Genomic DNA, 81004 nt, shown 5'->3' with positions numbered 1-81004 from the left:
CGTTTTTATTTTGTTCGTGTTTTTTTTAGCCAAAAAGGCATTTATAAGTTAAATTTGGTCTGTGGATTGACTATTTCAGCAGCAATTGTACATCTACTCACGTAATATATGTATCTAAGAATTATGCTTTGAGATGAATTATGGAATTAAGTAAGCAACAAACAGCCTCACAAAAAAATCGCTCTTATATTATTGCAGAAAATCTTGGACAGTTGATTTTAACCAGCACCTATTTACCAGACTCCATTTTACCTAGCGAATTAGAATTATCAGAACAATTCCAAGCAAGTCGAACAGCTATAAGAGAAGCAATAAAAATATTAGCAGCAAAAGGCATGGTATTAGCACGCCCCAAAATAGGCACCCGTGTTATGCCTCCTTCAAATTGGAATTTTTTAGACCAAGATCTCTTAACGTGGTGGTCTAATAGTGAAGAGCAATCTGTTGTAATGAAGCACTTTAAAATCGTTCGACTCGCAATAGAACCTCAAGCTTGTTACCTTGCTGCTATACATGCAACAAAAGAACAAAAACAGTCATTACAACTATTAGCCAGTGAAATGCAGTTACTCGCCAAAGAATTTGATAGAGCACATTGGGTAAAAGTTGATTATCATTTCCATTTAACTATTTATAAAGCTTGTGCCAATCCTTTTCTAATTTCTTTTGCTAATTTATTCCGTTCAATTTATCAGCGTTACTTTGATGTCATTACTAATAATGAGGTTATAGAGGTCGAAATTCATCAACAACTTGCCAATGCAATTATTCATGGTAAAAGTACAATAGCACTCGACCTTTGCTATAACTTACTAACAACTACCCAAAAGCAAGACTAGTAAAACAATATCCCATTGAAGCTTTCATTTATTTGTATAGGTAACTGATGTTCAAAACAGCAAAAAATATGTCTGGCCTTCCATGGATTGCGGCAATGGCCTTTTTCATGCAAGCGCTCGATGCCACCATTTTGAATACGGCTTTACCCGATATTGCAAGAAGCCTTGATCACTCACCGCTTGCAATGCAATCAGCTGTAGTTAGCTATACGCTTACTGTTGCGCTATTAATTCCTGTAAGCGGCTGGTTTGCTGATAGATTTGGTACAAGACGTATATTTATTCTAGCGGTTTCCTTATTTTCTCTTGGTTCATTACTTTGTGCCCTTTCGCCATCCTTAAATTTCTTAGTAACCTCTAGGGTTATTCAAGGTATTGGTGGGGCAATGATGATGCCAGTGGCTCGTTTAGCCTTAATAAGGGCTTACCCTCGAAGTGAGTTACTACCAATATTAAATTTTGTCACTATTCCAGGTTTAGTTGGCCCAATATTGGGGCCTCTGTTAGGCGGTATCTTAGTAACCTATGCAACTTGGCATTGGATATTTATTATTAATATTCCTATAGGTGTTTTAGGTATTTTTTATGCCTTAAAACATATGCCCGACTTTAAAATGCCAAAACGTAAATTTGATACGCTCGGATTCTTATTGTTTGGTTTTGGCTTAGTCATGCTATCTGTTAGTTTAGACTTATTTGGTGATAAATCCCTCCCTGCCTCTGTTCCTGCAATTATTGTCTTAGTGGGTTTTCTCTTCTTATTTATTTATGTTCTTCACGCAAGGCGAGTTAAGCATGCAATAATCCCACTAAATCTATTTAAAACACGCACTTTTTCTATTGGGATCAGCGGTAATATCGCAACACGCTTGGGAACAGGCAGTATCCCATTTTTAATGCCATTAATGTTGCAGGTGGGTTTTGGTTATGAAGCCGTTGTGGCGGGAATGATGATGGCGCCACTTGCAATTGGTTCAATCACTGCTAAGTCGGGCGTTACTCGGATCCTGACTAAATACGGCTACCGTAATACATTATTTGTTATCACTATAATTATTGGATTAATGATCGCACAGTTTTCCTTGCAATCACCAAGTATGTCGATTTACCTGTTAATCGTACCTTTATTTATTTTAGGAATGGTGATGTCAGTGCAGTTCACTGCAATGAATACTATTTGCTTGGCTGATTTAACAGACAATAATGCAAGTGCGGGAAATAGTATGTTAGCTGTGACTCAGCAACTATCGATAAGCTTCGGTATTGCAGTCAGTGCTGCAATCTTAAACTTCTATGGTGGGCAACCTAATAGCAATACGGTCGATAATTTTCACTACACTTTTATTACCGTTGGTGTCATTACGCTTATCTCAGCTTTTGTCTTCTTATTATTAAGTAAGACAGACGGTGATAATTTAATAAAAAATAAAACCAAAAAAGCGAAGAATTAATATTTTTTAACCGATTGGCGCTCAATTAGCTCAGGGGTAAGAACCAAAACGCTTGCCTTTGCCTCTGGGTTATCCATACGATAAATAAGTTGGTCAACAGCCTGTTGGCCTAGCTTATCTTTTGGCTGATGAATTGTTGTAAGTGGTGGGATCATATAAGGCGAAAGATCGATATCATCATAACCAATGATTGAAATATCATCGGGCACTTTCAAGCCCTTTTGGTATATCGCTTGATAAGCTCCCACCGCCATCGCATCATTACCTGCAAAAATAGCCTCGGGAGGGGTAGGTAAGCTAAGCAATTTATTCATTGACTCAAACCCACCAGCAAATTCAAAATCACTGAAAATGATATAATCATCATAAATATTAATGCCGCCATCAGTCATGGCTTGAATAAAACCTTGATGACGCGCTCTTGCTGGTGATTTATCTTGAGGCCCTGCAATACATGCAATACGGGTGAAACCTGCTTTAATAAGGTAACGAGTGGCTATTTCCCCACCAAGAAAAGAGTTATCTTGAATAATGTCTCCATCTGACTCGAATGGAGACCAATCCATCATAACCGTTGGCACAGCGGGGTAACGAGCCAAAACATTTTTTGATGGCCCCTGTACTTCAGTGCACATAATCAGTAACCCATCAACACGCTTTTGTAGCAATGTTTCTAAGCTATGATTCATTCGCTGAAGGTCGCCTTCAGTGTTGCACAAAATCAAACTATAACCGCGTTCGTAGCAACTACGTTCTACACCCCGCACTACCTCAGCGTAGAATGGGTTATTACTTGTTGTCAGTAACATCCCAATCGTATTCGTACGATTCATTTTTAAACTACGAGCCAGCGCAGAAGGGGCATAATTTAACTCTTCAATCGCATTTTTAACGCGTACGGTAATGCTCTCGCTGACATAGCGATTTTGATTAATAACGTGAGAGACGGTGGATGTCGACACCCCCGCAAGGCGTGCCACATCTTTCATTGTTGCCACAAGTTAATCCTGTTGAGTCAAAAACTGGTCAATTTCTTTACGCCATGGAACAGAGGGTTGAGCTCCAGGGCGAGTCACCGCTATCGCTGCTGCCGCATGGGCAAAAATAATCGCTTCTTCGTCAGCCTTACCTTCCAGCAGTGCAGTAACGTAAGCCCCATTGAATGTATCACCTGCGGCAATAGTATCCACTGCTTTTACGCGAAATGCAGAAATTATTTTACCTTCTGCACCTTTTTCACTATACCAAACACCTCGAGAACCGAGTGTTATCATCACTTTACTGATGCCTTTTTGATGTAAGACTTCAGCCGCATCCTGAGCACCTTGATTATCATTAACCGCAATGCCTGTTAAATGTTCAGCTTCTGTTTCATTTGGTGTGATGATATCCACTAATGATAATAATGAATCAGGTAAGGATTGAGCTGGCGCTGGGTTCAAAATGACTATTGTATTGTTTTTCTTCGCTATTTCAGCCGCCATTTGTACTGTTTCAATGGGAGATTCCAATTGCATCAATACCGCATTCGCTTCCACAATTTTTTGCTGATAATCGCCTAACCTTTCCTTGGTAAGTTGCGCATTTGCACCTGCATTGATACCAATCGTATTTTCCCCTTGTTGATTCACATAAATGAGGGCGACACCTGTCGTTTCACCTTCAATGGCATCAATACATTCGGTTTTAATGTTATCGAGAGATAACTGTTTTTTTATACTCGCCCCAATATCGTCATCACCAACACAGGCAATAAATGTTATGTCAGCACCACTGCGACCAGCAGCAACAGCTTGGTTAGCACCTTTCCCACCAAACGCAACTTGGTAATGATCACCCCTAACTGTTTCACCCGGTTGAGGGAAATGCTTAACATTTAATATATGATCAGCATTGATACTACCGAGAACCACCAGCTTTGCTGTACCCATAACGTTTATTTCCTTTTTTGATGACCCAATGAATTGCAAACTAAAATAAACCGCCGCAGTATACCGCGGCGGTTTTTATCTTATTGTTTTACCACTAATTCCAATTCAACCGGAACCGTTGAATCCACTTTTTCGCCTTTTAAGACTTTATCTGCAATCTGTACACCAACAATTCCAATTTGGTCTGGGCGCTGTGCAATGGTTGCACCTAATTTTCCGCCTTCAACAGCTTTGATACCATCATTTGTTCCATCAAAACCGACAACCAGAACATCGGTACGGCCTGCGGTTTGCAGAGCTCTTAATGCCCCTAATGCCATTTCATCATTTTGTGCAAATACCGCTTGAACAGCTGGATGTGCCGTTAACAAGTTCTGCATTACGTTCAAGCCTTTTGTTCTATCGAAATCAGCCGGTTGGCTCGCCAGTAAATTGAATTTGTGCTCTTTCGCACCGGTGTTAAAACCTTCACCGCGCTCACGTGCGGCTGATGTGCCTGAAATGCCTTCTAATTGAATAACTTTAGCCTCACTGCCTGTTTTTTGTGCAATGTAGTCAGCGGCCATCTTCCCGCCCATGCGGTTATCAGAAGCTACATGGCTGACAACTTCACCTTTGTTAGCCGCTCTATCCAAAGTAATTACGGGTATATTCGCTTTATTCGCCATTAATATTGAGTTACCCACCGCATCTGAATCTGTTGGGTTAATTAACATTAATTTTGTACCGCGAACGGTTAAATCTTGTACGTTTGCTAACTCTTTGGCTGGGTTGTCTTGAGAATCTAAAACAATCAGCTCATAACCGAGTTTATCCGCTTCTTTTTGTGCGCTGTCTTTCATCGTCACAAAGAATGGATTATTCAATGTAGAAATTACGAGTGCAATGCTATCTTTCGCCATCGCATTGACACTCACCGTTGCACTCAATGCAACGGCAGATAACAGTGTTGCTAATTTATTCAGTTTCATAATCGTTTTCCTGTAGGGTTACTTTTTATTATCAACAAGCACAGCAAGTAAGATGACGACAGCTTTCACAATCATCTGATAGTTTGACGAAATACCGAGTAAATTTAAGCCATTATTTAAGAAGCCGAGGATCAGGGCACCTATAAGTGTTCCAACAATGCGTCCTTTCCCCCCTGCTAGGCTTGTACCACCGAGTACTACCGCAGCGATAGCATCCAATTCATATCCATTACCAGCCATTGGTTGTGCGGAAGATAAACGGGCAACTTCGATCACGCTAGCCAAAGCGGCTAATAGGCCACATAAGGCATACACAATGATTTTAATACGATCGACATTAATACCAGAAAGGCGGGTTGCAGCTTCATTACCCCCTAATGCATAGATGTAACGACCCAAACGGGTGTGATGCAACATATACCATGCAGCAGCAAATACGATGATCATTAGCCATACGGGAGTAGGAATGCCAAATGGACGGCCAATACCAAACCAGCCAAACAAGTCGGCGTTATCACTAAACCCTGTATTAATTGGGCTACCATCGGTGTATACACGAGTAACACCGCGCAGTAATAACATCATGACTAATGTCGCAATAAAAGCTTGGACTTTTCCTTTTGCAACAATCACGCCTGTACATGCGCCAATTGCGGCACCTAACGCCAACGCCCCCGCAACAGCCACTAACGCATTCACGTCAGCACTAACCATTGAGGCAGCAACTGCGCCCGTTAAGGCTAATAAGGACCCAACTGAGAGGTCAATTCCTGACGTTAAGATAACTAATGTCATTCCAACGGCCATAATGGCATTAACGGAGGTTTGTTGTAAGATATTGAATAGGTTATTAACCGTAAAAAAATTCGGGCTTAATGTTGATACAATGGCAATCAAAACTAATAGTGCGATTAATGATTTTTGCTCCATCAGCCATGCTTTGCTGAACCAGCGTTTTGATGATGCGGTAGTTGAACTCATGCTGATAACTCCTTAAATGAGCCGTAATTTTTACCCACTGCGGCAGCCATTAAGGCTTCCTGAGTCGCGTCTTTAGCAGAAAATTCGCCGCTGATATGACCTTCGTGCATAACAAAAATACGGTCACTCATTCCTATTACTTCAGGCATTTCTGAAGAAACTAAAATGATACTCAGCCCTTCTTTCTTAAATTGATTAATTAGTTGATAAATTTCTTTTTTAGCACCAACGTCAACACCTCGCGTTGGCTCATCAAGGATCAATACTTTTGGCCTTGTCATTAACCCACGTGCAATGGCCACTTTTTGCTGATTACCACCGGAAAGATTGCCAATAATTTGATCCATAGAAGGGGTTTTAATATTAAATAAGCGAATGAAATCACTCACAGTTTGCTGTTCTTCCCCATGTTTGAGGCTGCCACCAGCGCGGCTAAAATAACGTAATGCTGTCAATGACATATTTTCTTTCACTGACATACCTAATACTAATCCATCACGTTTACGATCTTCAGAAATATAGACAATACCGTTAGCTAAGCCGTCTTGAGGCGTTTTTAGTGTGATTTCTTTACCATCAAGAGTGATAACCCCTGTTTTCTTTGCTGCTGCACCATAAATGATTTTCATCAGTTCAGTACGCCCAGCCCCCATCAAGCCAGAAACCCCTAAGATTTCCCCCGCTTTCAAGGTAAAGCTCGCATCAATAACACCGGGGCCAGATATATTTTGTAATTGCAGACGGATACTCCCTTCAGGCACATCAACTCTTGGATACTGGTCTTCAAGTTTACGACCAACCATCATTTCAATGAGTTTTTCTTCTTCTAATTCGCTCACGGGTTTCTCACCAATAAACTGGCCATCGCGAAACACCGTTACATCGTCGCAAATTTCAAAAATTTCTTTTAAACGATGGGAAATATAAACAATACCGCAGCCTTGAGCTTTTAAGTCTTCGATAACTCTAAATAAGGATTCTGTTTCCGTGTCGGTTAACGCATCTGTGGGTTCATCCATAATAATGACTTGTGATTGAAAGCTCAGGACTTTAGCGATTTCCACCATTTGTTGTTCGCCGATAGAAAGCTCTGCAATAGTTTGATGGCTATCATAATCAAGGTTAAGCCGTTTAAGCAGTTTGTCAGACTCACTGAACATTTTTTTCCAGTCAATTTTGCCAAACGCATTAACATACTCTCGACCAAGAAAAATATTCTCTGCGATGGTTAATTCAGGTATTAAATTAAGTTCTTGGTGGATAATCCCTATTCCTGCTTCTTGGGAGCTTTTAGGGCCGTTGAATGCGACTTCTTTACCTAAATAGCGGATTTGACCGGCATCTTTTTTATAAATACCAGTTAGCACTTTCATCATGGTTGATTTGCCAGCCCCATTTTCCCCCACCAGCGCCATGACTTTTCCTGGGTAGACATTTAATGTCGCCCCATTTAGGGCTTTTACCCCTGGAAATGATTTATCGATCCCAATAAGTTCTAATAAAGGTTGCATAATCACCTCAGAAAGTCACACCAGAACAAAGAATAATGTTAGCGAACGGTGAACATTCTCCAGTGCGGATCACCGCTTTACTGTCATGAGTCAGCTGTTTAAAACGTTCATGGCTGCAATAAATAATTTCAATCGTATTATTTTGGGTGACTTCTAACTGTTGTAAGTGAGCTAAAATAGCGTCTTCCATTTGAGGGTTAATGGTACTGATTTCCTCCGCTAGAATGGCTTTTTCGACTTGCATCTCTTGAGTAATAACACTTAAAACTGACATGAAATCGGGTAAGCCTTGTGTAATCGCTAAATCAATACGCTCCGTTCCTTGAGAAATAGGCAAACCGGCATCAGCAAGCGTTATTTGATCCGTATGACCTAACTTGGCAATTACAGAGGTAACGTTGGCATTAAGTAAAACACCCTTTTTCATTTTTCACCGCCATTCTAGTAAGCGAAACGTTTCGCTCATGTAATCATAGTAAAGATAAGTCACAACTCAATATTGATAGTTGATATTTGTGATCAGTATCGAAACGTTTCGTTCTCATTAGAAAAGCTTAAAAACAATAACTTATTGAATCACTTGTAGCTGAATCGTTTTTTCTTATTTATTGGGGCATATCAAAGAAAAATGGAAAAATAGGTCGCAGTATGTAATAAAAGAAATTGATAGTTTTGATATCAACGCCTCTATTAATAAAAGGAATGAATAATGCAGCTTGCTGAACGAATTGCCCAATTAAGCAATTACCTTGAAAGCGGTTTATATGAACGCCAGCAGGCTATTCGTTTGTGCTTATTAGCCACATTAAGCGGCGAAAGCGTATTTCTATTAGGCCCTCCGGGTATTGCCAAAAGCTTGATTGCACGAAGAATGAAATATGCTTTTCGTCAGGCAAATGCTTTTGAGTACTTAATGACGCGATTTTCAACACCTGAAGAAATATTTGGCCCTCTTTCAATACAAGCGCTAAAAGATGAAGGCCGATATGAACGATTAACTAAAGGTTATTTACCTGACGCTGAAGTCGTATTCCTTGATGAGATATGGAAAGCAGGCCCTGCCATCTTAAATACTTTATTAACCGCGGTAAATGAGCGCAAGTTCCGTAATGGTGATGAAGAAAAATCCATCCCGATGCGGTTATTAGTCACAGCATCAAATGAGTTACCTGATGCAGATAATAGCCTTGAGGCGCTATTCGACAGAATGCTTGTACGTATTTGGCTGGATAAAGTGCAAGAAAAACAAAATTTTCGCGCACTATTAACAGGAAAATCATCGCTGAATGAATCTCAAATGCCAGAACATTTAAAAATTAGCGATGAAGAGTACCAACAATGGCAACAAGAAATTCCCAAAATTACGCTACCCGATCACTGTTTTGAACTTATTTACCAATTACGCCAACAATTAGATGCTACAGATAAACAACTTTATGTTTCCGATAGGCGCTGGAAAAAAGCAGTTTACCTATTACAAGCAAGTGCTTTCTTTAATGGTCGCAACAGCGTATCTCCTCTAGATCTTGTGTTATTAAAAGATTGCCTCTGGCATGACATGCAATCGATGAAGACTTTACCGCAACTATTACAGTCATTATTACAAGATGATGGCTGGCAGCAGCGAAAGTTGACTCGAGAAATAGAGCAGATTTATCAGCAATGGATGTCATCGACCCAAGACCAAAACAACCAAGACGCATTTAAAGTCAATAAAAACAATGCGATGTTTGCTCGTAAAGCGTCATATGTACTGCCCGAAAATATCAGTGACGGTCGAATTACCCTGTTTTTACATCGTCCACTGCAACTACATAATATGAAAGTGACTTTTGTAACTACTGATAAAAAATCACTGATAACGTTCTTAAATAAAGGAACGACACTATCCGCTCACCTAAATGGGATTGGTTTTGCACAAGACATTGCCGCTGAAGTGAATAATTTAAACCAAATACAGTTATTAGATGTAAGTCATCAATCATCTACTTTATATATTCAAGATAAAGCCTCATCACTCGTGCCAAATACAAATAACCAAGAATGGCTAGACAAACTAGATAAAATTCAAGAAGAAGTTCAAGCCGCACGCTATCAGTTTGAAAAACAGCAGCCCAACTTATTTATTGAATCACACTGGCTTGCAGATATTGAACAAAGCTTCATGAAACTCACGGAAAAACTAAGCCAATTACGTAACCAAATCACAGGTAAAGTGGCTGAATAACGATGATGAGTTTAGCCACACTAGAAATGCTACTTTCGGTTAATGAAGGTCAATTAATCGAGGAGATAATTATATCTTTGCTAGCAACTCCTCAATTGGCGGTCTTTTTTGAAAAGCACCCTAGATTAAAAAAAGCGTTACTAAAAGATTTATCCGGTTGGAAAAAAGATCTCAAACAGCGTATGCAAGATGCGCTCGTTCCAGCTCAACTTTCGGAAGAATTTGAGCTTTATCGTCAATCTCTTGGCATTTCAACCGATGCCTTTTTTATCCAATTACCGAGTGTCATAGCAAAACTTCACCAACTGGACTCCCCTTTTTACCGTGAGGCACATCAGTTACAGAGTGGAAAAATAGAAAATCGTAGTGCAAGGCAATCACTGTTTGTACAAAAATGGCGAGTCAGTTTAATTTTACAAGTGACGACTTTACATAAAGAAATGTTAGAACAAGAAAAAGAACAATTGCTGGCGGAACTACAGCGCCGATTAGCACTAAGTGGCAATTTAGAGGATATCTTAGGTGAAAATGAACGTGCTGCTGGCCGGTTGTGGGATTTAACCAAAGGTGTGAACATGACTTCAGCTTATAATGACCAATTATTAAGCCGATACAGTGAATTTTTACGTCAGCAACCTGAATTAGAAAAAATAGCCCAATTATTAGGCCGTAGCCAAACTGCGCAAGCAATCCCTGATGATAGCGTGGTGCTAGAACCGATGACTATCATGGAAAAAGTGCCTGAGACTGTTCCTGAGCAAGTTAATGGCTTAAATCAAAGTGACGATATTTTACGGTTATTACCTGCAGAACTCGCTATGTTAGGTCTTGAAGATATTGAATTTGAGTTCTATCGAAAATTACTTGAAAAACAGCTTCTAACTTATCGATTACAAGGAGATAGCTGGCAAGAAAGGAAAGTTCTTCGCCCAATAACACATCACCATGATGAAGAACAACCGAGAGGTCCATTTGTTGTATGTATTGATACTTCCGGTTCGATGGGCGGTTTAAATGAACGCTGTGCAAAGGCTTTTTGCCTCGCATTAATGAAAATTGCGCTGGCGGATAACCGCTCATGTCATGTGATGTTATTTTCCACAGAAATTGTGCATTACGATTTGCTTTCTATTGATGGTCTAGAGCAATGTATTCGATTTTTACATCAAACATTTAAAGGTGGGACTGATCTTGCGGCTTGTTTGCAAGAAACAGCAATAAAATTGGAATCAAAGCAGTGGATAGATGCAGATGCCGTGGTGATTTCTGATTTTGTTGCTCAGCGTTTACCTGATGAGTTGATTCAAAAAATAAAAACCATGCAGAAGAAAGGTAAATACCGCTTCCATGCGGTATCTGTGTCAAATTATGGGAAACCCAGCATCATGAAAATCTTTGACCATATTTGGCGTTTTGATACTGGGTTAAAAAGCAGGTTGTTACGCCGCTTTAGTCGCTAATTACAGCATACCTTCAACAGATTCTTGCATTTCAGCACCCCATACACCACATTGCACTTGGCCAATGTGTTGGCGTTGAAGAAGTAGCATGACTAAGCGTGACTGGCCAATGCCACCACCGATAGTTTGTGGCATTTCGCCTTTGACTAACGCTTGGTGCCATTCTAATTCCATACGTTTTTCATCATCAGTTAACTTTAATTGGCGGGTCAAACACTCTGGACTTACGCGAATTCCCATTGACGAAAGCTCAAATGCGTCCTGTAAAACAGGGTTCCACACAATGATGTCGCCGTTCAAACCACAAAAACCGTCTTCATTTTTTGTTGTCCAGTCGTCGTAGTCTGGCGCACGAACATCATGTGATTCACCACTAGATAGCTTACTACCGATACCAATTAAGAATACTGCACCTAATTCTTTCGCGATTGCCCGTTCACGCCCTTTCGCATCTAAATCAGGATAGCGCTGTAACAATTCTTCACTGTGAATAAAGTGGATTTGGTCTGGCAGGAACGGTGCCAACCCAAACTCTTTACTTACGGCAGCTTCTGTTTCTTTTATTGCTTTATAGATTTTACCCACTGTCTGCTTCAGATAAGGAAGTGTACGTTCCTCATCTGCCATCACTTTTTCCCAATCCCACTGATCAACATAGACGGAGTGGATTGGGGTTAAGCGATCCTCGTCCGGACGCAACGCTTTCATATGCGTGTATAGACCTTGGCCTTTACTAAAACCGAAACGCCCTAATGTTTTACGTTTCCATTTAGCCAAAGAATGAACCACTTCAAAGGTTGCACCTGGAATTGATTTCACTTTTACTTGAACGGCTTTTTCACTGCCCGATAAGTTGTCTTGAGTACCATCCCCTAAACGGCTTAGGATTGGTCCTTGAACTTCAATTAACCCTAATTCTTTTTCAAGTAAACGTGAGAAATACGATTTCACAAAACTAATTTGTTGCTGATGTTCGATAAATGACTTGTCCATAATTTATTCCCATAATTTGTTAGCTGTGTTAGCTGATGTATAGATTAAGCAACAAAATGAGGTATAAATTCAATATCCATCATTAAAAAAAGCCTTTACTGTTTATTTTGAATAAAAAAACAGGTATAAAAATGATGAATCGTTAAAATGGAGGTGAAATAATGCCGGAAAATTATCAAATCGATAATCTCGATCGTGACATACTTCACGAATTAATGGGAAATGCGCGCATACCGTATGCTGAATTAGCAAAAAAATTCGCTGTTAGCCCCGGAACAATTCATGTCCGAGTCGAAAAAATGAAGCAAGCAGGAATTATTAAAGGCACGCGTATTGATATAAACCCAAAACAATTAGGTTTTGATGTTTGTTGCTTTATTGGCATTATTTTAAAAAGTGCAAAAGATTACCCAACCGCACTAAAAAAATTAGATGCCTTAGAAGAAGTTGTCGAGGTGTACTACACAACAGGGCAATACAGCATTTTTATTAAAGTCATGTGCCGTTCTATCGATTCTTTACAAGACGTACTTATCAACAAAATTCAGACCATTGATGAGATACAATCCACAGAAACACTGATCTCCTTACAAAACCCGATCTTACGAACAATCAACCCGTAGAAAAAAAATGATATAACCACATTATCCACAGGTAGATCCCAGCTCATTCACAGCGTACAATAGCGGCCTATTATTGTGAAAGAGAATCACCATGACAAAAGTAACCTTAATAAGTGGCAGTACAATGGGCAGTGCGGAGTATGTTGCCGAGCACATGGCAGAGATTTTAGAAGAACTCGGTCATGAAACTGAAATTCAACATGGCCCAGAGCTTGATGACTTAACACTTGAAGGTATATGGCTGGTGGTGAGCTCAACACATGGTGCAGGTGATCTACCTGAAAATATTCAACCTCTTTTTGATTCAATAGAAGAAAACGCCCCTGATCTAAGCGAAGTCCAATTTGGCTCTGTTGGGATCGGTAGCTCTGAATATGACACTTTCTGTGGAGCGATCCACAAAATAGATGCTTTATTAATCAAACAAGGGGCTAAAAGGATCGGTGAATGTTTGGAAATTGATGTCCAACAACACGAAATACCGGAAGATCCCGCTGGGGAATGGGTTAAAATTTGGGCAAACGAACTCTGATTTGATTAAAATACCAGCAGTCCGCTGTGGATAACTCAGGGAAGATCCCGGTATTAACCCGTAGTTATCCAGAGTATAAGTTTTTAGGCTCCCAAGGCCTGTGTATAAGTACCCATTTTGATCCCAGCTTATACGCAAATGGATCACGGATCATTCACAGTATATGATCCTTTACAGTTTTATGATCTTTAACGTGAAAATCCACTTATCCACAGAAACCGGTGATCCTAATAAAAGATCTAATAAAGAGATCTTTAAATAAAAAGATCTTTATATTATATAAGGGGGAAACCTAAAGCTTGGTCTCTTCCTCAAACTTGAGTAGAATTCTCTCCTCAAATGCACAATTCGCATTTTCTAACGTTTAAGGTCCACACATGTTTTATCCAGAGCAATTTGACGTCATCGTAATTGGTGGTGGTCATGCCGGTACTGAAGCAGCAATGGCAGCTGCACGTATGGGGCGTCAAACCCTATTACTGACTCACAATATTGATACATTGGGCCAGATGTCTTGCAACCCAGCCATCGGTGGGATCGGTAAGGGACATCTGGTTAGAGAAATTGATGCCCTAGGTGGTCTAATGGCCATAGCTACAGACAAAGCAGGTATTCAATTTAGAACATTAAATGCCAGCAAGGGGCCTGCTGTTCGTGCAACCCGAGCACAAGCTGACCGTGTTCTGTATCGCCAAGCTGTCAGAATGGCTTTAGAAAATCAGCCTAATTTAATGATTTTCCAACAACCCGTAGAAGACTTGCTTGTTGAAAACAATCGAGTTACTGGGGCAATTACCCGCATGGGCTTAAAATTTAAAGCCAAAGCTGTGGTATTAACCGTTGGTACTTTCCTTGATGGCAAAATTCATATTGGTTTAGAAAATTACAGTGGCGGTCGTGCAGGGGATCCTCCTTCGATTTCACTCTCTCAACGTTTGAGAGAATTGCCTTTACGTGTTAATCGTTTAAAAACAGGAACACCACCACGTATTGATGCAAGAACTATTGATTTCAGTCAGTTAGCTCAACAGCTAGGTGATGACCCAATGCCCGTTTTTTCATTTTTAGGTTCACAAGATCAACATCCACAACAGATGCCTTGTCATATCACCTATACCAATGAAAAAACCCATGATGTGATCAGAAATAACTTGGATCGTAGCCCTATGTATGCAGGGATTATTGAAGGGATCGGCCCACGTTATTGCCCTTCGATCGAAGATAAAGTCATGCGTTTTGCAGATAAAGACTCACATCAGATCTTCTTAGAGCCAGAAGGCTTAACCAGCAATGAAATTTATCCTAACGGGATATCCACCAGCTTACCATTTGATGTTCAAATGCAAATTGTTCATTCCATGAAAGGAATGGAAAATGCAAGGATCATTCGCCCTGGTTATGCTATCGAGTACGATTTCTTTGACCCTAGAGACCTAAAACAAACGCTGGAGAGTAAATTTATTGATGGTTTATTCTTTGCTGGCCAAATTAACGGTACAACAGGTTATGAAGAAGCCGGGGCTCAAGGGCTATTAGCGGGCCTTAATGCTGCACAACATGCCTTTGGTTTAGACGGTTGGTTTCCTCGTCGTGACCAAGCTTATATTGGCGTTCTCGTTGATGATCTTTGTACTTTAGGGACAAAAGAACCTTACCGTATGTTTACTTCACGTGCGGAATACCGTTTGATGCTTCGTGAAGACAATGCCGATTTACGACTCACTGAAAAAGGCCGAGAGTTAGGCTTAGTTGATGACGTACGTTGGGCTCACTTTAATAAAAAAGTTGAACTGATTGAAAAAGAACGTCAACGCTTAAAAGATATTTGGGTTCATCCTAAATCAGACAACCATACTGAGATAGATGGAATTTTAACCGTTCCATTATCGAAAGAAGCAAATGGGGAAGATTTACTGCGTCGTCCAGAAATGACGTATCAAATGCTAACCTCGCTCAACCTGTTTGCCCCAGGGATTGACGATCCTCAAGCTGCGGATCAAGTGGAAATCCAAGTTAAATACGAAGGTTATATCGCTCGCCAAAAAGAAGAAATCGAAAGACAACTGCGTAATGAAAATACCTTGTTGCCTGTTGACCTCGATTACAAACAAGTTAAAGGGTTGTCGAACGAAGTGATGGCGAAACTGAACGACCATAAACCGACATCTATTGGTCAAGCATCACGAATTTCAGGGATCACGCCTGCGGCAATCTCTATTTTACTTGTTTGGCTGAAGAAACAAGGCATGCTACGCCGGAGCGCTTAACATGGATTTATTATCGAAACTTAATCAATTGCTAGCAAAAACCGATATTGATTTAACGGAAAAGCAAAAACAGCAGTTAGTTGACTATGTTGGGTTATTAGCTAAATGGAATAAAGCCTATAACCTGACTTCGGTACGTGACCCACAACAGATGTTGATCCGTCATATCATGGACAGCATAGTGGTGAACGGTCAACTCAACGGAACAAAATTTATTGATGTAGGAACGGGGCCAGGCTTACCTGGCGTTCCTTTAGCTATTGTTCGTCCTGATTCCCATTTTGTTTTACTGGACAGCTTAGGAAAGCGCATACGCTTTTTAAAACAGGTTCAACATGAACTAGGGCTAACGAATATCGAACCTGTTCAATCACGTGTTGAAGAGTACCCGGTTGAAAATGGTTTTGATGGGGTGATTAGCCGCGCATTTGCTTCACTGAACGATATGCTGAGTTGGTGCCATCATTTACCGTCATCTGATGGGCGTTTTTATGCGCTTAAAGGCGTCATTCGTGATGATGAAATAGCGCTACCAGAAGGTTTTGTGATTGAATCTATCACAGAGCTTGAAGTGCCTGAACTTGATGAACAGCGCCATTTAGTTAAAGTTTCTATAAAATAAAGTTGCTTTCTGTCAAAATATTTTGTCTTTTAGAGCGATAGTCGGTGTGTTACAAAGCACCGGCTATTCTTGTTTTTAGCTAAAGAATAAATATTTATATTTCACGTGTTATTTACATGGAAATAACGAATAAGTTTCAAAAATAAGGTGTTGAAAGAAAAAATATAAGGAAATTGGCAATTTTTACTTAATCGATTTAGCTAGATAAATAGTTAATAGTAAAATATTTGATTTATCACTTTTAAATTTAACTTAAAAATCTGCTTCTTTAATTGTTTGATTTACAGATTAAATCTATTTTTTGTTGTCAGTAAAGTTGAAAGAATAAATAAAGAGAATAAAGCTAAATGTGATATTTATCACATTAATGTGAATATATGCAGCAATTCATTAACCATTTATTAATTATTACAGCGACAATTCTGCGCCAACTCGAAAAAATTAAATATTTATTCACCTTTTCGCTACTTACTGATTGAATTCATTTCGCCTGCCCGTATAATTTGCACGTTTTTGTCTCTTGACACATTTACGCAAAGGCAGTTTTATACAACACTTAGCGTTTCTGAGGCTGAGAAGAGCTGGGAGTAAACAAAAAGTTATGTCTGTATCCCTTTATGACAACAAACACGCTGCAAAGCAGTTGTCTGTTCAGTTTATAACTTTAGTGATCCTCAGTGGGGCTTTCTGTGCAAATAGTATAGAATGGGGGGCCTCTGCTCTTGCTGGTGGGTTAGCATGCTGGTTACCAAATATCGTATTTATGCTGCTAGCACAATTTCAGAAAGCAAAAGGAGAGGATGAACCTGTCCGCATTGCCTGGTTCTTAGCATTAGGAGCAGGGCTAAAGGTTGTTACAACTATCGCTGTCTTAGTTGTTGCTTTCGGTGTGTTCAAAGCGTCATTAACACCACTGGGTTTGACCTATTTAGCGGTGCTAATTGTTCAGATTGTTGCACCAGCCGTTTTTAAACGGTAAGTATTTTTAAACTACAAAAGGGTAAGAGGCATCATGTCTGCATCAGGAGAAGTGATGACTACAGAGGATTACATAGGCCACCATCTGAGAAACCTTCAGTTGGACCTGAGTACCTTTAAGTTGGTCGATCCCCACGCTAGTCCAACATTTTGGACGTTGAACATTGACTCGCTTTTTTTCTCGGTAGTTCTCGGGGCTCTGTTCCTGTGGCTATTTAGAAGAGTTGCAGTTAATGCGACTAGTGGCGTACCCGGTAAGTTACAGACTGCAATAGAACTGATCATTGGTTTCGTTGATAACTCAGTCCGTGATATGTATCACGGCAAGAGCAAAGTTATTGCTCCTTTAGCATTAACGGTGTTCGTCTGGGTATTCTTAATGAACCTAATGGATTTACTCCCAATTGATTTCCTTCCGTATATTGCTGAGCATTATCTCGGGTTACCTGCATTACGTGCAGTACCAACCGCAGATGTTAGTGTCACATTATCGATGGCTATTGGTGTGTTTATCCTAATCCTCTTCTACAGCATCAAAATGAAAGGAATTGGCGGATTTACAAAAGAGCTCACAATGCAGCCTTTTAACCATCCTGTCTTCATTCCAGTCAACTTGATTCTTGAAGGGGTAAGCCTGCTGTCAAAACCTGTATCACTCGGTCTGCGACTGTTTGGTAACATGTATGCAGGTGAATTGATCTTTATTCTTATCGCGGCTCTGCTACCGTGGTGGTCACAGTGGTTGTTAAGCCTACCTTGGGCTATCTTCCACATACTGATTATTACGCTACAAGCCTTTATTTTTATGGTTCTGACGGTTGTCTATCTGTCGATGGCATCTGAAGAACACTAATTTAATTTTATCAATAATTGTATTAACTGAAACAAACTGGAGACTGTCATGGAAAACCTGAGTATGGATCTGCTGTACATGGCTGCCGCTGTGATGATGGGCTTAGCGGCGATCGGTGCTGCGATCGGTATCGGCATCCTAGGTGGTAAATTTTTAGAAGGTGCTGCTCGTCAGCCAGATTTAATTCCTCTGCTGCGTACACAGTTCTTTATCGTAATGGGTCTGGTCGATGCTATTCCGATGATTGCTGTTGGTCTGGGCTTGTATGTAATGTTCGCTGTTGCCTAATTAACGTTACGGAACACTGTAAGAACATTAATTCACTAATGAATATGAGGTATTGTCTGTGAATCTAAATGCAACAATCCTCGGCCAGGCTATCGCGTTTGTCCTGTTTGTTTGGTTCTGTATGAAGTATGTATGGCCACCGATTATGGCGGCCATTGAAAAACGTCAAAAAGAAATTGCTGACGGTTTATCTTCCGCAGAACGTGCTAAAAAGAACCTGGAACTGGCGCAAACCGACGCAACCGACCGACTGAAAAAAGCGAAAGCTGAAGCTCAAGTCATCATTGAACAAGCGAATAAACAACGCGTTCAAATGATTGATGAAGCAAAAGCAGAAGCAGAAGCAGAACGTGCAAAAATCGTCGCGCAAGCGCAAGCTGAAATTGATGCTGAGCGCAAACGTGCACGTGAAGAGTTACGTAAACAGGTTGCGATGCTTGCTATCGCAGGTGCCGAGAAGATTATCGAACGTTCCGTGGATGAAGCTGCTAACAGCGACATCGTTGATAAACTAGTCGCTGAACTGTAAGGAGGGAGGGGCATGTCTGAAATTGCTACTGTAGCTCGCCCCTACGCCAAAGCAGCTTTTGACTTTGCTGTGGAAAACCAAGCTGTTGCTAAATGGCAGGAAATGCTAGCCTTCACCGCTGAGGTGACGCGCAATGAACAGGTTGGGGAGCTGCTTTCTGGTTCTATTGCACCAGAAACATTAGCTAAAACGTTTATCTCTGTTTGTGGAGATGAAATTGACGAGCATGTTCAGAATCTGATTCGTGTTATGGCAGATAACGGGCGTTTAACGACGCTGCCAGAAGTGTTGACGCAGTTTATCCAATTGCGCGACTCTCTGGAATCAACCATTGAAGTTGATGTGATTTCTGCTAACGAACTGAGTGAACAGCAGTCAGCTAAAATTTCTGCAGCGATGGAAAAACGTCTGTCACGCAAAGTTAAGCTGAATTGCAAAATTGATAAGTCTGTTATTGCTGGAGTGATCATTCGTGCTGGAGACCTCGTTATTGACGGGAGTATCCGCGGTCGCTTAGAGCGTTTAACTGACGTCTTGCAGTCTTAAGGGGACTGGAGCATATGCAACTGAATTCCACCGAAATCAGCGAACTGATCAAACAGCGTATTGCTCAGTTCGATGTTGTGAGTGAAGCTCACAATGAAGGTACGATTGTATCCGTTAATGACGGTATCATTCGTATTCACGGTTTAGCCGAAGTCATGCAGGGTGAAATGATCGCACTGCCTGGCAACCGTTACGCTATCGCACTGAACTTAGAGCGTGACTCTGTTGGTGCGGTCGTTATGGGTCCTTATGCCGACTTGGCTGAAGGCATGAAAGTTAAATGTACTGGTCGTATTCTTGAAGTTCCAGTAGGCCGTGGCCTGCTAGGACGTGTTGTGAATACACTGGGTCAACCAATTGATGGTAAAGGTCCTGTTGATAACGATGGCTTCTCTCCTGTAGAAGTTATTGCGCCAGGTGTTATCGACCGTCAATCCGTTGATCAACCAGTTCAAACTGGTTATAAATCAGTCGATGCCATGATCCCAATCGGTCGTGGTCAGCGTGAGCTTGTTATCGGTGACCGTCAAACAGGTAAAACTGCTTTGGCTATCGATGCAATCATCAACCAACGCGACTCAGGCATCAAATGTGTGTACGTGGCTATCGGCCAGAAAGCATCTACCGTTTCTAACGTAGTTCGTAAACTGGAAGAGCACGGCGCACTGCAAAACACTATCGTTGTTGTTGCTACAGCATCTGAATCAGCTGCTCTGCAATACTTAGCGCCATATGCTGGTTGTGCGATGGGTGAATATTTCCGTGACCGCGGTGAAGATGCTCTGATCGTATACGATGACCTGTCTAAACAGGCTGTTGCATACCGTCAAATCTCACTGTTGCTGCGTCGTCCACCAGGACGTGAAGCTTACCCTGGCGACGTTTTCTATCTGCACTCACGTTTACTTGAGCGTGCTGCTCGCGTTAACGCTGAATACGTAGAAAACTTTACTAAAGGTGAAGTTAAAGGCAAAACAGGTTCATTGACAGCTCTGCCTATCATTGAAACCCAAGCTGGTGACGTTTCTGCATTCGTACCAACAAACGTAATTTCGATTACAGATGGTCAGATCTTCCTGGAATCTAACCTGTTTAACTCTGGTATTCGTCCAGCGGTTAACCCAGGTATTTCAGTATCTCGTGTTGGTGGTGCTGCTCAGACTAAAATTATCAAGAAACTGTCTGGTGGTATCCGTACCGCACTTGCTCAGTATCGTGAACTGGCAGCGTTTGCTCAGTTTGCTTCCGACCTCGATGACGCGACTCGTAAACAGTTAAGTCATGGTCAGAAAGTAACTGAACTGCTGAAACAGAAACAGTACGCACCAATGTCAGTAGCAGAGCAGGCACTGTCTCTGTTCGCGGCAGAACGTGGGTTCTTGGATGATGTTGAGTTAGCGAAAATTGGTGCGTTTGAAGCTGCTTTAGTTTCTTTTGCACAGCGCGAGCATGCTGACCTTATGAACGAAATTGGCCCGGCTGGTAGCTATAACGATGATATCGAAGGCAAGTTGAAAAAACTGCTCGAATCATTTAAAGCAACTCAGTCCTGGTAATACTATTCGGCCCAGTTCCTAGGGCCGTCTGGTTAATAAGGAGAAGCAGAAATGGCCGGCGCAAAAGAGATACGTTCCAAGATCGGAAGTGTACAAAATACACAAAAGATCACTAAAGCGATGGAAATGGTCGCTGCGTCCAAAATGCGTAAAACGCAGGAACGCATGGCGGCCAGCCGTCCTTATGCAGAAACCATGCGCAGTGTGATTGGTCACCTAGCGTTAGGTAATCTGGAATATAAACATCCATATCTCGAAGAGCGTGAAGTTAAGCGTGTCGGGTATCTGGTTGTTTCAACAGACCGCGGTCTGTGTGGTGGCTTGAACATTAACCTGTTCAAAAAACTATTAGCAGATATGAAGTCATGGTCTGAGAAAAACGTTCAGGTTGACTTGGCTTTAATCGGTTCTAAAGCGGTATCATTCTTCGGTTCTGTGGGCGGCAATGTCGTGACTCAAGTTACCGGAATGGGGGATAACCCAACGCTTTCGGATTTGATTGGTCCAGTTAACACAATGCTACAAGCCTATGATGAAGGGCGTTTGGATAAACTGTATGTGGTGACGAATAAGTTCATCAATACAATGTCTCAGGAGCCAACTATTCTTCAGTTGTTACCATTGCCTGCAAGCAATGATGAAACACTGAAGAAGAAGTCTTGGGATTACATTTACGAACCCGATCCTAAGGCGTTGCTGGATACCCTGCTACGTCGTTATATCGAGTCGCAGGTTTATCAGGGCGTCGTTGAAAACCTGGCTAGTGAGCAGGCCGCACGAATGGTAGCGATGAAAGCCGCTACTGATAATGGTGGAAACCTGATCAAAGAGTTGCAGTTGGTTTACAACAAAGCTCGTCAGGCCAGCATTACTCAGGAGCTTACCGAAATCGTTTCGGGTGCTTCCGCGGTTTAACAGCTAGGTTTACGAATTACGTAGAGGATTCAAGATGGCTACTGGAAAGATTATCCAGGTAATCGGCGCCGTTGTGGACGTCGAGTTCCCTCAAGATGACGTACCAAAAGTGTACGACGCTCTTGAGGTTGTTAACGGTAAAGAAAAACTGGTGCTGGAAGTTCAGCAACAGTTAGGCGGTGGTGTTGTCCGTTGTATCGCAATGGGTACATCAGATGGCCTGAGCCGTGGTTTAGAAGTTGTAAACTTAGAGCACCCAATTGAAGTACCAGTAGGTAAAGCAACTTTAGGACGTATCATGAACGTTCTGGGTCAGCCTATTGATATGAAAGGTGATATCGGCGAAGAAGAGCGCTGGTCAATTCACCGTGCTGCACCTAGCTATGAAGAACTAGCTAACTCAACAGAACTGCTGGAAACCGGTATCAAAGTAATGGACTTAATCTGTCCATTCGCGAAAGGTGGTAAAGTTGGTCTGTTCGGTGGTGCGGGTGTTGGTAAAACAGTAAACATGATGGAACTGATCCGTAACATCGCGATTGAGCACTCAGGTTACTCAGTATTCGCAGGTGTTGGTGAGCGTACTCGTGAAGGGAACGACTTCTATCATGAAATGACCGACTCAAACGTTCTGGATAAAGTATCACTGGTTTATGGCCAGATGAATGAGCCACCAGGAAACCGTCTGCGCGTTGCGTTGACTGGTCTGACTATGGCTGAAAAATTCCGTGACGAAGGTCGTGACGTACTGCTGTTCGTTGACAACATCTATCGTTATACACTGGCAGGTACTGAAGTATCAGCACTGTTAGGTCGTATGCCATCAGCGGTAGGTTATCAGCCAACGCTGGCGGAAGAGATGGGTGTTCTGCAAGAACGTATTACCTCAACTCAAACAGGTTCTATCACTTCCGTTCAAGCGGTTTACGTGCCAGCGGATGACTTGACTGACCCATCACCAGCGACCACCTTTGCTCACTTAGACGCAACGGTAGTTCTGAGCCGTCAAATCGCATCACTGGGTATCTACCCTGCGGTTGACCCTCTGGATTCTACTAGCCGTCAGCTTGACCCACTGGTTGTTGGTCAAGAGCACTATGATGTTGCTCGTGGCGTTCAGTCTATTCTGCAACGTTACCAAGAACTGAAAGATATCATTGCAATTCTGGGTATGGATGAACTGTCTGAAGAAGACAAACTGGTTGTTGCTCGTGCTCGTAAGATCCAGCGCTTCCTGTCTCAACCATTCTTCGTTGCTGAAGTATTTACCGGTTCACCAGGTAAGTTTGTTTCCCTGAAAGACACTATCCGTGGCTTCAGCGGTATCCTGAACGGTGACTACGACCACCTGCCAGAACAAGCGTTCTATATGGTTGGTACCATTGACGAAGCTGTGGAAAAAGCGAAAAAGCTTTAATCCAGCTGACAGGAGGTTGATATGGTAGCTGCAATGACATACCACCTGACTGTAGTGAGTGCTGAAAAACAAATGTTTGAAGGCATGGTACAGAAAATTCAGGTGACAGGTAGTGAAGGTGAGCTGGGGATTTACCCGCAGCATACCCCGCTGCTGACTGCCATAAAACCGGGCATGGTACGTATTACCAAACAGTTTGGTGAAGAAGAGCTAATTTACCTCTCCGGCGGTATTTTAGAAGTACAACCAAATGGTGTTATCGTACTCGCTGATACAGCGATCCGTGGTAAAGATTTAGACGAAGCTCGTGCAGTGGAGTCTAAACGCAAAGCGGAAGAACACGTCCGTAAAGCTCACGGCGATGTTGATTATGCTCAGGCATCAGCAGAACTTGCAAAAGCAATAGCGAAACTTCGAGTCATCGAGTTAACTAAAAAGCTAATGTAATGATAGCGGTATAGTAAAAAAAGCCAGTTGGTTAAGTCTAACTGGCTTTTTTATTTGAGCGAAATATGTAGTAATTTATAAAGGAAATAGGTTTACTTTCATCCCTAAGTTGGAGTTTCAGGAAAAATGACTGTGCAAAGAAAAAGTGTCGTGATTTTAGCTGCCGGTAAAGGCACACGGATGTATTCAGAGCTACCTAAAGTTTTGCATTTGCTTGCAGGCAAACCAATGGTTCAGCATGTTATAGATACAGCAAAATCCATTGGTGCATCAGATATTCATCTGGTATACGGACATGGCGGTGATTTACTGAAAGAAAAACTAGGTGAGCAAAACCTCAATTGGGTATTGCAGGCCGAGCAGCTCGGCACTGGCCATGCGATGCAACAAGCCGCGCCAAGCTTCCAAGACGATGAAAATATTGTCATGCTATATGGCGATGTACCGTTAATTGCTAAAGATACCCTAGATCGCTTAATTGACGTGAAGCCAGAAGGTGGTATTGGCTTACTGACGGTTATTTTAGATAACCCAACAGGGTATGGCCGTATCATTCGTGAAAATAATGAAGTTGTCGGTATTATCGAGCAAAAAGATGCGACTGAAGAGCAACGTAAAATCCAAGAGATTAACACTGGGATCATGGTTGCCAGCGGTAAAGATTTTAAACGTTGGTTGGCACAGCTAAACAACGATAACGCACAAGGCGAATATTATATTACTGATATTATTGCATTAGCACATAAAGAAGGTAATAAAATTGCAACCGTTCATCCTAAACATTTAAGTGAGATGGAAGGCGTGAATAACCGCCTACAACTGGCTGCGTTAGAAAGAGTTTATCAGAAAGAACAAGCGGAAAAATTGTTATTAGCAGGAGTAATGTTAATTGACCCTGCACGTTTTGATCTGCGCGGAAATCTAACTCATGGTCGCGATATTATTATTGATACTAACGTGATTATTGAAGGCAATGTCACATTAGGGAATAACGTGCATATTCAATCTGGTTGTATTTTAAAAGACTGTGTGATTGGTGATAACTCGGTTATCAGCCCTTATTCAGTGATAGAAAACTCTGAATTATCCACTGACTGTACTGTTGGCCCTTTTGCGCGTTTACGTCCAGGTGCTAAATTAGCAGACAAAGCGCATGTGGGCAATTTCGTCGAAATAAAAAATGCCTCTTTAGGTTTAGGCTCTAAAGCGGGTCATTTAAGTTACCTTGGGGATGCCCAAATTGGCGATAACGTGAATATTGGCGCAGGTACTATCACTTGTAATTATGATGGCGCAAATAAACACAAAACCATTATTGGTGATGATGTATTTGTAGGCTCAGACACTCAATTAGTCGCGCCAGTTTCTGTAGCAAAAGGTGCAACAATTGGTGCTGGCACGACGGTAACTCGTGACGTGAATGAAGACGAACTCGTTGTCAGCCGTGTAAAGCAAATGCATATTAAAAACTGGCAACGTCCAGTTAAGAAAAAATAAGTAAATATTGAGGAGAGGTAGCAATATCTCTCCTATTATAAATGCGAATTAATCGCGAAAATTAAAATAGCTACCTAAGGTAGCAATATAAAAATAATATCCCCATTTTCTACAAGGCTGGGGAACAGTGAAAACTGTACAACAATTAGGTTGCGACAAATGAAGGTTTCTAAAGAAAGAAACCTTTTGTCTAGGAATCAAAATAATATGTGTGGAATTGTAGGTGCTGTTGCACAACGTGATATTGCAGAAATTCTGTTAGAAGGTCTTCGTCGTCTTGAGTATCGTGGTTATGACTCTGCGGGTATGGCAGTAGTTGATCACGAAGGCCATTTGCAACGCTTACGTGAAGTGGGCAAAGTGCAAATGTTGGCTGAGGAAGCGGAGAAAAACCCAGTATCGGGTGGAACGGGGATTGCACATACCCGTTGGGCGACTCATGGTATTCCAAGTGAACGTAATGCTCACCCACATACCTCTGGTTATATTGCTGTTGTTCATAACGGCATTATTGAAAACTATTTAGAACTGAAAGATGAACTGAAAAAGCTCGGTTATGTCTTTAGTTCAGAAACTGACACCGAAGTGATTGCTCATCTTGTTCACCATGAACAACAAAAGGGCGGCACGCTGGTGGAAGTGGTTCAACGTGTTATTCCACAATTACGCGGTGCTTATGGTACGGTAATTATGGATAGCCGTATTCCTGAATTATTAGTCGCCGCACGTTCTGGTAGCCCATTGGTTATTGGTTTAGGTGTGGGTGAAAACTTCTTAGCATCAGACCAATTAGCATTGTTGCCTGTGACTCGTCGCTTTATTTACCTTGAAGAAGGGGATGTTGCCGAAGTCACTCGTCGTACTGTTCGTATCTTTGATAAAAGTGGTGAAGCTGTCGATCGTGAGCAAATTGAATCAAACGTTCAATATGATGCAGGCGATAAAGGCGTTTACCGCCATTACATGCAAAAAGAGATTTATGAACAGCCGATGGCGATTAAAAACACCCTTGAAGGGCGTTTTAGCAAAGATAATGGCATTGATCTGAGCGAATTAGGCCCTCGTGCGAGTGAAATTTTATCTCAAGTTGAACATATCCAAATCGTAGCTTGCGGGACATCTTACAATGCTGGCATGGTAGCGCGTTATTGGTTTGAGTCTTTAGCGGGTATTCCATGTGATGTGGAAATCGCTTCAGAGTATCGCTACCGTAACCCTGCGCACCGTAAAAACAGCTTAATGATAACGCTGTCTCAATCAGGTGAAACTGCAGATACACTGGCAGCATTGCGTTTATCGAAAGAGTTAGGCTATTTGACTTCTTTAGCGGTGTGTAACGTTGCGGGTTCTTCACTGGTACGTGAATCTGAGTTTGCCCTGATGACCAAAGCAGGGGCTGAAATTGGTGTGGCATCAACCAAAGCGTTTACCACACAGTTAACCGTTTTACTAATGCTAGTGGCGTATATGGGCCGTTTGAAAGGTGCTAATCCGGAGCTCGAAGAAAATATTTCTCACGCTCTGCATGCATTGCCTGCGCGTATTGAAAGCATGTTATCGCAAGATAAAGTCATTGAAGCATTGGCAGAAGATTTCTCTGATAAACACCACGCGTTGTTCTTAGGCCGCGGTGATCAGTTCCCTATTGCCGTTGAAGGGGCTCTGAAATTAAAAGAGATTTCATATATACACGCGGAAGCGTATGCCGCTGGTGAATTAAAGCACGGCCCATTAGCGTTAATTGATGCCGATATGCCTGTTATCATCGTGGCACCTAACAATGAATTGTTAGAAAAACTGAAATCAAATATTGAGGAAGTTCGTGCGCGTGGTGGTTTGCTGTATGTGTTTGCTGACCAAGATGCGGGCTTTGAAGCTAGTGAAAATATGAAAATTGTTTCGCTGCCTCATGTTGAAGAGCTCATCGCACCTATTTTCTACACTGTTCCTCTGCAACTGTTGTCTTATCACGTTGCATTGATTAAAGGTACAGACGTAGACCAACCACGTAACTTGGCGAAGTCGGTGACGGTTGAGTAATTAATTAACACTAAACCCGATGATATATCGTCGGGTTTAGTGATTGGTATATTATTAATATTATATTTATATAAATTATTTTTTTATTACACTCACCTTCCTTCCCTTGTTAAATTAATTATCCTTTTAAAATAAAAAATAAAAACAGGTGTCGTGAAATTAAACCTGTTACCCTTTGAGTTAGAACTAAATTTATTTATAGTGAATCTTATGTTGTGAAATATTAATAAAAAGGATTTTTTATGGATAATAACCAAGCTTTAATTTTTTTAAGAACGGCCTTAAATTCCCCTACAGCTCAATTTAGAGATGGACAATGGGAAGCTATTGATAGCCTAGTAAACCAGAATAAAAAAATACTGGTTGTACAGCGTACGGGGTGGGGGAAAAGCTCCGTTTATTTTATTAGTGCTAAAGCATTTAGAAATAAAGGGTTAGGGCCAACAATTATTATTTCACCGCTACTTGCTTTAATGCGAAACCAAATAGAGTCAGCAGAACGATTAGGTATAATTGCAGAAACAATGAATTCGAGTAATTCTGCGGATTGGCAAAGCATTACTCAGCGTATTTATAATAATGAAATTGATTGTTTACTTATTTCGCCTGAACGATTAGCTAATGATGACTTTATTGATAGCGTTTTATTGCCTATTGCTGACAAAATAGCGCTGATGGTTATCGATGAAGCTCACTGTATTTCTGATTGGGGGCATGATTTTCGCCCAGATTACCGTCGCATTGTAAGGGTATTACAACAATTACCAATGAATACTCCGGTACTTGGGACAACTGCAACCGCCAATAATCGCGTCATTACAGATATTCAGCAGCAGCTAGGTCATATTCATATTTACCGTGGGTCATTAGCAAGGGAGAGCTTAGCGTTACAATGTATGCTGCTTCCTGATAAGGCTTCTCGTCTAGCTTGGTTGGCTTAGGCTATCCCGATATTAGAAGGTACAGGGATTGTTTATACCTTAACGGTAAGGGATGCAGAGCAAGTTGCGAAGTGGTTAAACCAAAATGGTATTAATGCCAAAGCTTATCATGGCAGTGTGAGTGATGATAATTTTAAAGATAGTAATGAATATCGCCAGTATCTGGAAACTCAATTGTTAAATAATGAATTAAAAGTGTTGGTCGCAACGACCGCATTAGGGATGGGGTATGATAAACCAGATTTAAGTTTTGTTATTCATTATCAAGTGCCTAGTTCTATTATTTCTTATTATCAACAAGTTGGGCGGGCAGGCCGAGGCATTGATCAGGCGGTTGGTATTTTATTATCGGGTAAGGAAGATAGCTATATTCATGATTACTTTAGGAAAGGGGCATTTCCAGCGGAAAAAAATGTTACTGATATTTTATGTTTATTGGAAGAGAGTGATGGTTTATCTGTTAGGGAAATAGAAGAACAAACTAACCTACGTAAAGGGCAAATCGAAAAAGTTTTGAAATTATTATATGTTGAAAACCCGGCTCCAATTATTAAGTCTGGTAGTCTCTGGAAAAGAACGCCAGTTCACTATGTGATGGATCATGCCCGTATAACTCACTTAACTCAACAGAGAATGCAAGAGTGGGATGAAATACAAAAATATTTGGCAGATACTGATTGTAGAATGTCTTTTCTTCGCAAAGCGCTTGATGATAAAAATATAACGGATTGCGGTAAATGTGATAATTGCCTTGGAAAAATGATTATTAACCCATCGTTATCATCAGCGAAGATTTATCAAGCCAGTGTATTTTTACAACAGCTTGAAATGGAGATTAAGCCTAAGATCCAAGTCGCGGCTAATGCATTCCCTGAATATAATTTGAGAGGAAATTTGCCTTCAAATTTAAGAGCTCAAAAGGGCCGTATTTTGTCTTGCTGGGGAGATGCTGGGTGGGGAGAGGTTGTTGCACAACAAAAGCGAGCTGGCTATTTTGGCGATGATTTGGTCAAAGCGATGGCCGAGATGATAGCGCAACGCTGGAAGCCTCAGCCTTTTCCTCAATGGGTTTGTTGTGTTCCCTCCCTTCGGCATCAAGCATTAGTTGTTGATTTTTCAAAGAGAGTGGCTGCTTATTTAGGTTTGCCGTTTATTGATGTTGTTGGCAAAGTCAGGGATAATCAACCACAGAAAAACCAACAAAATCGCTTTCATCAATGTCGTAATCTAGATGGTGCGTTTCAAATTTGCGGGGATATTCCCAATGCTCCGGTTCTACTTATTGATGATGTGATTGATTCTGGATGGACATTGGCTGTCATTGCCGCATTATTACAACGCTCAGGGAGTGGCATTGTTTACCCTGTAGTGCTAGCTTCTTCTTCAGTGAGAGAGTAATGAACTTATCGCCAACGGCTCAAGCCACATTGTTATTAACCAGTTATTTTTCATCAGCTAATCAAGGTGATGTAAAGCCGTTAACCAACACGGAGTGGGGGCGGTTTGCGCTATGGTTAAAGGCAAACTCTTTGTCTCCCTCTGATTTGTTAGTCTCAGATCCTCAATCGCGACTGATTGGTTGGGATGATAAGCGAATTAGTCATGAGCGTATTTTGCAATTATTAAGTCGGGGTCATAGTTTGGCTCTAGCCGTTGAAAAGTGGCATAGAGCTGGCCTTTGGGTGGTGACTCGGGCGGACACTCAATATCCTTGGCGATTGAAAAAACGGCTACAAACTGGCTGTCCTCCTGTGTTATTTGGGTGTGGAAATAAAGAGTTGCTCAATGCGGGTGGGCTAGCGGTGGTAGGGTCACGTAATGCAATTGATTCTGATCTTTTTTTTACGACTCGAATCGGTGAGCTAGCGGCGAAAAGTGGGGTGCCTCTTGTTTCTGGTGGTGCTCGTGGTGTTGATCAATCGGCTATGTTAGGTGCTGCGAAGCAAGGGGGATCGGTTATTGGTGTTTTGGCTGATAGCCTTTTAAAGGCAGCGACTAGTGCTAAATGGCGAAAAGGGTTGATGTCGGGTAATACGGTGTTAATTTCACCCTTTTATCCCGAAGCGAGTTTTCATGTTGGTAATGCGATGGCTCGAAATAAGTATATCTACTGTTTATCTGATAGCGGGTTAGTGATCCATTCAGGAAAAAAAGGGGGGACACTGAATGGCGCTGAAGAAAATTTAAAAAATCAGTGGGTTCCTTTATGGGTAAAACCGACAGATGATCAAACAGCGGCCAACTCATATCTGGTTGAAAAAGGCGCGATATGGTGTGAAAAAGAGGTCGAACACATTGATATTACACACTTATTGGTACAGCCAGTGTTAGCCTTTAATCAGAACGAGCAAGCTGACTTATTTGCTCAGTCAGATATTTTAGAAGTAGAGCAACCCGCAAAAGAACCCGTTACACTTAAACAGATAGAATGTGTTGATTTTTATGGTTTATTTTTAGATGAATTGGCACGGGTAGCGAAAGAACCGAAAGCGATTAGTGAATTAATTAAGCAAACCGGATTACTGAGCCAGCAACTGGATGAGTGGCTCAAACGCGCAGAGGTTGAGGGACGAGTGACACTATTGACTGATCCTCTACGCGTTCAAATTAAATGATTTTTATTCCAACGTTAATGAAAACACCCCTGTCGCAGGGATTGGCATAAATCTTTGGTACATTTCCTTGCGAGTGGCTTCGGAGTCGATATCTTTGAATATCTCAGGGTGTAACCATTTAGCTAAAGATTGAAAGGCAATAATATTTTCGGGTGAATCATAGAAAATATGCCATAAGCCATGGACTCGCCCTTGTTCTACGGCTTGAAGTTGGCCGATAGGCTTGCGTTGTGAAATGGTTTTTAGGCTAGTTTGATAGTTAGGAATCTCAATCAATGTAGTGCCGCATTAATTGGGAGTTTTGAGCGCTATATTTCTATTAAATTCTGACAGTTTTTTCATTGATTAACTCTGAGAACGGATGTTGATTGAGTTGACGACCATAGGTGCGTAGGGCACAAAAGATACCGACTTCGATTCCAAGGTGTCGTGCGTGTTTTAGCATAGCACGGGTTGTACAACGAAAGAGCTGATGGAGCAATGGTCAATTATTGTTGAAGAAAAGCCAAGGTAGGTGAGGTATAGTGAGGGGGGCCATTCGCAGTCCGGCAAAATATGCCGCTGTTGTGCTATCTATTGTTCAGTGCCTTTGAGAGCATATGCACTATAGGCTTTAGATTTACAGGCTTGACAAAAGAAACGGGAATGTATGCATTCAGGAGAAGAACAGCAATAACGGTGAACGCCCATAGCACAGGTGAGCACCTTTTCGACGCTGAGGAGTTATCATTCATCGACGTTGTTATTTTTAATGAAGTGATTCCATCTGTCGTCATATTGAAATAACAGCTTTGCTGGTCTGGGAATATACATAACGCAAAGTATAAAAGACGAGAAGGGAGTTGCCTAGAAATAGAGCGGCTCTGCCGCGATGCTCACATCAACGGCATGATTATATTCTATGTTTCTTGGACAAACATTACAGTATTTCCAGCTGGATCGCTGAGCTGCGCAATCTTTATGAATCCTAGATCCTGTATTTCGCCAACGGCAACCCCAACGTTTTGGCAAACTACTCTTTGTGCTTCGATATTGCGAACACAGCAAACTACAAATGATTTACCTACAAGGTTTGGGTCAGGAGTAAGCGAAACTTGAATTAGAGCATTTTCTACTAGCTTCCATTCTGCGATTCCTTCATCAGGTGTAAGATCTGGCTTGCGCCCAAGCCATTTGGCGTACCATTCAACGGCTTCTTCAAAATCACTTACGTGAAGAACGGAAACAATACTCGTAAAGTTATTATTCGCCATTTATTTACTCTCTTAATTAAATTAAAAATTTTTTTTAACTTTTTTATGATTCCAAATTCATTGTTAGTTTTGATATTAAACGCAAAAGAAATTTAATGACAACTACATTGTGATATTTCATTTAACAATGAAAATATTGGGAGCCGTATCTAACCTTGACCCGACCTGAAAATATACATAGAGCAGAATACAAAAGTCGAGAAGTAAATTACCTAAAAATAGAGCGCCTTTGCCGCGATGCTCACACTAAAGGCGTGTTTACGTTCTAAAAAACGCTGTTGGCTCTCTTGCTCATGTTGGCTGGCAATAACGCACAATGATGCGCCAGAAAGAGAGACGGTTTTTTTATTATCTGGCTGGCATTCAAGCTCACCATTCATCATTAAAACTAATTTTATCCCTTTCCATAATGGTTCACTGACCCATTTACCTGCTTCTGGGGTCATTTTCCCACGTAAAAAAAAGCGTCGCTGTTGGGGAAGAGTGATGTGATCTGGTTATTTTGCATAGTGCCAAACCTTTTTGTATGGAGGAGACGAATGCTAAATATTAACTGATAATTATTATCATCTCCAGTCATGAATTCGTTTATCTGTATTAAATTTTCACCGCCAAATTATTTTAATTCTTTGGTATTGTTTGAATTTTTAAATATCTACTCGTGTATGAAGGGAACAGCGTGTAAAGTTGGTTGCTGCCAAGGGAATTGCGCCTTTTTTCAATGGGTAATGAGGCAAAATCAGCATCAATTAAATACATTTTTTCTTGTTTATCTTTTCTTACATTACCATTAACATTATAGTCATGCAGTATTCTTCCTTTGGATTTAACAAATTGATAAGCTTTATTTCCCGTCACTGATTTGCCATCAATAAATTTTGAAACTAAAACTTGAGTGTCATTTTTTAGTGTTGTTACGCGGGCAAAGTTCTTATCTTGGTTCACCTCTGTCAAAATTCGTCTACTACGGCCTAAATTAGCAAAATGCGTGTTCTGGTGCTCCTTATTGTTAGGGATTTTTATGGCAAAATTGCCCACTCGATACACTGTGCCATAAGTACCACTACCAACATAATCACTTAATATGAGCCTGTTCTTTTTATGGGGATCGAGAACAGATTCTTTATTTTCAAAATAAATATTTTCGCGACTTAATAGCTTGATAAATAAATCAATATTTTCTGTTGTATGTAAATTAGGTTTAATGTGATTTTGGGAGTTGAGCTTGATCGATAGGGGAACAACAGGGTTTTTTTCTTGTGATAATGCATTATTATGCATTTTTTTTGTGTCGGTGATAATCGCTGTTTTTTTTCTTTTAAAGAGTTTTTTTATGAAATTTTTAAGCGGATTTTTATTGCCAACTGAGCGAATATTTTCAGTAATAAAATCATGATCCTTTTGGGGCTGTGCTGGGTGATAAATGTGACTTGGAACAGATATTATTGGGTTTTTTTTCATCGTAATCCTCCATTTTTATTAACTATATAAAATGAAAGATTACCTCGATATCAAAAAGAGATTTTTAGTTCAGTTTTAATAAATTTTCCAAATCACCAAATATAGATTGCCACTCATTATCATCAATTTCCATGAATCCCATATAGCGCAGCATAAAAGCGCCTTCAGTTGCTAGAAAAACAATTCTTGCTTGTTTGCCTTTCTCTGTTGAAGTATCTAGTCTCGCAAGCCGTTCACGATACCAAGTACGCGTACTTTCCAGGTATTCAGGGGTTTGTAATAAGGATGCCATTAAGGAAGCGCCTTTTGCCATTGCAACTTTATCGTGCTGGTGGGTAGCTTGCATATGAGCAAAAATTTGCCCTTCAGGAGAGTTATCTTGCAGTGTGACTTGATTAAAAATTTCATCATAAGACTGGCCCCAACGCTCAAACATCGCATCAATTAAGGCATCTTTATTGCCAAAACAGTACTGAACACCGCCTTTGGAGACCCCCATCGCTTTGGCGACTGCATCGATAGTGAGAGCGGTAGCACCTTGTTGTAAAACAATGTCTTCAGCTGCATCAAGCAATTTTTCTCTATCGATTGTTCGTTGACGTCCCATTTAGAAAAACCTCTTTTCAATACGTACGTATGGATTTATATTGTAGCACGATCAGCACAAAAATCATGATCAAATAAACTCATTGAGAGAATTTTATGTTAACCGATTATAAGCGCTGGATAGTGCTTCTATTAGTTTCAAGTGTACTGTTTCTTATCGTTATTGATGTCACTGTACTGTATACCGCGTTACCTAAATTAACCCATGATTTAGGCGCTACGTCATCTGAAAAACTGTGGATAATGAATGCTTACCCATTGGTGGTCGCTGGGTTATTACCTGCTGCAGGGATGCTAAGTGATAAAGTCGGTCACAAGCAAATGTTTTTATTGGGGCTACCGTTATTTGGTTTAGCCTCGTTGTGTGCTGCTTTTTCACCAACCGCAACAAGTTTGATTTTGTCTCGTGGCTTTTTAGCTGTTGGTGCAGCAGTAAGTATGCCTGCCACCCTTGCTATTGTCAGGCATGTTTTTTTAGACCCAAAAGAAAGGGCATTAGCTATTGGAATATGGTCTGCGGTTGCATCTGGTGGTGCGGCAATTGGCCCTTTGATCGGCGGTATCTTACTTAACCACTTTTGGTGGGGCTCTGTTTTTTTAATTAATGTCCCAGTCGTCTTATTGGTTATTCCGTTTGCGTGTTACTTGATCCCTAAATGTGGTGGTAACAGCGACAAAAAAATCGACATTTTCGGTTCTATTTTAGTTTTAATTGGCTTAATTGGCGTTATTTATGCGTTGAAGGAGCTCGGAAAACCTTATACAGACTGGCCTGCTGTATGGGTTTCAGGCGTTATTGGGGCTTTCTTTTTGGTGGTATTTAGAAATCGACAAATTAAATCAATATCCCCAATGATTGATTTTACGCTATTAAAGCATCCTAAATTTAATGCAGGGCTGATGATGGCTGTGTTATCTATCGTGGTTATCGTTGGTGTTGAATTATTACTAAGCCAACGTTTACAGCTGGTTTTGGGTTATACGCCATTTGAAGCGGCTTTATATATCATTCCAATTCCATTGGCTTCGGTGATAGCTGCACCATTGGCAGGTATGTACCTTCATAAATTTGGTGAGATCAAACTCACTGTTTTCGGGTTTACTTGTACGTTAATTGGTGTCGTTGGTTTAACGATGGTGTACCAAACTTCGACAGGTATTTTGTTACTTTCATTCCTCTTTCTTATTGGGTTTGGCCTTGGTGCGATATTCACGACGGCATCAACGACGGTGATGTTAAATGCCCCTGATGAAAAAGCAGGCATGGCAGCATCAATTGAAGAAATTGCTTATGAAATTGGCAGTGTCTTAGGTGTAACCTTTATGGGGGGGTTAATGAGTGCAATTTATACCTTGAAACTCTCATTACCTGAAGGCTTAACAGTCAGTGATAAAGTTTATGATAGTATTGATGAGGCCTTATTAGTTTCTGAATCACTACCAGCAAATAATGCATCTGCGTTGATAAATCAGGCCAATATTGCCTTTGATCATGCCTTCTTAGGGGTGATGGTGGCAACTATTTTTGTCTTGCTGATCAGTATTATTGTTCTGCCTTATTTTTTACGCTCTAAAAAGGCATTAACGAACTAAACTAGTTTATTTTCAAAACCAATTAGACTTGCTGCTAAACATAATATGTTTGTCAGCAGTCTGAAGGGAGCTTTTGCTCCCTTATACTTTTTTATCTTATTTTGCGGATTAATACGGTTGCGAGTAATGGACTAATTGCAAATAGAGCAAATAACCAGATTGAAGCTTGCTGTGCTCCCGCGATCCCTCCGGGGCTAATTAACCCGCTATTATTGACGACGACTCCCACTAAGGCGGCAGATAGCGCGGTTGCATACAATTGAATGGTAATAATTGAAGATGATGCGAGATTTTCCTCACCCTCTGGCGCATTCTTAAAAACACGTAGTACGAGATGAGGCCAACACACGCCAATTCCTAGACCAACCCCAGCCATGGCGATGAGATAAATAACGAATAATGGCCATGATTCGATAAGCTGTTGATTATGCGTTAGAACAGCAAGTACAATTAAAGAAATAAATATGATGACCGGGCCTGTTCGAATAATTCGGATAACAATAGCCCCTGTTTTATTGGCGCTAAAGAGTGCCCCAATGGTCCAACCCGCTGCCATTATTGCAGTTAAATAACCGGCTGTGAGCGGAGAAAACAGATGGATGGTTTGTAAGAAATAAGGGACATAAATTTCGGTTGTCATGCCACCAACTAACAAACACATGGTTAAAAATATGACGCCAAGGGGATTCTTGAGCGAATAGGCTCCTGTTGGTAATAAACGTTTGTCATTTTTACCATCGAGTAAAGCAATTGTCAGCAGTATGGCTAGGCCAATTAACAAACCAATAAGGTTCATGAATAAACTATCAGACAAACTTCCAATTGAGATAGCAAGAACGGATATCACTAACAGAGAAATCGCTAAGAATGGAATTTTACTGGTTTTTGGTGCTTGAGTTTGTTTTTTAGGGAGTTGATTGATGACAATAAGTGCTAGAAAAACCGCGACAGGCAATAAAGCCCAAAATGCCCAACGCCAGTGGCCACTTTCAGCAAAAATACCACCAATTGCTGGGCCACAGAGTGTTGCTATTCCCCACATACCTGAAACAACACCCATGGCTCGAGACCATAAGTTTTCGGTAAAAACAATGCGAATTAATGCATAGCTAAGAGCAAATAAAATACCGCCACCAAGTCCTTGTAATGCCCTCCCGCCTAGTAATACCAACATTGATGGGGAAGCTGCGCACCAAATAGACCCTAAAGAAAATAGAATAAGCGCAAATAAATAAGAAAATTTAGGCCCAAAACTGTCTAATACTTTACTAGAAAGGGCAGAACCGACAATGGATGTTGCCACAAATAAAGTGGTATTCCATGCGTAATACTCAAGACCGCCAATATCGTTAACGACACTGGGCAATATGGTTGTTACGATATAAATATTAATAGCATGTAGTGCAACACCGCCAGTTAAGGCAATAGTGAGTAATGCATTGGCGCCACTAAGTAAATCAGCCCACTTGGCTTGAGGTACGGTTGATGTTTCATTGCTCATAGAGAGACCCGCTAGACGGAATGGTGAAAAAAGAGGTATTATACAAGTAATAGCTTGGATAATAGAGTCGCATAATGATTAATGCAAGTAATTACTTTGATAATTTAAATCTAACACAGGCCGTGGATAAGGTTCTTTTTTGTATCAAAACGAAAGGGCCTATTTCTACCGCAGTGATCGCAAATGATTTAAATATGACAGGGGAAGCAGCAAGGCAACACATTCAAAAACTGACTTCGTTGGGGTTAGTTGAGGGTGCGCAGTGCTTATCGCAAACAGGGGCTGGGCGCCCTCGGCAAAATTGGGTGTTAACAGAACTAGGGCATCAACGTTTTCCGGATACTCACGCGCAACTTGCTCTTCAATTGATTGATTCTGTTCGGACTATTTTTGGTGATGAAGGTCTAGAAAAACTGATTATCCAAAGGGAAACAGAAAGCCGAGAAAAATATTTTGCTCGTTGTAAAAATTTACCGTTAGCTGAGCGGCTTGAGGCGTTGGCTGAAGTGCGTAGCGAAGAAGGGTATATGGCGAAGGTTGAACAAGATGATGACAGTTGGTTGTTTATCGAAAACCATTGTCCAATTTGTGCCGCAGCCACCGCTTGCCAAAATTTTTGTCGTTCGGAATTGGCATTGTTCAGTGATATTGTGGGTGATGATGCTAGCATTGAGCGTGAACAGTACTTATTAAATGGCGCAGGGCGTTGTGTCTATCGTGTAAAGGTTAATAACTAAATACCAAGACACCTTGGTATTTAGTTTAGTAATAGTATTATCTCTCGATCATCAATGTTTCAGTTGACTCTATATGTGGTGCTAGCTCTTCGTTATCAAGCCATAACGGTTTCTTACCAAATTGCTGATATAACGAGAGTTGGTCTTGGTAGTGAGGTGAAGGTTTTCCTTGTGGGGAAATAAAGCCACTTTGCCCTGGCGCAACAATGTCCCATGCACTCACCCCTTTTTCGGTAAACACAATTAGGTCGTTTTCAGTTCCCCGATTATGGTATTCATTTTGATGGAAATTTTCTTGAGGTAAGGCTTGTGGCACGCCAAAGAAATTATTTTCACGGAAGGTTAATGCTGTGGCGGGTGTTTGCCAATTAGCTGGGTTATCACCGTATTTTACTCTCATTTTTTGGTAGGTCGCATTCAGTGCTTTTTTAATTACATCATTTCGTGATTGCCCTGAAAATAAATCGATAGGCTGTGGTATTGGCGATTTATCTTCTAAGAGAGATTCATACAGTAATTTTGCGCCTGTACTGATATTTAACGACCCAGTAGGGCCTTCTTGTGTCGTTTCATAACCACTTGCTAGATACCATTTATCAAACGGTGCAGGGATCGTTTGGCCTAGGGTGGCTTTAAGCATTTCTTTTAACCAAATATCGAGGATTGCAGACCCTGGATGAACATAGTGTTTTCCATCATCTGATAACTGGTTTATACCATCCCACTGTTGGAGCAAGGAGACTAATTTGACGGTATTGTCATTTGACGGCAAACCTTGTGTTACTTGAGTTAAAAATGGGGTAAACAAGCGATGATTGAGGTCGACACGGCTAGTTTGCTGTAAAATCGTCCACATATCATCAGCTGTTAACTTATCATAGGCTTCAATGCGGTTATCGATTTCTGTCACTCTATCTGCACTTCCCCATAAGAAGGCAAATAAGTCGCTAGCGGGGTAATTTTTAGCTGGAGAGTTATTCCAGTTGGCGATGTAACCGGATTTGGGATTATAAACTTTAGGATTATTTGCAAAGGATTGCATCCCTTTCCAGTCCCATTCTCCCGTACCTGATACGGGTAAACGGGGGTCATGGTTAGCTTGGCGTTCAGGGTAGTGCCCGGTATGAGCATAACCAATATTTCCGTCTTTATCCGCATAATACCAATTAATCGTCAATGCTTGGTTTTGTGCTTGGTCTAGCCATTGCTGCCAGTTTTGCGCCTGTCCTTGTTTTACCCAAGCCATTAAGGATGTCAGCTCTTTGCCATCCCATGCGCGAGCTTTGCTGTATGCGGTGTGAGTGGTATTATCACGCTTGACCACATTACCATGCACAGTGCGGTATACTTCAAAAGTAATGGGTTTTTCACCTTTCACATTTAATGTCTCTTGGCGCGATAGCATTTGTTTCCACTGCCCTTGATGGAAGTAGCTATTTGGATATTCAGGTGAAATCTGTTCTGCAAAAATATCAACGCCGTCACCAAAACCAGCTGTAGAACCCCAAGAAATTTGCCCATTATGACCGAATAAAATAGCGGGATAAGCAAACGGTGTATTTCCAACAATATTAAACCCGGCTCCATGTAACCCTATACCGTATGTATAGGCAGGGTTAAACCAACCAAACTGTGGACCATTAAGTAAAATGGCTTTTGCGCCAGACGCTTTTGTTTTTCCAACAAGCCAAACATTACTGGTAGTTGGGTACCCTGCGAGGCCATTAGCACCGCTTTGTTCATATTGTTTAGCGATTAACGCATTATTTTCCTTGGAAGAAAGCGCTATTAATTTTCCTGTTGCATCTTTTGCCGTGCGTTCAAACATGGGAGCAGTAAGTCGGTAACCACTAATTTGATTCAATTGCGCTATATTTTTTGTTTTTTGTGAATTTGAATAGGTGAATTCTTCTGATGAGATTGTTGTCGGTGCATTGGGGTTATTAAGCCAATTAATTTGGTTAAAAAACGCCATTCCCATTTGTTCACCATACTTATCTTTAAGTGCAGTGAGTAATGCTAGATTATCAATTTCACTATTCATATCGGAAAAGCGGTTTGCCATTGTACCGACCATTATCATCGCAACATCAAAACTCGTCCATTGGGATGGTAAAAAATCATAATCAATGAACTGTTTAGGTATTAAGTCATCCGGTTTAGCATTGATTTGTTTAATCCATGCATTCATGCCATCCGCATAACCCTGCAAAATATCTTGTTCTTGAGGGGGCAATTGCGTGATTTGTTGGTGGATGGAATCAGGCCAATAGTTATTTCTGATTTCTTTATCAAAAGAAATGTAATCTTTACCTAACACTTCGGAAACTGTTCCTTGAGTACTGCGTTTAGCCATTTCCATTTGGAATAATCGGTCTTGTGCCACAGCATAGCCATACCCATAGAAAAGGCTATAAGTATCATTTGCATAGATGTGAGGAACACCATAGTTATCTCGTTCAATTTTAATTTGAATTGACTGAGAAAATGATGAGAGTGATAGTGAACTTAAAACAATAGCGGTAGAGATGAGGTGTTTTTTCATTTATTGAGTCTCATGTTGTTATTATTTTTTGAGACTAGCATTGTTGCATTGTTAATGAATAGTTAATTTATGGTTAATTGTTAATATATTAATCACGATCACAGAAAAGGATACATAAATTTAAATAAATTACAAAAAATGAGTCATAATGGTCTTGGGTACTATTTTAAGGTGAGTGATTGCTGTTTTTTTGATGGTAATGATGACTTAGCCATGCATAGATAACTCCAGCAATAGCCCCAGCTATATGAGACTCTGTTGAGATGTATAAGTGAGTAGGTAACAAGCCGCTGGCCATTGTGCCAAAATAAAAGAGTACCAATAGAGCGATAGCTATATCAACCCAGTTTCGACGGAAAAAACCTTGGGCGATGAGTAAGCCCCATAACCCAAAAACCCAACCACTGGCACCTATATGAATAGCATTACGACCTAACAACCAAACAGCAAAACCCCCAATAACGATAATAAATAGTGATGCAAGCAAATAGGCCTTAATAGTACGGTGTAATAATAGAGCACTTAGTATAATAAATGGGGGTAAATTACTGAATAAGTGCCCCCAATTACTATGGATAAATGGGGAGAAGAATATACCGATGAGCCCAGCCGTAGTGCGAGGTATAATTCCGAATGAAGTTAATCCTCCTACCATTAAGCTATTAATAAGCTGCACGACAATAAAAATTGCAACAATGCAGGCTAATAGCTTAATGCGAGGATACCCTTGTAAATAGTTCACTAGTGGTTACCCAGCGCTTGTACGCTTTCAACAAGCGACGCTAGCTGGCCAACAACGCGATCACCAATATCTGCATTATCTCCACCAAGAGCCTTATTACGCATAAAGTCTTTCTTAATTTGCTGCCAACGTGCTGCATCTTTTTCGGTAAGTGTTCCTCGTAACTCAGCCAGTTTGAGTAAGTTTTCTTCTGCGCCCGTTGTGAGCAGCTGTGCTTCACCTAGGTAGTGGTCATCTAGTACTCTTTCAAGTTCATCATCATTCATAACAGAAGAGACTTTTTCGCTGAGTTTATTCATATTACGGTAGCTACCTTGCAAGCGAAATGCGGGTTCTGTTCGGTATTTATCGGATTGCGCTGCGCTGGCGATATAGTGTTGGTTTACTTTCAATACAACATTCCGTAATTTGATTAATTTACTGATTACTGAAGTAATTTCATTAATTTCCGCATCAGAGTATGGGTAACTTAAGGTGTTGGTAGAGACTGATTTCCTCATTGATTTATCGACAAATAAGTACAGGTCGTTCAGGTCTCGTAATGCGAGAGGGGCTAATACTGGGTTTGATGTCAGGCTGTTTTCGATATAGCTAAGAGCAAATGCTTCATCCATACCCCCTAATACTTCACCAAGGTTATAAATATCGGCACGGTTTGCAAGCATGTCAGGAATTCGGAAAACTTCCCCTGACTCGGTATAGGGGTTACCCGCCATCACGACGCAGAATTTTTTACCCCGCATGTCATATGTTTTGGTTTTACCTTTCCAAACGCCTTCAATGCGCCTTGTCCCATCACATAAGGATATAAATTTTTGCAAAAACTCAGGATGGGTGTGTTGAATATCATCGATGTATAACATGACATTATTACCCATTTCTAAGGCGAGATTGAGTTTTTCTAATTCTTGTCTTGCTGTTGCATTAGGTGCTTGTTCAGGGTCAAGAGAGAGTACATCATGGCCAAGTGCAGGACCATTGATCTTCATAAAAATGAGCCCTAAACGGTCAGCGGCATATTCCATTAAGGTGGTTTTACCGTATCCGGGCGGCGAAATCATTAATAGCAGCCCCATGAGATCTGTGCGTTTACCTTCCCCTAAAGCGCCAATTTGCTTCGCCATGTTATCGCCAATGATAGGCAAATAGACGTCGTTTATTAGCTTGTTACGCACAAAAGAGCTTAATGGTTTTGCTTTATATTCATGCAGTTTTAAACGGCTACGTTCTTCAGTAACAATCTGTTGGCGCAGGGATTGATATTGACGAAATTCAGGAATAAAACGTTTCCGTTGTCCACGCATCCGACTGAAGTAGTTATCTAAGCTCAATGATAGAGTTTGGTTTTCAATGGTCGGGTGTTCGCCGAGTAACCCGTTAACTTTAAAGTAAAGATCAGCTTCACTAAAGCGTGCTGAAGCTACTTTATCTAAGATAATAATGGCAATAGCACCCGGTATGTATGGAACTAGATGAGCAAATTCAGGGGTTGAGCACAGTCCTTGTAACCAGTTTTGAACTAATGACCAGCGCTGGGCGTAACGAGTCCCTAAATTCTGTTGTGAGCGATTAAAATCAACCCACATATGAGCTTCTTCTAAGCGACTTTGGAGTGCTAAAACTAACTCCCTCGCGTATTTGCTATAGACGAGTTCTATCGGGGTTCTTGCTAGTATAAAACTAAGGTATTCAGCAGCCTGAGTTTGCTCATAGGCTTGGCATTGAATGGGATTATCTTGTAAAAACAAGCTAATTCCAGCTTCGATTTCAGCTTGTAGGTCAAGTAATGCATTGTCATTATGGAATAATTGATGAATATTCATGGCTGTTCTTGCACGTTCAGGCCATAGTGCAGGAAAATCGTCATTTTGAACTTGTTGCCAATAAATAGCTGCAATAGCGCGGGCAGTTGGGCTATATCGTAATAGATCAGCACTTTCACCGATTGGCAGTAGTTTTTTGAGTAAAGCAACAGCATCGTGGTCATGAATACCTTTTTCATAACCTTCTTTATAGCGTGGACTTGCAAAATCACGGACAATCTTTTCAAGTTTTTCCGTTGATGTTAACGCATTTTTTAGTATGCCAAAATCTAGCCCTTCTTGGCGTTTTGTTGCGGCATAGATAATTGAATAAGCAAGGTATTCGGCACGATAAACCGTATCAGATTCAGATTCTAATGAAGCGCTCCAATAAGGTTTGAGCTGTGATAGTTGTTCATTTTCTATTGGTTCTTGGAAATCAGTTCCTGTGAGATAAACCCATAGTTGTTCATTTTTCGGTAAAATGGTGAGGTCTAGCTCTTGGGTATTGACACTGAATCGGTGGCGCCCGAGTTTAATGACATTCCCACCATCTTCAAAAATATCTGTTTTATCGCGTAAAACTCGAATGGCTTGGTCTCGAGAGGATTTTAGGCGTGCGTCAATATCATCAGCTTTAACGTTATCGTTAATTTCCCTTAATTTTTCAATCAGTTCACGCGTTTTAATTGCGAGAGGGTCGGAAGCAAAGAAGGCATTGAGTTCATCTTGAGACTGTAAACGAGTTGTTCGTCGTTGCAGGCTGTCTAGTAGACGATCGGCAGCAATGACTAAATTTTGTGCACGTCGTTGGCGGTCATCAATAAGAACTTGTTTATGAGATTCAAAGGTTTCGAGTAATTCTTCCCGCTTAGCCAAGATATCATCAAGAAATTCATCATGACTGCTAAATTGGCTTTCGAGCTCTTCTAACTGAACGAGTAATCTTGATAGCTGATCATCACAACGTTCAGGGTCAGTAGCAAGAGAGAGTGCATTGGTAATGCCTTGGCTGAATAGCCGGAATTGAGCACCAAATTGTGCGACAGTTTCCACACTGCTTTGTGATTTTCGTTTTTGTTGTAAGCGGGCTCGGGATTGGTTCAGCTGAGCATAGATTTGCGAAATAGCATCAATAATATGAGTTTGTTGTGTGACATCATTGAAACTCAGTGAAGCCATTAGGTTTGAAAGCATATCTAAGTCAGCAGACATTTTTTCCATATCTTTCATGGGAATGTCTAGCTGGGCACTGTTTTGGGCTTTTTCTATTTGTTCTTCGAAAACAGTTAACTGTGTTTTAAAGGGGTGTAAAGCTTTATCACTAGCAAGGAAAACAGCGGTTTCTTGTGAGACATATTGTTGATTTTTCTCTATTTCAGCTTCCATTTCGCTAAGCTTTTTTAAATCCATATAGCGAAATTCACGTAGTGAAATCAAGTGCCCGCGTTGAGCACTTAGGGCATTTAAGCCATCAACAAATTGTTGAATATCGGCCCAGCTTTCAGGCAACGTAAGTGAAATCAGTGATTTTTGGCGGCTAATGGCTTCATTCATTGATTTGGCAGATTGCTGCCGTATGCTTTCGACTTTTTCGTATTCATCAAGAACGAGTTCACTGGTTTGGGTGATTTCTTTGAGCAATTTGCCAATACCAAGGCATTGCTCATCACTGAACCAGTAATAAAGATCCAGTAAATTTTTTGCTTGCTGGCTGAGTTGTTCATAGCGAGCAATAGAAATTTGGCTACCTTCTATTTCTTTGGAAACATGCAATATTTCAGAAATACCACGAACTAAATCTGCATTGCCTATACGCCCTAAAAAACCACTACGAGTCGGTTGTTGGTCGGCAAATTCTTCTGAGTAAAATGGGGTTTGCCAAACTTGCATGGGGTGAACGCGAGTCGCTTCTGCGCCTTCACCTTCAAATAGCACCATTTTTCCATCTTCAAGCATGGCGTAGCCATGGCCAATGAGTGGAATTGATAGTGTTCGTTCAATTAAATTATAATTGAATAGGGCTATGCGCCCTTGATTTGGCGAATAGAAAACATATAGAACATCCTCTCCATTCGGAGAACGACGCAAACGGCGAAAACGCATTCCATCCATAGGTTGTTCAAATGTTTTATAGTCACCATTTTGTAAGTAGTAACCACCAGGAAAAATAATACCGTGGTCTTCTGGTAATTGGATACAAGCTTGCCCGATGGCATCAATGCGTTGTACTGATTGAGATAGCGTGTTGTAAACTAAGTAACGCCAAGTTTCTTCCCGATAAGGTAATACTTTTAGGATAATTAAGCTGCCGGTTTGTGCATATTCAATTTGCGCGTCGTCTAGTGATTGGTTTTTATCAAGAACTGCTTCTCGGTAAATCCCTAAACCATCTTCAGTATTATTTTCACACTTTATGGTTAGATCACCGCCGATAGTTTCAATGAATACAGTGTCAAGAATATTGATGTGAGGGTATCGACCATTAACTGTGTCTTCTCGTGTGGTTTTTTGCCATTCAAAGTCATAGGCTGGTGGGAGGGCAATATCGCGTTCACCCCGGTTATCAATATACTCAATTTTGCGCTTGTCACTGGAGATTGACCAACGAAAAACTCGCACATCCGTGATGCGATCGCCAATTTGAAAACTAGCAAGAAGTTTGCCTTCCCGTTCAACAAGTTGCAGTAACTGTGTGTTCTTATAATAGGTATAGAGTTCAGTGAAGTCTTGAACAAAGCGATTATCGCTTAAGAAAGTATCTTCATAAGGGACAGCTTCAACATCAAATTCATCGTCGTTTTCAATTAACCGATATAGTGAAAACACATCTTCGAGGTGTGTTTCTTTTTTCAGGCCGAGGAAGACGTTATAGCCAAACAAAAGCCATTTGCCTACACGGACAATATCCCTTGCTTGGCAATTATTTTCAGTACGAATGCGAATGCGGCCAATTATATCCATTTGGCTTTGGCCGAATTCATCTAACCGCATTTCATTGAGTTGTGCAGCTTTTTGATGAAGTTGTTGCCCTTGGTCGGTCAGGCGTTTGCGTAATATTTCATAAGCACCACCTTCTGCAACGGCACTATCGAGTATTTCTTGTTCGCGATCCGTATCCTGAATATCTGACATTGCGCAGCGAATTCCCTTAACTAAGACAATAAAAATGAAAAACAATAAGGGGTAGGTTCACTACCCTAATGTGCTAAAGGTTTACAGTTGGCCATCCGTTGGTGGAATCGGTTTTGATATGACAGTTTTTGCTGGCTGATTAGCCCCTTTAGCTGCCATAAAACCGTTTATAAGATCTTGAACTTCAGGATTTTTCAATAATGCGGCAATATCAACTTTTTTGTCTTCTTTGCTACGATTAATGAGTTTTTCTACATTTTCTTTTGCAAAACTGCTTTTATCCATAAAACCATCAACGGCTTTGCCGAGGCTTAGTGCCTTAGAGAAAGTATTGAAGAAGCTACCATCACCGCCCACAATTTCAATGTTAGTTTTGCTAAGTGCTGCAGCCAATACATCAGCTTGCTCTCGGGCAATCTCTTTATTAGCATCAATAGATGCCATAGCTTGCTCGAACTCTTTCTCAAGGCGCATACGGAACTCTTCGTGAGAACGAGCGGTATCACTGAGGTGATCCATTGATTTAAATTTGTCAGTTAAACCATCAGCTTCAGCTTTCAGGCGTTGGCGGATAACCTCTGCTTGTGCTGAACCTAATTGGCCTTCCCCTCGAGCTTGTGCTGCCAGTTTTTCTTCCAGTACTTTCGCATCAGCCAAGCCTAGTTTTTCTTTGGCATTGGCTTGTTGTTCTTCACCGCGAGCTTGGGCTGCTAATTTTTCTTCAAGGATTTTTGCTTCAGCAAACCCTTGTTGTTGTTCTGCTTTGGCTTTAGCTTCCATTACTTGAGCTTCTGTTAAGCCTTTTTCTTTCAGCCCACGAGCTTCTGCTAACAGTTTCTCAGCCGTAATATTGGCAAGAACAAGCCCTTCTTTTTCTTCTGCCTCTGCGGTAGCTTGGCGAACTCGAGCTTCTGCTAAACCTAATGCCGCGTGTTCGGCTTCAACTCCTTCAGCTAAGCGTTTTTTGGCTTCAGCTTGTTTTGCCGATGCTTCTAACTCTGCTTGTGCCATGGTGCTTATTTCTTCTGCACGGTGCTTAGCACTGGCCTCATCCGCTTCGGCTTTTTTCACTTGGCGAACTAATGATTCTTCGGCTTCTGCTTGTGCGTTAATCACGGTGACTTGGCGCATGCGTTCAGCTTCAGATATTTCACGAACTTCTTTGATTCGTTCTTCTTCTTGTGCCACGGTTTTTTCGACGGCTACACGTTCACGTATAACATTGGAGATATTTTTGCGTTCTTCTTCGAGGGCTTTTTCTTTTTCTATACGCTGTAATTCAACTTCTCTTTCACGGGCAACAATTTCGAGCTCACGTGCGCGGCTCACTCGTTCTTCTTCGATGGCTACAGCTCGAGTACGGTTTTGTTGGGCGACTTCAACTTCGCGCATGCGGTTTTCTTCACGAATTTCAATTTCTTGCTGAGTTTGGATTCGAGCTTGTTCTGATTTTAGGCGCTCTTCTTCTTGAACACGTAAGGTTTCAGCTTGTTCGCGTGCGCGAATATTATCTATTTCACGTTTTTGGCGTGCTTCAGCATCGGCTTGTTGGCGTTCTAAAGCCAAGCTAGCCTCACGGGTTTCAACATTTTTCTTTTGAATAGCCAGCTCTTGGTCACGTTCTTTTTGGTTGGTTTCAATATTGTGAATCGCTGTAATTTCAGTAATTTTACGAATACCTTCGGAGTCAAAGATATTATTTGGGTCTAAGGCTGATTTTGGTGTTTGTTCTAGGTAGTCAATCGCCACATCTTCAAGTGCATAACCGTTAAGATCTTTTCCTATCACATCAACAATGCGATCACGGAAATCTTGTCGGTTTTCAAATAAGGTTGCTAAATCCAGTTGTTTACCTACTGTTTTTAAGGCTTCAGAGAACTTTGCGCTGAATAAAGCACTGACTGCTTGATGGTCTGATGCTCGGTCAACACCGATAGCTTTTGCAACTTTTAGGACATCTTCCGTCGTTTCGTTTACACGCAAATAGAAAGCAACCGTGATATCAGCACGTAAGTTATCGTGGCAAATCAAGCCATCTTTACCTCGACGGTCAACTTCAAGTGTTAACAATGAAATGCGCATGAATTCTTTTTTGTAGATGACAGGGTAAACTAATGCCCCTGTAAAATGCACTTTAGGCTGTGATGACATGTCATTGACAATCAAAGCAGTACCTTGTGGAACTTTGATATAGAAGGCTTTGAATAACCCAAAGAACCCTAAAATAACTAGGATGATCCCCCCGATAATTGTTAAAAAGGGCATTAGTGCAGCCAAGTCCATATTGATTCTCCATTGGTTCTGACGATGACGTCATTTCGATTATGCAAGCAAGATATTTATTTTAAAAAAAAGAAGTTATCCGTGGTGAAATTCATTTTCACTGACAACTTGATAACTGTGCGATGCTGCGTCATAGCTAATGATGACAACATGATCACCGCGTTTTAACTGTTCGGAGGACGGGGCTCGTATTTGTAAAATTAACCCAGCTCCACCATCTTCTAATAGCGCCTCACCATTTTGTTCACTTACTGTTCCCGAACGTACAGTGGCGTATTTGCCGATAAGCTGCTGTACTGTTTTGGGTTTATTGAGACTCACCAATTTTTTGCGCACAGGTTTTAAGCACAAAGCGGTTAAATGAAGAGAGATAAATAGGGTGATCGCAAAAACGGCGAAGCTAACGAGATAGCGTAATAAATCAGTATCAATGAAGCGAATGAAGACATGTACGCTGAAATAACTGATTATCCAACCAAAAAGAGTAAATAACGTGACAATAATGGTGACAGGGATTCCGGCTAAGCCAAGCTTGGTTAACCAGCCAGCAAAACCCGTTGCATCAATACCAGCATCAAATTCGGTATCAAGATTAAATACGTCGATATCCAATAAGCCAAAAGCGGCACATAACCAATAAAATAAAACAATGATTAGCAAACCACTAAAGATAATTGTCGGGAACATCAAACTGTTATGGAAAAACAAACTCATAGGGTTTTCTCTTTATTATTAATGGATTATTGAGCTTTCGTAAAAAGGAACGTTTGTTTAATTTATCACCATAAAATAATTTAATTTAATAATATCTTTTTTAATTAATAGCAGTATCAGACTAGTCTATAAGCACTTTTAATTTTTTGAAGTCTCTTATAGTACTGGTTGTTTATCCAGCCTTATTTGATGAAGTTATTCCTAAAGTGTTATCGATAACAGTAAGACATTAATGAGATAGGATTTTACCATTAATAACTAAGTTGATGATAATCATTCTCAACTATAATAAGCGTGTTTAAAGTACAAAATGGGGAAAAAAATAAGATTAAAGTGATAAATTCGCGCTTCATGGATGAAAACCGTTATGAAGCGCAAAAAAGTAAGATTAGTCTATTAAGTTGAGGAATGCGGCACCTCTTGCGCCTCCAGAGTCACCATAACGTGCTTTTTCGATTGCAGGTAATGTCGCTATGCCATAGAGATATTGTGGAAGCACTTCTGGTAGTTGTTTATAGATCTCTTCAAACTGCGATAATCCTCCGCCAATCACCACTAAATCAGGGTCAAAAACAGTGACAATTTGCCCCATAAACATCGCAAGTAATGACATATAGCGGTTAACATGTTCTTTTGCTTGAATATCGCCTTGTTTATATTGCTCGATAATTTCGATAGCTGAACGTTTTTCATTGGTGAATGAGGAGTAAATACGCTCAAAGCCTGGGCCTGATAGGTAAGTCTCAAAGCAAGCAGTTTGGCCACATCCACAAGTTATTTCAGGGACGTTTTCTCCTAACAATTTGGCTCCACGAACGCTGAGGTTCATGTGGCCTATTTCCCCTGCAATTCCATTTTTACCGGATAAAACCTTACCATTTATAATGAACCCACCACCTACACCAGTCCCTAAAATTAAGCCAAGTACAGTTGGATAGCGTTTAAAATCTGGGTCCCAAGCTTCTGATAATGCAAAGCAATTGGCATCATTTTCCACTTTCACTGGACGCTGCAATATATTAGCAAGATCATAAATTAAAGGTTTATATTGTGCGGTAGGGACGTTGGTTGTAAAAACGGTTCCTTCAGCATGGTTTACGATACCCGGAACACCAACACCCACTTTTCCTTGGCAGTTAAATTTTTCATCAGCTTCGCGCGTGAGTTTGAGAAACGTATTTAAGAGCGTTTGGTAATCATCTTTAGGTGTGGGGACACGTTTTTGCCAGACCTGATTTAGTTCGTTGTCAAAGACGGCAAGTTCAATTTTTGTCCCGCCCATGTCAAAGCCGTAATACATTTTCATCTTCCCCTAATGGTTTATTTATTAAAAAGATAATGTATCTATTTGATAAATAATAAATGATGGAATCTACTAATCTAATTATACAAAAGTTCATTGGAGGATAAATTACTGTTTTGGTATTTATTTTTTATGTGAAATTTTTTCATCGCTTTTCGTCTTAAATATTCTTGAATAAAAAATAATTGCACCACTATTTAAAATGCGTTATTGTTATATTATAACATTACATTTAGGTGGTTATTATGAAACAGGGGATCCATCCACAATACCGTACCGTGGTTTTTCATGACACAAGTGCAGATGCCTATTTCAAAGTAGGATCAACAATAAAAACTGAAAAAACAATTGAATATGAAGGTGAAATATTTCCATATGTCACGCTTGATGTTTCTTCTCAGTCGCATCCGTTTTATACCGGTAAACAGAAAATGATTTCTCAGGAAGGTAAAACGGCACAGTTTCAAAAGCGGTTTGGTCGGTTTTTACAGCCAGAGGGTAAATAAAGATGAAAGTACTGAGTTCATTAAAAACGGCAAAAAACCGTCATCCAGATTGCCAAGTTGTTCGCCGCCGTGGCCGAGTGTATGTGATATGCAAAACAAACCCGCGCTTTAAAGCGGTGCAAGGCTGTAAGAAAAAACGCTAGCTATTTGATTCACACATAATTATAAAATTTTTCCTGTATCGCTTTATATTTTATTTGTTTAGCCATTGCAGATTATTGCTCTCTGCCGTGGCTTTTTTTATTTTAAATGGGTGATGGGGGATTAATAAAAGAGGATATACCAGTTTTTATTTGTTCTTTAAGCCACTGGGTTTTTCTGATAAGGAAATTTTAGGTTTAGTTTCTTTTATGGAGAATAAACAAAATAAGAAGCTAACGACAGCATAGGCCGCCATAAAATAAAACATGGCGGACCAAGGGGAAAATAGCAAAATAACGAAGCCAATAACCGGTGCAAGCACAGGAGCAATGCAGGTGACTCCATTCATAGCAGATAAAACTTTTGTGCGAATTTGTTCAGCAAGCACATCGCGTAATAATGCGAATGTGACGACATAGCAAAAGCCTGCCCCAATACCTTGGAAAAAACGTGCACCTAGAAAGGTCATGACGGTTGATGCTGATCCTGCTATGAGAGCAGCAACAGCAAATAGCGCTGTACCGACTAATATGACAGGCTTTCGCCCAATATGGTCCGCAGACCAACCCGCCAACAGCATTGTAGAGGCCATTCCTGCAAGATAAATAGAAAATGCAATATGTAGCTGGCTTTCTTTTGCATGCAGATCTTCTGCAATAAGGGGGAGCCCAGTTAAGTGCAAGTCGACACCAATTGGATAAATAAGCACGATCCAAAAGGCAAAAAGAACGTATTTTTGCATATTATTGACTCTATCATAATGATAATAAGTCTAATATTAATCGTCAGTGGGTATTCGATACATTGATTAATTGTGAATGGCTGTTTTCCAATATGGAAAAAAGGGGCTGATTTCTTCGATTATTAGCATGATTACTAATCTTCTTATTATTAGTGATGAAATTCACTTGCGCACAGGTGCATATTTTGTCAAGTTTATACTTATCATCCTTCAAGTTGCATGGGTGTTGACTACGCTCAGACTGACGAATCACATACACATGTATGCTCATCGGATTCTCTTCACTTGTCACTTACCTGCAACTCGAATGATATAACGCAAGATACATCCGAAAAATTTCTAGTTTCAATTTGGGTGAATGATAAAAATGACAGTATCCATGTTGTAAAGTCGGAACTGGAAATTTTTTGGTTGAAATTTAAACGAACAGGGTGAGTAAAAATGAAAAATGTCGGATTTGTTGGCTGGCGAGGAATGGTCGGCTCAGTATTGATGCAAAGAATGGTAGAAGAACGTGATTTTGATGCGATCCATCCCGTTTTCTTTACCACATCACAACAGGGTGCAGAAGCCGCTGTTTATGGTGGCCATCGTGGTGTTTTACAGGATGCTTTTGATATTGATGCGCTAAAGGCATTGGATATCATTATTAGCTGCCAAGGCGGCGATTACACCAACGAAGTTTATCCTAAACTTCGTGAATCAGGTTGGAGTGGCTATTGGATTGATGCTGCGTCTTCATTACGTATGAAAGATGATGCGATTATTATTCTTGATCCCGTGAATAACCAACATATCCAAGACGGCTTAAATAAAGGCATTAAGACCTTTGTCGGTGGGAATTGTACGGTAAGTTTAATGTTAATGTCTTTAGGTGGGCTGTTCACTAATAATTTAGTGGAATGGGCATCTGTGGCAACGTATCAAGCGGCATCAGGGGCTGGGGCACGTAATATGCGTGAGCTTCTGGCACAAATGGGGTCTTTGCACACACAAGTTGCTAAAGAACTCCAAGACCCGGCTTCTGCTATTTTAGATATCGAGAAAAAAGTTACAGACTTCACTCGTAGTGGCACAATGCCAACGGATGCATTCGGCGTACCATTAGCGGGTAGCCTGATCCCATGGATTGATAAAGCATTAGAAAACGGCCAAAGCCGCGAAGAGTGGAAAGGCCAAGCAGAAACTAACAAAATTCTTGCGACAGGGAATAATATTATTCCTGTTGATGGTTTATGTGTACGTATTGGTGCGTTGCGCTGTCATAGCCAAGCTTTCACATTGAAGCTGAAAAAAGATATTCCGTTGAATGAAGTTGAGCAATTGCTTGCCTCGCATAATGATTGGGTGAAAGTGGTTCCTAATGACCGTGAAATCACTATGCGTGAGTTAACACCTGCGGCAGTCACAGGTACGCTTAGCACCCCTGTTGGTCGCTTACGTAAACTGAATATGGGCCCTGAATATTTATCTGCCTTTACTGTTGGTGACCAATTACTGTGGGGCGCCGCTGAGCCGCTTCGTCGTATGTTACGTATTTTGCTATAGTTTCTGAACTGTAATCAGTAATTTTATATTAACCTGCACACTAAAATGTGCAGGTTTTTTTGTGCCTAAATTAATGACGAGCGGGGTCATTCTGCGGAGGCTGATGTTCTAACTCTTTTGCTAAGAAGTAGTTTAAGAATGTACGGATCACGGCAATGATACCTAATTTGATAAGGCTATCTAAATCTGGGTCGACGGTCGTTGCTAAAATATCAGCAGCGAGCTGGAACTCTAATGCAGTTGCTAACCAATCACCAAAACAATAACGAGCCTTACGTGATTTCTGGGTGCGTATCCAGACTATCAGGGTTTTTACTAACCCAATTACCACACAGATGACTGAAATAGCTTCTAAAAGTAATTGGAGTACGTGAACACTAGACACCAGTAATTCACGTAAAAAAACTAAATCGAACATTAAGACCTCGACTCGATAAGTAAGCTGGATTCATATTGGTTAACTATGAGCAAATATTGGCAAAATATCGAGTTTTATTGTGGATCTATGGTTTCTGAAGGTAATTGACTAATGGATAAAATGTTCCGATTGCCATCAATTACCTGAATGTTTTTATTGGGTTGATAACATTTACGTAAAGGCGATAAGCAAGCTTGCTGTGCGCCTTGTTGTATATTAAGCCAATCACTGATTAGCCAATAATTATTCGCTGTAGAATAGGGGGACTGCAAATTTTCTGGGTTGATACTTGGTTTACTCGCACTTTGGCTGTACCAAATCAGCAAGGGGATTTCATAGGCTTCTTTTCTTGGGTTGTTAACACCATGATGGTAGTGAATATTGTTATCACTGTCTAAGCGTTGCAATGCGTGATCTGAATAGTACATCAAAGTCGCAGGCTTACTTTCGAGTTGCTGCATAAGGTTTTCGATAAATTTATCGGTATAAGCAATTGAACTGTCGTAGCAATCGTCATCTTCTTGGCCACTAAATGTTTTTAGTTCAGCTTCAGGAAAGCGGTTACAGGCAGGTTCATGGCTACCATATGTATGTAAAACAATGAGTTTTTTCTTATCAGTAGGGTCATTGATAGCGTTATTGAAGTCATCTTGCAGCTCTTCATCATAGCCGACAAATTCGTTCCACGCTTTCTTTTGCGACATAGAGGCAATAGCAGAAATAATACTGGTACGTTTATTGGTTTTGCCTTGGTTGCTGATCCAGTAGGTTTTAAAGCCCGCATGATTGGCTAATGAAATGATATTGTCTGAATAGTGTGATTTATCCTGCATTTGCTCAAAGCGAATATTAGACAGTGAAATAGGAACCGACAAGATAGTCACCGGTGCCGGAGAATACGCTTGTTGAAACGCCAATATTTGTGATTTTCGCTGATTTAAATTAGGCGTTGTATCATATTGATAGCCGTAAAAGCCCATATGGTCACGGCGTAATGATTCACCGATGACAAGTACATAGATTTCAGTATCAGAGGCTTTTTTCTGGTAATTAAAAGCAACCTTTTGTGATGATATTTTTTTTATCCCCCGGTTTTCATATAAATTTTTGACTAAAGCCGCAGCATTGTAGAAGGGAGTATTTAAGAAGTATTTTTCCGTGATCAATAACGCGCTATCAGGTTTATTAAATAATGATACGTAATAGGCTGGAATGGCTAATAGATAGCCACAAATTAGCGCCATACTTATCGCTGTGATACGGCGATTCATGTATTTTGCGCATTGATGAATACATACTAAATAAGCTGAAAAAACAAAAAGATAAAATATAACATAACCAATGTTATAGGAAAGCATTCCTACCGTTTCACTGCTATTGGTATTGATAAAAGTTTCTGCAATCGAAGAAGAAAAGCGGATATCGTGTTTTTGATAAAAGAAAAATGAAACAGATAAATTGAGAGCCCACAGGAGTGAAACAAATACCGTGAAAATTTTGCCAAGCAAAAAACGATAAATACCCGCACATAACAGTATTATCAGCGCTCCTGAAATTACGATGGCAATATCCGCGATATTGCTAACATCTCCACTGAAAAACACAGGAGTTATAGATATCAATAATGCATAAATTAAAATAATAATTTGGCGTATCATAGTGTTATTTTACGTATTTTTGACCTTACCTGAGGTTATAGAGGCAATTAAAAATAATAAGTTAACATCTAATTAACTTAAGACATTGTTCGTTTATAACATAAAAAAAGGTAAGGTAATCAAAATAATGGCGTAAAAAACTGTAAAATCTCGTGATGTTTAGTCATGGCCTGCCCCTCACAACTTGCGAGGGGAGGTGAGATATTGATTTAGAAAGTTACCGCAATTTTGGCATCAATATTGTTATCGCTATAATTTTTTGATAAAAATTTATTATAATTAATTGATAGCTTAGTATTTTCTTTTATATTGATATCGGTACCGACTTTTAATGCCATTCCATGGCGTGATGTAGGAACACTTTGTGTCATAAATGAGCTCGTGGTATCGGAAAAATTCAGTTTTATACCTCTATTCAGATTCCCATATTGATATTGCCAGTTAAGCTCACCATGCAAACCAATATTTGATGTTTTACCTAGTTTCCATTGATTATCAAGACGTAATCCAACAGTTGAAAGCGTTGTATTGATGCGTTGTTTACGCGCCTGCAGTGATGTGCTGCTGATATTTTCATTAATTGCATGGTTCATCGCGCTGATATAAGTGAGATTGGTAAATGGCTCAATATTCATCCAGTTTGAGTTGATTGGATAGGCCAGCTCCATAAATGCCTGATGGGTATTGGTGTAATAGCTCGCAGAGTGACTCGTACCATTACTGATTGAACGTTCGGTATGAATGAGGTGTGACGTGTGACTAAGCCCTGCACGAACCGCGATCGGCTGCCATAAAGCGCTACCATAAATGGCAGCATGGTAGTTATTACTATTGCCGTGGCCAAGATGGCTAGATAAGTCACTTTGGCTAAAGCCTGCAGCGATACCGAAAGTCATTTTGTCGTTAATAAAATGCCTATTTGCCCCAAGCAATAGACCATAATTTGATGATTGATACCCAGTGGCATTGTTATCTCCAGTTGTTTTATCCCAATCATAGAGCATTTTGACCCACACATTGCCTTTGTTTTCGCTACTCCATGACTCAGACAAGCGAGCTTGTTCAAGGAGTGATTCTTTAATCTGACGGCTATTATTTATTTGGTTGGATAATATGTCAGCGTATATTTGCCCTGTGACATCATGAAATATTGCTCGGGCTTGTTGTTTTGTTTGGCTTTTTAATGTTCGGCCATAAAGCGTATGGTGCGTAGGAAGCGTTTCAATCGCTTTAGCCACGGCGATTTGGTTTTGCGTTGCTGCTGCACTAGAAAATGCGGTGTTATTACGCCCTATTTTAAGAGTGACCTCTTTGGGGGTGTAATTTAGTGTCGTTCCAATAAACTGGTAATTAGGCACAACGGCATCAAATTGGCCATTAACCCCTTTTTGAGCACTTAATATTGTATGTTGTGTATTAAATAAGCGGTTGATATCTTGCTTAGAGAGCGGGCTATTTTGATTTTCAAGAGTAACACTGACGGTACCGCCTTTTAATGAGGCAGAGCCTTGGCTGATGAGCTTATCGTTTTGACCTGCTGGATTGATTTCAACCACATAATGGCTGCCTGGAGCAAAAGTCACAGAATCAACAATGTTAATTGTGCCAATTGAGTGGCCGGGTGCAACGACTGCACCTTGGTTGGCGGTTAATTGTCGAATGCTTCCATTACCCGTTAGTAAGCCGTGGTGGTTAATATTAACAGAAGCACCGATTTTTCCGTCATCTAGAACTAACGTTCCTTTTTGGATATCAACTGCGGAGTCTAAGTGTTTTTTAAGGGTAACCGTTCCGCCATTAATGTAGGATTTTTGCGAATATTTATTTTCGCCGGTTAAGACTAAATGGCCTTGATTTACTGTGAAGCCAGCAAAGGTATTATTACCTGACAATACTAATGTCCCTTGGCCTTGTTTCGTTAACTTTCCAGTCCCTTGAATATTATTTTTCCATTCATCTAACTTTCCAAAATTGGCAATATCAAAGTCATTAGTATCTTGATTAATGATAAAGTTTTCATATAAATAAGAGGGACCCTGATAAGCCGCAGGTAAGTTAATTAATCCCCAATAGGAGTTTGGGTCATTTTCTTTGATATTCCAACCTGCAATTGATTGGCTTGGATATGCGGTACTGGCTAAAATATGATCCCATTGTGCATTATTCAAGTAAGGGAAACGTAATCGAAGTAAATAACCTGCCGTTTTGGGTATATTTTTAGGCTCGATCACTGATGTATTTTGCATTTCTTTTTTTCCATAATAACCCATGTGGTCATTGGTTATAGGAGTAGAAACTGTTAGGCAATTTAGTATGTTATTTGAACATGGTGATGAAATATCATTGCGAATATTTTTTGCCGAATCAACAATGAATTTGGTATTCTTCTCATCGGATAGGAACTGTGATAATAAATAATAATTACCTACACGAGAAGCGATTGTATCAGTGGCAAAGTGTGCGCCAACAATCACGCGGCTTTCACCATATTCAATAGCTCGATTGAACGTTTCACTGCCCTTTTCAGGAAAAATCATCGCCAATACCGCAGCTTGCTTAAAACCATTCCACGTATGACCGCTAGGGTAAGATGAGCCCTGTATTTGTGAATAGCCTGCAATATAGTGACCTTCGTCATCCAATACTTGGTAAGGACGACCGCGTTTAAAATGGTCTTTTAGAATAAAATCAATTGATCTAGTACGCTGTTTTTTTTCATCATAGGCACGAGTACTTGTATCATGTAATAAGCTGATTTCTTTATATTGGTTATGGTCTCTTAGATTAATATCATGTTCGCCAAACAGTATTGTTTGATAACTGTTAAATAAATAACCTGAGTTCTGGGACTTATCTGCGAGTGCTAAACTTTCCCGCTCACCAGTGATATTGATGTATTCGTTACTAATAAGCCTATCTTGCTCAGCAACTTCGCTGCCTTCTTTAGGTGTATTATTAATAATATTATTTTTAATATCTTCAAGCCACGCACCTCTTGTATCAATAATATTTTTCTCTAATTCTAAAATATTAGTTTTTGCTGTTAGAGTATTCATGAATATGAATGGCAATAAAGTCATTGATGCTGAAATAAAAGTTTTTCTCATTATAATTCCGCCGATGCTATTGGTAAAAATTTCATTTTGCGGAGTTTATTTATAATATATTTATTTTTTATGACAGTTTTGAAAATAAAAAAACATTATTAATTAAAGCGTTAAGGTTTATTTTTAATTGTTTTATTCTTTGTAAAGTGATTTTGTATTGATTGGTTTAGTTTTTTTGCTTTTTTATTATTGGTTTAATTAAATCGTGAAAATAAGATAATAATTATAGAAAAAATCAAAAAAATAACCCCAAACTTTCGGATGGGGTTATTAAACACTATTTAGTTAGCTGAATAATTAGATATCAATATTCGCTGCTTTTAAGGCATTTTCTTCGATAAATGCGCGACGTGGCTCAACAGCATCACCCATTAACGTGGTGAATAGTAAGTCTGTTGCAATCGCATCTTTCACCGTTACACGCATCATACGACGCGTTTCTGGGTTCATGGTGGTTTCCCAAAGTTGTTCTGGGTTCATTTCACCAAGACCTTTATAACGCTGTACGTATAGGCCGCGACGAGACTCACGTGTTAACCAAGCCAGAGCTTCTTCAAAATTACTGATATCTTGGCGACGTTCACCGCGCTTGATATAAGCACCTTCTTCAATTAAGCCGCTGATTAAGTCGCCTAAATGAGTGATACGGCGGTATTCGCTGCCATGAACAAAGTCAAAATCGAGGTTATAGTCGGTATCAACACCATGGGTGCGAATGCGGATCGTTGGCTCGAATAACTGACGTTCACGGTTTTCGTTAATCGTATAGCTATAAGTGCTACCGAATTGTTCGTTATCTTCTAAGCGCTTAACCAGCGTTTTAGCCCATTCCTCTACTTTTTCACTGGTTTTTAAATCATCTTCAGTCAAGGTTGACTGATAAACCAGGCTATTAAGTAGGGCTTGAGGGTAAAGGCGCTCAAGGCGACGAATAATACGATGTGCGGCATTATATTCGACAACCAGTTTTTCGAGTTCTTCACCTTTCATGGCTGGGGCTTCGGCACTTAAATGCAGTTCCGCGCCATCAAGGGCGATAGAAATCAGGTAATCGTCCATCGCATCGTCATCTTTAATGTACTGCTCTTGTTTACCACGTTTCACTTTATACAGTGGTGGTTGAGCAATAAAGATATGACCACGTTCAACGATTTCAGGCATTTGGCGATAGAAGAAGGTCAATAGTAACGTACGAATGTGCGAACCATCGACGTCAGCATCCGTCATGATAATGATACTGTGATAACGCAGTTTGTCAGGGTTGTATTCATCTCGACCAATACCACAGCCTAAAGCCGTAATCAGGGTTGCTACTTCTTGTGAAGACAGCATTTTATCGAAACGCGCTTTTTCTACGTTTAGAATTTTACCTTTTAGTGGCAAAATGGCTTGGTTCTTACGGTTACGGCCTTGTTTTGCAGAGCCGCCCGCGGAGTCCCCTTCCACAAGGTACAGTTCAGATAGCGCAGGGTCACGTTCTTGGCAGTCAGCCAGTTTACCTGGCAAGCCAGCTAAATCTAACGCACCTTTACGACGAGTCATTTCGCGAGCTTTACGCGCTGCTTCACGTGCGCGCGCTGCATCGATGATTTTACCCACAACGATTTTCGCATCGTTCGGGTTTTCCAGTAAATATTCAACTAGTTTTTCGTTCATCATCGTTTCAACCGCTGTTTTCACTTCGGAAGAGACCAATTTTTCTTTGGTTTGTGATGAGAATTTAGGGTCAGGAACTTTTACTGAAATAACTGCAATCAGGCCTTCACGAGCATCGTCACCGGTTGCGTTGACTTTGCTTTTCTTCTGATAACCTTCTTTTTCCATGTAGTTATTCAATGTGCGTGTCATTGCTGCACGGAAACCTGCGAGGTGAGTACCTCCATCGCGCTGAGGAATGTTATTGGTGAAGCAGTATACATTTTCTTGGAACCCATCATTCCACTGCATTGAAACTTCAACGCCAATTCCGTCTTTTTCAGTTGAAAAATAAAAGACAGAAGGGTGGATAGGGGTTTTATTACGGCTTAAATACTCAACAAAGGCTTTGATACCGCCTTCATAATGGAAATGGTCTTCTTTGCCATCGCGTTTATCGACGAGCTTAATAGAAACACCTGAGTTTAGGAACGATAACTCACGTAAACGTTTTGCTAAGATGTCATATTCAAACTCAGTCACACCTTTAAAGGTGTCCATGCTTGGCCAAAAACGAACGCGTGTTCCTGTTTGATCAGTTTCACCGACAACAGTCAGAGGCCCTTGAGGCTCACCGTGTTTGTAGATTTGTTCGTGGACTTTGCCGTCGCGACGGATAACTAATTCTAATTTTTCAGATAAGGCGTTAACAACTGAAACCCCAACACCGTGTAAACCACCGGAGACTTTATAGGAGTTGTCATCAAATTTTCCGCCTGCGTGCAGAACGGTCATGATAACCTCTGCGGCAGAGACGCCTTCTTCTTCGTGGATACCTGTAGGGATACCACGTCCATCATCCTGTACGGAGATAGAGTTATCGGCATGGATAGTGATCACGATATCATCACAAAAGCCTGCGAGGGCTTCGTCGATAGCGTTGTCGACAACCTCGAAAACCATGTGATGAAGACCTGTTCCATCGTCTGTATCACCGATATACATGCCCGGGCGCTTACGCACCGCATCCAGTCCTTTTAATACCTTGATACTTGAGGAGTCATATGTATTCGACATCAACGTTTCCTGCTCTTTCTATTCCTGAGGTTGAACTTCTATTTTGCCATGTTCTACACTAAACATCTTGCTATTTGCATCTATCATATCATTAACTTGCTCAGGTGTAATGGCACTGACAAACACTTGTGCTTGTGTAGCTTTGAGGCGGGCTGCCAGTAATTGGCGACGGCCTGCATCAAGTTCAGAAGCAAAATCATCCAGTAGATACAGGCACTGTTGCCCGCTCTGATGGGTGAAAAACTCACCCTGCGCTAATCTTAATGCACACATAAGTAGCTTTAATTGACCCCGTGAAAGCATATCTTCAACAGGTGTTCCATTTGCTCGAATACGCAAATCAGCTTTATGTGGCCCTGAAGCGGTATAGGTTAGCGCTCTATCACGCTCAAATTGGCGCTCTAATTGTTCTGAATAATCAATTTCTTTATCCCAACCGCGTTGAAAGGATACTGAGAGTGAAAATTCGGGTAAAAATTGTTGGCAAGTTTGCTCGATATTTTCGGCAATACCTGCAATATAGTCATGGCGCCATTGGCTTATTTGCTCTGAAAGCGGTGCCAGTTGTTTATCCCAATGACGAATTTGCTCATAACGCGTAACTTGCCGTAAAGCGGCATTGCGTTGTTTTAATAACCGTTTTAAATCTGACCATACTGAAAAAAACAGCGGGTCATTGTGAAAACAACCCCAATCAATAAAAGCACGTCGATATTTAGGACCACCATTTAGCAAAGTAAACCCTTCAGGGGTAATCAGTTGCATTGGCAATAATTTTGCTAGCTCTGCAATTTTATGGCCATCAGTACCGTCTATTCGAACTTTACTGTCACCATCACGGTTTTTGCTTAAACCTAATGAAAGGTCGTTTCGCTGTTCATCTAAATGACTAAGTTTACCATGAAGAATGAATTGCTCTTGCTCATGACGAATAACCCGGTTCGCTTGAATGCTGCGAAATGCACGGCCATGCCCGAGTGTATATATGGCTTCCAATATGCTGGTTTTACCGCTCCCATTGGGGCCAATTAAAAAATTGAACCCATTAGCAAGGGAGAGATCCGCGTTTTCAATATTTCGAAAATCACGGATCAATAAACGCGAAAGGATCATAAATACCGATTACAAGCGCATTGGCATGACAACATACACCGCTGCTTTACTGTCAGCGTCTTCAATCTGCACACTGGAAACGGCATCGGTTAACAGAAGTTGCACATTTTCACTTTTTAGCGCATTTAAGACATCTAAGATGTAGCTGACGTTAAAGCCAATTTCCATCTCAGTACCTTGATAGCTAACATCAACAATTTCTTCAGCTTCTTCTTGTTCTGGGTTATTGGCAGTAATGCGCAGTTGGTTTTCACTGAAATACAAACGTACACCGCGGAATTTCTCATTCGATAAAATTGCAGCGCGAGAAAAGGCTTGCTTGAGTAAATCACAGCGTGCTTCTAGGGTTTTGTTTGGATTTTTCGGTAGTACTCGGCGGTAATCAGGGAAACGGCCGTCAACCAATTTAGAGGTAAAGATAAAATCCCCAACGTGAGCGCGAATATTATTACTGCCAATTTGCAGTTGTAGAGGGGTATCACCACCATCTAACAAGCGCATTAACTCAATTACCCCTTTACGAGGCACTATCACTGAATGAGAGGGTAGCGATTGACCAATATCCATTGCACACACGGCAAGCCTGTGACCATCAGTGGAAACGGTTCTGAGCATTTGGTCTTCGGTTTCAAATAGCATACCGTTAAGGTAATAACGGACATCTTGGTGTGCCATTGAAAACTGAGTGGCTTCAATTAAACGTTTCAGTATTGATTGCGGAAGAGAAAATTCCACTTCACTTTGCCAGTCATCCAAGTTTGGAAAGTCAGCGGCTGGCAACGTGGATAATGAAAAGCGGCTACGCCCAGAACGGACGAGCAGTCTGTCATCATTCAGCTCTACATGAATTTCAGAACCTTCAGGTAACCCACGCCAGATATCAAAAAATTTGCGTGCGGGCACGGTGGTTGCACCAATTTCGTGCTCCCCTGTTAGGGCAACATTGGCCATCATCTCCATTTCAAGGTCGGTCCCAGTGAGTTGGAGGGTGCCTTCTTTTACCTGTAATAAAAGGTTACCTAAAATAGGCAGAGTTGGACGCCCACCTAAAGGACCACTAACCTGTTGTAACGGTTTTAATAACTGCTCGCGTTCTATTGTAAATTTCATAGCAATTAAGATGATAATGTTCTGATTAAATTAGAAAAATCTTCTTTGATGTCATGGCTTTCTTCCCGTAATTGTTCAATTTTACGGCAAGCATGTAACACCGTGGTATGGTCACGGCCGCCAAAGGCATCCCCGATTTCAGGTAAACTATGGTTAGTCAGCTCTTTTGCCAGTGCCATTGCCATCTGACGCGGACGCGCGACAGAACGGGAACGGCGCTTAGACAGTAAATCTGCTACCTTAATTTTATAATATTCAGCAACTGTTTTTTGAATATTATCAATAGTTACCAGCTTTTCTTGTAGTGCTAATAGGTCACGCAGTGCTTCTCTGACAAAATCGATAGTAATCGCGCGGCCAGTAAAGTTTGCGTTGGCAATCACACGATTTAACGCCCCTTCTAACTCACGAACGTTCGAGCGAAGGCGTTTGGCGATGAAAAAGGCCACTTCACCCGGAAGTTGAATCTCATTTTCATCTGCTTTTTTCATTAAAATCGCCACGCGAGTTTCTAACTCTGGTGGTTCGATTGCAACGGTTAGACCCCAACCAAAACGCGATTTTAAACGATCTTCCACCCCGTTAATCTCTTTTGGGTAACGGTCAGAGGTCAAAATAATTTGCTGATTGCCTTCGAGTAGCGCATTAAAAGTATGGAAAAATTCTTCTTGCGAGCGCTCTTTGTTAGCAAAAAACTGGATATCATCAATGAGTAGTGCATCTACAGAACGGTAATAACGTTTGAATTCTTCAATCGCGTTGTTCTGTAGAGCTTTGACCATATCTTGAACAAAACGTTCAGAGTGCATATAAACCACACGAGCGTTGGCTTTATGCTGCATAATACTATTGCCGACAGCATGTAATAAGTGGGTTTTACCTAGACCCGTTCCACCATAAAGAAACAATGGGTTGTAGGCACCACCTGGATTTTCTGCCACTTGCCTCGCTGCGGCGCGAGCCAATTGGTTCGATTTACCTTCAACAAAGTTATCAAAAGTGTGCTTAGGGTTTACATTAGAACGATAAGCAACCTCTGGTTGTACTTTGGCTGAGTTGTCCCAACTCGGTTTAATTGGGGCTGACGGAACGGCAAACGCAGGTACTTGTTGAGTTGTACGTGCTTGTGTTGCTGCCGGTGCGACTGTAATCGGTTTGTTGCCTACCTCAAAGTGTAGTGCAGGCGCGTCAGTTCCACAAAAGTCATTCAATAATTCATTGATATTATTGATGTACTTGTCTCTAACCCAGTCGAGAACGAAACGATTTGGGGCATAAAGTGCCAGCGTATTGTCGTTTAATTCAGCTTGAAGGGGTCGTATCCACATACTGAATTCTGTGGCAGGTAGTTCATCCTGCAATCGGGCAAGACATTGCTGCCAAAGCGAAAGTGACACGTTGGACTCCCCTAAACAAGGTCAATGGAACAAGAAGTACGGATGTAAACAAAGAGTTTCTCGGGCTCATTCTTAGTGCTATGACCCAAAAATATTTTAGATTAACGCTTACTTACTGCATATTGCCGATCGATGGATCAGAAATAGACCAGCGATCATACCGCAAAATTAGTCAGAGATCTCCATTCTTTTACACAGTTTTTATGCTTTTTATCCACAGGTAAATGTGATAAGGCTCCTCTTATAAAGAAGAAATAGACTGGGCTACCTAAATTTATCGTCATTTTTCCACATGCTGGGGATAACTTTAGACGATTTACAGTAAATATTCTGTATGATCAAAAAATATTTTTAGATCTCTTGAAGATCCTTGCGCTTTGGGTCGGAGTCCGTATAATCTTCCTCCCTGTGTACAGTACAGATGTGATTTTTACACGAAACTGAGGTAAACTTGTTGGGCTATATCGCTTTATTTTAACGTTAATGTTAGGTGGAGCGGGGCAAAAACAGGTTTTCAGCCAGTATGCGAATGTAATCATTCGTCGGCTGTCACAACATATGTCGGCAAACCGGTCAGCCAGGCTATAAATAAAAGTGGTTTGATTGCGTCATTTCATTGACGTGACCCCCTATGTTTTATTACAATCCTGCCTCTTTCTATATTGTTGCGATAGAGGCACAGGTGTAAATCAGTTTCCACTGGTTGCCAACGCGTTTACTGAATCAGTAATAAATTTAAAAGTTAGGTAGAAATCGTTATGAAACGCACTTTTCAACCGTCCGTACTGAAGCGCAACCGTTCACACGGTTTCCGTGCTCGTATGGCCACTAAAAATGGTCGTCAGGTTCTGGCTCGCCGTCGTGCTAAAGGCCGCGCTCGTCTGACCGTTTCATCTAAGTAATAAAGCTAGCCCTCTATTCAAGTGGTTACGCTCGCTTTTACCCGGGAGTTACGTTTGTTAACTCCCAGGCATTTCGATAATGTCTTTAAGCAGCCGCAGAGGGCGAGTTCCCCAGAGATAACAATCCTTGGTCGCCTAAACGAGCTGGGGCATCCCCGCATCGGTCTTACCATCGCCAAAAAAAATGTTAAACGAGCTCATGAGCGAAATCGTATTAAACGGTTAGCGCGTGAATATTTTCGTCTGCATCAACATGAGTTGCCTTCAATGGACTTTGTGGTATTGGTAAGGAAAGGGGTCGCTAATCTCGACAATCAACAGATCACGGAAGCATTGGATAAGTTATGGCGTCGTCACCGTCGCTTGGCTCAAAAATCCTGATCATGCTGATCAGAGGCTACCAACTGGCAATTAGCCCGTTGTTAGGGCCTCGTTGTCGCTTCAATCCTACTTGTTCAAATTACGGAATTGAGGCATTGCGCAGGTTTGGTATGCTAAAAGGGAGTTGGTTAACGGCGAAACGCGTATTAAAATGCCACCCTTTACACGCTGGTGGAGATGATCCTGTCCCACCTAGAAAAACTGATGATAATAGAGAATTATAACGATGGATTCGCAACGCAATCTTCTACTCATCGCTTTGTTGTTCGTGTCGTTCTTAGTTTGGCAGGCCTGGGAGAGCGATAAAGTTGCTCAGGACGTTAAAACTGTTCAAACTTCGCAACAAGCGGATATGCCAAGCAGTGATGCTCAAGCCGTAACTGGCAGTGGGCAAGGTAAGCTCATCACAGTCAAAACTGATGTACTGGATATTCGCATCAATACTCGTGGTGGTGATATCGATGAGGCTGACCTGTTAGCCTATCCTGCGACCCTTCATTCGGAAAGCCCTTTCCGTTTACTGGAAACTAATCCAGGCTTTGTCTACCAGGCACAGAGTGGTTTGATTGGTCTTCATGGTCCAGACAACCCAGCAAATAATAATGGCGAACGTCCGCTGTATAGCGCAGATTCTACAACTTTCACATTAGAGAAAGGCCAAGACGTCTTGCGCGTACCAATGACATTTACTGATAACAACGGTGTTGTGTATCAGAAAACGTACATTGTTAAACGTGGCCAATATACTGTTGAAGTTGAATACAGTATTCAAAACCCAACCGCTCAACCACTGAGTCTCGCTTTCTTCGGTCAGTTAAAACAAACTATCGAGTTACCTAAAGAGCGTGACACTGGCAGCAGCAATTTTGCTCTGCATACCTATCGTGGTGCGGCGTATTCTTCTGATGAAAACAACTATAAAAAATATAGCTTTGGTGACATCGAAGATAAAAACCTCGACTTAACCACCAAAGGTGGCTGGGTAGCCATGTTGCAACAGTATTTTGCAACGGCGTGGATCCCAGCAAGTGCTGAAAAGAGTACTTTCTACACCATTGACCTTGATAAAAAGTCTGCCATCATTGGCTATAAGAGTGAACCAATGACTATCGCAGCTAATGGCGCTGGTACTTATTCATCAACGTTATGGGTTGGTCCTGAAATTCAGTCTGAAATGGCTGCAGTTGCACCACATTTAGACTTAACCGTTGATTATGGTTGGTTATGGTTTATCTCTCAGCCACTGTTTAAACTGCTGAAATTCATTCACGGTTTTGTGGGTAACTGGGGTATTGCCATCATCGTTATCACCTTTATCGTTCGTGGTATTATGTACCCGCTGACTAAAGCACAGTACACCTCGATGGCGAAAATGCGTTTACTGCAACCTAAACTGGCTGCAATGCGTGAGCGTATTGGTGATGATAAACAACGTATGAGCCAAGAAATGATGGCGATGTATAAAGCAGAAAAAGTAAACCCACTGGGTGGTTGTTTACCTCTGCTGATTCAAATGCCTATCTTCCTTGCACTTTACTACATGTTGATGGGTTCTGTTGAACTGCGTCACGCACCGTTCTTTGGTTGGATACAAGACTTGTCTGCACAAGACCCGTACTACATTCTACCAGTGTTGATGGGTGTGACGATGTTTGTGATTCAGAAAATGTCACCAACCGCTGTGACTGACCCAATGCAGCAGAAGATTATGACGTACATGCCAGTCGTGTTCACTATCTTCTTCCTGTGGTTCCCATCAGGTCTGGTTCTGTATTATATCGTGAGTAACTTAGTCACCATCATCCAGCAACAAGTGATTTACCGTGGTCTGGAAAAACGTGGTCTACATAGTCGCGATAAAAAAGAGAAAAAATAATCTCGCTTCTCAGTAAACTGAGAATGGCTTCACAAAGCGGGATTCTATAGTAGTATTAAGGCGACCAAACACGGTCGCCTTAAGGTTTTTAGCAACGCGGGATAAAAGCGTGGTTTTTCCCGCGTTGTGTTATCAGTCGAAAATCAATAAATTGATTTTCCTGATTTACTTTCAAAACCAACAAAACAGCTGCCAAATATATTATGTTTGGCAGCTGTTTGAAGGCGACCAAACACGGTCGCCTTTATTCTTTTCAAAAATAGTTTTTAAGTCAAAACAGAGAAACATCATGCAAATCAACGATACTATCGTCGCACAGGCAACACCTCCCGGTCGTGGTGGTGTCGGTATTTTACGTGTATCTGGCCCGAAAGCGGCGCAGATTGCTGAAATTGTGTTGGGAAAACTCCCTAAACCACGTTATGCGGATTACTTGCCATTTCGTGATGAGGATGGCTCTGTTCTTGACCAAGGCATCGCTCTTTATTTTCCTGGCCCAAATTCATTTACGGGTGAAGATGTGCTTGAATTACAAGGACACGGTGGCCCAGTCATTCTTGATTTATTACTCAGAAGAATATTGACGATTGATGGTATTCGTATTGCCAATCCGGGTGAGTTTTCTGAGCGGGCATTTTTAAACGATAAGCTCGATTTAGCCCAAGCGGAAGCAATCGCCGATTTGATTGATGCGAGTTCTGAACAAGCAGCGCGTTCAGCGATGAATTCTTTACAGGGCGCATTTTCTTCTCATATTCACCAATTGGTGGAAGCACTCACTCACTTGCGCATCTATGTGGAAGCAGCTATCGATTTCCCAGATGAAGAAATTGACTTCCTGTCTGACGGGAAAATTGAAGCTAAACTCAACGAAGTCGTGGCAGATTTAGAACAAGTTCGCTCCCAAGCGCGCCAAGGTAGTTTATTGCGTGAAGGAATGAAAGTGGTAATTGCAGGGCGCCCAAATGCAGGAAAATCGAGCTTGCTAAATGCATTGGCGGGACGTGAGGCTGCGATTGTCACGGATATCGCGGGAACGACGCGTGATGTATTACGTGAACATATTCATATTGATGGTATGCCATTGCATATCATTGATACCGCAGGCCTACGCGAAGCCAGTGATGAAGTTGAGCGAATTGGTATTGAGCGTGCATGGAAAGAGATTGAACAAGCGGACCATGTGCTGTTTATGGTTGATAGCACCACAACCAATGCCACGGAGCCACAAGAGATTTGGCCTGAATTTATGGCGCGCTTACCTGATGAACTTCCGGTCACCGTAATTCGTAATAAAGCAGATATGACAGGCGAACCGGTGGAATTCATCAATGATACGCGTTATCCGTTAATTCGTTTATCTGCACGCGAGGAAAAAGGCATCGATTTGCTGCGCGATCACCTGAAAGAAACCATAGGCTTTAATAGCAATACAGAAGGTGGTTTCCTTGCTCGTAGTCGCCATTTACAAGCACTGAATGCAGCCGCTGTTCACTTAGAACAGGGCTATGACCAGTTAGTGAATGCTCGCTCCGGTGAGTTATTAGCGGAAGAATTACGTTTAGCTCAGTTAGAACTCAGCGAAATTACCGGTGAATTTACCTCTGATGATTTATTAGGCCGTATTTTTTCAAGTTTTTGTATTGGGAAGTAATACGGTATCATCTAAAACCTACACGTCATACCGTGTAGGTTTGTTTTATCGGTAGTCCCCTTCATTTTTCCTGCCTTAATTCGCTATTAAGCTATTCTGACTTCTCTTAATCTAAAATGATTATCTTCAGTTGGAAAGTTAATCCCTTACCCGACTCGGATGGGTAAACACCGTCGCTTTACCTTGACGACAAAAGCCGACTAGCGTCAAGTTGGCTTTCTCTGCTACCTCGATAGCGAGCGCGGTAGCGGCGGAAACAGCAAATAGAATTTCTGCACCGCAACTGGCGGCTTTTTGTACCATCTCGTAACTGGCACGGCTGGAAACCAGTACTGCGCCGTGTTGCCATTGGTTACGATGTTTCATGCCTAACAGTTTATCAAGTGCCACATGACGGCCGACATCTTCACATCCACCGACTAATTGCCCTTCTGGTGAAATCCATGCGGCTGCATGGGTACAGCCTGTCAGTGCGCCAATTTCTTGCACTTTTTTCAATTCATGTAATGCATTATCGAGGTGCGAGAGAGAGAAGGTTTGGGTGAAAGGTAAGGGGGCGATCGGTTTGAAAATTTCATCGAGTTGTTCAGTACCACAAATACCACAGCCCGTACGCCCTGCTAAATTACGGCGACGTTCTTTGAGTTCCATAAACCGACGGCTAGATAATTCAACCTGTACTTCAATTCCGCGGTTGCAACCTTCCACGATATCAATTCCACGAATTTCATCACCTGACTGTATTATCCCTTCAGAAAGTGCGAAACCGACTGCAAAATCCTCAAGATCTTTTGGCGTTGCCATCATTACCACATGGGATATGCCATTGAAGACTAAAGCGACAGGAGATTCTTCTGCTACATAGTCATTTACGGGTAAATTCAGGTTGCCTTTTTGTTGCACAGTTGTGTGATTTAAGCCAATCATTTTGGTTAATTTGGAGTCATTTGTAGTATTTGTTTCATACATTAGATGAATTCCTAGCATTAATGATACATAATATTAATTATGGGTAAAAAGAATTTACACCATTTGCCGGGCAATGAACCTGGGACGTAAGGAAGACGTTGAATAAAAACAGTTTACCTGATTATCGCAATTGGCGTTAGGTAAACATGAGCAATGTAAATGAGGAGATCCCCATGCAAGTCAGCAGAAGGCAGTTCTTTAAGATCTGCGCTGGCGGTATGGCAGGTACGACGGCAGCGGCCTTGGGTTTTGCACCCGCCACCGCGTTAGCGTCAACGCGCCAGTATAAATTACTGCGTGCGAAAGAGACCAGAAATACCTGTACCTACTGTTCTGTCGGCTGTGGGCTGTTAATGTACAGCCTCGGTGATGGCGCGAAAAATGCAAAAGAGAGCATTTTCCATATTGAAGGGGACCCGGATCATCCGGTAAACCGTGGTGCACTTTGTCCGAAAGGTGCTGGACTTATCGATTTCATCCACAGTGAAAGCCGCTTGAAGTATCCTGAAGTGCGTGAGCCGGGTACTAATGAGTGGAAACGTATCACGTGGAACGAAGCGTTTGACCGTATCGCTAAGTTAATGAAAGAAGACCGCGATGCGAACTTTATTGAGAAAAATAAAGATGGTGTCACGGTAAATCGTTGGCTGACCACCGGTATGCTATGCGCATCGGCGGGGAGTAACGAAAGCGGATTTGTAACGCAAAAATTCACCCGCGCTCTCGGCATGCTTGCCGTTGATAACCAAGCGCGTGTCTGACACGGACCAACGGTAGCAAGTCTTGCTCCAACATTTGGTCGCGGTGCGATGACCAACCACTGGGTTGACATTAAAAATGCAAACCTAGTTGTCGTTATGGGTGGTAATGCGGCAGAAGCGCATCCAGTCGGTTTCCGCTGGGCGATGGAAGCTAAAATCCATAATAAAGCCAAACTTATTGTTATTGACCCACGCTTTACCCGTACTGCGGCAGTGGCGGATTTTTACACGCCTATCCGTTCGGGTACAGATATCGCGTTCTTATCAGGTGTTATCAAATACTTACTGGATAATGAAAAAATTCAGCGTGAATACGTGGAAGCGTATACCAACGCCAGTTTAGTTATTCGTGAAGATTATGGTTTTGATGACGGCCTGTTTACAGGTTATGACGAAGAAAAACGTCAATATGACAAAACCACGTGGAACTATGAGATGGATGAAAACGGCCTTGCGCTGCGCGATCCGACTCTGAAACACCCACGTTGTGTGTTAAATCTATTAAAAGAACACGTCAGCCGTTATACACCTGAAGTGGTGAATAACATCTGTGGTACGCCAATTAAAGACTTCTTGCAAGTCTGTGAATACCTTGCAGAAACGAGTGCTAAAGATAAAACAGCATCGTTCTTATATGCATTAGGTTGGACTCAACATACCGTGGGTGCGCAAAATATTCGTACCATGGCGATGATCCAATTACTGCTGGGTAATATGGGGATGTTAGGCGGTGGTGTAAACGCACTGCGTGGTCACTCCAATATCCAAGGTTTAACTGACTTAGGTCTACTGTCGCAAAGCTTGCCGGGTTATTTAACCTTACCATCAGACAAACAAACCACATTAGAAAGTTACTTAGCTGCAAACACGCCAAAAGCAACGGTTGAGGGTCAAGTTAACTATTGGGGTAACTACCCGAAATTCTTTGTCAGTTTGATGAAGACTTTCTACGGAGATAAAGCGCAGAAAGAAAATAATTGGGGCTTTGATTTATTACCTAAATGGGATCAAGGTTACGATGTATTGCGCTATTTTGAGATGATGGATAAAGGGGAAGTTAACGGCTATATCTGCCAAGGCTTTAACCCATTAGCGTCATTCCCGAATAAAAACAAAGTCGTTAAGTCGCTGTCAAAACTGAAATTTTTGATTACCGTTGACCCACTGAATACGGAAACGTCGAATTTCTGGCAAAATCACGGCGAAATGAATGATGTGAATCCGGAAGAAATCCAAACTACGGTATTCCGCCTGCCATCTTGCTGTTTTGCTGAAGAAAATGGTTCGATTGTTAACTCGGCACGTTGGTTGCAGTGGCACTGGAAAGGTGCGGATGCCCCAGGTGAAGCGATCAGTGATGGTGAAATTCTGTCTGGTATTTTCCATCGTCTACGTCAACTGTATGCCTCTGAAGGCGGTGCGGTACCTGAACAAGTTCTAAGTATGACTTGGAATTACTTCGACCGAGATAATCCAACGCCAGAAGAAGTCGCTCAAGAAAACAATGGTTATGCTTTAGTTGACTTGAAAGACGCTGATGGCAACGTTCTGGTGAAAAAAGGCGAACTGCTGAGCTCGTTTGCCCAGTTACGTGATGACGGTACCACTGCGAGTGGCTGCTGGATATTTGCAGGTAGTTGGACGCCAAAAGGCAATCAAATGGCTAACCGTGATAACTCTGACCCAACAGGTCTGGGTAACACATTAGGTTGGGCATGGGCGTGGCCTCTGAACCGCCGTGTGATTTATAACCGTGCATCAGCAGACCCAATGGGTAAACCGTGGGATCCAAAACGCCAAATCCTTGAGTGGGATGGCAGCAAATGGACAGGGATGGATATTCCTGACTATAGCAATGCCGCACCAGGAAGTGGTGTTGGTCCGTTTATCATGCAGCCAGAAGGTATGGGACGTCTATTCGCACTGGATAAAATGGCGGAAGGCCCATTCCCAGAGCACTACGAACCTATCGAAACGCCGCTGGATACCAACCCTCTGCATCCAAATGTAGTTTCGAACCCTGCTGCTCGTGTGTTTAAAGATGACTGGGCGCAAATGGGTAAAGCGACAGAATTCCCTTATGTGGGAACGACTTATCGCTTGACTGAACATTTCCACTATTGGACAAAGCATGCCTTGTTAAATGCCATCATTCAGCCACAACAGTTCATTGAAATTGGTGAACGTCTGGCGAATGAAAAAGGTATCAAACAAGGTGATACGGTGAAAGTTAGCTCTAAACGCGGTTATATCAAAGCAAAAGCCGTGGTCACTAAACGTATTCATACGCTGAAGGTGGCGGGTAAAGATATCGATACCATCGGTATCCCTATTCACTGGGGCTTTGAAGGCTTGGCTGTGAAAGGCTTTATTGCTAACACGTTAACGCCGTATGTGGGTGATGCGAATACTCAGACACCGGAATTTAAATCGTTCCTTGTCAATGTGGAAAAGGTGTAAGGAGATAAATTATGTCAATGCAATCTCAGGACATTATTCGTCGCTCTGCCACCAATTCCCTGACTCCCGCGCCTCAGGTGCGGGACTATAAGGAAGAAGTTGCAAAGCTTATCGATGTGACGACCTGTATCGGCTGTAAAGCTTGTCAGGTCGCGTGTTCCGAATGGAACGATATCCGTGACAAAATCGGGACTAACGTTGGGGTATATGATAACCCAACAGATTTAACCGCTAAATCATGGACGGTAATGCGCTTTTCTGAAGTGGAAGAGAACGATAAATTTGAATGGCTGATCCGTAAAGATGGCTGTATGCACTGTGCTGACCCAGGCTGTCTGAAGGCGTGCCCTTCGGAAGGCGCGATAGTACAGTACAAAAACGGTATCGTTGATTTCCAATCGGAACATTGTATTGGTTGTGGTTACTGTATTGCGGGTTGCCCGTTTGATGTACCGCGTATTAACCCAGAAGATAACCGTGCCTACAAATGTACGCTGTGTGTTGACCGTGTTGAAGTCGGCCAAGAGCCTGCGTGTGTGAAAACGTGTCCAACCGGCGCTATACACTTTGGTAGCAAAGAAGACATGATTAACATGGCAGGTGAGCGTGTTGAAGAGCTGAAAACTCGTGGTTATGCAAACGCAGGTTTATATGACCCTGAGGGGGTTGGTGGTACGCACGTGATGTACGTTTTACACCATGCAGATAAACCGCAGTTGTATCACGGATTGCCGGAAAACCCGACAATCAGCCCTACAGTCACTTTCTGGAAAGGTATCTGGAAGCCGTTAGCAGCGGTTGGTTTTGCTGCAACATTTGCGGCGGCCATCTTCCACTATGTGGGTATTGGTCCGAACCGCGTCTCCAAAAAAGATGAAGAAGAAGCTTTAGAAGATTTGCATAATGCAATGTCCTCTGACACTTCGAAATCAAAAGAAGGGGAGGATCAGAAATGATGCCAGATGATAACGACAAAATCATCCGCCATAAACCGATTGAAAGGATCAATCACTGGGCGGTTGTGATTTGCTTTTTGTTCACCGCAATCAGTGGGTTAGGGTTCTTTTTCCCATCCCTCAACTGGTTTATGAACATTTTAGGCACACCACAACTGTCGCGAATTTTGCATCCATTTGTGGGTACGGCGATGTTCTTGCTGTTCGTATTTATGTTCTTCCGCTATTTCCACCATAACTTCATTAATAAAGAAGATATCAAGTGGGCAAAAAATATCGGTAAAGTGCTGAAAAATGAAGAAGCTGGTGATGTCGGCCAATATAACCTCGGTCAAAAAGGGGTGTATTGGGTGGTGACTATTTGCTTATTAGCGCTGGTGGTCACGGGAGTGATTATGTGGCGTCCTTATTTCGCAGATTACTTCCCAATCCCTGTTTATCGCGCAGCGATTCTTATTCACTCGCTCTCTGCGATTGCGCTGATCATTATGATTGTGGTCCACGCTTATGCCGCGATTTGGGTGAAAGGTTCAGTGCGTGCGATGGTTGAAGGTTGGGTGACTCGTGGTTGGGCTAGAAAGCACCATCCATTGTGGTACCGCCAGCTTTTGGAAAAAGAAAAACAGCAAAAACAGCAACAAGAGAAAAACTAAGTTTTATTATTATTGTTGTTATCAAACCCACAAATGACTAATGTTATTTGTGGGTTTTTTATATCTAAAAAATATAAACATTCAATTTATTTGAAAGAAAGAAAATTAGATATATTTATTAGATGACCTGTTTACGATTTATTATCATTATAGTTAATCAAAATAAGATTAATAAAAACACTCATCAAATATGGATGCTCTTATTTCGCGTATAATTTACATTATTTTTAAACCAAGAATAAACAAATAAACATTTATTCGTTTTTATTTTATGTGAAAAAAAGATACTAATCAGCCAACTCATTGATAATAAACTATTTTTATAATTGTTATTTCTTTGTGAATAGCTATTGAATATTGATATTAGATCAATAAATAGCTATCTTAAATGGGCGTTATTGATTAATTCGATATTTTGTTTCTAATTGCAAGTTTAAGTTGAATTAATATGCTGGCGTTGAGTTGTTTTAAGAATGTTATGGTTTACATATATTAATGGAATTAATTACTGGACATTGGTGATATTATTTAATAAAAATAGTCATGTAGTTAGTAATAAATATAAAAACCATCATATATATAAATATCTTTTTAACGCAGCTAAATAATTGAACCGTCTTACATTCCTTTTACGACAGCTAAATAAAGAGGTAACACATGGATCTTCCTTTACAAGGTATTAAAGTACTGGATTTCACCGGTGTACAATCAGGGCCATCTTGTACTCAAATGTTAGCGTGGTTCGGCGCGGATGTTATTAAGATTGAACGTCCGGGAGTTGGAGATGTCACGCGCAATCAATTAAGGGATATTCCTGATGTGGATGCGCTGTATTTCACAATGCTTAATAGTAATAAGCGCTCAGTAGAATTAAATACTAAAACACCAGAAGGTAAAGAGGTGATGGAGCGGCTGATTAAGCAAGCCGACGTCCTCGTTGAGAACTTTCATCCAGGTGCAATTGACCATATGGGTTTCACTTGGGAACACATTCAAGAATTAAATCCTCGTTTGATTTTCGGTTCCATCAAAGGTTTTGATGAAGACTCTCCTTATGCCGATGTTAAAGCCTACGAGAACGTTGCCCAAGCCGCAGGTGGTGCTGCCTCCACGACAGGTTTTTGGGATGGCCCACCATTAGTGAGTGCCGCAGCGTTAGGTGATAGCAATACGGGTATGCACTTGCTCATAGGCTTACTTGCAGCGCTATTACACCGCGAGAAAACAGGCAAAGGTCAGCGAGTGACTATGTCGATGCAAGATGCTGTACTCAACTTGTGCCGAGTCAAACTTCGTGACCAGCAACGATTAGAGAAAATTGGCTACCTTGAAGAATACCCGCAATATCCAAATGGTACGTTTGGTGATGCTGTTCCTCGTGGTGGTAATGCTGGTGGCGGCGGCCAGCCAGGTTGGATTTTAAAATGTAAAGGCTGGGAAACCGACCCAAATGCTTATATTTATTTTACTATCCAAGAACAGGACTGGGAGCAAACCTGTGTCGCTATTGGTAAGCCTGAATGGGCAACTGACCCTGCTTACAATACACCAAAGGCTCGTCAACCTCATATCTTTGATATTTTTGCTGAAATTGAAAAATTCTTAGCAGATAAAGATAAACATGAAGCGGTCGAATATTTGAGTAAATACGGTGTACCTTGTGCCCCTGTACTCAGTATGCGTGAAATTGCACGAGACCAATCTCTGCGTAAGAGCGGAAGTATTGTTGAAGTTGAACAGCCAAAACGCGGGACTTACTTGACGGTAGGTTGCCCGATGAAATTCTCCTCATTTACACCCGATATCAAAAGTGCGCCATTGTTGGGTGAGCACACAGATCAAGTCCTAACTGAATTAGGCTATAGCGCAGATGAAATTGCAGCTATGCGCGCGAACAAAGCGATCTAATTTTAAAAATTGGGAGTGATTTATCACTCCTTTTTAATCTTTTAATCAGTTAATTATGAGGTAGACATGTCTGCTGATCAAACCCAAAACCTGACTGATGGTATGCATATTATTGTCGATGCACTTAAAAAAAATGGCATTGATACAATCTACGGTGTTGTTGGAATTCCAGTGACTGACATGGCAAGGCATGCACAAGCTGAAGGTATTCGCTATATTGGATTTCGCCATGAACAATCCGCGGGTAATGCGGCTGCAATTAGTGGTTTTATCACCCAAAAACCGGGTATCTGCTTAACGGTTTCGGCGCCAGGTTTTTTAAATGGTATGGTGGCGCTGGCTAATGCAACCACCAACGGTTTTCCAATGATTCAAATCAGTGGTTCGAGCGACAGAGCGATAATTGATTTGCAGCAGGGTGATTACGAAGAATTAGACCAAATGAACACGGCAAAACCCTTTGTAAAAGCGTCTTACCGTGTGAATAAACCCGAAGACCTTGGTATCGCACTCGCGCGAGCAATCCGCGCTTCGGTATCAGGCCGTCCAGGTGGAGTTTATCTTGATTTAACAACGGAAGTGTTGTCTGCCGTGATGGATAAAGACGCGGCGGATAAAACCATTTTTACAGTAGAAGACCCTGCGCCAAGACAAATTCCATCACCCGATTCAGTGAATAAAGCCCTTAAGCTGCTCGCCTCAGCTAAGCGGCCATTAATTATTTTGGGTAAAGGCGCCGCTTATGCTCAAGCGGATGACAATATTCGTCAATTTATTGAAACGACGGGCATCCCTTATTTACCGATGTCAATGGCAAAAGGGCTGTTACCAGATACGCATCCCCAGTCAGCGGCATCAGCTCGTTCATATGCCTTATCCAGTGCGGATGTTGTGGTGTTAATGGGAGCTCGCCTTAATTGGTTGCTTGATCATGGTAAAGGTAAGCACTGGTCACCAGAAACTCAATTCATTCAGTTAGATATTGAACCTTCTGAAATTGATAGTAACCGCCCAATAACCGCCCCTGTTGTTGGTGATATTTACTCAAGTATCGAGTCTTTATTGGCAGGGCTCAAATCAATCCCTGTTAAATCTCCAACGGAATGGCTCGCTAGTATTGATGAGCACAAGAAAATTAATGTCGAGAAAATGGCAGCTAAGTTAAACACTGACACTTCTCCTATGAATTACTTTAACGCCTTACGCGCAATCCGCGATGTGCTGGTCGATCACCAAGATGTTTATGTCGTTAATGAAGGTGCTAACACGCTTGATAACGGACGAAATATTATTGATATGTACCAACCACGTAAACGCTTAGATTGTGGAACCTGGGGCGTAATGGGCGTTGGAATGGGCTATGCAGTTGGTGCAGCTGTAACCAGCGGTAAGCCTGTTGTAGCGATTGAAGGCGATAGTGCATTCGGCTTTAGTGGTATGGAAATTGAAACGATTTGTCGTTACAAATTGCCTGTCACTATTTTGATTTTCAATAATGGTGGGATTTACCGTGGTGATGGCGTAAATCTCCATGGTGACCAAGACCCTTCCCCTACAGTTTTAATGGGTGGAGCGCGTTATGACAAAATGATCGAGGCTTTTGGTGGCATTGGCTATCAAGCAACAACGCCAGCAGAGATACAGGAAGCCTTGAAGGCCGGTTTAACATCGGGTCATCCAACCTTGATAAATGTCGTTATTGACCCTGCAGTTGGAACGGAAAGTGGCCATATTGGTAATTTAAATCCGAAGTCTGTAGTAAAAAATTAACGCAGCATCACGTTAACTAACAAAGATTACTTTACGCGGCTCATTTTGATGAGCTGCGTACAGGGTCTTATTGCCAAATAGGTGGGTCTTATGGCTGATTTTATGTATAAGATTTTTATGAGTGACCTATTACCTATCATTATTATTATGGTATTAGGTTATGTGAGTGGTAAACGAAATGTGTTTACCAGTGATCAAGCGAAAGCATTTAATAAGTTGGTATTAAATTACGCATTACCTGCTGCATTATTTGTGTCTATAGCGCGCGCTAATCGAGAAATGATATTTGCAGACGCTAAATTGACTATTATTTCATTTGTGGTCTTGCTCGTTTGTTTCTTTTTCTCTTTCTTTAGCTGTAAATATATTTTTAAACATAGTCGTGGCGAAGCTGCGGTATGTGCATTAATTGCAGGTTCTCCGACAATTGGTTTCTTAGGGTTTGCGGTTCTAGACCCTATTTATGGTGAAACCGTTTCAACGGGATTAGTTGTTGCCATTATATCCATCATCGTTAATGCCATTACAATTCCTATCGGCTTGTTCTTACTGAACCCATCTGATGCAGAAGGGAAAAAAGGCGGCGGCGGTATGGATGCATTAATCTCAGCCTTTAAAGAACCTGTCGTATGGGCTCCGGTACTCGCGACTGCACTGGTACTAGTTGGTGTGAAAATTCCAACTGTTTGGGACCCGACATTTGATTTAATTGCGAAAGCAAACTCCGGTGTTGCGGTATTTGCTGCGGGTCTGACATTAGCCGCGAATAAGTTCGAGTTCGATGGTGAGATTGTCTATAACACGTTATTAAAGCTAGTGTTAATGCCAGGGTTAATGTTGCTGGCGGGTATGATGTTTAATATGGGTACAGAGCAACTGCAAATGATGGTATTAGCCGGGGCGTTACCACCAGCGTTCTCTGGAATAATTATTGCAAGTCGCTTTAATCTGTATACCCGAACAGGAACAGCATCGCTGGCGGTGAGTGTGCTTGGTTTTATCATCGCAGCTCCAGCGTGGATCTACATCTCTCGACTTGTTTCATAGAAAGAATAAACGGGTCAAAATGAGTTGCCATGGCGTGAGAAATGACGCCATGGCAGTTTTGTAAAAAGGTGAATTATGACTTCTTCAAAACCGCTTGATGGGATACGCGTTCTTGATTTTACGGGAGTTCAGTCAGGCCCATCTTGTACACAAATGCTTGCTTGGTTTGGTGCTGATGTAATCAAAATTGAACGCCCAGGGGTTGGGGATGTGACTCGTAACCAATTACGAGATATTCCAGATGTCGATGCGTTATATTTTACGATGTTAAATAGTAATAAACGCTCTTTAGAGCTCAACACCAAAACCCCAGAGGGAAAAGCCGTGATGGAGAAATTAATACGTCAGTCTGATGTATTAATTGAAAATTTTCATCCGGGGGCTATCGACCATATGGGGTTCACATGGGAGTACATTCAAGAACTTAATCCACGGTTAATTTTTGGCTCGATTAAAGGGTTTAATGAAAATTCGCCCTATGCGAACGTTAAGGCCTATGAAAATGTTGCT

At 41.3% G+C, this 81004-nt stretch carries 64 protein-coding genes and 3 pseudogenes (1 of these 67 running past the window's edge); 38 read left to right on the top strand and 29 right to left on the bottom strand.

Going from position 1 to position 81004, the window contains the following annotated elements; all coding sequences use genetic code 11:
- The first annotated feature begins 140 nt into the window (after positions 1-140).
- Both PSF28_RS15705 and mdtD read left to right on the top strand, forming a co-directional pair.
- Entirely contained in the window at positions 141-839 is a 699-nt protein-coding gene (locus tag PSF28_RS15705) for a FadR/GntR family transcriptional regulator (protein WP_210835525.1), read from the top strand.
- A 47-nt stretch (positions 840-886) separates the two neighbouring features.
- Positions 887-2290 carry a multidrug transporter subunit MdtD gene (mdtD, locus tag PSF28_RS15700; RefSeq protein ID WP_210835523.1) on the top strand — a complete coding sequence of 468 codons (1404 nt, stop codon included), beginning with the start codon at positions 887-889 and terminating at the stop codon, positions 2288-2290.
- Here mdtD and rbsR read toward each other — a convergent pair.
- The 6 genes from rbsR to rbsD form a co-directional block, all read right to left on the bottom strand.
- The gene (gene rbsR / locus PSF28_RS15695; protein WP_210835517.1) at positions 2287-3288 is read right to left on the bottom strand and encodes a ribose operon transcriptional repressor RbsR; all 1002 of its coding nucleotides are present in this window, start codon (positions 3286-3288) and stop codon (positions 2287-2289) included. The genes mdtD and rbsR overlap by 4 nt on opposite strands.
- Positions 3289-3291: 3 nt before the next feature.
- A complete protein-coding gene (gene rbsK / locus PSF28_RS15690; RefSeq protein WP_210835515.1) occupies positions 3292-4221 on the bottom strand; it encodes a ribokinase in 930 nt (309 codons plus the stop codon).
- Between the two features lie 80 nt (positions 4222-4301).
- The gene (gene rbsB / locus PSF28_RS15685; protein ID WP_210835513.1) at positions 4302-5192 is read right to left on the bottom strand and encodes a ribose ABC transporter substrate-binding protein RbsB; all 891 of its coding nucleotides are present in this window, start codon (positions 5190-5192) and stop codon (positions 4302-4304) included.
- Between the two features lie 18 nt (positions 5193-5210).
- Positions 5211-6173, bottom strand: a complete 963-nt coding sequence (gene rbsC / locus PSF28_RS15680) for a ribose ABC transporter permease (protein ID WP_272685317.1) — start codon at positions 6171-6173, stop codon at positions 5211-5213.
- Complete coding sequence (gene rbsA, locus PSF28_RS15675) at positions 6170-7684, bottom strand: ribose ABC transporter ATP-binding protein RbsA (RefSeq protein WP_272685316.1); 1515 nt, start codon at positions 7682-7684, stop codon at positions 6170-6172. The genes rbsC and rbsA overlap by 4 nt, the downstream gene beginning before the upstream one ends.
- A 7-nt stretch (positions 7685-7691) precedes the next feature.
- On the bottom strand, positions 7692-8111 hold the full coding sequence (rbsD, locus tag PSF28_RS15670; protein WP_004906713.1) for a D-ribose pyranase: 420 nt from the start codon (positions 8109-8111) through the stop codon (positions 7692-7694).
- A gap of 282 nt (positions 8112-8393) precedes the next feature.
- Here rbsD and ravA point away from each other — a divergent pair, with 282 nt between their 5' ends.
- Positions 8394-9911, top strand: a complete 1518-nt coding sequence (gene ravA / locus PSF28_RS15665) for an ATPase RavA (protein ID WP_210835507.1) — start codon at positions 8394-8396, stop codon at positions 9909-9911.
- A gap of 2 nt (positions 9912-9913) precedes the next feature.
- Positions 9914-11371 carry an ATPase RavA stimulator ViaA gene (gene viaA, locus PSF28_RS15660; RefSeq protein ID WP_272666408.1) on the top strand — a complete coding sequence of 486 codons (1458 nt, stop codon included), beginning with the start codon at positions 9914-9916 and terminating at the stop codon, positions 11369-11371.
- On the opposite strand, the gene asnA is transcribed toward viaA, so the two are convergent.
- Positions 11372-12364 carry an aspartate--ammonia ligase gene (gene asnA, locus PSF28_RS15655; protein ID WP_272685315.1) on the bottom strand — a complete coding sequence of 331 codons (993 nt, stop codon included), beginning with the start codon at positions 12362-12364 and terminating at the stop codon, positions 11372-11374.
- A gap of 161 nt (positions 12365-12525) precedes the next feature.
- Between asnA and asnC the strand changes: the two genes are divergently transcribed.
- The 17 genes and pseudogenes from asnC to PSF28_RS15570 all read left to right on the top strand — a co-directional run bounded on the left by asnC (position 12526) and on the right by PSF28_RS15570 (position 31030).
- Positions 12526-12987, top strand: a complete 462-nt coding sequence (asnC, locus tag PSF28_RS15650; RefSeq protein ID WP_004906728.1) for a transcriptional regulator AsnC — start codon at positions 12526-12528, stop codon at positions 12985-12987.
- Between the two features lie 91 nt (positions 12988-13078).
- Positions 13079-13519 (top strand): FMN-binding protein MioC, encoded by a 441-nt coding sequence (gene mioC / locus PSF28_RS15645; RefSeq protein WP_272685314.1) that lies wholly within the window; start codon positions 13079-13081, stop codon positions 13517-13519.
- Positions 13520-13896: 377 nt separating this feature from the next.
- Complete coding sequence (mnmG, locus tag PSF28_RS15640) at positions 13897-15786, top strand: tRNA uridine-5-carboxymethylaminomethyl(34) synthesis enzyme MnmG (protein ID WP_272685313.1); 1890 nt, start codon at positions 13897-13899, stop codon at positions 15784-15786.
- Position 15787: 1 nt separating this feature from the next.
- Complete coding sequence (gene rsmG / locus PSF28_RS15635; protein WP_210835502.1) at positions 15788-16408, top strand: 16S rRNA (guanine(527)-N(7))-methyltransferase RsmG; 621 nt, start codon at positions 15788-15790, stop codon at positions 16406-16408.
- Between the two features lie 601 nt (positions 16409-17009).
- Positions 17010-17387: a F0F1 ATP synthase subunit I gene (gene atpI, locus PSF28_RS15630; RefSeq protein ID WP_004906317.1), complete on the top strand. Its 378-nt coding sequence runs from the start codon at positions 17010-17012 to the stop codon at positions 17385-17387.
- Between the two features lie 33 nt (positions 17388-17420).
- Positions 17421-18239: a F0F1 ATP synthase subunit A gene (gene atpB, locus PSF28_RS15625; protein WP_004906738.1), complete on the top strand. Its 819-nt coding sequence runs from the start codon at positions 17421-17423 to the stop codon at positions 18237-18239.
- 48 nt (positions 18240-18287) lie between these two features.
- The gene (gene atpE / locus PSF28_RS15620; RefSeq protein ID WP_004093904.1) at positions 18288-18527 is read left to right on the top strand and encodes a F0F1 ATP synthase subunit C; all 240 of its coding nucleotides are present in this window, start codon (positions 18288-18290) and stop codon (positions 18525-18527) included.
- A gap of 58 nt (positions 18528-18585) precedes the next feature.
- Positions 18586-19056, top strand: coding sequence for a F0F1 ATP synthase subunit B (gene atpF / locus PSF28_RS15615; protein WP_004906301.1), 471 nt, complete (start codon positions 18586-18588; stop codon positions 19054-19056).
- Between the two features lie 12 nt (positions 19057-19068).
- On the top strand, positions 19069-19602 hold the full coding sequence (gene atpH, locus PSF28_RS15610) for a F0F1 ATP synthase subunit delta (protein ID WP_004906300.1): 534 nt from the start codon (positions 19069-19071) through the stop codon (positions 19600-19602).
- A gap of 14 nt (positions 19603-19616) precedes the next feature.
- A complete protein-coding gene (gene atpA, locus PSF28_RS15605; RefSeq protein ID WP_004906297.1) occupies positions 19617-21158 on the top strand; it encodes a F0F1 ATP synthase subunit alpha in 1542 nt (513 codons plus the stop codon).
- A 51-nt stretch (positions 21159-21209) separates the two neighbouring features.
- On the top strand, positions 21210-22073 hold the full coding sequence (gene atpG, locus PSF28_RS15600; protein WP_004906741.1) for a F0F1 ATP synthase subunit gamma: 864 nt from the start codon (positions 21210-21212) through the stop codon (positions 22071-22073).
- Between the two features lie 34 nt (positions 22074-22107).
- Positions 22108-23490 carry a F0F1 ATP synthase subunit beta gene (gene atpD / locus PSF28_RS15595; RefSeq protein WP_210835499.1) on the top strand — a complete coding sequence of 461 codons (1383 nt, stop codon included), beginning with the start codon at positions 22108-22110 and terminating at the stop codon, positions 23488-23490.
- Positions 23491-23511: 21 nt separating this feature from the next.
- A complete protein-coding gene (locus tag PSF28_RS15590; protein WP_004906291.1) occupies positions 23512-23937 on the top strand; it encodes a F0F1 ATP synthase subunit epsilon in 426 nt (141 codons plus the stop codon).
- 126 nt (positions 23938-24063) lie between these two features.
- Positions 24064-25434, top strand: a complete 1371-nt coding sequence (gene glmU, locus PSF28_RS15585; protein WP_210835497.1) for a bifunctional UDP-N-acetylglucosamine diphosphorylase/glucosamine-1-phosphate N-acetyltransferase GlmU — start codon at positions 24064-24066, stop codon at positions 25432-25434.
- A gap of 207 nt (positions 25435-25641) precedes the next feature.
- Complete coding sequence (gene glmS, locus PSF28_RS15580; RefSeq protein ID WP_272684254.1) at positions 25642-27474, top strand: glutamine--fructose-6-phosphate transaminase (isomerizing); 1833 nt, start codon at positions 25642-25644, stop codon at positions 27472-27474.
- A 242-nt stretch (positions 27475-27716) separates the two neighbouring features.
- Positions 27717-29813, top strand: a pseudogene (locus tag PSF28_RS15575) (RecQ family ATP-dependent DNA helicase).
- Positions 29813-31030 (top strand): DNA-processing protein DprA, encoded by a 1218-nt coding sequence (locus PSF28_RS15570; protein WP_272685312.1) that lies wholly within the window; start codon positions 29813-29815, stop codon positions 31028-31030. The pseudogene PSF28_RS15575 and the gene PSF28_RS15570 overlap by 1 nt, the downstream one beginning before the upstream one ends.
- A 3-nt stretch (positions 31031-31033) precedes the next feature.
- On the opposite strand, the gene PSF28_RS15565 is transcribed toward PSF28_RS15570, so the two are convergent.
- From PSF28_RS15565 to PSF28_RS15545, 6 genes and pseudogenes are all read right to left on the bottom strand, one after another.
- The gene (locus PSF28_RS15565) at positions 31034-31306 is read right to left on the bottom strand and encodes a hypothetical protein (protein ID WP_272685311.1); all 273 of its coding nucleotides are present in this window, start codon (positions 31304-31306) and stop codon (positions 31034-31036) included.
- 70 nt (positions 31307-31376) lie between these two features.
- Positions 31377-31843, bottom strand: a pseudogene (locus PSF28_RS23660) (IS91 family transposase); the annotation flags it as partial.
- Positions 31844-31929: 86 nt separating this feature from the next.
- Entirely contained in the window at positions 31930-32283 is a 354-nt protein-coding gene (locus PSF28_RS15560) for a VOC family protein (RefSeq protein ID WP_210835473.1), read from the bottom strand.
- A gap of 212 nt (positions 32284-32495) precedes the next feature.
- A complete protein-coding gene (locus PSF28_RS15555) occupies positions 32496-32729 on the bottom strand; it encodes a hypothetical protein (protein ID WP_210835472.1) in 234 nt (77 codons plus the stop codon).
- A gap of 175 nt (positions 32730-32904) precedes the next feature.
- Positions 32905-33744, bottom strand: a complete 840-nt coding sequence (locus tag PSF28_RS15550; RefSeq protein ID WP_272685310.1) for a hypothetical protein — start codon at positions 33742-33744, stop codon at positions 32905-32907.
- A 64-nt stretch (positions 33745-33808) separates the two neighbouring features.
- Positions 33809-34351: a TetR/AcrR family transcriptional regulator gene (locus PSF28_RS15545; RefSeq protein WP_210835468.1), complete on the bottom strand. Its 543-nt coding sequence runs from the start codon at positions 34349-34351 to the stop codon at positions 33809-33811.
- 95 nt (positions 34352-34446) lie between these two features.
- Between PSF28_RS15545 and PSF28_RS15540 the strand changes: the two genes are divergently transcribed.
- Positions 34447-35943 (top strand): MFS transporter, encoded by a 1497-nt coding sequence (locus tag PSF28_RS15540; RefSeq protein ID WP_210835467.1) that lies wholly within the window; start codon positions 34447-34449, stop codon positions 35941-35943.
- A 91-nt stretch (positions 35944-36034) separates the two neighbouring features.
- Here PSF28_RS15540 and PSF28_RS15535 read toward each other — a convergent pair whose 3' ends face one another.
- Positions 36035-37444: an MFS transporter gene (locus tag PSF28_RS15535; protein WP_210835466.1), complete on the bottom strand. Its 1410-nt coding sequence runs from the start codon at positions 37442-37444 to the stop codon at positions 36035-36037.
- A 74-nt stretch (positions 37445-37518) separates the two neighbouring features.
- On the opposite strand from PSF28_RS15535, the gene PSF28_RS15530 reads away from it, so the two are divergent.
- Positions 37519-38181, top strand: coding sequence for a helix-turn-helix transcriptional regulator (locus tag PSF28_RS15530; protein WP_210835465.1), 663 nt, complete (start codon positions 37519-37521; stop codon positions 38179-38181).
- A gap of 37 nt (positions 38182-38218) precedes the next feature.
- Here PSF28_RS15530 and PSF28_RS15525 read toward each other — a convergent pair whose 3' ends face one another.
- From PSF28_RS15525 to nagK, 6 genes are all read right to left on the bottom strand, one after another.
- Positions 38219-40726, bottom strand: coding sequence for a penicillin G acylase (locus PSF28_RS15525; protein ID WP_210835463.1), 2508 nt, complete (start codon positions 40724-40726; stop codon positions 38219-38221).
- 166 nt (positions 40727-40892) lie between these two features.
- Positions 40893-41468: a rhomboid family intramembrane serine protease gene (locus tag PSF28_RS15520; protein ID WP_210835461.1), complete on the bottom strand. Its 576-nt coding sequence runs from the start codon at positions 41466-41468 to the stop codon at positions 40893-40895.
- Positions 41468-46405, bottom strand: a complete 4938-nt coding sequence (locus PSF28_RS15515) for a DNA repair ATPase (RefSeq protein WP_272685309.1) — start codon at positions 46403-46405, stop codon at positions 41468-41470. Before PSF28_RS15515 ends, PSF28_RS15520 begins: the two co-directional genes overlap by 1 nt.
- 81 nt (positions 46406-46486) lie before the next feature.
- Complete coding sequence (locus PSF28_RS15510; RefSeq protein ID WP_210835457.1) at positions 46487-48688, bottom strand: flotillin family protein; 2202 nt, start codon at positions 48686-48688, stop codon at positions 46487-46489.
- A gap of 75 nt (positions 48689-48763) precedes the next feature.
- Entirely contained in the window at positions 48764-49402 is a 639-nt protein-coding gene (locus PSF28_RS15505) for an OB-fold-containig protein (RefSeq protein WP_272685308.1), read from the bottom strand.
- Positions 49403-49790: 388 nt separating this feature from the next.
- Complete coding sequence (gene nagK / locus PSF28_RS15500; RefSeq protein WP_210840535.1) at positions 49791-50702, bottom strand: N-acetylglucosamine kinase; 912 nt, start codon at positions 50700-50702, stop codon at positions 49791-49793.
- Between the two features lie 248 nt (positions 50703-50950).
- Between nagK and PSF28_RS15495 the strand changes: the two genes are divergently transcribed.
- Together PSF28_RS15495 and ykgO are read left to right on the top strand one after the other, a co-directional pair.
- Positions 50951-51211 (top strand): type B 50S ribosomal protein L31, encoded by a 261-nt coding sequence (locus PSF28_RS15495; protein WP_272666396.1) that lies wholly within the window; start codon positions 50951-50953, stop codon positions 51209-51211.
- Between the two features lie 2 nt (positions 51212-51213).
- Positions 51214-51354, top strand: a complete 141-nt coding sequence (ykgO, locus tag PSF28_RS15490; protein ID WP_210840366.1) for a type B 50S ribosomal protein L36 — start codon at positions 51214-51216, stop codon at positions 51352-51354.
- A 164-nt stretch (positions 51355-51518) separates the two neighbouring features.
- Here ykgO and PSF28_RS15485 read toward each other — a convergent pair.
- A pseudogene (locus tag PSF28_RS15485) lies at positions 51519-52106 on the bottom strand (MFS transporter); the annotation flags it as partial.
- A 429-nt stretch (positions 52107-52535) separates the two neighbouring features.
- Between PSF28_RS15485 and asd the strand changes: the two are divergent.
- Complete coding sequence (gene asd, locus PSF28_RS15480) at positions 52536-53642, top strand: aspartate-semialdehyde dehydrogenase (RefSeq protein WP_272685306.1); 1107 nt, start codon at positions 52536-52538, stop codon at positions 53640-53642.
- A gap of 70 nt (positions 53643-53712) precedes the next feature.
- On the opposite strand, the gene PSF28_RS15475 is transcribed toward asd, so the two are convergent.
- The 7 genes from PSF28_RS15475 to dnaA all read right to left on the bottom strand — a co-directional run bounded on the left by PSF28_RS15475 (position 53713) and on the right by dnaA (position 65157).
- The gene (locus PSF28_RS15475) at positions 53713-54060 is read right to left on the bottom strand and encodes a DUF1622 domain-containing protein (protein WP_004906795.1); all 348 of its coding nucleotides are present in this window, start codon (positions 54058-54060) and stop codon (positions 53713-53715) included.
- 74 nt (positions 54061-54134) lie between these two features.
- Positions 54135-55718 carry a phosphoethanolamine transferase gene (locus PSF28_RS15470; RefSeq protein ID WP_210840363.1) on the bottom strand — a complete coding sequence of 528 codons (1584 nt, stop codon included), beginning with the start codon at positions 55716-55718 and terminating at the stop codon, positions 54135-54137.
- A 209-nt stretch (positions 55719-55927) separates the two neighbouring features.
- Complete coding sequence (locus tag PSF28_RS15465; protein WP_272685305.1) at positions 55928-58825, bottom strand: autotransporter domain-containing protein; 2898 nt, start codon at positions 58823-58825, stop codon at positions 55928-55930.
- A gap of 297 nt (positions 58826-59122) precedes the next feature.
- Positions 59123-61537: a DNA topoisomerase (ATP-hydrolyzing) subunit B gene (gyrB, locus tag PSF28_RS15460; protein ID WP_210839148.1), complete on the bottom strand. Its 2415-nt coding sequence runs from the start codon at positions 61535-61537 to the stop codon at positions 59123-59125.
- Between the two features lie 18 nt (positions 61538-61555).
- Positions 61556-62650, bottom strand: coding sequence for a DNA replication/repair protein RecF (recF, locus tag PSF28_RS15455; protein WP_198642105.1), 1095 nt, complete (start codon positions 62648-62650; stop codon positions 61556-61558).
- Positions 62651-62659: 9 nt separating this feature from the next.
- Positions 62660-63760 (bottom strand): DNA polymerase III subunit beta, encoded by a 1101-nt coding sequence (dnaN, locus tag PSF28_RS15450; protein WP_004906806.1) that lies wholly within the window; start codon positions 63758-63760, stop codon positions 62660-62662.
- 5 nt (positions 63761-63765) lie between these two features.
- Entirely contained in the window at positions 63766-65157 is a 1392-nt protein-coding gene (gene dnaA / locus PSF28_RS15445) for a chromosomal replication initiator protein DnaA (RefSeq protein ID WP_109912543.1), read from the bottom strand.
- A 758-nt stretch (positions 65158-65915) separates the two neighbouring features.
- On the opposite strand from dnaA, the gene rpmH reads away from it, so the two are divergent.
- From rpmH to mnmE, 5 genes are all read left to right on the top strand, one after another.
- Entirely contained in the window at positions 65916-66059 is a 144-nt protein-coding gene (gene rpmH, locus PSF28_RS15440; RefSeq protein WP_004906236.1) for a 50S ribosomal protein L34, read from the top strand.
- Between the two features lie 21 nt (positions 66060-66080).
- A complete protein-coding gene (rnpA, locus tag PSF28_RS15435) occupies positions 66081-66440 on the top strand; it encodes a ribonuclease P protein component (protein ID WP_004906229.1) in 360 nt (119 codons plus the stop codon).
- Positions 66404-66664: a membrane protein insertion efficiency factor YidD gene (yidD, locus tag PSF28_RS15430; RefSeq protein ID WP_036959180.1), complete on the top strand. Its 261-nt coding sequence runs from the start codon at positions 66404-66406 to the stop codon at positions 66662-66664. Before rnpA ends, yidD begins: the two co-directional genes overlap by 37 nt.
- Before the next feature lie 2 nt (positions 66665-66666).
- Positions 66667-68316 carry a membrane protein insertase YidC gene (gene yidC, locus PSF28_RS15425; RefSeq protein WP_004906225.1) on the top strand — a complete coding sequence of 550 codons (1650 nt, stop codon included), beginning with the start codon at positions 66667-66669 and terminating at the stop codon, positions 68314-68316.
- 289 nt (positions 68317-68605) lie between these two features.
- Entirely contained in the window at positions 68606-69970 is a 1365-nt protein-coding gene (mnmE, locus tag PSF28_RS15420; protein ID WP_210839150.1) for a tRNA uridine-5-carboxymethylaminomethyl(34) synthesis GTPase MnmE, read from the top strand.
- Positions 69971-70108: 138 nt separating this feature from the next.
- Here the strand turns inward: mnmE and fdhD are convergent, their stop codons facing one another.
- Entirely contained in the window at positions 70109-70939 is an 831-nt protein-coding gene (gene fdhD / locus PSF28_RS15415; protein WP_210839152.1) for a formate dehydrogenase accessory sulfurtransferase FdhD, read from the bottom strand.
- A 173-nt stretch (positions 70940-71112) separates the two neighbouring features.
- Here fdhD and fdnG point away from each other — a divergent pair, with 173 nt between their 5' ends.
- The 7 genes from fdnG to frc (PSF28_RS15380) form a co-directional block, all read left to right on the top strand.
- Positions 71113-74160: a formate dehydrogenase-N subunit alpha gene (fdnG, locus tag PSF28_RS15410; RefSeq protein ID WP_210839154.1), complete on the top strand. Its 3048-nt coding sequence runs from the start codon at positions 71113-71115 to the stop codon at positions 74158-74160.
- A gap of 11 nt (positions 74161-74171) precedes the next feature.
- Entirely contained in the window at positions 74172-75116 is a 945-nt protein-coding gene (gene fdxH / locus PSF28_RS15405) for a formate dehydrogenase subunit beta (protein WP_004906826.1), read from the top strand.
- On the top strand, positions 75113-75769 hold the full coding sequence (fdoI, locus tag PSF28_RS15400; RefSeq protein ID WP_094961977.1) for a formate dehydrogenase cytochrome b556 subunit: 657 nt from the start codon (positions 75113-75115) through the stop codon (positions 75767-75769). Before fdxH ends, fdoI begins: the two co-directional genes overlap by 4 nt.
- Positions 75770-76426: 657 nt before the next feature.
- The gene (gene frc, locus PSF28_RS15395) at positions 76427-77677 is read left to right on the top strand and encodes a formyl-CoA transferase (protein WP_004264573.1); all 1251 of its coding nucleotides are present in this window, start codon (positions 76427-76429) and stop codon (positions 77675-77677) included.
- 66 nt (positions 77678-77743) lie between these two features.
- On the top strand, positions 77744-79447 hold the full coding sequence (oxc, locus tag PSF28_RS15390) for an oxalyl-CoA decarboxylase (RefSeq protein ID WP_123382695.1): 1704 nt from the start codon (positions 77744-77746) through the stop codon (positions 79445-79447).
- Positions 79448-79549: 102 nt separating this feature from the next.
- Positions 79550-80494 carry a transporter YfdV gene (gene yfdV / locus PSF28_RS15385; protein ID WP_004906833.1) on the top strand — a complete coding sequence of 315 codons (945 nt, stop codon included), beginning with the start codon at positions 79550-79552 and terminating at the stop codon, positions 80492-80494.
- Between the two features lie 75 nt (positions 80495-80569).
- Positions 80570-81004 carry the start of a formyl-CoA transferase gene (frc, locus tag PSF28_RS15380; protein WP_272685304.1) on the top strand. The gene runs 822 nt beyond the window's last position, so only the first 435 of its 1257 coding nucleotides appear in the window; it begins with the start codon at positions 80570-80572; its stop codon lies off the right edge, out of view.

The organism is Providencia sp. PROV130, assembly GCF_028482225.1.
GTDB lineage: Bacteria > Pseudomonadota > Gammaproteobacteria > Enterobacterales > Enterobacteriaceae > Providencia > Providencia rettgeri.
This window is presented reverse-complemented; position numbering and strand designations above follow the sequence as displayed.

What these genes read in the sequence shown, in the direction of transcription:
- PSF28_RS15705 (WP_210835525.1), top strand. Translation starts at nt 141, where the DNA reads ATGGAATTAAGTAAGCAACAAACAGCCTCACAAAAAAATCGCTCTTAT.
- mdtD (WP_210835523.1), top strand. Translation starts at nt 887, where the DNA reads ATGTTCAAAACAGCAAAAAATATGTCTGGCCTTCCATGGATTGCGGCA.
- rbsK (WP_210835515.1), bottom strand. Translation starts at nt 4,221, where the DNA reads ATGGGTACAGCAAAGCTGGTGGTTCTCGGTAGTATCAATGCTGATCAT.
- rbsB (WP_210835513.1), bottom strand. Translation starts at nt 5,192, where the DNA reads ATGAAACTGAATAAATTAGCAACACTGTTATCTGCCGTTGCATTGAGT.
- rbsC (WP_272685317.1), bottom strand. Translation starts at nt 6,173, where the DNA reads ATGAGTTCAACTACCGCATCATCAAAACGCTGGTTCAGCAAAGCATGG.
- rbsA (WP_272685316.1), bottom strand. Translation starts at nt 7,684, where the DNA reads ATGCAACCTTTATTAGAACTTATTGGGATCGATAAATCATTTCCAGGG.
- rbsD (WP_004906713.1), bottom strand. Translation starts at nt 8,111, where the DNA reads ATGAAAAAGGGTGTTTTACTTAATGCCAACGTTACCTCTGTAATTGCC.
- ravA (WP_210835507.1), top strand. Translation starts at nt 8,394, where the DNA reads ATGCAGCTTGCTGAACGAATTGCCCAATTAAGCAATTACCTTGAAAGC.
- viaA (WP_272666408.1), top strand. Translation starts at nt 9,914, where the DNA reads ATGATGAGTTTAGCCACACTAGAAATGCTACTTTCGGTTAATGAAGGT.
- asnA (WP_272685315.1), bottom strand. Translation starts at nt 12,364, where the DNA reads ATGGACAAGTCATTTATCGAACATCAGCAACAAATTAGTTTTGTGAAA.
- asnC (WP_004906728.1), top strand. Translation starts at nt 12,526, where the DNA reads ATGCCGGAAAATTATCAAATCGATAATCTCGATCGTGACATACTTCAC.
- mioC (WP_272685314.1), top strand. Translation starts at nt 13,079, where the DNA reads ATGACAAAAGTAACCTTAATAAGTGGCAGTACAATGGGCAGTGCGGAG.
- mnmG (WP_272685313.1), top strand. Translation starts at nt 13,897, where the DNA reads ATGTTTTATCCAGAGCAATTTGACGTCATCGTAATTGGTGGTGGTCAT.
- rsmG (WP_210835502.1), top strand. Translation starts at nt 15,788, where the DNA reads ATGGATTTATTATCGAAACTTAATCAATTGCTAGCAAAAACCGATATT.
- atpI (WP_004906317.1), top strand. Translation starts at nt 17,010, where the DNA reads ATGTCTGTATCCCTTTATGACAACAAACACGCTGCAAAGCAGTTGTCT.
- atpB (WP_004906738.1), top strand. Translation starts at nt 17,421, where the DNA reads ATGTCTGCATCAGGAGAAGTGATGACTACAGAGGATTACATAGGCCAC.
- atpE (WP_004093904.1), top strand. Translation starts at nt 18,288, where the DNA reads ATGGAAAACCTGAGTATGGATCTGCTGTACATGGCTGCCGCTGTGATG.
- atpH (WP_004906300.1), top strand. Translation starts at nt 19,069, where the DNA reads ATGTCTGAAATTGCTACTGTAGCTCGCCCCTACGCCAAAGCAGCTTTT.
- atpA (WP_004906297.1), top strand. Translation starts at nt 19,617, where the DNA reads ATGCAACTGAATTCCACCGAAATCAGCGAACTGATCAAACAGCGTATT.
- atpG (WP_004906741.1), top strand. Translation starts at nt 21,210, where the DNA reads ATGGCCGGCGCAAAAGAGATACGTTCCAAGATCGGAAGTGTACAAAAT.
- atpD (WP_210835499.1), top strand. Translation starts at nt 22,108, where the DNA reads ATGGCTACTGGAAAGATTATCCAGGTAATCGGCGCCGTTGTGGACGTC.
- PSF28_RS15590 (WP_004906291.1), top strand. Translation starts at nt 23,512, where the DNA reads ATGGTAGCTGCAATGACATACCACCTGACTGTAGTGAGTGCTGAAAAA.
- glmU (WP_210835497.1), top strand. Translation starts at nt 24,064, where the DNA reads ATGACTGTGCAAAGAAAAAGTGTCGTGATTTTAGCTGCCGGTAAAGGC.
- glmS (WP_272684254.1), top strand. Translation starts at nt 25,642, where the DNA reads ATGTGTGGAATTGTAGGTGCTGTTGCACAACGTGATATTGCAGAAATT.
- PSF28_RS15570 (WP_272685312.1), top strand. Translation starts at nt 29,813, where the DNA reads ATGAACTTATCGCCAACGGCTCAAGCCACATTGTTATTAACCAGTTAT.
- PSF28_RS15560 (WP_210835473.1), bottom strand. Translation starts at nt 32,283, where the DNA reads ATGGCGAATAATAACTTTACGAGTATTGTTTCCGTTCTTCACGTAAGT.
- PSF28_RS15555 (WP_210835472.1), bottom strand. Translation starts at nt 32,729, where the DNA reads ATGACCCCAGAAGCAGGTAAATGGGTCAGTGAACCATTATGGAAAGGG.
- PSF28_RS15550 (WP_272685310.1), bottom strand. Translation starts at nt 33,744, where the DNA reads ATGAAAAAAAACCCAATAATATCTGTTCCAAGTCACATTTATCACCCA.
- PSF28_RS15545 (WP_210835468.1), bottom strand. Translation starts at nt 34,351, where the DNA reads ATGGGACGTCAACGAACAATCGATAGAGAAAAATTGCTTGATGCAGCT.
- PSF28_RS15540 (WP_210835467.1), top strand. Translation starts at nt 34,447, where the DNA reads ATGTTAACCGATTATAAGCGCTGGATAGTGCTTCTATTAGTTTCAAGT.
- PSF28_RS15535 (WP_210835466.1), bottom strand. Translation starts at nt 37,444, where the DNA reads ATGAGCAATGAAACATCAACCGTACCTCAAGCCAAGTGGGCTGATTTA.
- PSF28_RS15530 (WP_210835465.1), top strand. Translation starts at nt 37,519, where the DNA reads ATGATTAATGCAAGTAATTACTTTGATAATTTAAATCTAACACAGGCC.
- PSF28_RS15525 (WP_210835463.1), bottom strand. Translation starts at nt 40,726, where the DNA reads ATGAAAAAACACCTCATCTCTACCGCTATTGTTTTAAGTTCACTATCA.
- PSF28_RS15515 (WP_272685309.1), bottom strand. Translation starts at nt 46,405, where the DNA reads ATGTCAGATATTCAGGATACGGATCGCGAACAAGAAATACTCGATAGT.
- PSF28_RS15510 (WP_210835457.1), bottom strand. Translation starts at nt 48,688, where the DNA reads ATGGACTTGGCTGCACTAATGCCCTTTTTAACAATTATCGGGGGGATC.
- PSF28_RS15505 (WP_272685308.1), bottom strand. Translation starts at nt 49,402, where the DNA reads ATGAGTTTGTTTTTCCATAACAGTTTGATGTTCCCGACAATTATCTTT.
- nagK (WP_210840535.1), bottom strand. Translation starts at nt 50,702, where the DNA reads ATGTATTACGGCTTTGACATGGGCGGGACAAAAATTGAACTTGCCGTC.
- PSF28_RS15495 (WP_272666396.1), top strand. Translation starts at nt 50,951, where the DNA reads ATGAAACAGGGGATCCATCCACAATACCGTACCGTGGTTTTTCATGAC.
- ykgO (WP_210840366.1), top strand. Translation starts at nt 51,214, where the DNA reads ATGAAAGTACTGAGTTCATTAAAAACGGCAAAAAACCGTCATCCAGAT.
- asd (WP_272685306.1), top strand. Translation starts at nt 52,536, where the DNA reads ATGAAAAATGTCGGATTTGTTGGCTGGCGAGGAATGGTCGGCTCAGTA.
- PSF28_RS15475 (WP_004906795.1), bottom strand. Translation starts at nt 54,060, where the DNA reads ATGTTCGATTTAGTTTTTTTACGTGAATTACTGGTGTCTAGTGTTCAC.
- PSF28_RS15470 (WP_210840363.1), bottom strand. Translation starts at nt 55,718, where the DNA reads ATGATACGCCAAATTATTATTTTAATTTATGCATTATTGATATCTATA.
- PSF28_RS15465 (WP_272685305.1), bottom strand. Translation starts at nt 58,825, where the DNA reads ATGAGAAAAACTTTTATTTCAGCATCAATGACTTTATTGCCATTCATA.
- gyrB (WP_210839148.1), bottom strand. Translation starts at nt 61,537, where the DNA reads ATGTCGAATACATATGACTCCTCAAGTATCAAGGTATTAAAAGGACTG.
- recF (WP_198642105.1), bottom strand. Translation starts at nt 62,650, where the DNA reads ATGATCCTTTCGCGTTTATTGATCCGTGATTTTCGAAATATTGAAAAC.
- dnaN (WP_004906806.1), bottom strand. Translation starts at nt 63,760, where the DNA reads ATGAAATTTACAATAGAACGCGAGCAGTTATTAAAACCGTTACAACAG.
- rpmH (WP_004906236.1), top strand. Translation starts at nt 65,916, where the DNA reads ATGAAACGCACTTTTCAACCGTCCGTACTGAAGCGCAACCGTTCACAC.
- yidD (WP_036959180.1), top strand. Translation starts at nt 66,404, where the DNA reads ATGGCGTCGTCACCGTCGCTTGGCTCAAAAATCCTGATCATGCTGATC.
- yidC (WP_004906225.1), top strand. Translation starts at nt 66,667, where the DNA reads ATGGATTCGCAACGCAATCTTCTACTCATCGCTTTGTTGTTCGTGTCG.
- mnmE (WP_210839150.1), top strand. Translation starts at nt 68,606, where the DNA reads ATGCAAATCAACGATACTATCGTCGCACAGGCAACACCTCCCGGTCGT.
- fdhD (WP_210839152.1), bottom strand. Translation starts at nt 70,939, where the DNA reads ATGTATGAAACAAATACTACAAATGACTCCAAATTAACCAAAATGATT.
- fdxH (WP_004906826.1), top strand. Translation starts at nt 74,172, where the DNA reads ATGTCAATGCAATCTCAGGACATTATTCGTCGCTCTGCCACCAATTCC.
- fdoI (WP_094961977.1), top strand. Translation starts at nt 75,113, where the DNA reads ATGATGCCAGATGATAACGACAAAATCATCCGCCATAAACCGATTGAA.
- frc (WP_004264573.1), top strand. Translation starts at nt 76,427, where the DNA reads ATGGATCTTCCTTTACAAGGTATTAAAGTACTGGATTTCACCGGTGTA.
- oxc (WP_123382695.1), top strand. Translation starts at nt 77,744, where the DNA reads ATGTCTGCTGATCAAACCCAAAACCTGACTGATGGTATGCATATTATT.
- yfdV (WP_004906833.1), top strand. Translation starts at nt 79,550, where the DNA reads ATGTATAAGATTTTTATGAGTGACCTATTACCTATCATTATTATTATG.